A 111,403-nucleotide genomic window follows, 5' to 3' on the forward strand; every position below is an offset into this window, starting at 1 on the left:
TCGGCTGGTCCGGAAAGGCGGCCGCGAGGTCCGCGACCTCCTGCAACTGCGGATGGTACAGCCACGCCTCGAACGTCAGGCCGTGCGCCGCCAGCCTGCCGAACCCCTCGCGGAAGTTCGGATCGCTGTAGACGTCGCCCGGCGAGCCGGTGTGGTTGTCGTGGATCGCGTCCGATGCATCCCAGCTGGCCGAGTGGCGGATCCCGCGGAACCGACCGTTGCCGGCGGCGACGTGCGCCGCGAGGACCGCCTCCACGGCCGCGCCGAGCCGCAGGTCGGCATGGCCGACGATCCCGGCACAGGCGCGCGTGCCGCCATAGGCGCCGCTCGCCGACATCGCCGCCGCGCCGTTCACGAATTCCGTCTCGCCGATCGGGCGCATCGCCACCGGCCCGGCCGCCCGGTAGAAGGACCGGCACTCGATGAAGACGGTGCTCTCGATCCGATGGCCCTCGGCGCAGTCCGCGACGAGGTCGGGTAGCATGTAGCGGTGGCCGCCGCGCCGGTCCCAGAGGTGGTGGTGCGGGTCGCAGATCGGCAGGTCCGGCTCCAGCGCCGGCTCGCGCGTCTCCGCCAGCCAGGCCTCTCGGGTGCCGGCGAACGCCGTGCCGCCTTGGGTCGTCATGGTCGCTTCCTCGTCGCTTTTGTCGAAGCATAGGCCGCGACCGCGGCAGCGCGCGAGTGGCATCCGGCAACCGGTCCGGGAGGTCGGTCATGGAATCGCCAATATGCCCGGCCTCCATGACCTGCAACGCAAGGGTGGACGCAGCGGGCTTTGTCCCTAGGCTTAGCGCCCAATTGTTGTTCCCTCGCACGTCGTTCATCGCGGCGGAACCCGCACGTACAGGAGTCGTTTCCGGCCCATGCAGTCGACGGCCAGCACTCGGCCGGCGGTGGGATCCAGCAGGCCCTTCGTCGCCCCCCTCCTCGCCCTTTTCCTGTTCCTTCTGCCCCTCGCGGCGCTGGCCCAGGTGCCTCAGCAGGCACCTCAGCAAGCGCCGCCGGCGGCGCAGCTGGACCAGACCGTCGCCGAACTGGAGGCGCTCGTCGGCACCCTCACCGACGACGCCGCGCGCGAACAGCTCGTCGGCCAGCTGCGCACGCTGATCGAGGCGCGGAAGGCGACAGCCACCCCGCAGGAGGATGCCGGCAGCGGCGCGGAATTCCTGGCACAGCTCGCCGACGAGGTCGGGCGGATCGGCCAGCAGTTCGTCGGGGCCGCGGAGTTCGTCGTCGACCTGCCGCAGATATTCACCTGGGCGACCACGGGCGCCGGCGACCCCGCCACGCGCAAGGCGCTGTGGGATTTCGCGACGGCCCTGGTGGTCGTCCTGGCGGCCGCCATCGCCACCGAATGGATGGTCCGCCGCGTCCTGCTCCGGCCGCGGCGCGCGGTGGAGAGCCGCCACCACGATCGGCTCGTCGTCCGCCTGTCCTTCGTCGCCGTGCGGCTGATCCTGGACCTGCTTCCGGTGCTGGCGTTCGCCCTGGTGGCGCATGCCGCCATGGCCTTCCTCGATCCGCCCTGGCGCATCCGCCTAGCGGTGCTGGCGCTGGTGCAGGCGAACGTGATCGTGCGGCTGATCGGGGTCGCCGCCCGGTCGCTGCTCGCCCCGGAGTTCGCGTCGCTGCGCCTGCTCGGCGTCGGCGACCAGACAGCCCAGTACATCTACATCTGGGTCCGCCGCATCGCGGCCGTCGCGGTTTACGGCTACTTCTTCATCGAGGCGCTCTACGCCCTCGGCGCGCCGTACGACGTCTACACGGTGATGCTGAAGCTGCTCGGCTTCGTGGTCACCGTGCTGATGATCGTCCTCATCCTGCAGAACCGCGCGGCGGTGGCGGCGGCGATCCGCGGCACGGGGCAGAGCGGCGGCATGCGCACGCTGCGCGCGCGCTTCGGCGACGTGTGGCACGTCTTCGCGATCACCTATGTCGTCGTGGTCTTCGCCATCTGGGCCGTGCAACTCGAACAGGGCTTCTCCTTCCTGTTCCGGGCGACGCTGCTGACGGTCGGTGTTCTGCTTCTCTCCCGGCTGATCGCCGCCATCGTCCGGCAGCTGCTCGAACGCGGCTTCGCCATCAGCCCCGACGTCAAGACCCGCTACCCAGGCATCGAGGAGCGGGCGAATCGCTACGTGCCGGTCCTGCGCTGCATCCTGCTCGGCACGGTGTATGCCGTGACCGTGCTGGCGCTGCTGGAGGTCTGGGGCCTCGACGCCTTCGGCTGGGTCGCATCCGAGTCCGGCCGGCACGTCGTCGGCGGCGCGGCGAAGATCGTCATCGTCGTGTTCATCGCCCTGGTGGCCTGGGCACTGCTCAGCGCCGCCATCGAGCGCTACCTGAACAGCGCCGACATGGACGGCAACGTCATCCAGCGCAGCCAGCGGGTCCGCACCCTGCTGCCGCTGATGCAGAAGACCGCGTTCGTCGGCATCACGATCATCGCCGGGCTGATCGTCCTGTCGGAGATCGGCATCGACATTGGTCCGCTGCTCGCCGGTGCCGGCATCATCGGCCTCGCCGTCGGCTTCGGCGCGCAGACGCTGGTGAAGGACATCATCACCGGCATCTTCATCCTGGTGGAGAACCAGTTCTCGGTCGGCGACGTGGTCAATGTCGGCGGCAACGGCGGTCTGGTCGAGGCCATCTCGATCCGAACGATCCGGCTGCGCGGCTACGACGGGACCGTCTTCACCGTGCCGTTCAGCGAGGTCGGCTCGACCGCCAACCTGACCAAGGAATTCTCCTACTACGTCGCCGACGTCGGCGTCGCCTATCGGGAGGACACCGACCAGGTGGTCGCGGTGTTGCGCGCCATCCTGGACGAGATGATCGCCGACCCCGACTTCGGCTCGAAGATCCTGGCGCCGCTCGACGTCGCCGGGGTCGACAAGTTCGACGAGTCCGCCGTCATCGTGAAGGTCCGCATCAAGACGCTGCCCATCCAGCAGTGGGGCGTCGGGCGGGAGTTCAATCGCCGGATGAAGAAGAAGTTCGACGAGTTGGGTATCGAGATCCCCTTCCCGCACCGCACGATCTACTTCGGCGTGGACAAGAGCGGCGGTGCCCCGCCAGCGCGGATCCAGGTCGACGATCGCGCCCGCACGCTCGCGTCGGCGCAGACCGTGGCGCTTCCCGGAAAGGACGCCACGGGCTCCGGCGACGGCACGGAATCCGGTACCCGGGCGGGCACCGGCTCGGGCACCGCTACCGGTTCCGCCGCCCCGAACGCGAACGACGGTCCGGACACGGAGCCCGCGCGCTGACAGGCAGCGACAGCAGCGACAGCAGCGACTGGCCGGAATCGTCGTCTTCTTGACATTGCTGCCACGGCCGCGACCTGCTCCACTCCGGTGACATTCATCATCGGGAGCAGCCGCGATGCCGTCCCCTGCGATGCCGGCCGCCGCAGCAGGGCCGGGCGTCCGCCACGTCGCCATGCTCGCCTTCCCGCACGCCCAGATGCTCGACGTGGTCGGCCCGCTGGAAGTCTTCGCCGCGGCGAACGCCGTCCGCCGTTCCGAAGGCGGCGAAGCCCTATACTCGATCGGCATCGTCGGCAGCCGGCCGGGTCTGCTGCCGACCGCCAGCGGCCTGCCGGTCACGGCGGACCGCGGGCTCGATGCGGCTGTCGGCGACATCCACACGCTGCTGGTCGCCGGCGGCGAGGGCGTGATCGCCGCACGGCGCGACCGGGCTTTGCTCGCCTGGCTGCGGGACGCGGCGGCGCAGGTCGAGCGGATCGCCTCCGTTTGCACCGGTGCCTTCCTGCTCGGCGAGGCCGGCCTCCTCGCCGGCCGCCGGGCCACGACGCACTGGATGCACTGCGCCCGCCTCGCCCGCGAATTCCCCGACAGCACCGTCGAGCCCGACGCGATTTTCGTCCGCGACGGCCGCGTCTGGTGCTCCGCCGGGATCACGGCGGGCATGGACATGGCGCTGGCGATGGTGGAGGAGGATCACGGGCGCGACCTCGCACTTGCGGTGGCGCGCCGCCTCGTGCTGTTCCTGAAGCGGCCCGGCGGCCAGTCGCAGTTCAGCGCCCAGCTCGCCGCCCAGGGTGCCGCCAGCGCCCCCATCGCGCGCGTCCAGTCGCACGTCCTCGAGAATCCCGGCGGCGACCTGCGCGTCGAGCGCCTGGCCGAGTTCGCCGGCATGAGCGTGCGCACCTTCGCGCGCGCCTTCGCCCGCGAGACCGGCACCACGCCCGCGCGCTTCGTCGAGCGTGCCCGGGTCGATGCCGCGCGCCGCGCCATCGAGGACGGCGCCGCCGGGCTCGACTCCGTGGCCCGCCGCTGCGGCTTCGGCAGCGCCGACACCATGCGCCGGGTCTTCGCCAAGCTGCTCGGCGTCGGCCCGCGCGAGTACCGCCAGCGCGTGCGCCCCGGCATGGTCGCCCCCGCCGCGCCGGGGCCGCACCCCGACCGGGAGATGGGCGCGTGACCGGGCGGACGCGCGTGGTCCGCGTCTTCGTCGCCATCGTCGCCGCGGTGGTGCTCAGCCAGTTCTTCCGCGCGTCGAACGGCGTGATCGCGCCCGAGCTGATGCGCGACGCCGGCCTGACGCCGGAGAGCCTGGGCGTCGTCAACGGCAGCTTCTTCGTGATCCTGGCGCTGGCCCAGATCCCCGTCGGCATCGCCTTCGACCGGTGGGGACCGCGGCTGACCGTGGGATGGCTGACCATGCTGACGGTCGGCGGGTCGCTGCTCTTCGCCGTCGGCGATTCGGCGGCGACCTTGCTGGCCGCGCGCGTGCTGATCGGCCTGGGCTGCGCCGCGAGCTTCATGGGCGCCGTCGTCCTGACGTCGCGCTGGGTGGCGCCGGCCCGCTTCACCCAGGTCCTGAGCTGGGTCTTCGCCCTCAGCAACCTCGGCACGCTGCTGGCGACCACGCCTATGGCGCTCGGCAGTGAAGCGATCGGCTGGCGCGGCGTCTTCGTCGCCGCCGCCGCCGTCAGCGCCGCGATCGGCGTGTTCTTCGTCGCCGTGGTGCGCGACGCACCGCCCGATCTGGAGGCACCGGACAAGCGGCCGGAGACCGTGCTCGCCGTCCTCAAGGGCGTCGGCGAGGTCTGGCGCACGCCGGGGCTCGGCTACGTGCTGGCGATGCACACCGTGGCCTATGCCACGCTGCTGACGGTCCAGGGACTGTGGGCCGGCGCCTACCTGCACGACGTGCACGGCATGGATTCCGTCACCCGCGGCAACGTGCTGCTGCTGATGGCCGCCGCCACGGTCTGCGGCGTGCTGGGCTATGGGCCGATGGACCGGCGCTTCAACACCCGCAAGGGCGTGGTGGCGACCGGCGCCCTGACTACCGCGTCGATCCTGGCCGCACTCGCCCTGGTGCCGGATCCGCCGGCCTGGCTCGCCGCCGGGCTGCTGATCCTCCTCGGCCTCGTCGGCCATTACGGCGTAGTGATCGTCGCCCATGGCCGCAGCCTCTTCCCCGACCGCCTCGTCGGCCGCGGCGTCACGACCGTCAACGTCGCCCAGTCGGTCGGATGCGCCCTGCTGCCCATGCTGACCGGCGCGGTCGTCGGCGCCTTCCCCACGGCCGACGGCATGGCACCCGAGGCCGCCTACCGCGCAGCCTTCGGCACGCTCGCCGTCATCCTCCTGTCGGGCCTGCTGATCTACAGCCGCGCGCGCGATTCGAAACCCTTCGCCGAACCGGCCTGACGAACCGCGCGACGCCGGGGACCGGGGCGGGCGCAGGAGCCGGGACGACCGCACGCCGGGGTCGAAAACCGTCCGGGTTCACGCCACATTCAGGTGGACCCGGCTATTCGGACAGCATGCGCCGCTTCCTCTGCACCCTGGCCCTCGCGACCTTGCTGGCCTCCCCTGCGGGAGCCGGGCAGGACGATGCGCGCCGAGCCGTCCGTTCGGGCGAGGCGCGGCCCTTGAGCGAAATCCTCTCCGGGCTGAGCGGACGCTACCCCGGCCGCGTGCTTGACGCCGACATCGCGGAGCGCGGCAGCGGCGAGTGGACCTACGGAATCCGCCTGCTCGACCCGCGCGGACGGGTGGTCGAACTCGACGTCGACGCCCGCTCCGGGCGGGTGCTGCGCGAACGCGGCGGTGCCGACCGCCGCGGCCAGAGTGGCCGGGACGACGGCGCGCCGCCGATGGGTTTCGCACCGCAGGGTGGCTTCCGCGACCAGGGCGACGACCGCTGGCGCCGCGAGCCGGCGCCGGGCGACCGACGCTTGGAGCGGGACCGCAACACGTACCGGCGGGACCGTGACGATCCGGCCCGCGGCCGCGAATTGGCGCCGGGCGATCGGCGACTGGAGCGGGACCGGAACGCGTATCGGCGGGATCGTGATGATCCGGCCCGCGGCCGCGACCGGCGGCGGGCGATCGAGAACGACCGCCGCCCGGACCGCGATTCGGATCGCGGCGACGCGCGCCGTTACGAGCGGCAGCGCGACGACGGCGACCGCGACAGGCGGCGACGAAACGACGACGGCGGCCGCGAACGGACTCGCGACAGGGACGGGAATCGTGACAGAGACGGCGACCGGGGACGGAGCCGCGACCGTGACTGAGGTCGGCGCGCAGCGGGAGGAACGGCGATGAGGCTTCTGGTCGTCGAGGACGACGAGGATCTGGCGCGGCAGCTGGCCGGCGCGCTGCGCAAGGCGGGCTATGCCGTCGACGTGTCGCACGACGGCGAGGACGGCCACTTCCTGGGCGAGACGGAGCCCTACGACGCCGTCGTGCTCGACCTCGGCCTGCCGGTGATGGACGGCGCCACGATCCTGAAGAAATGGCGCGCCGCCGGCCGCAACATGCCCGTGCTGATCCTCACCGCGCGCGGCGGCTGGAGCGCCAAGGTCGCCGGCTTCGACGCCGGCGCCGACGACTATGTCGTGAAGCCGTTCGAGATCGAGGAGGTGCTCGCCCGCCTGCGCGCCCTCATCCGCCGTGCCGCCGGCGTCGCGTCGTCGGAACTGCGCTGCGGGCCGCTGGTGCTCGACACCAGCACCGGCCAGGTGACGGTGAACGGCGAGGTCATCCGGCTGACGGCGCAGGAATACCGGCTGCTGTCCTACCTGCTGCACCACCGCGGTAAGATCGTGTCGCGCACCGAGCTGGTGGAGCATCTCTACGAACAGGATTTCGACCGGGATTCCAACACGATCGAAGTGTTCGTCGGACGGCTGCGGAAGAAGATCGGCAACGACCTGATCCAGACCACCCGCGGCCTCGGCTACAGCCTGTCGGAGCCGAATGCGGCTTAACTCCCTCGCGCTGCGCCTCGTCCTGGGCGCGGGGCTGTGGAGCGTGGCGGCGCTCGCGGCCGGCGGCCTCCTGCTGTCGGCGCTCTTCCGCGACTATGTCGAGCGCAGCTTCGACCGGCATCTGGCCGTCTACCAGGAGACGCTGATCGGCGGCGCCTTCGTCTATCCCGAGGGCGTCCGCCTCAGCCGCACGCTGGAGGATCCGCGCTTCAGCCAGCCCTATTCCGGCTGGTACTGGCAGATCGACGATCGCGACGGCACCGTCCTCTCCTCGCGCTCGCTCTGGGACGAGGCGCTGAAGGCCGGCGACGGCATCGGATCCGCGCCGGTGCGCTACCGCACCGAGGGCCCGCTGAACCAGCAGTTGCGCGTCGCCGCGCGCTGGATCGAGCTGCCCGGCGGCGAAGCGCCCTACCTCTTCCTCGTCGCCGGCGACACTAGCGAGATCGAGACCGAGGTCGACAGCTTCAACACGACGCTGTTCTGGTCGCTCGGCGGCCTCGGCCTCGTCCTGGTTCTCGCGGTGCTGATCCAGGTGATCTACGGCCTGCTGCCGCTGCGCCGCGTCCAGCGCCAGCTCGCTCGCATCCGGGCCGGCGAGGCGGAACATCTCAGCGGCGACTTCCCAACCGAGATCGAGCAGCTGGCGGACGAGCTGAACGGCCTGCTCGACCACAATGCCGAGGTGATCGAGCGGGCGCGCACCCATGTCGGCAACCTCGCCCACGCCCTGAAGACGCCGCTGGCCGTCCTCGCCAACGAGGCGGCGTCCGACGCCGCCGATCCGCTGGCCGAACAGGTCCGCCGCCAGACGGACCTGATGCGGCGCCACGTCGACCACTATCTGGTCCGCGCCCGCGCCGCCGGCGCCGGCCGGGTGCTCGGCGCCCGCACCGAGGTGGCGCCGGTCGTCGAGGACCTGCGCCGCGCGCTGCTGAAGATCTATGCGAGCCGCGAGATCGCCATCGAGGCGACCGTCGCACCGCACGCCGCCTTCCGCGGCGAACGCCAGGACCTGGAAGAAATCCTCGGCAACCTCATGGACAATGCCTGCAAGTGGGCGCGCCGGCAGGTTGCCGTCACCGCCCGCGTCGACGGCAACCGGCTGGAGATCGTCGTGGACGACGACGGCCGCGGCCTGACCCCGGCGGAGCAGGAGGCGGTGCTGCCGCGCGGCAGCCGCCTGGACGAGAGCGTCCCCGGATCCGGCCTGGGCCTCTCCATCGTGAAGGACCTTTCGGGACTCTATGGCGGCGAGGTCACCCTCGACCGTTCCCCCGCCGGCGGCTTGCGGGCCGTGGTCCGGCTGCCGGCGACGCGGGCCTAGCCGGACGCTGGGGGCCTTTCGCATGGCGAAATGCCGTGCGCGACACCATCTATGACTTTCGCGCGGACGCGATTCCGGCCGGTCCGGGCTGGATGTCGCCCCCGGAATTTCGCCGCGGACGGCCGAATGCCTGCCGTCGCAGCATCATCGTTTCGGACGAAAGGCGAAAGCTATGAACGAGGTCGATGGTGTGGTCACCGAAGCGAATCCCGGCGCCCCCGCCGACCTGCGTTTCGTCGTCGACCAGACGGTGCTCCATCCCAAGCACGGCCTCGGCCGGGTCAAGGGCACCGAGGAGCGGGACGTCGGCGGCGAACGCCAGCAATATGTGATCGTCGACTTCGCCCGCCTGTCGCTGACCGTCGGCATCCCCGAGCGGGCGCTGGCGAACTCCGGCCTGCGTACGCCGATGGCGCCGGAGGAGATGCGGCCGATCCTCGATATCCTCTCCGGGGAGCCGGCACCGGCACAGCGCCAGTGGTCGCGCCGTGCCAGCGAGCACGAGATCAAGCTGAACAGCGGGCAGCCGGAGATGCTGGCGGAGGTGCTGCGCGACCTGTCGCCGCGTCGCGGCCGCGGCCGCGACGGCGTGATCTTTCGCGAGGCGCTCGCGCGGCTGGCGGAAGAGTTGGCGGTGGCCGACGACTCCGACCTGGCGCAGGCTTCGGCGAAGATCGAGGCGCTGTTGCCGCTGGAAGTCCCCGCCGCGCGGGTGCGCTGACCGCCGTCCTTCTACGGACGGGCCTGACTTGAGTCCCTAGGCCGGGGCCCTCGTCAGGCACGCGTCCCGCCCTTTGGTCACTGCTTGGTGTCCGCGTCGCGGAGCGTTCCGCTCAGCGCATCCCCTAGCAGTTCGACGGCTTTCGCCGGTTCTCCCGACGTCGCCGCATCGAACGCCGCGCCGAAGGTCTCAGCGTGGCCGCCATAGGCGAGACAGACGAGGAGGATGCCCGCGGTGATCGCTACATAATGCATCGATCGTCTCTGGTCGTGGTTCCCCCGCTTGGTGAACCCAGGCTGCCGCGACGGGTTCCTCCGCCGTGCCGCCGGCTCCTTGAACGACAGCGCCCCTGCCCATATGTGTTCCGGCGGCATCCAAATCTAACCAGCTGACATCGCAGGATAAAACGGCGCCATGAGCGAGGATACACTGCAGTTCCAGGCCGAGGTGGGGCGCATCCTCCACCTGATGGTCCACTCGGTCTATTCGAACAAGGAGATCTTCCTACGGGAGCTGATCTCCAATGCCTCCGACGCCTGCGACCGGCTGCGCTATGCGGCCCTGTCCCAGCCCGACCTGACCGCCGACGGCGGCGCCTTCGAGATCACGGTCACCGTCGACAAGGACACCGCGACCGTCGCCGTTGCCGACAACGGCATCGGCATGAACCGCGAGGATCTGGTCGAGAACCTGGGCACCATCGCCCGCTCCGGCACCGGCGCTTTCCTGGAACAGCTCAGCGGCGACGCGCGCAAGGACGTGGCGCTGATCGGGCAGTTCGGCGTCGGGTTCTACGCCGCCTTCATGGTCGCCGATCTGGTCGAGGTCACCAGCCGCAAGGCCGGCGAGAGCCAGGCCTGGACGTGGAAGTCGGACGGCAAGGGCAGCTTCACCATCGCCGAATCCGACGCCGACATCCGCGGCACCCGCATCGTCCTGCACATGCGCGACGACGCGAAGGAATTCCTCGAGTCCAGCCGCCTGCGCCACATCATCCAGACCTATTCCGACCATATCGCGGTGCCGATTAGGCTCGCCGAGGCCGGCAAGGACGCCGAGACGGTGAATTCGGCCTCCGCCCTCTGGACGCGGTCGCGCAACGAGATCACCGAGGAGCAATACACCGAGTTCTACCACCATGTCGGCCACGCCTTCGACAAGCCGTGGATGACGCTGCACTGGCGCGCCGAAGGCCGCATCGAATACACGGGCCTGCTCTTCATCCCGACCTCGCGGCCGTTCGACCTGTTCCGCCCGGAGCGCCGCCCCGGCGTGAAGCTCTACGTGAAGCGCGTCTTCATCACCGACGAGTGCGAGGAGGTCGTCCCCGGCTGGCTGCGCTTCCTGCGCGGCGTCGTCGATTCCGAGGACCTGCCGCTCAACATCAGCCGCGAGATGCTGCAGCACAATCCGGTGCTGACGCAGATCAAGGCCGCCGTGGTGCGCCGGGTCCTGGGCGACCTGGAGAAGCGCGCCGAGAGCGACGCCGAGGGCTATCTGGGCTTCTGGGACACCTTCGGCCAGGTGCTGAAGGAAGGCCTCTACGAGGAGCCGGCGCATCGCGACACGCTGCTGAAGCTGGCCCGCTTCCGCTCGACCCGCGACGGCGAGTGGACCTCGCTCGCCGACTATGTCGCCCGCATGCGGCCGGGCCAGGAGGCGATCCACTATATCAGCGGCGGCGAGATCGACGCCCTGCGCCGCAGCCCGCACCTGGAGGGCTTCGCCGCGAAGGGCGTCGAGGTGCTGCTGCTGCCCGACGCCATCGACGATTTCTGGATCCCGTCGGTCGGGGCCTACGAGGGCAAGTCGTTCCGCTCGGTCACCCGCGGCGCCGCGGACCTCGACAAGATCGAGGCCGACCCGGAGAAGACGCCCGAGGAGAAGCCCGAGGCCTCCGACCTCGGCGCGCTGATCGCCGCGTTCAAGACGCAGCTTGGCGATTCCGTGAAGGACGTCCGGTCGTCCGACCGCCTCACCGAAAGCCCCGTCTGCCTGGTCGCCGACGAGGGCGGCATGGACATCCACATGGAGCGGATGCTGAAGATGCACGGGCAGAACGTCCCGCCGACGCCGCGCATCCTGGAGCTGAACCCGCGCCATTCGCTGATCCGCAAGCTCGCGGGCGAAGCCGACTCGCCGCGTACGGCCGACATGGCTCACCTTCTCCTCGATCAGGCCCGCATCATCGAAGGCGAGCCCCTGCCCGATCCCGCCGCCTTCTCCCGCCGCCTGTCCGCACTGCTCGCCGGATAGGACCGTCCGGCCACCGCCCCGCAGCCGCGGCGGGGTCGGCCGCTTGACGGCCTCACTCGCCCGCCCGTAGAACCCTCCCCGACGGTTTCCCTCGGGAATCAAAAGGGAATGCGGTGCGGGCCTCCTGGGTCCCATTCCGCAGCTGCCCCCGCAACTGTAAGCAGCGAGCAGCTCGCCAACCATGCCACTGGGCCCCGCGGCCCGGGAAGGCGGCGAGACGCAACGACCTGCGAGCCAGGAGACCTGCCGTCGGCCGTTGTCGCGCGCGAATACGCTGGGCGGGGTGTCTCGGCGGCAGTCTGAATACCGGTCGGTGAATCCGAGCGGTCGAAGGCCTCGATTTGCGATGCGACCTGCAACCTGCCGCGGGAGCCATCGCCTTGGCCTGCAACTCTCTCCACATCACGACTCCGTCCGCTCGCCCGAACCGCGCCGCCTCACGCCGGCTGGCGCTCGGGGGGCCCTCTCTTCTCGCCATGCTCGTGATCGCCCTTCCGGTCCGCGCCCAAACCGACAGCACCGGCACCACCGCCGACACCCTCGTTCTCGATCCGATCAGCGTCGCCGGTACGGGCATCGCCGGTCCAGGTCCGAACCTCGGCGTCCCCGGCACGGCGGGCAGCCGCCTCTCGCTCACGCCGCTGGAGACGCCCGCGAGCGTCGAGATCATCGACGGTACGACCATCCGCGACCGCGGCCAGCTCGACGTGAACCAGGCGATCGTCCAGAACGGCATCGGCATCAACTTCCTCGGCACCCCGGGCAACGGCGGCACGTCGCTGGGCATGCGCGGCTTCGCCGGACACGGGTCGGTCACGCGCCTCTACGACGGCACGCGCCTCTACCCGGCGTCGGGGACGATCACCTTCCCCTTCGACACCTGGACCGTCGACCGCATCGAGATCCTGCGCGGCCCCGCCTCGGTGCTCTACGGCGAGGGCGCCATCGGCGGCGCGATCAACATCATCCCGAAGAAGCCGCTGACCACCGGCCGGCGCAACGAGGCCCGCACCGTCTTCGACACGAGCGGGCTGAAGGCCCTCGCCTTCGGCAGCGCCGGCCCGATCGACGACGGCTTCGCCTACAATCTCGACGTCAGCGCGAAACACACGGACGGCTGGGTCGAGCGCGGCGACGCGCCCAGCATCGCCTTCTCGGGCGGACTGCGCTGGCAGGCGACGCCCGACATCGCCTTCACCCTCAGCCACGACCACGGCTACCAGCGCCCCAGCGCGTATTTCGGCACGCCGCTGATTGACGGCGAATTGAAGAAACGTCTGCGCGACGAGAACTACAACGTCAGGGACGGCAAGATCAGCTACGAGGATAATCTCACCCAGTTCGAGGCCGAGTGGACGCCCTCGGACAGCCTCGCCCTCTCCTCCACGACCTACTACCTGGAGAGCGACCGGACCTGGCGGAACGTCGAGAGCTATCGCTGGAACGCCGCCACCGACCTCATCGACCGCTCCAGCTACATTGCGATCAACCATGACCTGAAGCAGTGGGGCAACCGCAGCGACGCGACCGTGCGCACCGCCTTCGGCGGCATCGAGAACGAGACGGTCGTGGGTTTCGACGTGAACCGGATGGCGTTCACGCACACCAACAACAGCCCCTACACCGGCAATTCGACCGTCCCGCAGGAGCATTTCGATCCCGGCACTTTCGACAGCCCCGCCCCTTACCGGCCGACCTTCGACGCGGTCACGCACCAGTATTCGGTGTTCCTCGACAACCGGCTGAAGCTGGACGAGCACTGGTCTCTGGTCGGCGGCATCCGCTACGACCATCCCGAGGTCGAGCGGGAGAACCTGCTGAACGGCACGGGCTTCACGAAGACGATGGATTCGTGGAACTGGCGCGCCGGCGTCGTCTATACCCCGATCCCGGACCTCGCCTTCTACGCCCAGTATTCGAAGGCGGCCGAGCCGATCGGCAACATCCTGACGCTGAACGATACGCAGAAGGACTACGAGCTGCCCGTCGGGGAGCAGTACGAGGTCGGCGTGAAGCACGCCTTCATGGGCGGCCGCGGCGAGGCCACGCTGGCCGCCTTCTACATCGACAAGCGCGACACCCTGGCACGTGATCCGAACGATCCGACGATCACGCGTCAGGTCGGGCGCCAGACGTCCAAGGGCATCGAGGCCGCCGTCGGCTTCGCGTTCACCGACACGCTGCGCCTCGACGTCAACGGCACGATCCTGGAGGCGGAATACGAGGACTACGTCCAGGCCGGGGGTGACTTCTCCGGCAAGACGCCGCCGAACGTGCCGCAGGAGGCCGCCAACGCCTGGCTGACCTGGGACTTCGCCCACGACTGGCGCGCCCATGCCGGCGTCCAGTATGTCGGCAGCACCTTCACCGGCGACAGCAACGAGAACAACCGGTCGAGCTACGGCATCGTCAATGCCGGCCTGCAGTGGGACCCGGTCGAGCGGATGACGGTCGGGCTGTTCGTCTACAACCTGTTCGACGAATTCTACGCGACCTCCGGCGGCGACACGCAGCAGATCGTCGGCCGGCCGCTGACGGCCATGCTCTCGCTCGACGTGCGGTTCTGAGACGTGGGCGCCGGGCGGGGCGTCGGCATGCGTGTGGATGGCCTCGCCTGGGGCCCGAAAGGCGGTCCGGCGATCGTCGTCGGCATCTCGTTCGCCGTCGCCCCCGGCAGCATCACCGCCGTCGTCGGCGCGAACGGGGCCGGCAAGTCCAGCCTGCTGCGCTGCCTCTACCGGCAGAACAGGCCGACGGACGGGACGGTGTCGGTCGACGGGCACGACCTGTGGGGCATGTCGCCCCGCACCGCGGCCCGGAAGATCGCCGCCGTCCTGCAGGAAGCTCCGGCGGACTTTCCCTTTCTCGTCCGCGACGTGGTCGCGTCCGGCCGCCTGCCGCATCGGCGCGGCCTGTTCGGCTGGAACCGTCAGGATGCGGAGATCGCCGAGACGATGATCGAGCGATTCGATCTGGCCGCGCTGGCGGACCAGCCCTACGCCCGCCTGTCCGGCGGCGAGAAGCAGCGCGTGCTGCTCGCCCGGGCGCTGGCGCAGGAACCGGGGCTGATCGTCCTCGACGAACCGACCAATCACCTCGACATCCGCCACCAGCTGGAGATCGTGCACCTGCTGCGCGGCCTGGACGCGACCATCGTCACGACGCTCCACGACCTGGAACTGGCGGCCGAAATCGCCGACCAGGTCCTGGTCCTGCGCGACGGCCGCGCCGTCGGCTGCGGCCATCCCGACGACGTGCTGATCCCGGCGCTGATCCGCCGCGCCTTCGACGTGGAGGCGGACATCCGCACCGAGCCGCCCGGCGGCGCGCCGAATAGCGGCGGCCGGCGCTTCACCTTCCGCCTGCCCGGAACCGGCCGCACCGCGGCGGGAGAGGCCCGATGACCGACAAGATACTCAGCCTGCCCGTGCTCCTGCCCCTGCTCGCGTGCATGACCTTCGCGCCGACCGCCGCGGCCGCACCGGTCACCGTGCGCAGCTGCGACAGGGATGTCACCGTCGACCGGCCACCCCGACGGGCCGTGTCGCACGGCTCGAACCTGACCGAGATGATGCTGGCTCTCGGCCTGGAGGACCGGATGGCGGGCTATATCGGCCGGCCGGAGCGGATGCTGAAGATCGCGGACCGGTTCCCCGCGGTGACGCGCCTGCGCTCGCTGCACGCGGGCTACGCCAACCTGGAAGTCTTCCTCGCCGAGGAGGTCGACTTCCTCTTCGCCGGGTGGAGCTACGGCATGCGCGTCGGCGGCGAGGTCACGCCGGAGAGCCTCGGCGCCTTCGGCATCCCAGTCTACGAGCTGACCGAATCCTGCGTCCGGATCGGCCGGCGCGAAAAGGCCTCGCTCGACTTCCTCTACCGCGACCTGACCGACCTGGCCGCGGTGTTCGACGTGGCGCCGCGCGCCGCGGCGCTGATTGCGCAGTATCGCCGCCGCATCGACGCGGTCGAAGCCGCGGTTTCCGCACGCACGGCCGCGCCTCCGAGCGTCTTCGTCTACGATTCCGGCGAGCGCCTCGCCCAGACCGCCGGCGGCTTCTCGATGCCCCAGGCGATCATCGAGGCCGCCGGCGGCGAGAACATCGTCGCCGAGGTCGAGTCGAGCTGGGTGCGCCTCGGCTGGGAGACGGTCGTCGACCGCAATCCGGACGCCGTGCTGATCGTCGACTATGGCGAGGTGACTGCCGACCAGAAGATCGCCTTCATGAAGGACAACCCGGCCTTCGCCTTCGTAACCGCCGTCGCCAAGGACCGGTTCCTGGTGCTGTCCTACGACGAGATGACACCCGGCCCGCGTAACATCGGGGCCGTCGAGAAGGTCGCGGCATTTCTCGGCGACATCGCCGACGGCCGACGATGAGGCGCCGCGCCGCCGTCCTGTTCGTCGCATCGCCCGTCCTGCTGATCCTGGCGGCGACAGCGGCGATCAGCGTCGGCACGGCGGCCATTCCGTTCGACACCGTCTGGGCCATCGTCCTCGACAGGCTCTCGCCGGGCCTGATCCACGTCTCCTGGCCCGCCTCGCGCGCCAGCATCGTCTGGGAGCTGCGCGTGCCGCGGGCGATCCTGGCGATCCTGGTCGGCGCCGGGCTCGGCATGGCGGGCACGGTCATGCAGGGCGTGACGCGCAACCCGCTCGCCGATCCGCACCTGCTTGGCGTTTCGGCGGGTGCCGCCCTGGGCGCCAATGTCGCGATCCTCCTGACCGGCCATCTGCTCGGCCCCTACACGGTGCCGCTGTTCGCCTTCGGCGGCGCGATGGCGGCCACCGGCATCGTGATCCTGACCGCGCGCTTCGCGCAGACCACGGGTGCGGCGCACCTCGTCCTCGCCGGTGTGGCCACCGCCTTCGTGGTGGGGTCGCTCGGCAATGTGCTGATCGTCGTCGCCGATCCGCGCGCCGTCGCCTCGGTCGTCTTCTGGATGCTCGGCGGCTTCGGCTTCGCCCAGTGGGGCAATCTCGGGATTCCGGCGGCGGCCCTGCTCGGCTGCGGCCTCGTCTTCCTGGCGAACGCCCGCCAGCTCAACGGCCTCGCCATGGGCGACGAGACGGCAACGACGCTGGGCATCCCAGTCGGCGCACTCCGCACGCTGCTCCTGGTGACCAACGCGCTGCTGACCGGTGTGATGGTGGCGGTGTCCGGCATGATCGGCTTCGTCGGCCTGATGATGCCGCATATCGCGCGCCTGATGGTGGGCGGCGACAACCGCCTCGTGCTGCCGGCCGCCGCCATCCTGGGCGCGCTGTTCCTGGTCGTGGCCGATATCGCGGCCCGGACCCTCGCCGCGCCGAACGACATTCCGATCGGCGTCGTGACGGGACTGGTCGGCGGCCTGTGCTTCGTGTGGCTGCTGCGCCGTGCGTCGCGGCCCTAGAGAGGTCGCACGACCAGCGAGCCCTTATTCGGCCGAGGCGAGCTGCTGACCCAGGACGGTCTTCGGCTCGGCCTCCTCCTCGGGCTCCGCGGCGGCCGTAGCGCGCGTCTCGCCCGCGTCCGGTCCCGTTGCGACCATCGTCGCGTACTGGTCCTCGTCGAACACGTCGACGGTCGCGTGCACGGCGGAGCTGAAGGTCTGCGGGCTCATCTCATACCAGCCGACGACGGCGGCCGGGACGGCGACCAGCGCCAGGACTGTGGCGGCGCTGTAGAGAACAAATGTACGGAACACGTTACGGGTCCCCCCTCGGTCACGGATTCGAGAGGAGAACACGGCCCCGTTGCGGACGGTTCCGACGTTTGGGACCGCCGGCGCCGCCTTTTGCCGAAGCGTCAGTGATGGACGAACAGCGGGACCGGGCAGCGCTCCAGCAGGCGCTTGGTGGCGGCGCCGATGAAGACGCGGTGTACCAGCCCGTGGTGGCTGAACGCGCCCATCACCAGCATGCCGGCATTCAGCCCGTCCAATTCGCCGAGCAGGACGTCGGCCGGGTGGGAGCGCGACCGGATGCCGTGCGCCGTCACCTTGATGCCGTGCACCTCGAACAGGCCCGAGGCGCGCCCCGCCAATTCCAGCGCCTTGCCCTCGTCCTCGTGGATGCTGACCACGTGCACGGAACGGCCGACGGCGAGGCCCAGCAGCACGTACATGTGCATGGCGCGCGACGCCTGGATGCTGCCGTCATAGGCGACGACCACCGTATCGCCTGGCGGCCGCTCGCGCGGCACCACGATCACCGGCCGCGGATTGTCGCGCAGCAGCCGCTCGGTCGAGGCGTCGATGTGATGCTCGCGCTCGCCGTAGAAGTTCGTGTCGCGTCCGAGCACGATCAGGTCGTGCCCGCACGCCTCGCGCTCGATCATCACGTGCGGCGCGCCCTCGCAGCCGATCTCCTGGCTGGCGACGCCGGCCGCTTCGCAGGTGGCGTGGAAGCCGTCGAGCCGCTTGCGCATGTCCGCCCGGCCCTTCGCCAGCAGCGTCTCGTCGCGATGCTCCTTGTAGGCGCCAGCACCGATCGGCCGCGCCTGCGGTGCCGTGATGTACGGCACGTCGAGCACGCCCACGCCGGCCAGCACGGCGCCGTGCGTCTTCGCCAGCCGGATCGCCAGATCCTCGGCCGCGCGACTGGAGTCGGTGCCGTCGAGGCCCACGACGATGCTCTTGACCATCAGCCTACCGTCTCCCGGCGTTCGGGCCGAAGCACCTGCCCCGGCCCCGCCTTCATCATCGTATCAGTTCGCGAGATCGGCGAACCGCTTCAGATGATAGTCCACATCGCCGAAGCTGCGATCGATCATCGTCAGCCGCTTGAAATAGTGGCCTGCGGCATATTCGTCGGTCATGCCGATGCCGCCGTGCAGCTGGATCGCCTGCTGGCCGACATAGCGGGCGGACTTGCCGATCTGCACCTTCGCCGCCGACATGGCCTTCTTGCGGTCGGCCTCGCTGTCCTCGCCGACGCGCATCGCCGCCATCATCGCCATGGACTTCGCCTCCTCGTGGGCGATGTACATGTCGACCATGCGGTGCTGCAGCACCTGGAACTTGCCGATCGGCTGGCCGAACTGGACGCGGGTCTTGATGTAGCCCAGCGTCATGTCGTTCAGGGTCTTCATCGCCCCCACCGCCTCGGCGCTCACCGCCGCGATGGCGTAGTCGATCACCTTCTCCAAGATCGGCAGGCCCTTGCCGACTTCGCCGAGCACCGCGTCGGCGCCGACCTTCACCCCTTCCAGATAGACCTCGCCGGCACGCAGGCCGTCGGCCGTCGGATAGCCGCGCACGCGCAGGCCCTGCGTGCCCTTGTCGACGATGAAGAGCGTGATGCCGTCGGCATCGCGCGAGCCGCCCGACGTGCGGGCGACGACGACGATCTTGTCGGCCGACGGCGCGCCGAAGACCACGCCCTTCATGCCGTTCAGCGTCCAGCCGTCCCCGCTCTTCTCGGCCTTGGTCTCGACGTCGGCGAGGTTGTAGCGCGACTGCCGCTCGGCGAAACCGAGGGCCAGCTTCATCGCGCCTTCCGCCACCGCCGGCAGGATCGCGCGCTTCTGCGCATCGCTGCCGCCATAGAGGATCGCGCCGCCGCCGAGGACGACCGTGGCGAGATACGGCTCGGCCACCAGGCCGTTGCCGAAGGCCTCCATGACGATCATCGTCTCGATCGCCGTGCCGCCGAATCCGCCGTATTCCTCGGGGAACGGCATGCCGAGCCAGCCCAGTTCGGCGAACTGCTTCCAGTTGGACTCGCTGTAGCCCTCCTCGGTCGCGACCAGCTTGCGACGCTGCTCGAACGCGTAGTTGTTCTGAACGAAGCGCTCGACGCTGTCTTTGAGCAGACGCTGGTCGTCGGAGTATTCGAAGTCCATTTCGCGCTCTCTCCTCTCAGGGCCTGACCTCTAGGGGCCGAGGCCGGCCTCGACGATGCTGTTCTCGTTGGGCCGGCCACAGCCCTGCCCGCGATCCGTGCGGGAGGCTATGACGGCCGCCTGCGGCTGACAAGCGCCCGACAGGTTCCCGTCCGGTGACGGTCTTCCGGCGCCATGCCAGCCCTCCCGCTCACCGCTCAGAGGCCGAGCACGGCCTTGGCGATGATGTTCTTCTGCACCTCGTGCGAGCCGCCGGCGATCGACATCGCGCGGTGGTCGAAATATTCCGGCGACATCCGGAACAGATAGTCCGGCCCGACCGGCTCCTCGTTCCAGCCGGAGCGAATGGCGCGCGCCTCGAACGGCTGCGCGTAATAGGCCCCCGCCTCCATCAGCAGCTCGCCCGCCCGCTGGATCGCGTCGCCAGTGCGCATCTTCAGCATGGACGCCTCGGGGCCGACCGGCTTGTCCGCCGCACTCTGGGCCAGCGAACGCAGCGAGGTCAGTTCCAACGCCTCCAGCGACTGTTCCAGTTCCGCCATCTTCATGCGGAAGGCGTCGTCGTCGATCAGCCTGGCGCCGTCTGCCCGCTCGACCTTCGCCACCTGCTTCAGCTTGTGCAGCGTCCGCTTGGTGATCGAGATCCAGGAGGCGTTCGACCGCTCGTGGCCGAGCAGGTACTTGGCGATCCGCCAGCCGTCGCCCTCCTCGCCGACGCGGTCCTCGACCGGCACCCGCACGTCCTCGAAGATCTCCTGGTTGAAGACGTGGCGGCCGTCGATGGTGATGATCGGCGTGATCGTGATGCCCGGCGTCTTCAAGTCGACCAGCAGACAGCTGATGCCCTCCTGCTTCTTGCCGGTGCTGGCCGTGCGCGCCAGCAGGAACATCCGGTCGGCGAAGTGGGCGTGGCTGGTCCAGACCTTGGTGCCGTTCACGACGTAGTGGTCTCCGTCGCGCACCGCCTTCAGCTGCAGGGAGGCGAGGTCGGAGCCCGCACCCGGCTCGGAATAGCCCTGCGACCAGATCTCCTCGCTCGTCAGGATCTTCGGCAGGTATTTCCGCTTCTGTTCCTCGGAGCCGTAGGCCAACAGCACGGGGCCGACCATCCGCGTGCCGAAATGGATGGTCCGCGGCGCGCCGCCCAGGAAGAGCTCGTCGTCCAGGATGTACTTCTCGGCCGAGCTCAGCCCCGGCCCGCCGTCCTTCGCCTCCCAGTTCGAGGCGATCCAGCCCTTCTTCGCCAGGATCTGCATCCAGCGCACATACTGCTCGCGGGTCAGCTCGATGCCCTGGTCGACTTTCTCCCAGATGTCGCGCGGCAGGTTGTCGCGCACCCATGCGCGCGCCTCGGCCCGGAAGGCCTCCTCCTGGGGAGTGAAACGAAGGTCCATCGACGCCCTCTGCAATGTCCGGTCTTTAGAGAGGTGTAGCCCGCCCCGCCGGGCCGATCAACGCTGCTCCGGCCGCCCTAAGCGAACAGCGCCACCGCGCGGATCGGGCTCGCTAGTGTCACAAGTGTACTAAGGCCGCTGCCGCCGCTCGGAACGACCTTATTGGCGATGATCGGCATCGTTTCTCCTAGTTTGGCAGCAAAGACAACGTAATTGCGACCATATCAGCGCAGACTTGTAATAACAAAACCAGATCTCCCGGAAGTTCTGGCCGCAAATTGACCAGCTTTGGTTCTGCGACTGACACACGATATTCTGTAGGAGGGGCGAACAGATTCATGCTGGCACAGGATACGCGGGCTCCGGTCGTGGCCATGCGAGAACGAGAGGGGTGAGGCGGCTTCGCTCTCTCGCTCTCGTCGAGATCTTCGACAAATGCGGAAAGATCGGACTGTAGCGCGCGAGAGATCCCCCACCGCCTTGAACATCAACATCCCAGGCAAGCCGCCGGTGATCAGGCCAAAGATCGCCCCGGCAGCTTTACCGAGCATGGTGCGGCCTTCGACATCGAGACCCCGTATGATCCCCAACACGCGCTCCCTCGCAACCGCAGCGCCGCAAACTCAGAGGGTCGCACGCTCGATGCTGAGACAACGTTAATCGGCCCCTCCACTTCGAATGGTCCCCTTTTGTTCTTTTTTCCCGCTTTTGCCCCGGCCCTCGCCGCCCTATCTTGCGCAGTCTCGGCACCGTGCTTCGAAGGCGTTCCCCGCCCATGACCTCCAAGACCGACGGCTCCCGGATCGACGGCCCGAAGATCACGGTGCGTGGCGCCCGTGAGCACAATCTGAAGAACGTCGACGTCGAACTGCCGCGCGACAGGCTGGTCGTCGTCACCGGCATGTCCGGCTCCGGCAAGTCGACGCTCGCCTTCGACACGATCTACGCCGAGGGCCAGCGCCGCTATGTCGAGAGCCTGTCGGCCTATGCGCGCCAGTTCCTGGAGCTGATGCACAAGCCCGACATGGACTCCATCGAGGGCCTGTCGCCGGCGATCTCGATCGAGCAGAAGACGACCTCGCGCAACCCGCGCTCGACGGTCGGCACGGTCACCGAGATCCACGACTATATGCGCCTGCTCTGGGCGCGGGTCGGCGTCCCCTACTCCCCCGCCACCGGCCTGCCGATCGAGAGCCAGACCGTCTCGCAGATGGTCGACCGCGTGCTCGCCATGCCGGAGGGCACGCGCCTCTACCTGCTGGCGCCCATCGCGCGCGGCCGCAAGGGCGAGTTCAAGAAGGAACTGGCCGAGCTGCGCCGCAAGGGCTTCCAGCGCGTCAAGGTCGACGGCGCCATGCACGAGATCGAGGAGGCGCCGAACCTCGACAAGAAGCGCAAGCACGACATCGAGGTGGTGGTCGACCGCATCGTCGTCCGCCCCGACATCGCGACGCGCCTCGCCGCGAGCATCGAGACGGCGCTGGAACTGGCCGACGGCATCCTCTTCGCCGAGAACGCCGACGGCGGCGAGATCACCATCTTCTCGGCCAAGTTCGCCTGCCCGGTCTCCGGCTTCACCATCGAGGAGATCGAGCCGCGCCTCTTCTCCTTCAACAACCCCTACGGCGCCTGCCCGGTCTGCAGCGGCCTTGGCTCACAGAAATATGTCGACGCCCAGCTCGTCGTACCGGACGAGCGCCTGTCGCTGCGCGACGGCGCCGTGGCGCCGTGGAAGAATTCGAGCTCGCAATATTACGACCAGACGCTCGACAGCCTCGCCCGGCACTACCGCGCCAGCATGACCACGCCCTGGCGCGACCTGCCGGAGGAGCTGCGCCAGGCCGTCCTGTTCGGCTCGGGCAAGGACCCGGTCGAGATGACCTACAATGACGGCCTGCGCAGCTACACGGTGAACAAGCCGTTCGAGGGCGTCGTGCCGAACCTGGAGCGGCGCTGGAAGGAGACCGACAGCGCCTGGCTGCGCGAGGAGCTGGAGCGCTACCACAGCGCCGCCCCCTGCGAAGCCTGCGGCGGCCACCGCCTCAAGCCCGAGGCGCTGGCGGTGAAGATCGACGGCCGCCACATCGGCGAGGCGAGCGAACTGTCGGTCGCCGACGCCCAGGTCTGGTTCGCCGCCCTGAACGACCGCCTCACGCCGAAACAGCTCGAGATCGGCACGCGCATCCTGAAGGAGATCAACGAGCGGCTCGGCTTCCTCGTCAATGTCGGGCTCGACTATCTCAGTCTCGCCCGCGCCTCGGGCACGCTGTCCGGCGGCGAGAGCCAGCGCATCCGCCTCGCCTCGCAGATCGGCTCCGGCCTGACCGGCGTGCTCTACGTCCTCGACGAACCGTCGATCGGCCTGCACCAGCGCGACAACGAGCGCCTGCTCGCGACCCTGGAGCGGCTGCGCGGCCTCGGCAACACGGTCATCGTGGTCGAGCACGACGAGGACACGATCCGCGCCGCCGACTGGGTGATCGACATGGGCCCCGGCGCCGGCGTCCACGGCGGACAGGTGGTGGCCGAGGGCACGCCCGCCGACATCATGGCCTCGCCGCAGAGCCTGACCGGCCAGTACCTAACCGGCGTGCGCCGGATCGAGGTGCCGGCCGTGCGGCGCAGGGGCGACGGCCGCGCCATCACGGTGCGCGGCGCGCGCGAGCACAATCTGCAGGGTATCGACGCCACCTTCCCGCTCGGCACGCTCACCTGCGTCACAGGCGTATCCGGCGGCGGCAAGTCGACGCTGGTCATCGAGACGCTCTACAAGGCCGTCGCCAAGCGCCTGCACGGCGCGCGCGAGCATCCCGGCGCCCACGACGGCATCGACGGCCTGGAATATATCGACAAGGTCATCGACATCGACCAGTCGCCGATCGGCCGCACGCCGCGCTCCAACCCCGCCACCTATACCGGCGCCTTCACGCCGATCCGCGACTGGTTTGCCGGCATGCCGGAGGCCAAGGCGCGCGGCTACAAGGCCGGCCGCTTCTCCTTCAACGTGAAGGGCGGCCGCTGCGAGGCGTGCCAGGGCGACGGCGTCATCAAGATCGAGATGCACTTCCTGCCCGACGTCTACGTCGAATGCGACGTCTGCAAGGGCAAGCGCTACAACCGCGAGACGCTCGACATCAAGTTCCGCGGCCGTTCGATCGCCGACGTGCTCGACATGACCGTCGACGAGGGCGTCGAGGCGTTCCAGGCCGTCCCGTCGATCCGCGACCGCCTGACCACCTTGCAGCAGGTCGGCCTCGGCTACGTGAAGATCGGCCAGCAGGCGACCACCCTGTCGGGCGGCGAGGCGCAGCGCGTCAAGCTGTCCAAGGAACTCGCCCGCCGCGCCACCGGCCGCACCCTCTACATCCTCGACGAGCCGACCACCGGTCTGCATTTCGAGGACGTGCGCAAGCTGCTGGAGGTGCTGCACACCCTGGTCGAGCAGGGCAACACGGTGCTGGTCATCGAGCACAGCCTGGAGGTCATCAAGACCGCCGACTGGATCGTCGACCTCGGCCCCGAAGGCGGCTCCCGCGGCGGCCGCATCGTGGCCTCGGGCACGCCCGAGGACGTCGCGGCTGTAGCGGAGAGCCACACGGGGCGGTTCCTGGCGCCGTACCTGCGCACGAAGGGGAAGCGCAAGAGGGCGTCCTGAGGGCGCCTACTTCAGCGCCGCCTCGTAGTCCGCCGGCCTGAACCCGACCAGCAGCCGCCCCTTCAGGTCGAGCACCGGCCGCTTGATCATCGAGGGCTGCGCCAGCATCAGGGCCAGCGCCTTGGTCTCGTTCAGATCCGCCTTGTCCGCCTCCGGCAGCTTGCGGAACGTCGTGCCCGCGCGGTTCAGCAGGGTCTCCCAGCCGACCTGCCCGGCCCACCCCTCCAGCGTCGGTCGGTCGATCCCCGCCGTCTTGTAGTCGTGGAAGGCGTAGGCGACGCCCCGCTGGTCGAGCCAGGCGCGGGCCTTCTTCATCGTGTCGCAGTTCTTGATGCCGTAGACCGTCACCGTCATGTCCGCCCTCCGATCGCCCCCCTGCGTCAATGTCCCGGGCAGCCGCCCGGTTGCCGCCGCAGAGCTTCGCTGCGGACCTTAGACCGCCTCGTCGGTCCCCAGAAGCCGCTCGGGCCGAGATCGCTCAAGCGGCCAGAGCCGCGTCGATCTCCGCCGCGCCGTCCTCCCCTGCGTCAAGCGGATCGCGCGGCAGCAGGCGGTGGCGCAGGACCATGCGGGCGAGGGTCAGGCGGCGGGGGTCGTCGAGCTTCGCCGCCTCCCAGGCCATCGCGGCGGCGGTGGTGACGTTGTAGAGCGCCGTCGCCGCCTGACGCGTCAGAATCTCGCCGCCTTCGGCCACCGCGCGCCGCGCCAGGGCCGACGCGCGCTCCAGTACCGGCGGCAGTTCCGGCATGTTACCCGCCTCGGCCAGCAGGCCGTTCACATGGAGGGTGAGTGCCTCCAGGCTGCCCTCGCGCTTGACCGCGCGCATGACGTCGAGCGCCACGATGTTGCTGGTGCCCTCCCATATCGAGCCGAGGTGGGCATCGCGCAGCAAGCGCGCGTCCGGCCATTCCTCGATGTAGCCGCAGCCGCCGCGCACCTCCATCGCGTCGCCGGTGACGCGGCGCGCATCCCGGCAGGCGCGGAACTTGATCAGCGGCGTCATGATGCGCAGCAGCGCGTAGGCACCCTCCTCGCCGGCGTCCGAGCGGCGCAGCACCTCGGCGGTCTGGAAGGCCATCGTCCGCGCCTGCTCCATCGGCAGGATCATCTTGGCGAGTTGGCGGCGCATCAGCGGCAGTTCGATCAGACGACGGCCGAAGGCGACGCGGTTGTTCGCGACGTGCAGCGCCTCGGTGACGGCGCGGCGCATCAGTCCCGCGGCGCGGACACCGTTCGACAGGCGCGAATTGTTGATCATGTCGGCCATCTGCCGGAAGCCCGCACCGGCCTCGCCGACCATCCAGGCGGTCGCCCCCTCGAGCCGGATCTCGCCCGAGGCCATCGAGCGGGTGCCCAGCTTGTCCTTCAGCCGCACGATCCGATAGGCGTTCGCCGTGCCGTCCGGCAGGGTGCGCGGCAGCAGGAACAGGCTGACGCTCTTCAGGCCCGGTCCCGCGTCGGCGCGGCGCGCCAGCACCATGGCGAGTTCGGCGTCGGCGTTCGAGCAGAACCACTTGTCGCCGGACAGGCGCCACGTCCCGTCGTTCGCCGGATGCGCCTCGACCGCCGTGGCGGCGACGTCGGAGCCCGCACCCTGCTCGGTCATGAACATCGCCCCCTGGTAGAGCGCGTCCATGTCCTGGCTGGTCAGCGCCGGCAGGTAGCGCGCGACGAGATCGGGGCTGCCGAACTTGCGCAGGCTGCGGGTCAGGCTGTCGGTCATGCTCACCGGGCAGCACAGGCCGAACTCGGCCTGCACGAACAGATAGGTGATGGCGTATTTTGCCGCGGGCGGCATCGGTGCGTTCCAGCCCAGCACGCCGCCGCGGTGCGACAGCGCGGCGAGACCGTAGTCGCCGAACGCGATCTTCTCCATGGCGCGATAGGCGGGGTGGTAGTCGACCGCGTTGGCGTCCTCGCCACGGCGGGTGCGCGGGCGCAGCTCCGGGCCGTTGCGGTCGGCGATGCCTGCCAGTTCGTCCAATTCACCGCCGGCCAGTTCGCCCAGCCGGTCGAGATGCGGCTCCAGGTGCGCGCGCAGGCCCGCCGGCATGTAGAGGCCGAGCAGCCGGCCCAGGTTGGGATCTGCCCGCCAGAGGTTGGTGCCGCGGCTGTCCGGAATGTTCTCCGAACCGATCTGCGACAGGGCGACGGCGACGTTCGGGGCTGTATCGGGCATCGGGGGCCTCCTCTTCCTGACAGGCCAGAGATGGCGCCGCGGCGGCCGTGCCGGCAAACGATTTCGCCGGCCGGGGTCTTGAGCTACGCTCAACGCATGACCCATCGCACCCTGCCGCCGCTGCATGCCGTGCGTGCTTTCGAGGCGGCGGCGCGCCATCTCAGCATGACCCGGGCGGCTGCCGAACTGAATGTGACGCCCGGCGCGATCAGCCGCCAGATCCGCGACCTGGAACTGCGGCTGCGCACCGACCTCTTCGTGCGCGGACCGACCGGCCTCGCCCTGACAGGCGCCGGGACCGCGCTCTTCGATGCGGCGAAGGCGGCACTCGACACCCTGGCCACCGGCATCGCCCGCGCCCAGAAGGCGCCGGAACGGCAGGTCGTGAAACTCGGCGCCTATGCGGTGTTCGCCAGCCGCTGGCTGATCCCGCGGCTGCCGCACTTCTATGCACGCCACCCCGACGTCGACGTGGAGATCGTGACCATCGCCGACCCGCTGGAGCTGCCGCCGCACCGCTGCGATGCGGTCGTGACGGTGCATGACGGCCGCGCCATGCCCGGCTTCGATATCGTGCCGCTGGTCGCCATCGAGGCGGTGCCCGTCTGTGCGCCGCGGCTTCTCGGGCCGGAGCCGTTCGACCTCCGCGACCACCGCCTGCTGCACATCCGCCTGCGGCCGGACGACTGGCGCCGGTGGCTGCCGCTCGCCGGCATCGAGGACATCGACCCCGAGAGCGGCCTGTTCTTCGAAAGCATGGCGCTCGCCATGGACGCCGCCGCAGAGGGGCTGGGCGTGGCGCTCGCCATCCGCGCCCTCGCGGAAACGGACCTCGCGCAAGGCCGCCTCGCAATCCCGATCCCTGTCGCGCGGCGCAGTTCGCGCATCTTCGCCCTGATGCACGACAACGCACGCGCCCGCGACCCCGGCATCGCCGCCCTTCATGCCTGGCTGCAGGACGAGACGCGCGCCGATGCACCGGGGGCTTGAGCGGACATCAAGGGGGCCGGCGGAATAGTCGTTCGACAGCCGCGCCGGCTCGGGGCCTATTCCGAAGCGATGACAAGGCGGGCCGGACGCCCGCGCTCCGTAGGAAGGACCGCCCGTATGACCCCCGACGACGAAGCCCGTCTCGTCCGCCTCCTCGCCGACCTGCGCCGCGACCGCCGCCAGCAGAGCGGCCTGGATCCGGCGCTGGTACCGCCCGACGAGGCCGCCGCCTATCGCATCGCCGCCGAGGTCGCGGCCGAACTCGGCTGGGCGGTCGGCGGCTGGAAGATCGCGGCGATTAAGCCGGAGATGCAGCAGGCGCTGCGCACGAACGCGCCGATCTACGGCCGGGTCTTCCGCCAGTTCGTGACCGAGTCACCCGCTACCCTGCCCGGCCCGCAACTGCTCCGGCCGATCACCGAATGCGAGTATATGGTGCGGCTCGCCGCCGACCTGCCGCCGCGCGCCACGCCCTACAGCGAGGACGAAATCGCGGACGCCGTCGCCTCGGTCCATCCCGGTATCGAGGCGGCCGAGTGCCGATTCGCCCACGACGACCGCTTCCCGCCCCTGCCGGCGATCCTCGCCGACGCCAGCGGCTCCGGCACGCTCATCCTCGGTCCGGCGATCCCGGACTGGCGGAACGCGGACATCCCGGGCCAGCCGATCGTGCTGACGGTGGACGGCCGCGAGCGCCGCCGCGGCACCGCCGCCGAGGCGCTCGACCATCCGCTGGCACCGCTGACATGGCTCGCCAACGAACTGTCGCGCACCGGGATCGGCTTGGCAGCCGACGAGGTCGTCAGCACGGGCACCTGCACCGGCATGATCCTCGCCCGGCCCGGCGAAACCCACACCGCCGACTACGGCGCCTTCGGCACGGTCACCGTCTCGTATTCCGCCTGAAGCCGGAGTAGACGGGCGGCATCACAGAAACGGACGCGCCCGATGACCTACGAATTCATCCGCTACGAGATCCTCGACAAGGTCGCCGAGATCACCCTCGACCGCCCGCCGGTGAACGCGATCACCATTCAGCTCGTCGAGGAACTGCTCGACGCCGTCGCCAAGGCGGGCAAGGACGATGCGGTGCGTGCCGTCATCATCCGCAGCGCGCACAGGGTCTTCTGCGCCGGACTGGACCTCGACATCGTCCGCGGCAAGAGCGGCGTCGAGGTGAAGGGCTTCGTCGAGCGGCTCTATTTCGCTCTCAACGACATCCAGTACCGCCTCGGCAAGCCCAGCATCTCGGTGGTCGACGGACCGGCGCGCGCCGGCGGCATGACCATCGCGATCTCCTGCGACATGTTGATCGCCGGCGACAAGTCGACCTTCGGCTACCCGGAGATCGACGTCGGCCTGATTCCGGCGATCCACTTCGTCCAGCTCCCCCGCCTGGTCGGCAAGCATCAGGCGTTCGGCCCACTCTTCCTCGGCGAGCCTTTCGACGCCCAGACCGCCTTCCGCATGGGCCTGGTCAGCGAACTGGTCCCCGCGGGCACCGCCCTGGAACGCGCCCGCGCCATCGCGCAGAAGTTCGCCGCGAAGTCGCCGATCGTCATGAAGCTCGGCCGCGACGCCTATGCCCGCGCCTGCGACGCCGACTTCCGCCGCTCGGTGGAGAACGTCGCCGAGACCTTCGCCCTGATCGCCGAGACCGAGGACTGCCAGGAAGCCCTCACCGCGTTCGTCCAAAAGCGCGCGCCGAAGTTCAAGGGAAAGTAGGCTCGACCGCCGGCGGAGGGATGGTCTGACAGGGCCTTCTCCGGTATCCCTGTGGCGGCGCCTTGAGCGGCCGACCGACCCTGGTACAGAGAGCCGAGAGACGAGTGCAGGCGAGTACATCAGCAGGCGATGAAGCGGATGGAACGGCCAGGATCGCCAACTTGGCCGCCTCCATCCGCAGCGGCGACCGCCGGGCGCTGGCGCGGGCGATCACGCTGATCGAGTCGACCCGCCCCGACCATCGCGCCGATGCCGAGGCGCTGCTGGAGGCATTGCTGCCCTATACGGGCAATTCCGTGCGGCTCGGCATCAGCGGCGTGCCCGGCGTCGGCAAGTCGACCTTCATCGAGGCGTTCGGCCTGCACCTGATCGACCGCGGGCACCGCATGGCAATCCTGGCGGTCGACCCGTCGTCCAAGCGCAGCGGCGGGTCCATCCTCGGCGACAAGACGCGCATGGCGGAACTGTCGCGCCGCTCGGAGGCCTATATCCGCCCCTCCCCCGCCGGCACGACGCTCGGCGGCGTCGCACGGCGCACGCGCGAGGCGATGCACGTCTGCGAGGCCGCCGGCTTCGACGTGATCGTCGTGGAGACCGTCGGCGTCGGCCAGTCGGAGACTGCGGTCGCCGACATGGTCGACATGTTCGTGCTGCTGCTGCTGCCGGGCGGCGGTGACGAGTTGCAGGGCATCAAGCGTGGCATCGTCGAACTGGCCGACCTCGTCGTCGTCAACAAGGCCGACGGCGACCTCGCCGCGCAGGCGAGCCGCACGGCGTCGGACTATGCGCATGCGGTGCGGCTGCTGCGGCCGGCCTCCGCCGAATGGCAGGTCGAGGTGCTGCGCTGCTCCGCCCTCGAGGGCAAGGGCATCCCGGAGATCTGGGACGCGGTCGGCCGGTACCGCGACAAGCTCGGCGCCGTCGGCGAGATCGCCAAACGGCGCGGCGAACAGGCGCGTGCGTGGATGTGGGGAGAGATCGGCGAAACCCTGCTCGCGGCGCTCAAGCGGCATCCCGGCGTCCGCTCCCAGATCGCCGACCTGGAGCGAGACGTGATCGCCGGGCGGATTCCGCCGGCGAAGGCCGCGCGGCGGATGATCGAGACGTTCCTATCCGGCCCGAACTGACTCTCCACCGCCTGAGTCTCCGTCGACGGGGCTCTGCGGACTTGACCTTTCAGCCCTCGCCCCGTACATAGCGCCTTCCTTGCGGGGACCCACCCGCGAACAGTTCAATTTTCCGAGGACGTCCCATGGCCCGGCGCTGCCAGATCACCGGCAAGGGCGCGTTGGTTGGCAACAATGTCAGCCACGCCAACAACAAGACGAAGCGGCGCTTCCTGCCCAACCTGCAGGAGACCTCGCTGATGAGCGACGTGCTGGGCACGGCGGTCCGCCTGCGACTGACGGTCAACGGCCTGCGCACGATCGAGAAGAACGGCGGCCTCGACGCGTGGCTGTCGAAGACCCCGGCGGGCAAGATGACCCCCGACATCCGCCGGCTGAAGCGCCGCGTGGCGCGCTGCGCCGAAACGCGGCAGGCCGCAGCCGGCTGACGCCGACGCGCCCTGGTGACGGGGCGCTCGTGACTTTCGATCGCATGGGAGTGCGCCGTATCGCTGCGGCGCGCTTTTTTGCGTTCGACGAACCCCGTCGCGGGTAGAGTGCAGCCGGGGGGAACATGCCGGCGAACCAGGAAGACTTGGTGCGCATCGCGCGCGCCGCACTCGCAGACATCGAGGGCCGCCCGCCGCTGAGTCTGGCGCCGGCCGGCCGTATGCGGCTGCGACTCCCCGTCCCCACCGCCGTCGCCGCCGCGTTCCTTCACCGTGACCTTCGGCGTCAGTTCGGGCATCTCCTGAATCTGAATCGGCGCGCGCAGGCTATCGGCGAGGCCGACGCCAAGGATCGCGCCGACAGGGTCGAGGCACTGCTGAAGTCGGTTCCGGAGCATCCCACGCGGGTGCTCGTGGCGGCGGCAGCAGCGGTAATCTTCGTGTTGACCGCCTTCTTCTTCGACCTGAAGGAGATCGGCCTGCTGCTGAAGGTCACGGTCGCGACCCTTACGCTAGACTATACCGATGCGTACGATGCCGCGCTGAACCTGGAGGCCGGCGGCCTGTGGTGGCGCTTCCCGCTCTTTCTCACCCTCACTTATGCGGCGGCGCATGTCCTGCTGCTGCTCGGGTTCTCGCTGAAGCGGCAACTGCTGGAGCAGGCCGCCGAAGCGATGGCGGACGTCGAGCGACGTGCCGACGTCACGCGCTTCGACCGGTTGGCTGCCGCCCTTCAGCGCGAAGCGGACGGCGCACCACTGCCGCCCGCCGCGTTCGATCAGCTGTCGATGGCCGTCCTCTATCTCGGGGCCGCCGCCAGCATGGGCGGCGTCGTCTTCTATATCGGCTGGATAACGGACCTCGCGGTGCTCCAGGCGGCGGCCGCGGTGAATCTCGTCATCGGCCTGGGCGTCGCCGCGATCGCTCTCGCGAAGTACCGGGGTGCGCGGGCATCCGTCCTCGCCCGCGCCCGGGATCACAGTCGCCGGTAGATCTTCTCGGGGATATAGAAGCGGCGCTTGTTCAGCACGATGCCCGCCAGGTTGGCGCCGCGCGCCATGATCATGTCCCGCAGGTCCGCCACCACCGGCGTCCGCGACGACTCGGCCTCAACGACCAGCACCACAAGATCCGCGAGGTTCGACACGACCAGCCCGTCGACCGAACGGCTGGCGGCCGGCGTGTCGACCACGGTGAAGCTGATCCGATCGCGTAGATTGTCCCAGAAGGCGGGCTGGTTGCCGACCTGGGCCGTCTGGCCGTCACGCAGGGATTCGTGCCGGAACCGGCTGACCAGCAGGCGCGATGCGCCGGCGCGATGGAAACTCATCAGGGGACCGCGCGCCGCATTCGGCAGTTCGGTCACCACATGCTCGCCCGACAGGCGCCACAGCGGCGTGGAGTCGACCCCGATGTCGAGCGAATCGCCGAGGGCGAGGTTGCGGTCGCGCGCCGCCGCCTGCTGAAACCAGTCGTACTGCGACGGCCCGGTCGTGTTCAGGTCGAGCAGCGTCACATACTGCTGCGCCTGCAGCGTCGCCGCACGGGCGAAAGCCCGGGCGATGGTCGACGTGCCTTCGCCGGGCTGCGCCGAGATGAACTGCACGACCCGTCCGGCGCCCTCGGTCAGGGGTGGGTTCAGGACGGCGAAGAGCCGCTGCATCTCGCCCAGAAGGGCGAGTTCGTCGGCATCCCGCGGTCCCGAGGAGGACGGCACAGCCGCCGGTGCGTACTCCGGCGTACGCAGAAAGGACAAGGCGGACTTGCGCATCAGCCGACGCTCCGTCGCCGCGGCGACACAGGTGAACCTTCGTCCGCCGGCGGCGGCGCCGCGGCACCATTCGCACCGGCCAATCCCTCCTTGAACCCGACCGTACCGAGCACGGGCAGGCCGAGCGCCCGCTCCGCGGCTTCCGGCGTGCCGATCGTGGTGCGGCTGAAGTCGCGGACGAAGCCGGCGGCGAGCGCCGTCGCCGCGCCGCCGATCATGCCGAGCAGGATGATCAGCGGCTGGCGGTTCTTCCCCTTCGTCGGCGGGGTCGCACGCTCGATGATCCGCACGTTCGCCGCCTGGCGCTGGTCCATGTCCTCGAGGATCCTCGCTTCCTCCGACCGGCCCGCATACGCCTCGTACTGCTGCTTGAGGATGTCGCGTTCCAGGACGAGGGAGCGATACTCCCGCTCCGGCTCGTCCAGGGCGATTCGACGTTGTGCCATCGTCTGGATCTGCGACTCGAGCGCGTCGCGCCGGGCGCGCAGAGCATCGACGTCGGCGCGCAGCCGGATCGCCTCCGCGGAGAGCTGTTCGTAGATCGGATTGGCGCCGACACGGCGCGTGCCGGGACCGCGGCCGCTCTCCTGCTCGATGAAGTTGCGGACCAGCGCGAGCTGCTCCTCGACATCGCGGACGAACCGGCTGTTCGCCGTATACTTGGCGAGCAGTTCGTTGCGCCGCAGTTCGAGTTCGAGAAGCCGTGCCTTGGCCGTCTCCAGCGCGCCGGCGGTGTTCGTCTCGGAATAGAGCGGCGTGTTCCGCGGCACGCTCTTCATGCTGGATTCGACGGCCTCGAGCCGGGCGGTCGCCTCCTCGAGCCGGCTCGCCGTATCGAGCTGCTGCGACTTCAACTCGCTCTCCTGGCGGAGCAGCAGGATCTTCTGCTCCTCGAAGGAGGTGATGTTGTGCTTCTGCTGGAACGCCTGGAGCTTGGCCTCCGCTTCGTTGAGCCGACTGGAGAAATCCTCGCGCTGGGAACTGAGGAACGCCGAGCCACGATGGCTGTAGACGTCGCGCCGGCGCTGCAGATAGAGGTCGACCAGCGTGTTGAGCGCGGCCGCCGCCACCGCGGGGTCGCGATGCTCGAAGGCCAGCCGGACGACGGTCGAATCGGTGACCGGCTCGATCACCAGGCGGTCGGAGAAGGCATCGACGGCGCTGTTTAGGGCCGCGCGGCGCTTTTCGCCGCCCGCCGCCGCATCGTCGGCCAGTCCCGGGTACATCCGCGCCAGCCCGACCTTCTCGATCATGGCTTCCATCAGGGCGCGGTTGTTCAGGATCTCCATCTCCGACTTGACGATCCGGCTCTGCTCCATGGAGATCGTGCCGGTCGACTCGCCCACGTCGGGCCGCAACGTGTAGTCGCCGCTCAGCAGCACCAGCAGCTTCGATTCCGCCTCGAACTTCACGCTCGGCAGGAACGAGACGATCACCGCCAGCACGAAGATGCCGACGAACACGCCGGCCAGGAGCCTGCGCTCGCGGAAGATCAGAGTCAGGAACTCGCGCAGCCCATAGCGCGTGGAGAGCGGTCGACCCATCGAACGCTCACCCGCCGCTGCGCGACTGCCCGCCTGCTCGTCGATTGACTTCGCCACCGTAAGGGGATTGCCTTGTCCGGGGGTTGCAGTGGGAAAACCGGCGTGGCCGATTAACCCGTTCTGGGGAAAGATCCCACTAGAATGATAACATAGCATTGACGGGGTGGCCCCCGCACGGGGCTTGTTGGGGGGCGTAGTACGTGCGCGCATTCAGACTGATTTCCTTGGCGATCCTCGCTGCCGCCCTGGCGGCCTGCGCCGGGCCGCGCCTGCCCGCCAGCGTGGCGCTGCCCGACCGATTCGAGGCCTGGGACGCCACGGTGGCCGAGTACCGCCTGCGTCCGGGCGACGAACTCGACGTGCGGCTCATCCACAACCCGGAATTCAGCGACCGACTGACCGTGGCACCCGACGGCCAGATCGCGATGCCGCTGATCGGCTTCGTCACCGCCGGCGGCAAGACCCCGCGCGAGCTGCAGTTCGAACTGCTGGCGCGCTTCCGGCGCGAGTTGCGCCAGCCGGAGGTCACGGTCGTGCCGCGCACCTTCGCCTCGCAGCGCGTCTTCGTCGGCGGCGAGGTCGCCAACCCGGGCATCTACGACCTGCCGCACGAGATCGGCGTGCTTCAGGCGGTGGTCATCGCCGGGGGCTTCCGTCCGACCGCCCGGGAGGATTCGGTGGTGCTGATCCGGCGCACCCCGCGTGAGACGCCGATGGCGCGTCTGGTCGACGTGGCGGCGGTCGTGCACGAGGGCGCGCTCGACGCCGACGTGCCGCTGCGCGCGCACGACGTCGTCTACGTGCCGCGCTCCGGCGCGGCCGAGGTCGGCCACTTCGTCGACCAGTACATTCGGCAGGTGCTGCCGTTCGACCGGAGCATCAGCTACAGCCTCAACTGACGCAGCATCCATGCCGGTAAGCGAGAGGCGAGACCAGGGACTGCACGACCGCGCGGCACGATGGTTCGCAGTCGTCGGGCTCCTCCTGTTCTCCGAGGCCTTCTTCAACCTCGCCGTCGCCCCGACCGACCGCGTCGACGACGCCTCGTTCCTGCGCCTGGTCTGGCCGCCGATCTACCTCGGCACGCTCTGGGCGATCACCTATCGGCCACGCGACATCGTTCTCGCGGCTCGGCGGAACTGGCTGATGATGATCGTCGTCGGCCTGTGCATCGCCTCGACGGTCTGGTCGGTCGACCCGGCCATCAGCCTGCGCCGGGCGATCGCGCTGGCGTTCACGACGCTGTTCGGCCTCTGGCTCGCCGTCCGCTTCACGCCCCGCGAACGGCTGCTGCTGCTCGCCCGCACCTTCGTGATCATTGCGATCGGCAGCGTGTTGATGGCGCTGCTGCTGCCGCGCTACGGCATCATGCAGGAGATCCACCCCGGCGCCTGGAGCGGTGCGTTTCCGCAGAAGAACAAGCTCGGCCAGATCATGGTCTACGGCGCCGCCGTCTTCACGATCGTCGCGGTCACGATGCCCGACCTGCGCCGCCGCGCGATTGTCGGCCTGGGCCTCTGCATCGCCCTCGTTCTGCTGTCGACCTCGATGACCTCGCTGCTCGGGCTGCTGCTGATGGGGGCGGCCGTCCTCTCCGCAACGGTCCTGCTGCGACGGCCGGTCCTGGCGGTACTGCTGATCTACGGGTCGCTGGTCTCCGCAGCCGTGCTGACCATATCGCTGGCGCTCGACGCCGATGCGGTGTTCCAGATGATCGGCCGTGACGCCTCGATGACCGGCCGGACCGATATTTGGGGGCCGCTCTGGGAACGCCTCTCGACGCGTCCGTGGCTGGGCTTCGGATACAGCGCCTTCTGGCACGATCCCGAGGGCCCGGCCTGGGCGATCCGGCGCGCCGTCCAATGGGACGTGCCGAGCGCACACAACGGTTGGGTCGAGCTCTGGCTCGACGTCGGCATCGGCGGCGTCGTCCTCTTCGGCGTCGGCTTCCTCGTCGCAACCGCCCGGGCCGTCGCCGGCGCCTTCCGCGAGGTGGGAACCGAGACTCTGTGGACGCTCGTCTTCCTGACCCTGTTCCTGCTCTTCAGCATCTCGGAATCGAGCATCGCCCGGCAGAACAATCTCGTGTGGGTGATGTACGTCGCCTTCACGGCGGCGTATGGATGGCGTCCGGAGCCGCGCCGCCTGCGTCCGCTCGCGCGGATCGTGTGGCCGGAGCGGCATCCGGGTCAGCGGGCGCCGGGGCAGGGAACGAGCACCCCACTGCGCTGACGGAGCGCTCCGGCAGGCACTGCCGATCGAGCGGGCGGATACGGGACAGAGATGGACCTACAGGCATACAGCACGTTCACACGCCGCGAATGGTCGGCGCTGCGCTTCAACACGCCGCTCACCCTGTCCGAAGCGGACCTCGTGGCGCTGAGCGGCCTGAACGAGGTCGTCTCGGAGCAGGAGGTGGTCGAGGTCTACCTGCCGCTCTCGCGACTCCTGAACCTGCATGTCCGGGCGGCGCGCCAGCTGGGCGCGGTCAAGGACGAGTTCCTCGGCCGCTTCGTCCGCAGCCCGCCCTATGTCGTCGCCATCGCCGGCAGCGTCGCGGTCGGCAAGAGCACCTTCGCGCGTGTCTTGCAGGCGATCCTTGCCCGCTGGCCCGACCATCCGCACGTCGAGCTGGTGACCACGGACGGTTTCCTGCGCCCCAACGCATGGCTTCAGGAGAACGGCCTGATGCAGCGCAAGGGCTTCCCCGAGAGCTACGACCTGCGCGCCATGGTGGAGTTCCTGGGACGGGTGAAGTCGGGCGCGGCCGAGGCGAAGGCGCCGGTCTACTCGCATCAGGCGTACGACATCGTTCCCGGCCAATGGCAGACGGTGGCCCAGCCCGACATCCTGATCTTCGAGGGTCTGAACGTGCTGCAGACCAAGACCGCCGAAGGGCCCGTCGGCCGGTCGCCGGCGGTCCTCGTTTCGGACTTCTTCGACTTCTCGCTCTATCTCGACGCCGACAGGACGGACATCGAGAACTGGTACATCGAGCGGTTCCTCCTGCTTCAGCGCGGCGCGTTCCGCAAGCGCTCGTCCTTCTTCCACCACTACAAGGACCTGCCCGACCGCGAGGCGCGCGACATCGCGCGGCAGATCTGGCGCGACATCAACCTGCTGAACCTGACCGAAAACATCCTGCCGACCCGCGAGCGCGCGCACGTCGTGCTGCGCAAGCGCGCCGACCACATGATCGGCGAGGTCCGGCTCCGCCAGATCTGAGCGTGGGATCCGGCGGCTCGCGTCAGGCGCCGTCGGACAGCCCGATCTCGGCGAGCGCCGCGCGCACGGTCAGGATGGCACAGCCCGCCGCGGCCGCCGCGGCGGCCACCCGCTCCAGCTGGTCCGGCGTCGACCCGTACGCGGTGGGCCGGGCGCGCACGTCGTGGCTGAAGAAGATGACCCAGCCGTTGCGCCGCCGCGCCTCGTCGATCAGCGCGAGCGCCGGGCCGATATTCTCCTCGCCGTAGATCTTCTGCGACGGCAGCAGTGCGGCGTCGATCATCCCCGCGCAAAGACCCGGCCAGATGCCGCGCGCCGTCGTGAACCGCCCGCCCATCAGCGCCTTGGAATCGATCCCGACATTGCCGTAGGGATAGGCGAAGTTCGTCATCCGATAGCCCGGAACGATTTCCGCCAGCCGCGCGGCGTTGCGGTCGAGGTCCGCCGCGAGCACGCCGGGCTCGGTCAAGGCGCAGTCGAGATGCGCATAGGTGTGGCAGGCGAGTTCGTGCCCCGCCGCCACCATGTCCGGCAGCACAGAGGCGTCGAAGCCCTCGCCGCTCATGTCGAAGCGGCGGTCGTCGGCGAGGCAGACGTAATAGGTGGCGCGCCCGCCATGGCGCTCCAGGATCGGCGCCCCCTCGTGCAGCGCCGACGGCGGGAAATCATCGAAGGTGAAGGACACGATCGGCCGGCTGTTGGCCATGCGGTGTGGCCGGCGGTGCCGCAGCGGCACGATGCGCCGGTAGACCTTGTTGAGGAACGCGCCCTGCTCCCGATAGAGCCGCGCGATGGCCGGAACGTCGTTCATGCCGTCTCTCCGCCGCGGGCACGCGCCGCGATGTCCCGATAGAGCCATGCCCGGTAGAGCTTGAGCGCCATGTCGCGAAGGCGCATCGGCAGGATCCGGAACCTGTCGGTAACCGCCGCTTCCAGCAGCCGCAGGATCGCGCGCGGAAACGGCAGCCTCGCCGCCAGCCGCGCGGCGCGGAACAGCGGCAGCCGCTCGACCTCTGCAGGGTGGCGCCCGTAAAGGACCTCGAAGTTCGCCACGGACTCGCGGTACTTGGCCAGGAGAACCTCCGCCGAGGAGAAGCCGCGGTGCACCGCCGGATTGTCCACCTGGACGATCGGCGCCAGCTTCATCGCCCGCATCGCCCAGTCGACATCCTCCCAGCCCCAGCCCCGGAAGGCGTCCGAGAAGGGGCATTCCAGCATGACGTCGCGGCGCACCAGGAGATTGCTGGTGTATGCGTACTTCGCCGGGTCGCGCTGCCGGTCGACTGCCGGCAGACAGTGGTCGCGCCGGCTCGACCAGACGTGCAGGTCGTGCGCCGGGTCGTCGTCGACGCCGAGTTCCATCTCGAAGCCGCCGAAGGCGATCCCGACGGGGCGGCTCCGGATCAGGGCGATATAGTCGGCGAGGAAGGTCTCGCGCTCGACCGTCATGTCGCCATCGAGAAACAGCACGTGCCCGCCGCGCGCCTGCTCCGCGAGCAGGTTGCGGATGCGCGACCGTCCGCGGTTGCGCCCCGCCAGCAACACGGTGACGGCCGTTCCGTGGACGGCTTCGGCCACGGCGACCGCCGCCGCACCGAAGCGCGGATCGCGCGAGGCGTCGTCGGCGCAGACGATCTCGACCGCGTCGTCGAGAGTCGTCGCGCACCTGGCAAGGTCGCGCAGCAGCGCCGAAGGATCGGACCCATAGAAGGGCACCAGCACGGACAGCACGATCTGCGCGTCCGGCGCAGCGGCCGCCGGATTCCGCACCCGCTCCACATCGCCGGCGACCCGGTCGCGCAGCAGCGCCTTATCGACCATCATCCCGTCCCCCTCGCCGCCCAGCGGGCGCGCAGACCGGCGACCATCCCGCGGCAGCCGCCGACGTCCAGCAGCAGGGCCAGCGGAACATACACGACGACGCCCGCCGCGATCTTCAGCAGAAGTGCGAGCACTCCCGCCTCGCCCGGCGCCGCCCAGACGACGGCGCCCATGACGCCCGCGGCGACAGCCCCGCGCAGCACCGTCCCCGGGATGAGCGGTATCGGGAAGAACCTGCGCCCGACCCAGGTCGCGAGCACCAGCGCCACCGCATAGGAGATCACCGTCGCGATCACCGCACCCGGCAGTCCCATCCGGGGGATCAGCAGGATGTTGAGCACGACGTTCAGGACGGTCGGCGGCGCCGCCATCCAGGCCATCAGGTCGGTGCGGCGCGACAGGATGAAGGCGTTGTGGACATAGTGCGCCATCAGCCCGTTCATCAGCGCGGCCAGGACGATCCACGGCACCAGCGTCGACGCCGAGGCACGGAACTCCGCGCCGACCATGACGCTGGCCAGCGGCGCGGCGATCGCGGCGAGGCCGGCCGCCGCCGGGAAGGCCAGAAGGACGATCATCTCGGCATTGCGGCGGGAGACCTCCACCGCCGCGTCGCGGCCCTCGCGCTCCAGTGCCGCGATCATCAGCGGCAGGCCGGCCATGGCGATCCAGATGAAGATGATGCCGACGATCCGGCTGGCCAGCGCGTAGCTCGCCGCATAGACGCCGACGGCGGCCTCGCCGAGATACCAGCCGATGAGATACCGGTCCGCCGCGGCGAGGGCGAACTCCAGCGCCAGCGACATCGACACGGGCAGGCCGTAGGCGAAGAAACGCTTCAGCTCCGGGAACGACGGCGTGGTCGGCCGCGCGATGCGCACCACCGCCGGCAGGTCGAAGGCCAGGCAGACGAGCGCCGCCGCCGCCAGCGCCACGAATGGTGCCGCCTCGCGCAGGTCGGTGGTCAGGATCAGGACCAAGGCGACGCCGAGGCCGATGACCGAATAAACGGATTCGAGGGTACCGAAGAGGCGCACGTTCCGCGCCGCACGGTGCGTCTCGAGGCCCACCATCAGAACGGAGCGCAGCAGCAGCACCGCCAGGCCGAAATACATCACGCTGCGGACGGCCGCCGGCAGGCCGGCCGCTTCGACGGCGCCGACGTAGGCGCCCCCGACGAGCAGGCACAGCACCGCGACTGCCGCGTAGCCGGTCGCGAAATGCTCGCCCAGGCGCCCCTCGCCGCGCGCCGTCTCGTAGAAGCGCGCCATGCCCGCATGCACCCAGGTGAAGCAGGACATCTGCACCAGTTGCGTGGTCGCCAGGACGAGCGCATAGCGGCCGTACTCTTCCGGCAGCAGCAGGCGCGTGAACAGGATGATGGTGCCGAACGCGACGGCGCCCTGTATGGCGTTGACCGGCAAGTAGCCGAGGATGTGGCGCCAGAACATGTGGCCTGCGAACCGTAGGTGACGAGCGGCGGATCTGGCACGGAGGCTGCGACCGCGACGCCGGCGCCGAAGCGCCGCATCGTCTGCCGCCGCCCGGTGGATAGTGAGTCGCACCGATCGGGTCAACCGCGCGGCGGGTGGCGACGACCGGCTCCGGGGTGAATGTGCTACGCCCGCGGTTTACGGCGGCTTAAAGTCTGCGCTGCACTCTCGCCGCGTCGCAGCACCGCCGTCCTCGACGGTTCTCGGCCGGGCCTCTATATGCGGGGTGCCCGCATTTCCGGGAAGTCGCCGGCCGGAGCCCTGCCCAGGGCGCCGCCCCGCCTTCGCGCCGTGGAACGATCGGTTCGTCATGACCAGAGTCACCGCGCTCCTGTTCGCCTGCCTGTCCCTCGCCGTCGGATCGGCGACCGTGGCACCGCCCGCCGCGGCGGCACCGGACACCCCGAGCGGCATCCACCGCAAGATCGACCTCTGGAGCAACGAGACGGGCCCGCACCTGCGCGGCTCGGCCATCGCGCAGCGCCGCCGCGACCCGCGCGTGCCGGGCGACATGGACGAGGACTTCCTCGGCCCGGACCCGATGGGCGTGCCCTATCGCCAGAAGGATTTCGACAAGCTGGCCGCCCTCGGCGCCAATGTCGTGACGCTGTCCCATCCGGGCCCCTTCGCCGAGACGCCGCCCTTCGCCGTCGACGAGGCGGCGCAGGCGAATCTCGACCGGCTGATCGGGCTGGCGGAGAAAGCCGACCTGTTCGTCGTCCTGTCGTTCCGGGCCGGGCCGGGCCGCAGCGAGTTCACCTTCCACCCCCACTCCGGCGGGACCTGGTTTCCGATCGAGATGTACAACGACAGCGTCTGGAAGGATCCGGCCGCGCAGCAGGCCTGGGTCGACATGTGGACCCACGTCGCGAAGCGCTACAAGGACCGCAAGTCGGTCATTGCCTACGACCCCATGTCGGAGCCCAACTCGCACCTCGTCGGCAGCGGCATCGACGACCGCATCGAGATCTACGATCCGGCGAAGTTCCACCGGAAGTATGGCGGCACGACCTATGACTGGAACACCCTCTATCCGCGCATCGTGAAGGCGATCCGGGCGGTGGACACCGAGACGCCGATCCTGATCAGCGGCAACGGCTACGCCTCGATGGCCTTCCTGCCCTATGTGAAGGTGCTCGACGTGCCGAACCTCGTCTACGCGGTGCACCAGTACGAGCCCTGGCAGTTCACCCACCAGGAACCCGACGCGAACATCGTCTATCCTGGTACGGTGAACCCGGAGCACGGCGCGCCCTTCCGCATCGACAAGGCCTATGTCGAAGGGGTCTATGCCACGATCGACGACTTCAAGCGGAAGCACGACGTCCGGGTCGCGATCTCGGAATTCGGCCTCAGGCGCTATGCGCCGGGCGGGCCGCGCTACCTCGTCGACCAGATCGACATCATCGAGACAAGGCGGATGAACTCGTTCATCTGGCACTGGCCGACCAGCCACCGGCCCTACGAGGCCGCGGTCAACCAGCACAACTACCTCTTCGGAACGGACCCCAACAGCAAGGCCGAGGTGGCCGACAGCCCCTACGAGCCGATCCTGCGCGACTTCTGGGGCAGGAACCGCTTCCGGCCCTCCAACGTGAACTTCGAGCGGAGCAAGTAGGACATGGCGCCCCCGACCGTCGCGAAGGTGCTGCGCACCCTTCAGTCCTACGTGCCCGTGCTGAAGCCCGCCAAGGAACAGCTGCAGATCGCCGTGCGGCGCATCCGGCGACAGCCGCACGAGCCCGACTTCCTGATGCTGCCGCGTCTCGGGCTCGGGCCCGCGCCGCTCTGTCTCGACATCGGCACCAATTACGGCCAGAGCATCGACTCGATGACGCTCATGCTGCCGGACGTCCGGATCGTCGCCTTCGAGCCCAACCCCGGCCTCGCCGCCCGCGTGCGCCGGCGCTTCGCCGGCCGTTCGTCGCTGACGCTGCATCAGGTGGCGCTCGGCGAGGAGGACGGCGAGATGGTCCTGCACGTGCCGGTCTATCGCGGCTACGAGTATGACGGCCTCGCCTCGCTCGACCGCGCGAGTGCCGCTGGCTGGCTGGGGCCGGAGACGGTCTACGGCTTCGACCCGCGCCGGCTCGATATCCGCGAGATGAAGGTCCAGATCCGCAGGCTCGACGATTTCGCGCTGAAGCCCGCCTTCGTGAAGATCGACGTCCAGGGCGCCGAACTCGGCGTGCTCCGCGGCGGTCGCCACACCTTGGAAACGGCGCGGCCCATCGTCATGGCCGAGGCGGTCGACGAGGAGAGCCCCGTCATGCGCTTCATGGCCGAACTCGGCTACGAGCGCTTCGTGAAGGTCGGCGACCGCCTCGCCCGTCAGGCCGAATACGGCGAAAACGTCTTTCTCGTTCCGTCAGAGGCCCGGCTGGACGCCAGCGTCTCCGACCGCGCGGCAGCCTGACCGCCGGGCGGCTCCAATCCGAGTTGAACGCCAGCCCTCACCCACTTTCCCGGACAAGCGCGAAGCGCGCAGATCCGGGACCCGGGGCCAGCGCACCGACGCCGGAATCCTCGCCGCCGCGGCGCTGGCCCCCGGGTCCGGCTCTCCGCTTCGCTGCGGCCGGGAAGGTGGAATGAAGAGTGCCTCAAACATTACCACTTAGACCCGCTTTCAACAGCCGGAACTGCGCCTCATTGCCACGGTTGCCCCGTGCAATAGACTAGGGGGCTAAGGGACACGCCACGCCAGGGTAGCGCCAATGCAGCCGGCCAAGCTGAGCCTCGACGACAAGTACACGGCCGAGAGCGGCCGCGTCTTCCTGACCGGGTCGCAGGCGCTGGTGCGTCTTCCACTGGTTCAGCGGCGGCGCGATCTGGCCGCCGGCCTCAATACCGCGGGCTTCATCTCCGGCTATCGCGGCTCGCCGCTCGGCGGCTACGACCAGCAGCTCTGGTCGGCCAAGCGCTTCCTCGACGAGCACCACATCCGTTTCCAGCCGGGCGTGAACGAGGATCTCGCCGCCACCGCCGTCTGGGGAACCCAGCAGGCCGGCGCCTTCGGCGACGCGCGCTATGACGGCGTCTTCGGCATCTGGTACGGCAAGGGCCCGGGCGTCGACCGCTCCGGCGACGCCTTCAAGCACGCCAACAATGCCGGCACGGCGAAGCACGGCGGCGTGCTGGCGCTCGCCGGCGACGACCACATGGCGAAGTCGTCGACCACCGCGCACCAGAGCGAATACGCCTTCATCGACGCGATGATCCCGGTCATCGTGCCGGCCGGCGTCCAGGAATTCCTCGATTTCGGCCTGCACGGCTGGGCGATGTCGCGCTTCGCCGGCCTCTGGGTCGGCTTCAAGTGCATCGGCGAGACCGTCGACAGCGCCGCGACGGTGCTGGTCGATCCCGAGCGCGTGAACACGCTGGTCCCGGCCGATTTCGAGATGCCGCAGGGCGGCCTCAACACCCGCATCATCGTCGCCGAGTTCCTGCTGCTCGAGGAACTGCTGCACCGCTACAAGATCCCGGCCGCCCTCGCCTATGCCCGCACCAACCGGCTCGACCGCGTCGCCATCGGCGGCCCGCGCCGGCGCATCGGCATCGTCGCCGCCGGCAAGTCCTATCTCGACGTCCGCCAGGCGCTGGACGACCTCGGCCTCGACGAGCGCACCGCCCAGGAGATCGGCCTCTCGATCTACAAGGTCGCGATGACCTGGCCGATGGAGACGGAGGGCCTGCGCGCCTTCGCCGAAGGTCTCGACCTGCTGATGATGGTCGAAGAGAAGCGCAGCATCATGGAGTGGCAGGCGAAGGAGGCGCTCTACAGCCTCCCGGCCGACCGCCGGCCGCTGATCGTCGGCAAGACCGACGAGCGCGGCGCGCCGCTCTTCCCGTCCAACGGCGAACTGTCGCCCGGTCAGATCGCCCGCGCCATCGTCGCGCGCCTGGACGGGCTCGCCGTGCCCGAAGGCCTGCGCGAGCGCATGAAGGAGCGGCTGGCCGAGCGCGACCGGCTGATGTCGCAGAGTGCCGGCAACCAGCCCGCGCCCATCGCGCGCACGCCCTATTTCTGCTCGGGCTGCCCGCACAACACCTCGACCCGCGTGCCCGAGGGCAGCCGCGCCGGCGCCGGCATCGGCTGCCACTACATGGCGCAGTGGATGGACCGCAAGACCGCGAGCTTCACCCACATGGGTGCCGAGGGCGCCAACTGGACCGGGCAGGCGCACTTCGTCGAGACCAAGCACATCTTCCAGAATCTCGGCGACGGCACCTACTTCCACTCCGGCCTGCTGGCGATCCGCGCCGCCGTCGCGTCCGGCGTGAACATCACCTACAAGATCCTCTACAACGACGCCGTCGCGATGACCGGCGGCCAGCATGTCGACGGCCCGCTGACGGTCTCGATGATCGCCAACCAGGTCGCCGCCGAGGGCGTGAACCGGGTCGTCGTCGTCACCGACGAGCCGGACAAATATCCCAAGGACTACGGCTTCCCGGCCGGCACCAAGGTCGAGCACCGCGAGGCGCTCGACCGGGTCCAGCGCGAACTGCGCGAGATGACGGGCACCACCGTCCTGATCTACGACCAGACCTGTGCGGCCGAGAAGCGCCGCCGCCGCAAGCGCGGCACCTTCCCGGACCCCGACAAGCGCGTCTTCATCAACGAACTCGTCTGCGAGGGCTGCGGCGACTGCGGCGTGAAGTCGAACTGCGTCTCCGTGCAGCCGGTCGAGACCGAGTTCGGCCGCAAGCGGATGATCGACCAGTCGTCCTGCAACAAGGACTTCTCCTGCCTGAACGGCTTCTGCCCGTCCTTCGTCACGGTGCGCGGCGGCAAGCCGCGCAAGCAGAAGGGCGTCGGAAAGGGCGAGACCGAGGGCCCGCGCCTCGTCCTGCCGGAGCCCGAGCTTCCGAGCCTGGACCAGCCCTACGGCATCCTGATCACCGGTATCGGCGGCACCGGCGTCATCACCATCGGCGCCCTGCTGGCGACCGCCGCCCACATCGAGGGCAAGGCCGCGACGATCATGGACATGACCGGCCTCGCCCAGAAGGGCGGCGCCGTGTGGAGCCACCTGCGCCTCGCGAACGCCCCCGACGACCTGCACGCCGTGCGCATTGCGGCGGGCGGCGCCCGCCTGCTGCTCGGCTGCGACCTGGTCGTCTCCAGCCAGCCCGACTCCGTCTCGAAGCTGGAGCGCGGTGTCAGCCGGGCGGTGATCAACACCCACCGCACCTTCACCGGCGAGTTCACCCGCAATCCCGACATGGCCTTCCCCGACGACGCCCTGCGCGCGCGGATCTCGGCCGCCGTCGGCGAGGAGGGTGCCGACTTCATCGAGGCGACGCGTCTCGCCACGGCGCTGATGGGCGATTCGATCGCGACCAACCTCTTCATGACCGGCTTCGCCTGGCAGAGGGGCCTGATCCCGATCTCGCTGCAGGCGATCGAGCAGGCGATCGAACTCAACGGCGTGGCGATCGAAGCCAACAAGCGCGCCTTCGAATGGGGCCGCCGCGCCGCCGCCGACCCCGCGGCCGTGGAACGCGCCGTAGCCCCCGTCGCGGCACCGGAGAAGGTCGCCTTCGCCTCCTCCCTCGACGAGATCGTCGCCACCCGCAAGGACTTCCTGAAGGACTATCAGAGCGGCCGCTACGCGAAGCGCTACGAAGGGCTGGTGCGCAAGGCCGAGGCGGCCGAGAAGGACAGCGCCAAGGGTCGCACCGGCCTCGCCGAGGCGGTCGCGCGCAACTACTTCAAACTGCTCGCCTACAAGGACGAGTATGAGGTGGCGCGCCTCTATGCCGGCGCCGGCGGCCATTTCCGCAAGGCGCTGGAGAAGCAGTTCGAGGGCGACTACCGGATCGAGTTCAACCTCGCCCCGCCGCTGATCGCCAAGACCAACAAGGAGACCGGCGAGCCGCGCAAGATCGCCTACGGTCCTTGGATGCTGAAGGCGTTCGGCGTGCTGTCGCGCCTGAAGGTCCTGCGCGGCACGCCGCTCGACCCCTTCGGCAAGACCGAGGAGCGCCGCACCGAACGCCGCCTCATCAAGGAATACGAGGCGACCGTCGCCGAACTGCTGAAGGGCCTGACGGCCGAGAACCACGCCGCCGCCGTCGAGGTCGCACGCGTGCCGGACCAGATCCGCGGCTTCGGCCACGTGAAGCTGGCCAACCTGGAGAAGGCGAAGAAGCGCGAGGCAGAGTTGATCGAGCGCTTCCGCAACCCGATGCGTCAGGCGGCGGCGGCCGAGTAGCGCCCGGTCAGCCCAGCAGCCGCGCCATCTCCGCCAGCAGCCGCTTGCGCGCCGCGTCGTCCGGCGCGTGCTCCAGCGCCTGACGGAGCGCGATGGTGAGACGGGCATAGTCGTTGTGCCAGTCCTGGCCGCCCACCGTCTCCGGCCGCAGCCGCCGTCCGGGTGCGGCGGTCGGCAGTGCCCGCCGGATCTGTCCGCCGCCCGCGGGTATCTCCACCCGCTCGTCCAGTTCGGGAACGAAGGTCCGGTCGGCCGGCACGCCAGCGGCGATCGCCGCCTCGCGTTGCGCCGCCAGCGCCGTCGCCTCGCCGTGCACCAGGAAGAGACCCTGGCGGATCGGCAGGCGCTCCCGGATCCATTCGGTGATGCCCTCGCCGTCGGCATGGCCGGAATAGACGTCGGTCTGTCGGATCGCCGCCTTGACCTCGACCTCCTCGCCCTGGATGCGCACCACGTCGGCACCCTCGGCGAGCAGCCGGCCGAGCGTCGCCGGCGCCTGGTAGCCCACCAGCATCACGGTGGTGTCGGGGCGCCAGAGATAGCTCTTCAGGTGGTGCCGGATGCGCCCCGCTTCGCACATGCCGCTGCCGGCGATCACGATCGCGCCGCCCTTGAAGCGGTCGATCGCCTTACTCTGCTCCACCGTCTCGGCGAAGTGGAAGTTGGGCGCCAGGAAGGCCGCCTCGCCCAGATGCTTCAGGTCTTCCAGGTCCTCGGCATGCGCGCCGAACACCCCGGTCGCCCGGATCGCCAGCGGCGAGTCGAGGAAGACCGGCACCTTCGGCAGTTCGCCGTGGTGCAGCAGCAGCGCCAGGTCGGCGAGCAGCTCCTGCGTCCGCTCCACCGCAAACGCTGGGATCAGCATCATGCCGCGCCGGTCGAGTGCCGCACGCACCTCGCGCGCCAGAACCTTCCGCCGCTGCTCGGGCGTCACCCGCTCGCGCGTGCGGCCGCCATAGGTGCCTTCGCAGACCACCACGTCCATGCCCTGCGGCGCATCCGGATCGGGATGGAACAGCTTGTGCTCCGGCCCGATGTCGCCCGAGAACAGGATCCGGTGCGCCGGCTCGCCGGCTTCGCTCGCCGCGATCTCGACCTCGATCGACGCCGAACCCAGGATGTGCCCGGCGTTCCAGAACCGCACCCGCACGCCCTCGGCGACCCGCGTCCACGCCTCGTAGGCAACGGTCCGCATCAGGTCCAGGCAGGCGTCGGCGTCGGCCGCCGTGTAGATCGGCACGATCTCCGGCTTGCCGCGCTGGGCGTTGCGCCGGTTGAGGCGCCGCACCTCGCCCTCCTGGATGAAGGCGCTGTCGGGCAGCATGAAGGTCAGCAGGTCGCGCGTCGGCGCCGTCGTGTGGATCGGCCCGCCGAACCCGTCGCGCACCAGCTTCGGCAGCAGGCCGGAATGGTCGATGTGCGCGTGCGTCAGCAGCACGAACTCGATCTCGCGCGCATCGAACGGGAGCGGGCCGTAGTTCAGTTCCTTCAGGGTCTTCGAGCCCTGGAACATGCCGCAGTCGACGAGGAAGCGGAGCGGCCGCCGGTCGCCGCGCGGCACCTCCACCAGGATGCAGGACCCTGTGACGGTGCCCGCGGCACCGCAGAAGGTCAGGGCAATGGACATGGGCGCCTCAGTCCGCCAGCGGACGGTCGCCGACCCGGGGATGCGGCCGGCCGCCGTCGGCGAAGGCCAGGATCACGACGATCTCGTCGGGACGCGGGCCGTCCGGCAGGCCGACCGTCATCGTGTCGAAGTGCGGGAAGGAGAAGGGGTCGTCCTTGTGACCGAGCGGCAGGTCGAGCATCGCGCCGATGCCGCCGACCTTCACGTTCGAGGGGATGACCGCCTTGCCGCCGCCGATGGCGTCGCGCATCGGCCGGCCGAGTTTCGGGTGGATGCAGGCGCCGCCGTGCTCGAACGCGCCGGCGCTGCCGACGATCGCCGCCTTGCCGTACGCTTCCGCCGGCCCGCCCAGCATGGCGACGAGTTCCTCGGCCATCCTCCCGCCGATGTCCCGCCCGGCGTCGAACAGCGGCGACAGGTCCTCGACGAACCCCCGCCCGGCGAAGGGGTTGCGGATACAGGCGAGGCCCGCCACCCGCACGATCGGCCGGGCGAGGCCGCGGCACTCGTCGGCGTGCGCGACCTCTTTCACGAACAGCGTCTTGCGCAGGTCCATGGCGTTCGTCCCGAGATCCGAAGCGTCGTGCCGGAGCCTAGTTCAGGAATCCGGTCATCATCACCCAATCGACAAGGGTCTGCTGGGTGTACATCATCGCCTGCCAGAGTTGCGGCGCCCAGAGCAGGAAGCGGAAGAACGCGATCAGCAACGCGTCGCCGACGACGGTGCCGAGCGATTCCGTGACCCGCTCCAGGTTAAAGTACTGGTAGAGGATGGAGCAGAAGGCGATCAGGCCGAGAATGATGCCCACGACGAAATACAAACGAATTATGCCGATGACGAATCGGATCATCCGGCTTCCCCCTCCACACGCCCCACACGCGGACTACACGGTGACGTTACCGCCCCGCCGACGCGCCGCACAGACCGATCCATGACCGTCCGAGACCCGAAACACACTTTCGGTCGGACCGACGTGGATATTATGTCACAGGAGCCGGCCTATCGCGGCTATTTCCGCATCGATCGCGTGACCCTGCGGCACCGCCTCCATGCAGGCGGCTGGAGTGCGCCGATCATGCGCGAGGTGTTCGAGCGCGGTCACGCCGCCGCCGTCCTGCCCTACGATCCGATCCTCGACCGCGTGGTGCTGCTGGAGCAGTTCCGCATCGGCGCCTGGTCGGCCGGCTGGAACCCGTGGATCGTCGAGATCCCGGCCGGCACGATCGAGCCCGGCGAGACCGCCGAAGCCGTGGCCATCCGCGAGACCGTGGAAGAGACCGGCAGCACCCTGTCGGACATCCGCCACATCTGCGACTACCTCTCCACGCCCGGCGGCGCATCGGAGACCGTTTCGCTCTATTGCGGCCGGGTCGACGCCGCCGCGGTCGGCGGAATCCATGGCAATGCGCACGAGGTGGAAGACATCCTCGTCTACACCGTCCCCTATGCCGAGGTCCGCGCCGCGCTCGATGCCGGCGCCTACGGCAACAGCGTCACGATCATCGCCCTGCAATGGCTGGCGCTGAACCGCGACCGGCTGCGGGCCGAATGGGGCGTCGCATGACGGACGCGACGGGGTAGCAAGGAGGACACCGTGGCCGCATCCCTGCTGCAGAGCCTGCGCGCCCAGGCCTACAACAACGCCTGGGCCAACCATCGCCTCCTGACCGCCTGCGCCGGCCTCTCCCAGGCCGAATTCGAGGCCCCGCGCACCGGCTTCTTCCCGTCGATCAGGGCGACGCTCAACCATATTCTCGTCATCGACCTGTTCTACGTCGATGCGCTGGAGGGCGGCACGCTCGGCCCCGCCGCATGGGCCGATCCGGAGCCCTGCGCCACGGTGGCCGCGCTGGCGGCGGCGCAGGCCGCCGTCGACCGCCGGCTGATCGCCTGGTGCGAGGCGCTGGACGAGGCGGGGGTGGACGGGACGGTCCATGTGCACCGCGGCGACCGGGTCCAGCACGAGCGCGTCGACCGGCTGCTGCTGCACCTGTTCCAGCACGACGTGCACCATCGCGGTCAGGCGCACGCCATGCTGAGCGGCACGAGGGTGGCGCCGCCGCAGCTCGACGAATTCTTCGCCGCCGAGGAGGCACCGCTCCGCGCCATGGAGTTCCGCGCGCTCGGCTGGACCGAGGCGACCGTCTGGCGCGACTGACGCCGCTAGCCCTTCTCTTTCCTGAGCGTCTTGCGCGCCGCCTCGATGGCCTTCTGCTGCGCCTCGGTGACCTCGGGATAGTGCAGGTCCAGCCGCTCCATCGTGTCGATCAGCGCGGCGGCGACGGCCGCACGGCTGACCCACTTGTCGTCGGCCGGGATCACGTACCACGGCGCGTGCGGCGTCGCCGTATGGCGGATCATATCCTCGTAGGCGGCCATGTAGCTGTCCCACTCGGACCGCGACGCCAGGTCGCTCGGATCGAACTTCCAGTGCTTTTCGGGGCGGTTCAGGCGGTCACGGAACCGCTTGAGCTGCTCCTCCTTCGACACGTTGAGGAAGATCTTCACGACCGCCGTGCCGTTGCGTGCCAGGTACCGCTCGACGTTGCGGATGTCCTCGAACCGCTCCTCCCAAATCAGGTCGGTGACGACGTTGTCCGGCAGCCGCTGCTTCGCCAGCAGTTCCGGATGCACCCGGACGACAAGCACCTCCTCGTAGTAGGAGCGGTTGAAGATGCCGATCCGCCCCCGCTCGGGCAGGTTGCGCATGCAGCGCCACAGGAAGTCGTGGTCGAGTTCCTCGCTCGACGGCGCCTTGAAGGCGTAGACCTGACAGCCCTGGGGATTGATGCCCGACATGACGTGCTTGATGGCGCTGTCCTTGCCGGCCGCATCCATCGCCTGGAAGATGGTGAGCACCGACCAGCGGTTCAGCGCATAAAGCTGGTCCTGCATCTGCGACAGCCGCTCGATCCCGGCCGTCAGCATCGCCCGCACGGCCTTCTTGCCGTCGTTCAGGCCGAGCTTGTCGGCCGGGTCCCGCTCGGCGAGCTTGAACCCGGCTCCTTCGGTCACCCGCGTCAGCTCGACCAGCCGCGCGCCCTCTTCCGGCGTCATCCCGCACCTCTCGCCGCCTGCAATGAACATGTAACGAGATCGCGGCGGGGGCCGTTCCGAAGCGATGATCACCCCGGCCGGTGCAGCACCGGCTTCTCGCGGGTGAACGTCCGCCGGCCACGCTTGAAGCCGTGCAGCGGCAGGGCGGCGGTGGCGACGGCGTGGCCGGCGTCGGCGGCGTCCCAGACGACGAGGTCGGCCGGGTTGCCGACGGCGATGCCGTAATCGCCGCGGCGCAGCAGCTTGGCCGACTGGCGCGACAGCATCGCGAAGCAATCCGCGAGTTCGCTCGCCATGCCGCGCTGCACCGTGTTGGCGTAGAGGTTGGCGATGCGCGTCAGCGAGCCGTCGCCGAACGGCGTGAACGGGTTGAGGATGTTGTTGGTCGACAGCGAGCAGGTCACGCCGCACCGGTGCAGCACGTTGGCGTCGGCGACCCCGCGCAGCACCGCATGATCCTGGTGCCGTCCGGTCACGAACAGGTCTGTCGCCGGCAGCACGGTCACCGCCACGCCCGAGTCGGCCAGCCGGCTGCCGAGCCTGTCGAGTTCGTCCGGCGTCAGGCAGGAATATTTCGTGCCGTGGCCGATCGCCGTTCGGCCGCCCCAGCCGTACCTGTCGGCCAGTTCGCAGACCAGCCAGATGTCCATGTCATGGGTGGTGAAGCCCATGTCGAGATGGATGTCGACGTCGAGATCGTACCGGGTCGCCAGTTCGAAGATCCGCCGGATCTGCCATTCATGATCGGGGTCGTAGCCGGGCGCGCCGCCCACCACGGTCGCACCGCCCTCGATCGCCGCGACCATGTTGGCGTCGGCCTCCGGCACGCCGGTCCAGCCCTCCTGGATGAAGGCGCAGAGTTCCACGTCGATCGCCCAGGCGTATTCGTCGACCAGCCGCTTCACCCCCTCGAAGCCGCGCAGCCCGACGTTCGGGTCGACCTCCACATGGGTGCGCATGTGCATGGCGCCGTGCAGGACGCAGCTTTCCAGCGACCTGGCGGCACGCGCATGCACATCGTCGACGGTGAAGCCGGGCTTCACCGCCGCCACCCGCTTCATGTGGTCGGTGCCGCGATTCGGCGACGGCGTGCAGCGGTCGAGGATGTGCGACTTGTCCAGGTGGATGTGCGTCTCGACCAAGCCGGCCGAGACGAGCGCCCCCCCGGCGTCGATCGCCTCGGCGGCATTCGTCAGCCGCTCGCCGGCGACCGGCGCGAGCACCACGATGCGCCCGGCCTCGACGCCGATATCGACCAGCGCTCCGTCCGCGCTGCCCGCCAGGTGAGCGTTTCTCACGATCAGATCGAGCATCGCCCGCTTCCCCTCCCCGCGGCGCCCGCCCGGCGCCTTCGCCGCCCGATCATGCACGGCGCGCGCCAGGGCGGCGATGCGGAAGGGCGGCGGCCGGACGCGCGCCGCCGCGCCGGTCCGGCGCCCGCCTCGGTTCGCGCCGGTTGATTCGCCGGCCGCCGCGGCCTATATACGCGCGTCGCTTCGGTCGCCGGCGCGGTGGCAGAGTGGTTATGCAGAGGCCTGCAAAGCCTTGTACATCGGTTCGATTCCGGTCCGCGCCTCCAACCTGCAACGGCCATGAAGATGGAACGTCGCAGGGGCTCGCATGGCAGATTCATGTCTGCTATAAGCGCGGCTCCCGGTCACCGGGGCGAAGGTTCGGCGCCGTTCCGCGGTAGCTCAGTTGGTAGAGCAGGCGACTGTTAATCGCCGGGTCGCAGGTTCGAGTCCTGCCCGCGGAGCCAACCTCAAACCCTCTGAAAGCCACGCGCTTCGGAGGGTTTTCTGTTTCCAGGGGGTCACTCGTCGAACCGACGGCGCCGCCGCCGCGAGCCGGGTAGGACGGCCTCGACCGAAGGCTCGCGTTGAACTGCGATAAAAAAATCTTATATCTCGCTCGGTGGAATGCTTCGGCGCCGCCCGATTTTCAACGGATAGCAAGGACCCGACCCATGAATGAGCACAAGTTCAAAGTCGGGCAGGTCGTTCGCGTGTCCGACATCGTCGAGAAGGGCGGGCCGCAGTCCTACTCGGTCACGCGTCTCCTTCCGGCCGAGAAGGAAGGGCCGCAGTACCGCCTCAAGGCGGAAGACGGCACGCAGGAGCGTGTTGTGCTGGAGCGCCAGCTGCGGACCTGATGCACCCGGCCCGCCGCTGAAGCAGGGGAACGGGCCGTCGTCCGCGCGTCGTCACGCGGGTTCGGTCTCGACCCCGCCTTCGACGCCATCCCTGAAGCGCCGAAGTTCGTAGACCTCGCCGCAGCCGAGATCCTTCGGGGTCTTGCCGGCGAGTTCGGCGCGTCCGCCCGGCCGGTCCACTGCCGCCTGCACATCCGTGCATCGCCCGGCGAATGCCACGGAACGCATGCGCGGCCGTCGTCCGCCGCGGTATCGGCGAGGCTCGGGAGTTATGGCCATGAGCCTCGCCGCACCATCTCAGGTCGTCTTCAGCAGGGCTTCCGCGCAGGCCGACGCGACGTCCTCGCGATAGGGACCCGTGACGGTCACCCAGCCGGCCTTCTCGACGAAGTCGCCCCGGCGGTAGTAGCTCGCCGCCTCCAGTGCCACGTGCTGATCGGGATGCAGCTTTCCTTCCGCAACGCAGAGCGGCAGGAACGCCTGGACCACGGCCTTCTCCTCACGCGCGGCGGCCATCTTTTCCGCCGAACCGCCGGTGAGCCAGCCGCCCCAGGCGAAACCGACCACCATCGTCGCGACCGCACCTGCCGCCGCGCCCCAGAGTGCGGGGGAAATCCAAGCCTTGTTCTTGGCCATCATTGAAGCCTCCTGTACTTCCCGGACGGCGAAAATCGCTGCCCGATAACGCCCTCTTTGCGGGGAATTCAGGAAACCATAGCACAAACCATGGTCGCTTATTCGCTTGTGGCGACAATTTTTATTTTAGCGATCGATTTCGCCCGGACGAGGCCCGGCGGCGTTACCTGCATGGCAAGGGACCGCTGCGTCAGCGACGGCGCCAGAAGAGGACGGCCAGGATCACGACGACGACCACGATGCCGATCCAGCCCCAGAGGCCGATATCCATCCAGCCCGACGTTTCGGCGGCCGGCGTCGGCACCACGTCCTGCGGGTGGGGGCTCTGCGCCGGCGTCCCCTGGGCCCACGCGCCCGCGGGCGCCAGCAGTGCCGCCGACAGGATGGTGGTTCTCATCGCCATGTCGTCCTCTCGCGGGTTTCGTTCGCTCTCGATCAGCAAAACGACGGCGCGGGAAGCGGTTCCCCGTCAGGGCCCGGCGACCCAGACTGGATTGGTCCAGGCCCGGCGTCCCACCGCATCCACCACCGCCAGCCGCAGCCATGGACTGGCGCCGAGCGGCTCGCGCGGCAGGACGGCGCGGGTGACCTCGCCGCCCGCCTCCGTCACGACCTGGCTGCTCTTCGAGGCCCGCCCGACGGCGATCACGGCCCGCGCCGGGCTGCACGCGATCTCGATCGTGTCCGGGGTCAGCGTGACCTCGCGGATCTCAGGGCCCTGGCTGGCATAGAAGCGGCCGGCCTTCATCGCCGCCAGCAGCACCTCCGGCTCGCAGCTTTCGGCGCGCACGTTGATCCAGCCGCCGAAACCGTCGTCGCAGTGGAAATGCGCGTCGTCGACCGCCAGCGCCGTGTGCCGCGCCCCCTCGTTCAGCAGCGCGTCGAGCAGGTACCAGCCGTCGCCCCGATCGGTCCGTACCTGGGAGGTGTGATTGTAGACCTCGACCGCATCGGCGAAGTGCAGCGTGCGGGCGTCGGCCGTGGTCAGCCCGTACCAGGCCGGGTGCGCGATCCCGACGAACGCCCCTGCCCGCGATGCCCTGAGCGCCAGCGCCGGCCCGTCCTCGCCCGGCAGGTTGCGCTCGAAATCGAGCGGCAGCCCGACCGCCAGGATGTGCCAGCGCTCGCCGTGGCTCGTCGCGGGCGCGTGCAACTCCGCCCCGATGATCGTCGTGAAGCCGGCGGTGCGCTGGCCGCGCGTGTCGACCACCGGCCAGTCGAACCGCTCCATGAAGTGATCGGTGATCGACAGGAAATCGTAGCCGGCATCGCGGTAGCGCGCGCAGACCACCTCCACCGGCAGCGCCCCGTCGGAGCGCGTCGAATGGGTGTGGACGTTGCCCTTCCAGAATCGGCCGGTGCCGGCGAAGGGGGCGAGGTCGGTCATCGGGCGGGCTCCCGTTGTCGCATTGCAGTGATCATGCGACGTCCCGCACCGTCACACCATTGACATCGGAAGTCGCGATAACGCGAGCTATAGCCGCCGTCGATGACACCTCGGCGACAATGACGCCAGAGAATCGGGTCGAGACAAGCCATGAAGATCCGCTCCACCGAAGAACTGGTCCGGCTCTACCGCGAGCGGGCCGACCTGCCCTACGGCCTCACCGACGTGACGCAGCTTCAGCATGCGCTCCAGGGCGCCCATCTCGCGCGCAGCGAGGGGCACCGGCCCGAACTGGTGGTGGCGACGCTCTTCCACGACGTCGGCCACCTGCTCGGCCGCCTGAACGACAACCCGGCCGAGCGCGGCATCGACGACCGCCACGAGATCAGCGGCGGCCGCATCCTGGCCGCCCTGTTCGGCGACGAGATCGCCCAGCCGACCCGCCTGCACGTGGCCGCCAAACGTTATCTCTGTGCCACCGAGGCGGACTATTTCGGCCGCCTGTCGCCCGACTCCGTGCGCAGCCTGGAGCTCCAGGGCGGCCCGATGAGCGACGCCGAGTGCGCCGCCTTCCGGGCCGAACCCGGCTGGGAGGACGCCCTCCTCGTCCGCCGCTGGGACGACCGCGCCAAGGACCCGCACGCGAACGTCCCCGGCCTCGACGCCTACCTCCCCGACATCGCCGCCTGCGCCAGGGCCGCCTGAAGGCCCGCCGAGGACTGGCACCCTTCCTGCATCGCCGGCCGCAAGGTCCGGTGATGCGGGAAGACGATGGCGGAGCTGCAGCACTCCCTCGCCCTCGACAATCTGTCGAAACGCTACGGTGAGGTGGCGGCGGTCGACGGCGTGTCGCTGTCGGTCCAGCGCGGCCAGTTCCTGACGCTGCTCGGGCCCTCCGGCTCCGGCAAGACCACCGTCCTCATGTCGATCGCCGGCTTCGTCGCGCCCAGCGGCGGCGAGATCCTGCTCGATGCGCGGCCGATCTCGCACCTGCCGCCGGAGCGGCGGAATTTCGGCATGGTGTTCCAGGGCTACGCCCTGTTCCCGCACATGACGGTCGCCGAGAACATCGCCTTCCCGCTCCGCGTCCGGCACCGGCCGGAGCGCGAGATCCAGTTCCGGGTCGGCGAGATGCTCGAGCTGGTCCAGCTCGGCAACCTCGCCGCGCGCACGCCGCGCCAACTGTCCGGTGGCCAGCAGCAGCGTGTGGCGCTGGCCCGCGCGCTGGCCTTCGAGCCGGCGCTGCTGCTCCTCGACGAACCGCTGTCCGCGCTCGACAAGAAGCTGCGCGCCGACCTGCAGACCGAGCTCAAGGACCTGCACCGCCGCGTCGGCCTGACCTTCATCTACGTTACGCACGACCAGGACGAGGCGCTGTCGATGTCGGATCAGGTCGCGATCATGCGCGACGGGCGCCTGGCGCAGTTCGGCACGCCGGAAGGCCTGTACGAGCGGCCGCGCACGCGCTTCGTCGCCGACTTCCTCGGCAAGAGCAACTTCCTGCACGGCCGCGCCGTCGAACGCAGGGACGGCGGCTTCGCCTACGAATGCGGCGGCGTGCGCCTGGTTCAGGCGCAGGCGGCCGGCGCTCCGGCCCCGGGCGAGCCGGTGACCATCGCCCTGCGGCCCGAGAAGATCGAGGTAGGCTCCGACGTGAAGCCGGCGACCGAGAATCTGCTCGAAGGCACCATCGCCGACTGCACCTATCTCGGCACCGACTTCCGCCTGACCATCGAGGCCGACGGCCTGCCGCCCGGCGAGCGCCGCATGCTGGTGACCGTGCCCGCCTGGCGCTGCCACCTGGTGCCGGAGCCCGGCCGGCGCGTCTTCCTCGGCTGGGAGCCGGAGGCGTCCACGCTCGTGGTCGAGGATTGAGGGGCGGCGCATGACCATCGGCACCGCCGCCCATCCGCCGCTCACCCTCGCCGCGCGCCTCGCCCGGCGGCCGCGGGTCAACGCCTACTGGATCCTCGTCGCACCGGCGCTGGTCCTGATGCTGGTCTTCTACCTCTACCCGCTGGGCCAGGTGCTCTGGATCAGCGTGACCGAGCCGAAGCCCGGCATCGACAATTACGGCCTGCTCTTCAGCAGCGCCTCGATCCACAAGATGCTGATCACGACGGCGCGGATCTGCGCGATCACCACCCTCGTGACCCTGCTCCTCGGTTACGTCGTCGCCTATTCCCTGGTGCATGCGCGCCCGAAGGCGCAGCGCTGGATCTTCCTCGGCGTCGTCCTGCCGCTGTGGATCTCGGCGCTGGTGCGCGCCTTCGCCTGGGTGACGCTGCTGCGCCGCGAGGGCGTGATCAACGGCGCGCTCACCGGCGCCGGCATCGTCGACCAGCCGCTGTCGCTGCTCTGGAACGAGTTCGCGATCTGCGTCGGCATGGTCCACTACATGCTGCCCTACGCGATCCTGCCGCTCTACGCCAACATGCGCGAGATCGACCAGCGCACCATCGCGGCGGCGCGCGGCCTCGGCGCCGGTCCCTTCCAGGCGTTCCGGCGGGTGTTCCTGCCGCTCAGCCTGCCCGGCATCGTCGGCGCCGGCGTCCTGGTCTTCATCCTGTCGCTGGGCTTCTACATCACGCCCGCCATCCTGGGCGGCGGCAAGACGCTGATGATCACCGAATATATCAGCACGCAGATCCTCGACCTGCTGCGCTGGGGTCCGGCGACCATGCTGGCGACCTCCCTGATCCTCACCGTCCTCGCGATGATGTGGATGCTGGGCCGCGTCGTGGACCTGAGGAAACTGTTCGGAGCGGGCGGATGAGCGCCTATGGCGACGGCCGCGAGGGCCGCCTCTCCCGCGTCGGCGCCTGGACCATCATCGGCTTCCTGGTGCTGCCGATCACGATCGTCTTTCCCGTCGCCTTCACCGACAAGCGCTACCTGTCGCTGCCGCAGGACCACATGTCGCTGCAGCATTTCGCCAACCTCTTCACCAGCGAGGCGTGGCTCTCCAGCATCGGGCAGAGCTTCGCGATCGCGGTCGCCGCCGCCCTCCTGTCGCTCGTCGCCGGCACGCTGTGCGCCATCGGCTGCTGGCGCATCGGTACGCGCTGGTCCGAGGCGGTGCGCACGCTGATGCTGGTGCCGATCTTCGTGCCGACCATCGTCTACGCGCTCGGTCTCTACCGCTTCTGGATCGACCTCGGCCTGCTCGACACCTACACCGGCGTCATCCTGGCGCACGGCGTCACCGGCATCCCCTATGTCGTCATCATCGTCTCGACCAGCCTCGCCGGGTTCGACCCGCGCCTCGAGCAGGCGGCGCGCAATCTTGGCGCCAGCCTCGCGCAGACGCTGCGCCGGGTGATCGTGCCCAGCATCCTGCCGGGCATCGTCTCCGGCGGCATTTTCGCCTTCATCCATTCCTGGGACGAGTTGGTGATCGTGCTGTTCATCGCCAGCCGCAAGGTCTTCACCCTGCCGCGCCGCATCTGGGACGGCATCAACGAGAACCTGGATCCGACCATGGCGGCCGTCGCCGCCGTGCTGATCCTGCTCACCACCGGACTGCTCGTTCTCAACACGCTGCTCGGCGCCCGCCGCGAGGCGGCCGGCCGCTGACGCCGCATCTGGAGACATCGACTGACATGCCCGACGACGAGGTTCTGCACGATCTCCCGCAGGCGCCGGAGATCGCGGTGGAGACCGGCAATTACATGGCGCACTGCGACGCCTACATGGCGCACTGCGACACCGGCGGCTTCACCATGCTGCAGCAGGACGATACCGGCGGGCTGGAGGTGATGACGCCGAAGGGCGAGTGGGTCGTCGTCCCGCCGGTCGAGAACAGCTTCGTCGTCAACATCGCCGACACGATGAAGCTCTGGACCAACCACCGCTTCGCCTCGACCCTGCACCGCGTCGTCAACCGCTACGGCAAGGAGCGCTTCTCGGTCGGCTTCTTCACCAACCCCGACGACGACGCCGAGATCACCCCCATCCCCACCTGCGTCCGCCCCGACGACCCGCCGCGTTTCGAGAGCATGAAGACCGGCGACGCGATGCTCTACCTCTACGGCCGCATCTGGCCCAGCAAGGCCGGCGGCGCCGAAGCGGCCTGAGCCTCACCGCCCCGCATACTGCACCGCCACCCGCCCCGCCTTCTCGCGTGCCACGATCAGCTTGGCCACCTGCGCCGTGCCGTCGCCGATCTCCAGGCCCATCACGTCGCGCAGGCGCTGCTGGTGCGGCAGGTCGCGGCTGTATCCCAGATGGCCGTGGGTCAGCAGGCACTGGTGGATGGCATCAACCGAGACCTTCGGCGCCAGCCATTTCGCCATCGCCGCCTCCGCCGTGTGCGCCATGCCCTGGTCGCGCAGCCAGAGCGTGCGGTAGCAGAGCAGCCGTGCTGATTCGACCAGCGCCTCCGCCTCGGCGAGCGGAAAGGTGACGCCCTGGAACTGGGCGATCGGCCGGCCGAACGCCTCGCGCTCCACGGTGTAGGGCCAGGTCTCGTCGAGCGAGGCGCGCGCCGCGCCCAGGCACTGCAGGCCGATCAGCGCGCGGCTGTAGTCGAAGCCCTGCATCACCCGCGTGAAGCCCTGCCCCGGCTCTCCCACGCGCGCCGCGTCCGGCACGCGCACGCCGTCGAACCACACCGACCCGCGCCCGACGCAGCGCGTGCCGAGGTCGTCATAGGCCGACCGGCTGATGCCGGGCGCGTCCATCTCCACCAGAAAGGCCGTGACGCCGCGCGCGCCGTCATCTTCGCTGCCGCTGCGCGCCGCGACCAGGATCACGTCGGCCTGGCTCGCCATCGAGATCGACGCCTTCTCGCCCGACAGCAGCCAGTCCGCGCCGTCGCGCTCGGCCTTCAGCCGCAGGTGTGCGGCGTCCGTCCCGCCGCGCGGCTCGGTCAGCCCCAGCGCGATCAGCGCCTCGCCGCGCACCACCCGCCCGACCACGTCGCGCGCGAGGCTCGACCCCGCATGCCGCGCGACGATGCCGCCGCACAGCGACGCGAGAAGCTGGACGTAGGTCACGTTGATGTCGGCGACCGCCAGCGCCTCGATGATCAGGCCCGAGGTCACCCCGTCGACGCCGAGCCCGCCCAGTTCCTCCGGCATGTCCGCCCCGATCAGGCCGAGTGCGCCCATCTCCAGCAGCAGGTCGCGATCGATCCGCCCAGCCTCTTCGCGCGCCCTGTAGCCCGGCGCCAGCCGCTCCCGCGCGAAGCGCGCCGCCGCCGCGCGCAGTGCCGTCTGGTCGGCGTTCAGTCCGAAGTCCATCCTGTCCTCCTCCCCGGCGGCCGTTCCGGCGAGTATGCGGCGAGACCGCCACGGCGGTAAGGCACCGGTAATGCCTTGGGTGCAGCATCCGCCGGCGAGCAGGCAGGCAGAGCCACGGTGCCGCGCCGCCAGCCAGGGGTTTGAATGAAGACCGGAACCGGGATCATCGGCGGCAGCCTCGCCGCAGCGCTTCTGCTCGCCGCCGCGACACCCGTGGCCGCCCAGCTCACACCGTCGGAGCAGGTCTCGCCCGGCTCCGGCGCGCCCCGCGGCATTCCGCCGGAGCAGGAGCCACGGCCGGCCCCCGACGCCCCCTATCCGCGCCTCACCGGCGCGATCGACGTCGAGGTCTACAACGACCACACCTATCGCGCCGACGCCGGCGGCGACGAGCGCAACCTTCTCTATACGGACAGCACCGCGACCTTCGGGCTCCATCTCGCGCCCGAATGGTCGCTGCAGTCGACCCTGCACGTCGAGCCCGTCCGAGACGAGCCCGGCGACCGTACCTTCAGGGATCACGGCCTCTATCTCGAGCAGCTCTACGCCCTGTACGACGGCGAACGTTTCCAGGCGCTCGCGGGGAAGTTCAACCTCGGCTTCGGCTTCGCCTGGGATCGCGCGCCCGGCGTCTACGGTACCGACTTCGCCTACGACTACGAACTGAATGAAAGGCTCGGCTTCGGCGGCGGCCTGAAGCTCGGCGGCGAGGATATGGGCGAACACCGGATCACCGCCCAGCTCTTCCTGGTCGACAACACGCCCGCGAGCCACACCGCCTTCGAGCGCCGCTTCGAGGACGCCTCCGGCCGCCCGCGCCGGCGAAACCGCGAGCGCTATCCCGGCGTCGCCAACACCGCCTATCCGACCTCCTTCGCCGTCGCCGCGACCGGCGAGGCGATGCCGCTCCTGCCCGGCCTCGCCTACACTCTCGGTTTCATCCGGGAGGACGGCGACGACGGCGCGCGCAACGAGACCGGCGGCGTCTTCGGCCTCGAACACACGATGCAGTCGACGGAAGACCTCGCCTTCGTCTTCCTCGGCGAGGTCGCCGGCTTCGAGGACTTCCAGGGCAGCGACGAAGATCGCCTCTACCTCACCGGGGGCCTCGGCGCCGCCTACGGCCCATGGAGCGCCTCGGTCTCCGCCACCCGTCGCCGGGTGGACGCGCCCGGCGACGGCTATACGGACCTGCTGTTCCAGGCCTCCGCCGGCTACACGATCGACCTGGGCGAACTGGGCGAGGCGAGCATCAACCTCGGCTGGAAGACCGAGCGGGTCGAGCGCGACCGGGCCGAGACGGTAGGCTTGCTTCTCACCTACAGCTACGCGTTCGGCAGCCCCTGAAGGCTGCGGCCGTCGTCGCGCGTCGCCTGCAGGTCCGGCGACAGCGCCTCGATGATCCCGCATTCGCCGATCACGCCGCCCTGGCACTGGCTGCTGAGCCGGCGCAGTTCGCCGGCGAGCCTCTGCAGGTCGGCGATTTTCGCCTCGACCTCGTCCAGATGCTCCAGGGCGATCCGGTCGACCTCGGCGCAGTCGTGGCCGTGCCGGCCGGCGAGGTCCAGCATCGTGCGGATCTGGTCCAGCGTGAACCCGAGCCCGCGGCAGCGCCGGATGAATCCCAGGCGCCGCAGATGCGTCCGATCGTACGCGCGGTAGTTGCCAGCCGTGCGGACGGGCGGGGCGAGCAGGCCGATCTGCTCGTAATAGCGGATTGTGACGACCTTGGTACCGGTCGCCTTGGCCAGCGCGCCGATCAGCAGCCTGTCGTGCCGTTCCATGGCGGTTTCCTGCCTTGACCCTATAGCGCCCATAGACACCAACTTGGGATACAGCATGACCGATCCCAAGGGAGAGAGCGCATGAGCGCGAGCTGCTGCGGCAACCAGTGCGGACCGGCCCCGGGTGCCGGACGGGACGGCGATCCCCGCTGGCGCCGCGTGCTGTGGGCGGTCCTCGCAGTCAACGCCGCGATGTTCGTCGTCGAGATCGCGGCGGGGCTGGCGGCCGGCTCGGTCGCACTCCAGGCGGATGCGCTCGACTTCCTGGCCGACGCCGCGACCTACGGCATCAGCCTCGCCGTCGTCGGCATGGCACTGCGCTGGCGCGCCGCCGCGGCCCTCGCCAAGGGGGCGGCGATGGGCCTGTTCGGGCTCTGGGTGATCGGCGCCACCGCGTGGCACGCGCTGAGCGGCACGCTGCCGGACGCCGGCACCATGGGTGCGGTGGGATTCGCCGCACTGGCCGCCAACGCCGGCTGTCTCGCGCTGCTGTGGGCCTATCGCGGCGGCGACAGCAATATGCGCTCGGTCTGGATCTGCTCGCGCAACGACGTGATCGGCAACGTGGCGGTCATGCTCGCCGCCGCCGGCGTCTTCGGCACCGGCACCGGCTGGCCGGACGTCACGGTCGCCGCGGTCATGGCCGTCCTCGCCCTCCAGGGCGCGTGGTCGATCGCCCGCATGGCGCTGCCCGAACTGCGCGCGGCGGACGCGGACGACGCCGCGCGGGGCGAACCACGCCACGCCTGATCGCCCGAGTTCCACCGGCCGGAGGCGGCTGCGGGCGGAACCGCGAGATCCCGCCCACCGGAACCGCGTCCGTTACGCCGCCAGAGACAGCCGCACGTCGAGGCCGTTGCGGGTGGCGTGCGAGTAGGGGCAGACGATGTGCGCCTGGTCGACCAGCTCCCGCGCGACCGCCGGATCGACGCCGGGCAGTGCGATGGTCAGCGCGACGTCCAGGCCGAAGCCCTTGCCGTCGTCGCGCTTGCCGATGCCGACCGCCGCGGTGACGGTGCTCTCGTCGCTCACCTTCACCTTGCGCTGGGCCGCCACGAACTTCAGGGCACCGAGGAAGCAGGCGGCATAGCCGGACGCGAACAGCTGCTCGGGATTGTTGCCGTCGCCGCCCGGGCCGCCGAGTTCCTTCGGTGTCACCAGACTGACGCTGAACGCCCCGTCGGCGGTGGCGGCCCGGCCGGTACGGCCGCCGGTGGCGGTGGCTTCGGTGCGGTAGAGGATGTTCATCGGTGGCTCCTTCATTCGCGACAACACTTATCGCGATAACTGAATTACGCTCACACGTCCCTCCAGTCAAGATAATTCTTACCGCGATATCTTTTTGCGATCCGAGCCGCTATATGAAGGCCGGAGGAGCGTGCCATGACAGCCGAGACGACCAACGAACCCCTGCCGCTCGACGACCAGCTTTGCTGGGCCGTCTACTCGACCGGCATCGCGATCCAGCGGGTGTACAAGCCGCTGCTCGACCGGCTCGGGCTGACCTACCCGCAATATCTCGTGCTGAACGTCCTCTGGCGTAACGACGGCCAAACGGTCGGCGGCATCGCCGAGGCGCTCGCCCTGGAATCCAGCACCCTCACCCCCCTGCTCAAGCGCCTCGAAGCCGCCGGCCACGTCCGCCGCACCCGCAACCCCGCCAACGAACGCCAGGTCGTCGTCACCCTCACCGACCAGGGCCGCGCGCTGCGCGCCCAAGCTGGCTGCCTCGGCCAAGCCCTCGTCGCCGCCTCGGCCCAGTCCCCAACCGACCTCGCCCGCCTGAACGCGGAGGTCAGGCAGCTGCGGGATGCACTCTATGCGCATATCGAGGGCTGGGCGGCGCCCGGATGAATGGCTGAGCCAATCATGGTAAGGACTGCATCGTTACGCACCCGCGCGCGGCCCTGGGCATGCGCCATGCCGTCCATGTCCGAACGGCACCGCGCGAGCATCGCTCCGACCGGCAGCCGACGAAGAGGAGAGAGGAAACGATGACGGTCAAGACCGTGCTTCTGCACGCCGGTTCGGAGACGCTGGATCCCGGCCGCGGCGCCGCCGCCTATGCCCTCGGCCTCGCCCGCGCCCACGAGGCCCATCTCGAAGCGCTCGTTCTCGACCTCGACATGATGGCGCCCGAGGCCGCCCGTGGCGGCAAGCGCGCCGCGGATGCCCTGCGCGCGGCGGCACGGGACCAGGGCGTCGAAGCGTCGATCATCACCGAACGCTCGCACCTACACAGCACCCCCGAGATCGCCGCCGACCATGCGCGCCTGGCGGACACGGTCGTCGCCGGCGTCCGCAAGGAGGGTCTGCTCAGCGAGCGGCTGGTCGCCGAGAGCCTGATCTTCCAGTCCGGGAGGCCGGTGATCGTGGTACCCCACGATCACCGCGGCTATGCCGCGGAGCGGATCGCCGTCGCCTGGGACTTCAGCAGGGTCGCCGCGCGCGCGCTCTCGGACGCCTTGCCGTTCCTGCGCCGCGCAGCGGAGGTGACGCTGATCGCTTTCGGCGACGACAAGGACTTCACCGCCAGCATCGGCCAGGACGAGGTTCTGGAGCGGCTGCGTCGCCGTGGCGTCGAAGCCGGGTTCGAGCGGATGGAGCGTGGCGGACAGGGCATCGGGGACGCAATCAACGCGGCCGTCGGCCACCTCCGCGCCGACCTGCTGGTCATGGGGGGCTTCGGCCACTCCCGCTTCCGCGACTTCGTGCTCGGCGGTGCGACACGGAGCATCCTGACCGCACCGCTCGTCCCGACGCTGCTCTCCCACTGACGGGCGCGGACCGGGCAGCGTCGGCGGCGCATCGGCCGCCGGTCAGTCCCGGCGCGCCGGGTCGTCGGGTCCCATCCCGGCGGGCCACTCCGGCTCCGGCTCGCGGTTGGTCTTCCAGAGCGAGTATCCGACGCCTCCGGCGATCAGGGCGAATGTCACCCCCAGGCTGACGGCCGGCGGAAACTTTTCGCCGCCCAGGAGAAAATCCGCGACGAAGATCTTCGTGCCGATGAAGATCAGGATCGCAGCCAGGGCATACTTCAGATAGTGGAACCGGTGGACCATCGCGGCCAGGGCGAAGTAGAGGGCGCGCAGCCCCAGGATCGCCATGATGTTGGACGTGTACACGATGAACGTGTCCGTCGTGATCGCGAAGATGGCGGGGACGGAATCCACCGCGAAGACGATGTCGGCGAGGTTGATGACCACCAGCGCCAGGAACAGCGGCGTCGCCGCCCGCACTATCCTGCCCGATTTCGGATCCGCGACCCGCACGAAGAAGTGATGGCCGTGCAGTTCCCGCGTCACCGGCATGTGGGTGGATATGAACCTTATCGCCGGGTTGTTCGCGACGTCGATCGGCTCGTCGCCGGCGAAGAACATCTTCACGCCGGTGAAGATCAGGAAGGCCGCGAAAAGGTAGAGTACCCAGTAGGCCTCGTTCACCAGGGCCGCACCCCCGGCGATCATCAGGCCGCGCAGCACGATGACCGCCATGATTCCCCACAGCAGCGCGCGGTACTGGTATTTCGCGGGAATGGCGAAGTAGGAGAATATGAGGCTGATGACGAAGACGTTGTCGATCGACAGCGCCTTCTCTATGAAGTAGCCGGTGAAATACTGCATGCCCGGCTCCGCGCCGCGGGCATACCAGATCCACCCGCCGAACAGCAGCGCCACGGTAATATAGAACACCGAGAGCCTGAGGCTCTCGGTGATCCCCATTTCCTTGTCTTCCTTATGGAGGATCCCGAGGTCGAACGCGGTCAGCGCCGCCACGAGGCTGAGAAAGACGAGCCAGAACCACGCGGGCGTGCCCAGCCAATCCGAAAACAAAAATTCCACGAGACGGAGTCCTCCTGATTACGGCAGCGACGGAGGATTCGAGATTGGGGGATGGCGGCGTGCCGGGCCTCAAGCATCGCATCTTCCGATGCGGCCGACATCACGCACTTCAAGAGGGAAGCTGAGGCGTCAGAGGGGCCCGGTCCGCGCCCATACAATAGGCAGCGGGTCGGACGCCTTCAACCGCGGAGGGCGGCAAGTGGTGAACGCGTATGGAGGCTATAGTGATCTTCGTTCCCGCGCTGCACGCCGCATACGGGGCACGAGGAGGCTGCCCTGGCAGCGGCGCACTGTTCACCACCAATCAGCCTCCCCGAGAGTGGATTTTCAGGAATCTTTCACAGGTCGCTTCATAGAGTGGGGGATCACCCCAAAGAACGAAGCGTGGCAACATGGGACTGTTCGGTCGATCCGATTCCACAGAGCGCGACAGGCTCGAATGGCTTGCCGTCCTGGATCGGCACTGCGGGGTCGGATTGTGGGATGCCGTCCTTCACGACGGCGATGCCATGCATCCGAAGGCCCGCTGGACGTGGTCGGGCGAGTTCCGCCGGCTCTGCGGTTTTGCGAACGAGACGGACTTCCCGAACGTCGTGCAGTCCTGGTCGGATCGGCTGCATCCGGACGATGTCGCCTCGACGTTCGATGCATTCGGGAAGGCGCTGGAGACCGGCGGCCTGTACGACACGATCTACCGCCTGAAGACCAAGGACGGCACCTACCGCTGGTTCCGGGCGACTGGCGGCGTGATCAAGGATAACGACGGCGTCGCCCGCCGTGCGTGCGGCTCGCTCGTCGACATCCACGACGCGCGGGAGGCGGAGGCGAGGCGGCAGGAGACGACGGAGGTCCTGACGCGCCAGTTCCAGACCGACGTTCTCGCCGTGGTCGACCAGGTCGCCGCAGGCGCCGATCAGCTCAGCCGTGCCTCGGTAGAGATGGGCAATGCCACGACACAGACGCGCGACGGTTCGATGGAGGTGGCGTCCGCCTCGGGCGAGATGAGCGCGAACGTGCGCAGCATGGCGGCCGCGACGGAAGAAATGACCGCCTCGATCCATGAGATCGCCGATCAGGCCGCGCAGTCCGTGCAGGCCACGACCAGTGCGGCCAGTGAAGCCGAGGCCGCCATAGCCGCGGTACGCACCCTGGTCGACGATGTCAGGCAGATCGGCGACGTGGTCGGCCTCATCGGCGACGTGGCGTCACAGACGAACCTTCTCGCGCTGAACGCGACGATCGAGGCGGCGCGGGCCGGCGAAGCCGGCAAGGGCTTCGCCGTCGTGGCCTCCGAGGTGAAGGCGCTGGCGTTGCAGACCCGGCAGGCGACCGGCAACATCGTCGCCCGCATCGAGGCGGTGCAGAAGGCAACGACGAGCGTCGAGCGACTGATTTCCGGGGTCGCGACCACGGTGACCAAACTCGGCGAGTCCGCCTCGACGACCGCCGCAGCCGTGGAGCAGCAGGGCGCGACCACCAGCGAGATCGCGCGCAATATCCAGGATGCCGCTCAGCGGACCGACGACGTGTCTTCCGGTATCGCGCGCGTGAACGGCTTCGCCGTCGAGAGCGGCGCTCTGTCGGAACGCATCGCCGACTCGATGAAGATGCTGTCCGGTCACGCAACCGACCTGCGGGCACAGGTCGACGGCTTCCTCAAGCGGTTGCGCGCCGCCTGAGGCCGCCGGGCGCGGCCGAATACGCCGGAGGCGGCAGAGACGAGGTCGCCGCCGCCCCGCGCGTCGCGATCCGCATGCTCGCGGATCGTGGTCGCCCCAGGCGCTATCCCCACCTTGCCGCCCCGCACGCCCCCGCGCTACTAGTCGTTTCTCGGCTCTGTCGCACGGTGCGGCGCCGTTCGTAGCAGGAGCGTTTCCTTCATGCCCGGCCCGCTCGAAGGCGTGCGCGTCATCGACCTGACCTCGGTCGTCCTCGGCCCCTATGCCACCATGCTGATGGGCGACATGGGCGCCGACGTCATCAAGGTGGAGGCGCCCGACGGCGACACCACCCGGACCACGGGCCCCAGCCGCAACGAGGGCATGGCCTGCACCTTCCTCACCTCGAACCGCAACAAGCGCAGCGTCGTGCTCGACCTGAAGCAGCCGTCGGCGCGCGCGGCCCTGCAGACGCTGATCGACGGCGCCGACGTGTTCGTGCATTCGATCCGGCCGCAGGCGGTGGCGCGCCTCGGCTTCTCGCCGGAAGAAGTGCTGAAGCGCAACCCGCGCATCGTCTACGCCGCCATCCACGGCTTCGGCGAGGCCGGGCCCTATGCTGGGCGCCCGGCCTACGACGACATCATCCAGAGCGTCTGCGGCATCGCCGGCCTGATGGAGAAGCGCTTCGGCGAGCCGCTGTTCATGCCGATGGTGGCGGCCGACAAGACCTGCGGCCTGACCACGCTCTATTCGATCCTGGCCGCCCTCTTCAACCGCGAGCGCACCGGCAAGGGCCAGTTCGTCGAGATCCCCATGCTGGAAGTGATGACCCAGTTCACCCTGATGGAGAATCTCTACGGCCACACCTTCGACCCGCCGGACGGGCCGATCGGTTATCCGCGCGTTCTGGCCGAATGGCGCCGGCCGTGCCAGACGAAGGACGGTTGGATCACAGTCCTGGCCTATACCGACCGGCAGTGGGCGCGCTTCGTCGTCGAGGCGGGCCGGCCGGAACTCGCGACCGACGTGCGCTACGCCAAGCTCGCCGGCCGTACGAAGCATATCGACGACACCTACACCTTGGTCGCCGAGATGCTGCGCGAGCGCACCACCGACGACTGGCTGGCGGTGCTCGATCGGCTCGAGATCCCGTGCGCGCGGGTCAACAAGCTGGAGGAGTTGGAGCAGGACCCGCACCTCTCGGCCATCGGCTTCTTCCGCAAGGTCGAGCACCCGACCGAGGGGCCGCTCACCATGACGGCACCGCCGGTGAACTTCGCCGACACGCCCGCGGAGATCCGCCGCATGGCCCCCACCCTCGGCCAGCACAGCGCCGAAATCCTGCGGGAGGCGGGCCTCAGCGACGCCGAGATCGCCGCGATGGCCGAAACCGGCGCCACGGCAGCGTGAGGTGAACGCCGTGCCCGCCGCCCTGCCCGCTTCGGTCGACGTGGTCGTCGTCGGCGCGGGCGCGGCCGGGCTCGCCGCGGCGCGAAGCCTGCTCGACCGCGGCCTGTCGGTCGTCGTGCTGGAGGCGAAGGACCGCATCGGCGGCCGCGCCTGGACCGTCGACCTAGCCGGCATGCCGGTCGACCTGGGCGCCACCTGGCTGCATTCCGGCAGCGTCAATCCGCTGGCCGGGATCGCGACACGGCACGGCGTCGCCTACGACACGACCCCGACCCGCATCCGCCGCTGCTTCCTCTTCCGTGCGCACGAGACGCGCTGGGCGACCCCGGTGGAGGAGAGCGAGCGGATCGACTATTTCGACCGCTGCGAGGCGCTGATCGAGGCCGCGGCCCATGCCGGGCGCGACGTGCCGGTCTCCGCCGTTCTGCCCGACCATCCGCGCTGGCGCCCGGCGTTCGAGGCCTGGGTCGCCGCCTATTCCTCGGCCGACCCCGACGAACTCTCCACCGCCGACTGGGTGAACTATACCGACACCGAGGAGAACTGGCCGGTCCCCGACGGCCTGGGCACGATCCTGCAAAGCTACGGTGCTGGGCTGCCAGTCCGCACCGGGACCGCCGTCACCGCCGTCCGCCACGACGGCCGGTGCGCGATCGTGGAAACGGCGGCCGGCAGCGTCGAGGCGGCGGCCGTGATCGTGACCGTCTCGACCTCGGTCCTGGCGGCCGGCACGATCGCCTTCGACCCGCCGCTGTCGGCCGACCGGCGCGCCGCCCTCGCCGCGATCCCGCTCGGCCGGGCGAACAAGCTGGCGATGGCCTTCGACGGCAACCCGTTCGGCGACCTCGCCGCCCATGCCGTCCGCCTCGCCGAGGCGACCTCCGGCACGATGATCCTGCACATCCGCCCCTTCGGCCGCGACCTCGTCACCACCTTCATCGGCGGCCGCTTCGCCGCGGAGATCGAGCGTGCCGGCGAGGCCGCCGCCGTCGACTTCGCGATGGCGCGCCTCACCGCCATCTTCGGGCCCGAGCCCGCCCGGCGCCTGGGCGCCACGCGCGTATCGGCCTGGGAGAGCGACCCCTGGATCCGCGGCGCCTATTCGGCCGCCCGCCCGGGTGCAGCCCACCTGCGCCCGGTCCTCGCCGCTCCCGCCGGCCCGCGCCTCTTCTTCGCCGGCGAGGCCACGCACCTGCGCTATTTCAGCACCGCCCACGGTGCCTTCCTGTCGGGCCAACGCGCCGCCGACGAGGCCGCCCATGCCCTCGGCAAAGGCTAGACGGCCAAAGCGTCTTCATTCTTTTGCACCGCAGCATTCGGGCGCTAGTATCGCCGGGCCTCTACCCGTGTAGAGGCATCGGCGGCGCGAACGCCGCCAGCGGACCTGGAGACGCGTCATGAATTCCGCCCGCCTCGCCGCCTACGCGCCTTACATGCTCAGCATCACGCGCATCATGGCCGGTCTTCTGTTCCTCGCGCACGGGACGCAGAAGTTCCTGGCCTTTCCCGGCGGCGAGCGCGCCGGCGCCGGATGGGACTTCAGCTCCGCCGGCCATTTTGCCGGCGCCATCGAATTGGTGACCGGCGTGCTGATCGCGATCGGCCTGTTCACGCGGCCCGCCGCCTTCCTCGCCTCGGGTACGATGGCCTTCGCCTACTTCCTGGCGCACGCCCCGCGGGACTTCTTCCCGATCAACAATGGCGGCGATGCGGCCATCCTCTACTGCTTCCTGTTTCTGTATTTCGTCTTCGCCGGCCCGGGCCCGCTCAGCCTGGACGAGCGCGGCAGGTCCGTTCCGCCCAGCGGCGTCAGGTGAGCGGCGCGCCCTAACCCGCCTCGCCGATCACTTCCAGGAACGCGTCGCCGTAGCGTTCGAGCTTGGCGCGGCCGACGCCCTGGATGCGGCCGAGGGCGTCGATGGTGATCGGCCGGGTGCGAGCCATCTCGGCCAGGGTCGAATCGTGGAAGATGACGTAGGGCGGCACGCCCTGGGCCTTCGCCAGTTCCATGCGCTTCGAGCGCAGCGCGTCGAAAAGGCCGGAATCGGCGCCGCCCAGGTCGCGGTCACGCAACTCCCGCCGCACCTTGACCGCACGCTCGCGCCGTAGGTCGACGCGCCGCTCGCCGCGCAGCACCGGGCGGCAGTCGGGACTGAGCGCCAGGCCGCCATGCCCCTCGGTATCCACCACCAGCAGGCCGGCGGCGACGAGCTGGCGGACGATCGAGCGCCACTCCTTGGCCGCCACGTCCTTGCCGATGCCGAAGGTGCTGACCGTGTCGTGGCCGAACTTGGCGATCTTTTCGCCGGCCGAACCGCGCAGCACGTCGATGATGTGCGTCACACCGAAGCGCTGGCCGGTACGGTAGACGGTCGACAGCACCTTCTGCGCCAGCTCCGTGCCGTCATAGACCTCGGGCGGCTCCAGGCAGGTGTCGCAGTTGCCGCAGGGCGCGCAGCTGTCGGCGAAGTATTCCAGCAGCACCTGCCGGCGGCAGCGCGCCGTCTCGCAGAAGCCCAGCAGCGCGTCGAGCTTCTGCCGCTCGACCCGCTTCTGCGCATCGGGGGCGTTCGACGCCTCGACGAAGCGCAGCTGGCGGGTCACGTCGGCGATGCCGTAGAGCATCCAGGCGTCGGAGGCGAGGCCGTCGCGGCCGGCGCGGCCGGTCTCCTGGTAATAGGCCTCCAGGCTGCGCGGCGCGTCGAGATGCGCGACGAAGCGCACGTCCGGCTTGTCGATGCCCATGCCGAAGGCGACCGTCGCGACGACGATGACCTTGTCGTCCTTCAGGAACCGGTCCTGGTTGCGCCCGCGCACCGCGGCGTCCAGGCCGGCATGGTACGGAATGGCGTTGTGGCCCTTGCCCACCAGCCAATCCGCCGTCGATTCCACGTCCTTTCGGCTCATGCAGTAGACGATGCCCGAATCGCCGGGATGCTCGGTGCGGATGAAGGCGTCCAGCTGCCGCAGCGGATCGGTCTTCGGCACGATGCGGTAGCGGATGTTCGGCCGGTCGAAGCCGGCGACGAAGATGCGGCCGTCGCCCAGCTGCAGCCGCTCGACGATGTCGCGGCGCGTCGGCCCGTCGGCGGTCGCCGTCAGTGCCACGCGCGGCACGCTGGGGAAGCGCTCGTGCAGGATGGCGAGCTTCAGATATTCGGGCCGGAAGTCGTGTCCCCACTGCGAGACGCAGTGCGCCTCGTCGATGGCGAACAGCGAGATGCGGCAGCGCTCCAGCAGGTTCAGGAACCCATCGGTCAGCAGCCGTTCCGGCGCCACGTAGACGAGGTCGATGTCGCCGCGCCGCATGGCGTCCTGCACGGCGGTCGCCTCGTCCCAGGCGAGGCTGGAGTTGAGGGCGGCGGCCCGCACGCCGAGCTGGCGCAGCGCCTCGACCTGGTCCTTCATCAGCGCGATCAGCGGCGACACGACGACCGCCACGCCCTCGCGGCAGAGCGCCGGCACCTGATAGCAGAGCGACTTGCCGCCGCCGGTCGGCATGAGCACGAGCGCCTCGCCGCCGGCCACGACATGGTCGACGATCTCGGCCTGATGTCCGCGAAAGGCCTCGAAGCCGAACACGGTGCGGAGGACGTCGAGGGGATCACGCATGAGGGGGAAAGGTCGGTCTCCGTAGGGCGGCCCGCGGCCGCGGCGGGCGGGTTGCGGGCACCATACACGATCGCGGCGAGCCTTGGCGCGGTCGACCTGGGGATAAAGCGCCTCGGCGGCTCAAGCCGCCAGCGGCATCTCCAGCCGGCGCCAGATCGTCGTCAGCGCGGCCTCCAGGTCGTCCATCATCGCGTCGGTGTGCATCGGCCCGGGCGTCAGGCGCAGGCGTTCGGTGCCGCGCGGGACGGTGGGGTAGTTGATCGGCTGCACGTAGAGGCCGAACTCGTCCATCAGCGTGTCGGTGATCGCCTTGCAGCGCACCGGATCGCCGACCAGCAGCGGCACGATGTGGCTCTCCGACGGCATCACCGGCAGGCCGGCGTGGGTCAGGCGGCGCTTCAGGGTGGCCGACCGTTCCTGCATGGCGGCCCGCTCGACGCCGCTCGTCTTCAGGTGGCGCACCGAGGCGAGCGCGCCGGCGGCGGTCGCCGGCGGAATGGCGGTCGTGAAGATGAAGCCGGGGGCATAGCTGCGCACCAGGTCGATGATCGTGGCGCTGGCGGCGATGTAGCCGCCGACGACGCCGAAGCCCTTGGCCAGCGTGCCGTTGATCACCGTCAGCCGGTCGAGCAGGCCGCGCGCCTCGGCGACGCCGCCGCCGCGCGGGCCGTAGAGGCCGACGGCGTGCACCTCGTCCAGATAGGTCATGGCGCCGTGCCGCTCGGCCACGTCGCAGAGGTCGGCGATGGGAGCGATGTCGCCGTCCATCGAATAGACGGACTCGAACGCCACCAGCTTCGGCGCCGCCGGGTCCGCCGCCGACAGCAGCCGGTCGAGATCGGCCGCGTCGTTGTGCCGGAAGATGCGGCGCTCGCAGCGAGCGTTGCGGATGCCCTGGATCATCGAGGCGTGGTTCTTCTCGTCGGAGAAGACGACGCAGCCGGGCAGGATGGTGGCGAGCGTGCAGAGCGAGGTGTCGTTAGCGACGTAGCCCGAGCTGAACACCAGCGCCGCCTCCTTCCCGTGCAGGTCGGCGAGTTCGGCTTCGAGCAGGACGACGGGATGCGACGTGCCGGAGATGTTGCGCGTGCCGCCGGCGCCGGCGCCGTGCCGGTCGAGCGCGGCGTGCATGGCGTCGAGCACCACCGGGTGCTGGCCCATCGCGAGATAGTCGTTGCCGCACCAGATCACGACGTCGCGCACGCCGTCCGGGCCGTGCGCCGCCGCCACCGGATAGCGCCCCACCTGCCGCGCGAGGTGGGCGAAGACGCGGTACCGGCCTTCGGCGTGCACCGCCGCCAGCCGCTCGGCGAAGATCGCTTCGTAGTCCATGGCTGTTCCATCCGCCCGCTCGTGGCACCGACGGCCACTCGTCCGGTCGCCCGCCCGCTCACTATGGGGGTCGACACCTGCCGGGATATTAATCATCCCCGGCTCACCCAATTTCATATCCCATGTCAAACGCAACATAGAGGCGGCCGGCGCCCGCGCGAGCGTCCGCGGCGCCGCTGCGGCGGAATGGCGCGCTGCCGCGGCTTCCGCCATCGCGCGGCTCGGGCGCAACCCGCGTCGACAAGCGCCGGCCGTCTCGTGCACTATTGTGCGGACAATAGGCGGAACGCCCTTTCCAAAGCCCCTTTTCGAGCAGAAGGCCAGCCATGCCCCTCGACACGACCCCGATCCTCGTCGGCTGCGGCGACGTCACCGACATGACCACCCCCGTCGAGCAGGGCCGCTCGCCCTTCGACCTGATCGCCGAGGCGGGCCGGCTGGCCCTGGCCGACGCGGGCGCCCCGGGCCTCGCGGCCAGGATCGACACGGTCGCCATGCTGCGCCTGTTCGCCGACACCTCGCACCGCTTCGCCACCAAGCTCGGCACCTCGACCAACCCGCCGAAGAGCGTGGCCAAGCGCCTCGGCATCGACGCGTCCCGCTACCTCTACACCTGGAACGGCGGCAACATGCCCCAGTACCTGGTGAACAAGTTCGCCGAGGCGATCTCCCGCGGCGAGATGCAGGCGGCGATGGTGGTCGGCGGCGAGGCGCTGCGCACCCAGCACGGCGTCGAGCGCCGCGGCCTCGACGACATCTCCTGGCGCGAGGATCCCGGCGGCGAGCCCGAACTGATCGGCGATCCGCGCCGCGGCTGGAGCGACGACGAGGACAAGCACAACATCCGCGCCGCGATCACCCTCTACCCGCTGATCGAGAATGCCATCCGCGGCCAGCGCGGCGCCTCCATCCCCGACCATCTGAAGTCGATGGGCAAGCTGTTCTCCGGCTTCGCCAGGGTGGCCGCGGAGAACCCGCTCGCCACGCGCCGCGACGGCTTCACCGCCGAGCAGCTCGCGACGGTCGACGGCGGCAACCGCTGGATCGGCTTCCCCTATCCGCGGCTGATGAACTCCAACGCGTTCATCGACCAGTCGGCGGCCTTCATCATCACCTCCGTCGGTCTGGCCCGCGAACTCGGCATCCCCGAATCGAAGTGGGTCTACCTGCACGGCTGCGCCGACGGCCACGACCACTGGTTCCTGTCCGAGCGGCCGGAGATCCACGTCTCGCACGCCATCCGCAACGGCTCGCGCAAGGCCTTCGACATGGCCGGCAAGACCGTCGGCGACATGCGCTTCCTCGACCTCTACAGCTGCTTCCCCTCGGCGGTAGAGATCGGCTGCAAGGAGATGGGGATCGCCGAGGACGATCCGCGCGGCCTGACGGTGACCGGCGGCCTCCCCTATTTCGGCGGTCCGGGCAACAGCTACGTCGTGCACTCGATCTCGGAGATGCTCCGCCGCGTCCGCTCCGAGCCGGGCAGCTTCGGCCTCGTCACCGCCAACGGCAACTACGTCACCAAGCATTCCTTCGGCATCTACTCGACCACGCCGACCGAAGGGCAGTGGACCCGCGAGGACCCCGCCGTCCTCCAGGCCGAACTCGACGCCATGCCGAAGGTCCCGTACGTCTCCGAGGCGAGCGGCCCGGCGACCATCGAGACCTACACCGTCATGCACGGCAAGAACGGCCCGGACTACGGCGTCGTCTACGGCCGCCTGAAGGCCACGGGCCAGCGCTTCGTCGCAAACACCCCGTCCGACCAGGCCACGCTGCAGGACCTCCAGGACCGCGACAGCCTCGGCCGCCCCGGCACCGTCCACCGCGAGGACGGCCGCAACATCTTCGTGCCGGGGTGAAGCCCCGCGGCGCCCGGTCGGCAGAAGGCATCGGACCTTCCGCCGAATGACCTTGCCGCCCGGGCGATAACCGACGACAAGGGCCGCGGCCGGCATGGTCATGCCGGCCGGAACCGCGGCAACATCGGCGACATCGCGCATGCTCGGCACCTGGCGACGACTGCCCAAGGGTCTCCGCTACAAGGCGGCGATCGCCTGGTACGACTTCCTGACGCGTCTCGACCGCAAGGGCGAAGTCGTGTTCCTGAACCATGGTTTCGCTCCCGACGGAGCGGACCGCATGGACATCGGGCTGCTGCCCGAGGACGAGGCAGAGCGCTATGCCATCCAGCTCTACCATCACGCCGCCAGCCCCGCGGACGGCTCGGTGGACTGGGCGGGCAAGGATGCGCTGGAGGCCGGCTGCGGCCGCGGCGGCGGGGCGTCCTACGTGGCGCGCTACCTGAAGCCGCGCAGCCTGGTCGGGCTCGACATCGCCGGCAAGGCCATCGAGCACTGCCGGCGCCGCCACACCGCCCCCAACCTCTCCTTCCGCCAGGGCGACGCCCAGGCCCTGCCCTTCCCGGACGAGAGCTTCGACATCGTCCTGAACGTCGAATCCTCCGGCTCCTACCCCGACAAGGCCGCCTTCTTCGCCGAGGTGGCGCGCGTGCTGCGCCCCGGCGGACATTTCCTGTTCGCCGACTACCGGCGCCTGGACGCCATGCGCAAGCTGCGCCGGCAGCTGGCCGCGATGCCGCTCACGCCCGTTTCCGAGCAGGACATCTCCGACAATGTCCGGCGCGGCCTGCTGCTGGACGACGCGCACAAGCGCGCGCTGATCGACCGCACCGTGCCCTGGCCGCTGCGCGGCCTCGCCCGCCAGTTCGCCTTCATCAGCCGCGGCGAGGGCGACGAGGCCCATGCCCTGGCCAGCGGCGACCGTGTCTACATCAGCTGCGTCTTCGCCAAGCCCGCCGCATAGCGGCGCCCCGTAGCAGGGCCACATGGCGGGAAGGGCCGTTCCGCCCTATCCTGCCGCGAAATCATCGGGAGGACGGCATGGATCTGCAGCTGCGCGGCAAGACGGCACTGGTCACCGGTGCATCGAAGGGCATCGGCCTGTCGGTCGCGCGCCTGCTCGCCGAGGAGGGCTGCAACCTGCACCTCGCGGCACGGTCCGAGGCGGACCTGACGAAGGCGCGCGACGAAATCCGCGGACGCTGGAACGTCCAGGTCACGATCCACCCGATGGACCTCGCCGCACCGGGCGGCATGCAGGCGCTGGCAGCCGCCTGCCCCGACCTCGACATCCTGGTCAACAATGCCGGTGCGGTACCGGCCGGCGACATCGCGGCGGTCACCGAGGAGCGCTGGCGCGCCGCCTGGGACCTGAAGGTGTTCGGCTACGTCAACCTGTCGCGCGAGGTCTATGCCGCCATGAAGGCGCGCGGCGGCGGGGTGATCGTCAACGTGATCGGTCTCGCCGGCGAGCGGCCGTCCAAGGGTTATATCGCCGGGTCGGCGGGCAATGCCGCGCTGATGGCCCTGTCGCGCGGCATGGGCGGCGCCAGCCTGGCCGACGGCATCCGCGTCGTCGCCGTCAATCCCGGCCTGATCGCGACCGAGCGCATGTTCGTCATGCTGAAGGGCCGGGCGAAGGACAAGTTCGGCGACGAAAGCCGCTGGGAGGAGATGATGCCCTCCGACCCGCCGCCCGGCACGCCGGAGCAGGTGGCCGACCTCGTCGTCTATCTCGCCAGCCCGCGCGCCGGCCATGTCACGGGCACGGTCGTCACCATCGACGGCGGCCAGGCGCACAAGTAGGGAGACGGTCGGCCCTCACGGATTCCGCGGCAGCGGGCGCATGTCTCCCGTCTCGCCGGGCGGGTTGGAGCGCGGCACGAATGCGGCCTCGTGCCGCGTCTCACGGTGGTGGTGGAGCGCCCAGTGCACCGAGGGGAAGGCGATCTCCTCCCACGGGATCTCGTCCCACTCGAACAGGCCGACCGCCTCGGTCTCCTCGCCGGCCGCCACGTCGGGCGAGACGAGGTCGGCGCGATACATCAGCTGCACCTGGCTGATCCGGGGGATCGAATAGACCGCCAGCAGCTGATCGATGCGGATCCGGGCACAGGCCTCCTCGAAGGCCTCGCGCGCCGCACCGTCGGCCGTCGTCTCGTTCAGTTCGAGATAGCCCGCCGGCAGCGTCCAGAAGCCGCGGCGCGGATGGATGGCGCGGCGGCAGAGCAGAATGCGGCCCTCCCACGTTGCGACCACGCCGACGACGATCTTCGGGTTCTCGTAGTTGACGAAGCCGCAGTCGGCGCAGACGAGGCGCTCGCGGCTGTCGCCTTCCGGCACGCGGCGCTGGAAGGAGGAAGCCTGGGGGGATGGGGTGGAATCCGTCTCGGCCATGCCGGAGAGGATGGCGTCTGCGGCGCGGCCGGGCAACCGCCGCAGTTCAGACCTTGATGTTCAGCAGGCTGCCGCGCGGCAGGTTGGCGGTGGGCGCGCCGTGCTGCATGGCGGCCACGCCCTGGTTCGGCGCGGCGGCGACGGTCTGCACCGAACGCGTCGGCGCCGTCGGCTGCGCCACGTGCTGGGCCGCCTGCGTGGTCGGCGCGGTCTTCGTCGACGGCGGAGTCCCGCCGAAAGCGCCCAGCGCGACGAAGAGGTTGGACGATGGCGGTATCTGCATGGACGACGATCCCTGCGGGAGTCCCCTGACGCGAAGCTTAATCGCCCGATGCGGGTAAACGAGCCGTTAAGCCGGAGCCGGCTATCGGAACTTTCCGCCTGCCGCACGAAATAGTGATGCGATGCCAACCCTGCTGACCTGGAACATCGCGCGCGCGGCGGACGATCGGCTCGATGCCGTCGCTTCGTTCGTGCGCGGCGTGGCGCCGGATCTGCTCCTGCTCCAGGAGGCGGTCGAGGATTCGCGGCGGCTCACATCGCTCCTGGGCGGCGAGGTGCGCTTTGTCCCCGCCTTCCCGCTGCCCGGCGGCGCGCCGGGCGCCACGGCGGAGGGAATGGCGCTGTGGAGCCCGGCACGCCTGCACGACGTCGAATCGACGGCCCTCGGCGGCTGGCCCTGGCCGCGGGTCGCCCTGCGCTGCCGTCTCGGCGGGCTCACCGTCTGCAACCTTCACCTTTCCCACCTGCCCTGGCAGCGCCAGGCGCAGCTGCGCGCCGTGGCGGCGCACCGCGACCGTCCGCTGCTGCTCGCCGGCGACTTCAATCGACCGGGAGGCTGCCGGCTGGCGGGCTTCACCGCCGTGGTTCCCGCCGGATGGAGCTTCCGGCGCGGCCCGCTGCGCCTGCGGCTGGACGCGGCGCTCGTCTCGCCCGGCGTGCGGGTGGCCGGTGCCAGCTACCTGTCGAGCCGCCTTTCGGACCACCGGCCGATGCTGCTCCGCCTCGGCGGAGGGACATAATGCCAGCCCGCTGCACCTGTTCGTTTACCCATCGGCAACACTCCGGTGCCACTCTGCGACAGGGCGAGTGCGCCGACGCCGCATGTAGCGGCCGGTCTTGGCGGAGAGAATCCTGGCGATGAAGCAGAACAACCCCGAAGCGCAGGTCAAAGGCCTGCTCAGCCTCGCGCGCGACAAGTCGAGCGCCAGCCGCGAGAGCCTTTCGGACGTCATTGCCGACCTTTTCCACGGCCGCACCAACGTCCTGACCAAGGACGAGCGCGTCCTGATGCACCGGATGATCCGGCGCCTGGTCGAAGACCTGGAGGGGTCGGTGCGCACCGGCCTCGGCCGCCAGCTCGCCACCAGCGCCAGCATTCCGCGGGCGACCGTGCTGGCGGTTTCGCGCGACCAGGATCCGGTCGCCTACGCCATCCTCATGGAGAGCAGCGTCCTCGCCGACTCGGAGCTCATCGAGGTCGTCCGCCACCGTGCGCTTCAGCATCAATTGGCCGTCGCCCGGCGTCGTGGCGGCGTCAGCAGCCACATCGGCGACGTCCTCGCCCAGACCGGCAATGCCGACCTGGTCGCCGGCCTGTTCGACGATCCGCCCGAAGCCGCCGTCGGCGGCAACGATTTCGACACGTCCCGGCTCGCCGCCAGCGACCTCGCCCCCGACCTCGCTCGCCGGCTCTGCCTCTGGGTGTCCGTTGCCCTGCGCCAGCACCTGCTGGAGCAGTTCAAGATCGACGAGGTCGCCCTCGACGATGCGCTCGAGCATGCCGTCGAGGAGGCCGGCAGCGTCGGCGGCTGGTCCTACAGCGTCTCGACCCCAAGCGAATCCCGCGGCGCCGGCGATCCCGACGCCGATGCCCAGATGATCGCCCATCTCCGCCGCGGCGACATCCCGCAGTTCGAATCGGTCCTGTCGCGCATCAGCGGCCTTCGCCCGCAGCTCATCGGCCGCATGGTCTACGAGCGCGGCGGCGAGGCGCTGGCGACGATCTGCATGGCGGCGAACATGAGCAAGCGGGCCTTTGCCGCGATCTTCCTGCTGAGCCGCGAGGCATGGCCCGAGCAGGAGGAGGTGGGCGCGCAGGAGGTGGCCCACGCCCTCTCCTTCTTCGACCAGTTGAACCCCGTCGCGGCGAAGCGCGTCGTGTCCCGCTGGCGCCGCAACTCCGACTACCTGAACGCCATACGCCAGGTCTCCTCCAGCCCCAAGATCTCGCTCGTCCAACGCGGCTGACCGGCAGCGGCGCCGGGGCCGACCTCACCGCTGCCGCCGCGCAGCGAGACGAGCCGGTCTCATCCGCTGGGGCCGGTGACGGCAATGCGGCTATGTCTTTGCCTGGGGTGCCGCGGCTGCTATAGCCGGTGACCTGGAGGGCGGCCGTGTCACGAGCGCTCGCCTGCCTGGAGCAGGCTTTCGATCAGCACCTGGACGTCGCCGCCCGCACCCGGGCGGCGGTCGCGGAGCCGTTCCAACGGCTGACCGGCCTCGCCACGGCGACGCTCGCCGCGGGCGGCAGGCTGCTGCTGTTCGGCAACGGCGGCAGCGCCGCCGACGCCCAGCACATCGCCGCCGAACTGGTCGGACGGTTTCGCCTGGAGCGGCGCGCCCTCGCCGCCATCGCCCTCACCACCGACACGTCGCTCCTGACCGCCGTCGCCAACGACTACGGCTTCGCGAACGTGTTCGCGCGCCAGGTCGAGGGCCTCGGCCGCGCCGGCGACCTCGCCATCGGCCTCAGCACCTCCGGCAACAGCCCGAACGTGATCGAAGGCCTCCGCGCGGCCCGTGCCGGCGGCCTGCATGCCGCCGCCTTCGCCGGCGGCAGCGGCGGCGGCCTCGCCGGCCTCGCCGGCCTCGCCGACCCCCTGCTCCTGGTGCCTTCGGACGACACGCCGCGCATCCAGGAGATGCACATCCTCCTGGGCCACGCGCTGTGCGAGGCCGTCGAGCTGGCACTGGCGGAAACCCGATGACGCAGGCGTCCCCTCCGATCGGCGACCTGCTCGCCGCACTCCATGCGCTGCCGGGGGTGTCCGTGCTGGTGGTCGGCGACGCCATGGTCGATCGTTACGTCTATGGCGAGGTCGATAGGATCTCGCCCGAAGCGCCCGTGCCGGTGCTGCGCGCGGGACGCGAGACCGCCGTGCTGGGCGGCGCCGGCAACGTCGTGCGCAACCTCGCCGCGCTCGGCGCCGCCGTACGCTTCGTCGCCGCCGTCGGGGACGATCCGGCCGGCGAGGAACTGCAGCGTCTGCTGGCCGCCGAGCCCAGGGTCTCGGCCGACCTCGCCATCGAGCACGGCAGGATCACGACCCTCAAGGTGCGCTACGTCGCCGGTGGACAGCAGCTCCTGCGGGCGGACCGCGAAACCGCGGCGCCGCTGGCGGCCGCGGCCGCGGACCGGCTGACCCAGGCGGCCCTGGCGGGCGTCGCGGCCTGCAGCGTCGTCATGCTGTCGGACTATGGCAAGGGCGTGCTTCGGCCGGAACTGCTGGCCGCGATCCTGCAGGCCGCGCGCGAAGCGGGACGGCCGGTAGTGGTCGACCCGAAGGGCGGGGATTTCGGTCGCTATCGCGGTGCGACGCTCGTCACGCCGAACCGGCGCGAACTGGCCGAAGCATCCGGGATGCCCGTCGACGGCGACGACGCCATCGTCGCGGCCGCCCGTGCCATCCTGGCCGCGACGGGGATCGAGGCGCTACTGGTCACGCGCAGCCAGGACGGGGCCAGCCTGATCACCGCCGACGCGGTATCGCACCTGCCGGCCGAGGCACGCGACGTATGGGACGTCTCCGGCGCCGGAGATACTGTGGCCGCCGTCGCGGCGATGGTGCTGGGGACCGGCCGCGGCCTGGAGACGGCGGCACGGCTCGCCAACGCCGCGGCCGGGATCGTCGTCGGCAAGGCGGGCACCGCGACGGTCGAGCCGCGCGAACTGGAAGCCCTGCTGCGCCGGGCCGACCTGCTCGCCGGCGGCGACAAGATCGCCCACGTCGACGACGCCGCCCGAATCGCCGCAGCTTGGCGCGCCGACGGCCTGACCGTCGGCTTCACCAACGGCTGCTTCGACCTGCTGCATCCAGGTCATGTCTCGTTGCTGGCGGCCGCCCGGTCGCGCTGCGACCGGCTGATCGTCGGCCTGAACAGCGACGCCTCGACCCGGCGCCTGAAGGGCGAGACCCGTCCGATCCAGACGGAGACCGCGCGTGCCCTGGTCCTCGCCTCGATGGGCAGCGTCGACATGGTGGTCGTGTTCGACGAGGACACGCCGCTCGCCCTGATCGAGGCCCTCCGACCCGATCTGCTGGTGAAGGGTGCCGACTACAGCGTCGATCAGGTGATCGGCGCCGACCTCGTCCGCTCCTGGGGCGGCGGCGTCTTCCTCGCCCCGCTGTCCGAAGGTCACAGCACCACCCGGCTGGTGCGCGGGATGCGGGGCTGACTGCCTAGCGCAGGCGCTCCGCCGTCCAGGTCCAGCGGCCACCGGCGCTGCTCGTGGCGGTACCGGCGATGCTGTCGACGGTGACCAATGTACCGCGCCGGGTGACCGTCCTGCCGAGGCGGTTGGCGTAGAGCAGTTCCACGCTGTCGCCGTCCTGCTTCCACGTCCACGAATCGCCGAATGGCACGCCGCCGATCGCACCGTCGGGCCTGAGCTGCAGGGTGAAGGCGGCGCCACCTTCGTCGGCGAAGCGCCAGGATGCCCCGGCGACCGTCACCGACTCCGCCGCCCGGCCCGTCTCGGCCCCCGGCACTGCGCCGCTCCGTCCCGACGCCCCCGCTGCCGACGGTCCCATTGCCGGCGGCGGTGCCGCTGCCGGGCCCACCGCATCATCGGCTCGGGGCGCGAGAGGAAGCGCCGCAGCCGTCGCCGCGGTCTGCTGGGCTTCCGGCGCCTCGCCACCACCGCCGGTGATCGGGGCCTCCTCGCCCCCCACCTCCCCTGGGGCCGCCTCCCCTGGGGCCGCCTCCCGCAGGCGCCGATAGATGGCGAGGCTGGGCGTGCCGGTGGGCTCGACGCCGAGCTGTCGCTCGTAGCGCCGGATCGCCTCTCGGGTCATCTGGCCGACGATCCCGTCCGGCCGGCCGCGGTAATAGCCGAGTTCCGAAAGCCGTGCCTGAATGGCGGCGATCACCTCCGCCTGGGCGGGCACCTCCCCGTCACGCGGATCGGCGAGCGCGCTCGGGATGACGACCAGCAACGCCGCCGAGAAGAGTGCGGTCCGGAGGGGATTCCGGCTGGACGTCATCGACTCGCTACCCTCGCTGGATCATCGCACCGGATCGGCCGTCCGCGGGCAGTCAAACACCCATTGAACGTGCGCGTCGGATCAAACCACAGGCGGGGCGGACCATCAAACCAAACCGGCCACACGCCGCACGCCCCATCGCGGACCCGCCGGCCGGCCCGTTGTACGGACAAGGCGTTCCGGCTATTGAGGGCGTCCAGGAGACCGCAGGAAACCGGACGCGAGACATGGTCGACGATACCGAACGCATGCTGCGCGACAGCGTGGCGGCCTTCGTTCAACGCGGCGAGGGGCCGGCGCGGCTGCGGCGGGTGCGCGGCACGAAGCCCGGCTTCGAGCGCGACAGCTGGAACCGCATCGTCGAGGCGGGCTGGATCGGCCTCCATCTGCCCGAGGAGAGCGGCGGCTTCGGCCTCGGCCTCGCCGAACTGGCCGTCGTCATGGAGGAGCTGGGCCGCGGTCTGGCGCCGGAGCCGGCCGCCTCGGCCGGCGTCCTCGCGGCGGGCGCGCTGGCCTACGCCGGCGGTGACGCCGCAGCCCTGGTACCGAAGGTCATCTCCGGCGAGATCCTGCCGTGCCCCGCCTGGCAGGAAGCTGAGGGCGACCATGCCGGCCAGACCTGCGCCACGCGCGCCGAGGGCGGCAGGCTCACCGGCATCAAGCGGTTCGTCCTCGCGCCCGAAGGCGCCGACGGCTACGTCACGACCGCGCGCGACGGCGACGCGGCGGCCCTTTGGTGGGTCGAAGCAGGCGCCGAGGGCCTGAGCGTCGACACGCAGATCCGCACCGACGGCGGCTGGATCGGCAGCGTCCGGTTCGAGAACACGCCGGCCCGTCGCGTCGCCGATGCCGGCACCACCGGCGTTGCCCTCGCCCGTGCCGTGGACGAGGCGCGCCTCGCCGCCGCCGCGGAACTGGTCGGCGTGATGACGGCGGCGTTCGACATGACGGTCGAGTTCGTCAAGCAGCGCAGCCAGTTCGGCAAGCCGATCGGCAGCTTCCAGGCGCTGCAGCACCGCATCGTCGACATCTGGACGCAGAAGGAACTGGCACGCGCCGCGGTCATGCGCGCCGTGGAACTGTTCGACCGGACGACCGACCCGCACGAGCGCGCCGTCGTGGTGAGTGCCGCCAAGGCGCGTTGCACCGACGCGGCCCTGCTGATCACCCGCCAGGCGATCCAGCTGCACGGCGGCATGGGCTACACCGACGAGGCCGACATCGGCCTGTACCTGAAGCGGGCGCTGGTGCTCGGCGCGTGGCTCGGAAACGGTGCCGCCATGCGGCGGCGCTTCGCCGCGCTCTCGCCGACGGAACAGGCGGCCTGACGAAGCATCCAGGGAGGAAGGGAATGGAGCCCGGCGTCGACCTCGACCGCGACGGTGACGTCGCCATCGTCACGATACGCGATCCGGCCCGCCGGAACGCGCTGTCGCCGATCATCCGCAGCGGCCTCGTCGAGGTCTTCACGACCCTGATGACCGAGGCCGACGACAGCCGCGCCATCGTCTTGCGCGGCGCCGACGGCACCTTCTGCTCGGGCGGCGCCATCGACACGATGGAGGGCATCGGCTCCTTCTCCGGCCGCTCGCGCCTGCAGGGCGTGCACCGGCTGGTGCAGCTGCTGGTGCGCGGCGAGAAGCCGGTGGTCGCGGCGGTCGAGGGCTACGCCTTCGGCGGCGGTTTCTCGCTGGCGCTCGCCTGCGACCATGTCGTGGCCGGCCGGGACGCCCGCTTCGGCGCCTCCTTCGGCAAGCTCGGCCTGATGCCGGACATGGGCCTGCTCTGGACCCTGCCGCAACGGGTCGGCATCGGCCGCGCGCGGCGCCTGATGATGCTGAGCGAGCCCGTCGGCGCCGAGGAGGCGCACGCGCTCGGCATCGTCGGCACGCTGGCGGAGCCGGGCGCCGTCCAGGAGGCGGCGATGAAGAAGGCCCGCGCCTTCGCCGACGCCGCGCCGCTGCCCAACCGGATCACCAAGGCCGCCCTCGCCGCGTGGCCGCTGGCGCTCGACCCAATGCTCGACCACGAATCCCAGGGCCAGGGCGTGCTGTTCGGCACCGAGGACCTGCAGGAGGGCCTGAAGGCCTTCTACGAGAAGCGCGCCCCGCGCTTCGCCGGCCGCTGAGGGAGGGAACGATGAGCGGTTCCATGGTCCTGGTCGAGCGGCGCGACGCCGTCACGATCCTGACGATCAACAACCCGAGGCAGCGCAACGCCATGTCCGGCCCGGTGAAGGCCGAGCTGATCCCGGCGATGCGCGCCGCCCTCGCCGACGCGGGCTGCCGCGCCATCGTGCTGACGGGCGCCGAAGGCTGCTTCTCCGCCGGCGGCGACGTCTCCCGCTTCTCGACGATGGCGCCCGAAAAGGGGCGCCAGCTGGTGCGCGACCAGCGCGAGTTCCTGCACCTCGTCATGCGCGGGGACAAGGCGGTCATCGCCGCGGTGGAGGGCTATTCCTATGGCGCCGGCTTCGGCCTCGCCATGGCCTGCGACCATATCGTCGCGGCACGCGACGCTAGGTTCTGCGCCGCCTTCAACAAGATCGGCCTGATGCCGGACGGCGGCCTGCTCTGGACCCTGCCGCAGCGGATCGGCGCCGAACGCGCCCGCGAGATGATGATGCTGGCCACCGTCGTCGACGGTGCCGAAGGCCATCGCATCGGCCTCGTCGACACGCTGGCCGAACCGAAGAGCGCCCTCGACGCGGCGCTGGCGAAGGCCGCACTGTTCGCCGCCGCCGCACCGGTCGCGGTGGCGATGACCAAGTCGGCCTTCGCCCGCTGGCCGCTCAATCTCGACCAGTTCCTGGCGATGGAAGCGGACGGCCAGGCGCTGCTGCTGTCCAGCGAGGATTGCCGCGAGGGTGCGCGCGCCTTCCTCGAGAAGCGCGCACCCGCCTTCAGGGGGAGGTGACCATGGCCCAGCTCGAACGCGGCACGCACCTGACCCGCGAGGGTGCGATCGCCATCCTCACCATGAGCAATCCCGGCAAGCGCAACGCCTTCTCGGTGGAGATGCGCGAGGATCTGACCCGGCACCTGGAAGAGTTGCAGCGCGACGCCTCCTGCCGCGCCATCGTCCTCCAGGGCGCCGACGGCTGCTTCTCGGCCGGCGGCGACGTCTCGGGCTTCGGCACGAAGACGGTGATCGACTACCGCGCCGGCCTGATCGCCTCGCATCGCTTCGTGCGCCTGCTGATCACCGGCGAGAAGCCGGTGGTGGCCGCCGTCGAGGGCTATGCCTACGGCGCCGGCCTGGGCCTGGCCCTCTGCTGCGACCAGGTGGTCGCCGCCCGCGACGCCAAGCTCTGCGCCTCCTTCGCCAAGATCGGCCTGATGCCGGACATGGGCCTGCTGTGGACCCTGCCGCAGCGCGTCGGCGTCGGCCGCGCCAAGGAGATGATCATGCTGGCGACGGTGGTCGGCGCCGAGGAGGGCCTGGGCACCGGGCTCGTCGACGAGGTGGCCGATTCCGGCGGTGCCCTCGCCGCTGCGATGGCGCTGGCGGAGCGTTTCGCCGCGACCGCGCCGTCGGCCACGGGTCTCACCAAGGCGATGCTGGCACGCCACCCGCTCGGGCTGGAGGACCAGCTGGAATGGGAGGCGCAGGGCCAGGGCCTGCTCTTCACGACGGCCGACGTGGCCGAGGGCGTCGCCGCCTTCCGCGCCAAGCGCCCCGCCACGTTCAAGGGCGAGTAGCTGCCGCCGGACGACAGGGGCGGCCGCATGGCGGGCGATGTCGGCTGGGGCGCCGTGCTGCGCGGCGCCAACGGCCTGCGCGCCCTGGTGCTGGCCGGCGGCGTGGCGCTGCATGCGGTCTACGTGTTCGTCGCATCCACGGTCATGCCGTCGGTCGTCGTCGAGGTCGGCGGCGTGGCCTACTACGCCTGGGCGACCACCGTCTTCGTCGTCGGGTCCATCGTCGGCTCGGCCGTCGCCACGGCGCTCGCCGCCAGGCTCGGGCCGCGCGGCGCCTATCGCGCCGGTGCCGCGTTGTTCATCGCCGGCAGCCTCGCCTGCGCCCTGACCACGTCGATGCCGACCTTCCTCGCCGGCCGTACGCTGCAGGGGCTGGGCGGCGGCATGCTCGTCGCCCTCGCCTACGCCACGATCCGCCAGCTCTTCGCGCCGGAGGTTCGGCCACGGGCCTTCGCGCTCATCTCGGGCGTCTGGGGCGTCGCCGCCCTCTGCGGGCCGCTGCTCGGTGGCGCCTTCGACAGCGCCGGCCTGTGGCGCGGCGCCTTCTGGGTCGCCGTCCCCCTGACCGCCGCATTCGCGGTAATGGTCCAGTCGATCGTGCCGCGCCGCAGCGAGGGTCAGGAACGGCGGGGCGTCGCCGGGCTGCGCCTGTTCCTGCTGGCCCTCGCCGCCTTCGCCGTGTCCGCCGGCAGCGTGCCGGGCGAACTCTGGGCCGCCGCCACCGGCCTCTGCGTCGCGGTCCTCCTGATGGCCGCCCTGTTCGCCGTCGACCGGCACGCCACGGGCCGCCTGCTGCCGACCGGCGTCTACGACCCGCGCAACCGGCTCGGCGCGATCTCCCTCACCATGACCCTGATGATCGTCGGCACGGGCGCCATGTCGTTCCTGCCTTACGTGCTGCGCGCGGCGCACGGCCACACGCCGCTGGTCGCCGGCTATGCGGCGGCGCTTCAGGCGATGGGGTGGAGTTCGTCGGCCCTGGTGACCGCATCAGCGAGCGGCGGAGCCGTGCGGCTGCTGCTGCGCGTCGGCCCGGCGGTCATGGCGACGGGGCTTCTGGCCGTCGCCGTCGCGCTGCAGAGCCCGATGCTGCTGCCGACGGCGGTGTCCTTCTTCGTCGTCGGCACGGGCATCGGCCTGTGCTGGGCGCATCTCGGCAATCTGCTGATCGGCGCCGCCCGTGACGGCGAGCACGACCTCACCGCCTCCTTCATCTCGACCGGACAGCTCATCGCGCTGGCCTTCGGTGCCGCGCTCGCGGGCATGGTGGCCAACACCGCCGGCCTTCCCCTGGCGCGTGCGAGCGGCGAAATCACCACCGCCGCGGCATGGCTCTACGGCAGCTTCGCCGTCGCGCCGGCGCTCGCCTTCTTCGCGGCGCAGCGGGCCTTGGCCCTCCTGCCGCACCGGTAGGGCTGCGAGGCCCGCGCCGCGGCGCGGGCCTCGCGATCGGCCTACTTCTTCTCTTTGTCCATGTCGGCGAAGACCTCGCCGGCACAGCGGAACGCCTCGACGGCCGCCGGCACGCCGGCATAGACGCCGACCTGCAGGAAGACTTCCTTGATCTCGTCCTTGCTGACGCCGTTGTTGATGGCGCCGCGGATGTGCAGCTTCAGCTCGTGCACGCGGCCGACGGTGCTGAGCATCGTCAGGTTGATGATGCTGCGCGTCTTGCGGTCCAGGCCGGGCCGGCACCAGACGCTGCCCCAGCAGTCTTCCGTCGCGAACTGCTGCAGCGCCCGCTGGAACTCGTCGTTGGCGCCGCGTTCGATCGCCGGCTTCACATACTGGTCGCCGAGAACCTCGCGGCGGACCTGCAGGCCCTGCTTGAAGCGTTCGCTCTCGTCGTATTTGGACGTGTCCATGGCCTCACCTCTTCGTCTGGGTCGCTCGCCGCGCATAAGACTGCGAAGCCGCCGCGCGGGCAAGCCCCCGGCCCGCACCCCTCCCGGCACACGGATCCGCCACACTGGACCTGCCCGCCGATTGCAATAACATGCCCGGCTACCTGAACGAATCAGGGCGGAAGGGGAGAAGGGGCGATGATGGAAAGACGCAAGTTTCTGACGACGGCGGCGGTCGGCGGTGCAGCCGCGGCCGCAGCGGCCGGGAGTTTCCCCGCGCCGGCGATTTCGCAGGGCAAGGTCGAGTGGCGCATGGTCACCACCTGGCCGAAGAACTTCCCCGGCCAGGGTACGGCGGCCGAGCGCTTCGCCAAGAGCGTCGGCGACGCCACCGACGGGCGTCTCACCATCAAGGTGTTCGCGGCCGGCGAACTGGTCCCCGCCTTCGAAAGCTTCGACGCGGTCACGCGCGGCGCGGCCGACATGATGCACGCCTCGCCCTACTACTGGCAGAACAAGAGCAAGGCGACGAACTTCTTCTCCACCGTCCCCTACGGCCTGACGACGAACGAGCTGAACGCCTGGATGGATTACGGCGGCGGCCAGCAGCTCTGGGACGAGCTCTATGCCGGCTTCAACCTGAAGGGCTTCCACGGCGGCTCGACCGGCGTGCAGATGGGCGGCTGGTTCAACAAGGAGATCAACTCCGTCGCCGACCTGAACGGCCTCAAGATGCGCATCCCCGGCCTCGGCGGCGATGCGCTACGCAAGCTCGGCGTCACCGTCGTCAACCTGCCGGGGGGCGAGATCTTCGGCGCCCTGCAGTCGGGCACGATCGACGCGACCGAGTTCGTCGGACCGTTCAACGACATGGCGCTCGGCTTCTTCAAGGTCGCCAAGCACTATTACTGGCCCGGCATGCACGAGCCGGCGACGCAGCTCGAGATCACCGTCGACAAGAAGAAGTTCGACGGGCTGCCGAAGGACGTCCAGCGCATCTTCGAGGCGATCACGCGCGAGGAGAACGTCCGCTTCACCGCCGAGTTCAGCGCCCGCAACGGTGCCGCACTCGACACGCTGGTGCGCCAGCACGGCGTGCAGCTGAAGCGCTTCCCCAACGACGTGCTGACCGCCTACGGCAAGGCGAGCGGCGAGGTGATCGCCGAACTGCGCGAGAACGGCGACGACATCACCAAGCGGATCGTCGAGTCCTTCCTGAAGGCACGCCGCGAGCAGATGGGCTGGAGCCGCATCGGCGAGCAGGAGTTCATGAACGCGCGTCTGCTCGACTACAAGTTCGGCTGACACGGTTTCCGGAAGGCGGCGCGGCGCGGAATCGCTTCCGCGCCGCTTTTCGTTTCGCCGCCGCGCTTCGCCTCAGCGGCAGGAGTCGATCCGCCGGATGTGCAGGAACCGGTGGCGCTCCCCCTGCGCTGCGCCCTGCGGGGCCGCCTGCAGCAGATAGTCCTCCGGCCGGCCCGTCGTCTTGCGCACCGTCCCCGACCAAGCCCACGGCAGGTCCGGATCCGCATTGGCGTGGGCGGTGGCACTCTCCGGCAGGAACGCCCAGTCGCGGCGGGCGGGATCGTAGCGGTAGGCGTAGACGGCGAAGGGCTGCTCGCTCTGGAACTCGAACGTGTAGGAACCGGGGGTGCGCAGCAGCATGTGCAGCGGCAGCACCTTGTCGCCGGCATCGCCGACCGCCGTATCCGGGTCGTACCAGTTCTCGAGCATCACGGCCCCTTCGCGGCACTCGACGACCAGCGCGTCCTGCGCCATCGCCGGCACCGTTCCGGCCAACAGTGCCGACGCCAGCGCGAGCGCTGCGAGCCTGCCTCGGATCATTCCTTCCCCCCTTCCGACATCCCGCATCGGTCCCTTCGGCAGCATCGGTTCACTCGGCCGCGTCGCGCCGGCTGAAAGCCTGCGGCCACTTGGCCGGCCGGCCGCGCTCGTACTGCGGCGGGTAGGCCGCCTCGGCGCCCAGCTCCTCGGCCGCCCGCCAGGCCCAGCGCGGCTCGTACAGCATGCCGCGCGCCAGGGCCACCATGTCGGCCTGCCCGGACGCCACGATCTCCTCGGCGTAGGCGGGCTCGCGGATCATGCCGACGGCCATCGTCGCGATGCCGGTCTCCGCCTTCACCCGCGCCGCCGCCGGGACCTGGTAGCCCGGCTTCACCGGGATGCGCGGCAGCGAGTTTCCGCCGCCAGAAATATCGACGAAGTCGCAGCCGCGCTCCTTCAGGACCGCGGCGAAGGCGACGGCGTCGTCCGGCGTGAAGCCTGCCGCGTCCCAGTCGGTGCCGTTGAAGCGGATGCCGAGCGGCTTCGGCTCCGGCCAGACCGCCCGGACGGCGTCGAAGACCTCCAGCGGGAACCGCATGCGGTTCTCCAGGCTCCCGCCATACTCGTCGTTGCGCTGGTTGGCGATCGGCGACAGGAACGAACTGAGCAGGTAGCCGTGCGCGCCGTGCAGTTCGATCAGGTCGATGCCCAGCCTGTCGGCGCGCTGCGTCGCCTGGACGAAGTCGGCGACGACCTTGTCCATGCCCTCGCGGTCGAGGGCCAGGGGCCGGTGCCAGCCGTCGCCGAACGGCACGGCCGACGGCGCCACGGTCTGCCATGCCCCGGGTTCGCCCTCCAGCAGCGGCTTGCCGCCGTCCTGCGGCGCCTGCGCCGAGGCCTTCCGCCCGGCATGGCCGAGTTGGATGCCGATCGGGGTGTTGCCGTACCGGCGGCAGGCCTTCAGCACGCGGCCCAGCGCCGCCTCGTTCTCGTCCGACCACAGTCCCAGGCAGCCGGTGGTGATCCGACCCTCCGGCGAGATGCCGGTCGCCTCGATGATCAGCAGTCCGGCGCCCGACAGCGCATAGCCGCCCAGATGGATCATGTGCCAGTCCGTCGCCGACCCGTCTTCGGCGCTGTACTGGCACATCGGCGCGATGACGATTCGATTCGGCAGTTCGAGGCCACGCAGCCGGATCGGCTGGAACAGCGCACTGGGCATGGGTCGGTCTTCCTCTCACGCGACGGCGGCGCATAAGGTAGTCGGGGCAGCAACCTCACAACAAGCCTGACCGGAGGAAACCCCTAAAATGCAATCGCTCCGCGCCATGATCGCCGGCCCCGAGCCGGTCACCGTTCCGCTCGTGCTCAACCCCATGATGGCGAAGCTCGCCGAAAACGCCGGATTCCGCGCGCTCTACCTGGGCGGCGGTGCCAGCGGCTACATGAAAGTCCACCTCGAGGCGAACCTCACGCTCACCGAGATGTGTCAGGCGGCGCTGGACATCCGCACCGTATCGTCGCTCCCGCTGATCCTCGACGGCGCGGCCGGCTTCGGCGATCCGATGCATATGCGGCGGACGATCGGCATGACCGAGGCGGCCGGCTTCGCCGCCATCGAGATCGAAGACCAGATCCTGCCGAAGCGCGCGCACCACCATGTCGGCATCGAGCACATGGTGCCGGCCGAACTGATGGCGGCGAAGGTAAAGGAGTGCGTCGCGGCGCGCCGGAACCCGGAGACGGTGATCATCGCCCGCACCAACGGCGTGCGCGCCAGCAACATGGACGATGCACTGCGCCGGGCTGAAGCCTACCGCGAGGCAGGTGCCGACGTGCTACTGCTCAGCCCGCGCAATCCGGAGGAGATCCGCCATATCGGCGAGCGTCTCGGCGGGCCGCTGATGTATCTGTGCAAGCCGGGCGGCGTGGCGAGTTCGGGGATGACGGCGGCGGACCTGCATTCGCTCGGCTGGCGGATCCTGGCCGACCCGCAGACGCTCGTGCTGGCGATGTACGAGAACGCGCGCAGCGTGTACGCCGAGATGGCCAAGGACTTCGCCGTCACCTCACGGCCGCTCGCCGACTGGGGCACCCTTCAGCACGAACTTCACGATGCGATCGGCCTGGATATCCTCCTGGATATCGAGAAGCGTACCGTGGAGAAAGGCTGAGCAAAGGCCTCAGACGACTGGACCCGCTGCTCTCCGCGGAGAGCGGCGGCCCCGTCAGCCGCCGGTCGCGCTGCCGTTGTCGCGTGTGCGGATGGCACGCATCGGCGGCCGGTGGTTGAAGGTGAGGCTCATGAGTGCGATGCCGCCGAGGACCGAGCAGATAACGAAGAAGCCGATCAGCAGCATGGCGATGGCAAGTTCTGCGCTCATCCTATCCCTCCCTGATCACATCACTGTCACATTTCAGATCATAAAGCCGGGTTAACGAGCAGGGTTCCGGCACCGGAGGTAATTTTCCGTCGCCTCGGACCCGATTCCTTGCCCAATCGGTCGCCGTGCTGATCGAAAAGCTGTCATGATTCTGCAAACGAAACCGGCTAATGTTCGAACGAACACCGGCCTGAGCGCTGGAACGAACGCACGCACGGTCGCCGCAGACAGCGCATGGAAGCCGCACGCCGACAGAGGGAAATCGCCGAACTGACGCGGGTCGAAGGATTCGCGTCGGTGGAGCGGCTCGCCCAGCGGTACGGGGTGTCGCCGCAGACGATCCGCCGCGACATCAACCTGCTCTGCGACCGCGGCGTCGTCCGCCGGCTCCGCGGCGGCGCCGGTATGCCGGCCGTCCCCGACGAGACGGCGAACATCGCCTACGACGCGCGCCAGGTGATGAATCTCCAGGCCAAGCGCCGGATCGCTGCGCTGGTCGCCGAGCGCATTCCCGATGGTTCGTCGGTATCGATCGGCATCGGCACGACCCCGGAGCAGGTGGCCGTCGCCCTCGCCCAGCGCCGCGGCCTTGCGGTCGTGACCAACAACATGAACGCGGCCATGGTGCTCTGCCGCAACGAAACGAACGCCGTTACCATCGTCGGCGGCCGCCTGCGCAACCGCGACCGCGACGTCACCGGCGACCCGGCGGTCGCCGTCTTCGCGACGTTCAGGGTCGACTTCGCCGTGTTCGGCGTCGGCGGCATCGACGAGGATGGCGGCCTGCTCGATTTCGACAGCGACGAGGTGCGCACGCGCGCCGCCATGGCGGCCAATGCGCGTTCGCGCCTGCTGGTGGCCGACCGCAGCAAGTTCGGCCGCAACGCCTTTGCCCGGGGCGGCAACCTGGGCGAGATGGACGCGCTCTTCACCGATGGCCCGGTGCCGCCGGCCTTCGCCGCCATGGTCGCCGCCAGCGGCGTCGACCTCAACGTAGCCGCCGCGCCGGAAACGCCATGACGATCGATGGACAGGAGATCCGCGTCGAGCGGCTGGTCAAGGACTGGGCGGGCACGCGGGCCGTGGACGGCATCTCCTTCACCGCCGAGCCGGGCAGCTTCACAGTCCTTCTGGGGCCCAGCGGCTGCGGCAAGTCGACGACGCTGCGCCTCGTCGCCGGCATCGAGACGGCCACCGACGGCCGCATCGCCATCGGCGCGCGCGACGTGACCGGCCTGCCGCCGGGCGAACGCCATATCTCGATGGTCTTCCAGACCTACGCGCTGTTTCCGCACCTGACCGTGGGCGAGAACATCGTCTTCGGCCTGCGGGTGCGGAAGCTGCCGAAAGCCGAGCGCGAAGAGCGCCTGAAGCGGGTCGCCGACCTGCTCGGCATCACCCACCTGCTCGACCGCCGTCCCTCGCAGATTTCCGGCGGGCAGCAGCAGCGCGTGGCGCTCGGCCGCGCCATCGTCGCCGAGACGCCGGTCTGCCTGATGGACGAGCCGCTGTCGAACCTCGACGCCAAGCTGCGCCACGAGATGCGCCAGGAGATCCGTGGCCTGCAGCAGCGGCTCGGCATCACCATGCTCTACGTCACCCACGACCAGGCCGAGGCGATGAGCATGGCCGACCGGGTCATCCTGATGCGCGACGGCCGCATCGAGCAGGACGCGCCGCCGGACGAACTCTACGACCGCCCCGCCACGGCCTTCGCCGCGCGCTTCATCGGCACCCCGCCGATGAACCTGCTCGCTCTCGCCGACGCTCCGTCGGGGGCCGTCGTTCGCGGCACCGACGCCGCAATCGGCTTCGGCGCCGGCGAGGGGATGCTGCTGGGCGTGCGTCCCGAGGACCTGGCGTTTGCCGAGACCGGCCTGCCGGCGCGTGTCGTCGCCGTCGAGTATCTGGGCGCCGACAGCCTCGTCGCCTGCATGGTGGCGGGCGAGGCCTGCGACGTCCGCGTACCCGGCCGCGCCGCCCTGCGCCCCGGCGACACCTGCTTCATCCGCCTGCCCCCCACGGGCCGGCTGCACCTGTTCGACGCGGCGAGCGGGAGACGCCGCGACGATACCGCCCGCCGCTCCGACCGACCGGCCACGGCCGGCGCCTGAGAGACAGCGCCGGGCGTCATTGTCCGAGCGAACCACGACCCGTCAGGAGACTTCATGCGACTGTTCAACCGATCCACCCTCGCCGGCTTGGCCACCGCCGCCGGCCTCGCCTTCGCCGCGGCCCCCGCGGCGGCCGACGTCGAACTCACCATGTACTATCCGGTCGCCGTCGGCGGCCCGGTCACCAAGGTGGTCGACGGGATGACCGCCGCCTTCACGAAGGACCATCCCGACATCAAGGTGACGGCCGTCTATGCCGGCAACTACGACGACACGCGCACGAAGGCGCTCGCCGCGCTCAAGGCCGGCCAGCCGGTGCAACTCTCGGTGCTGTTCTCCATCGACCTGTTCGAGCTGATCGACCAGGGCGTGATCGTGCCCTTCGAGGACGTCGTCAAGACCGACGCCGACAAGGCCTGGCTCGACAGCTTCTATCCGTCGCTGATGGCGAACGGCAAGACGCAGGGCAAGACCTGGGGCATTCCCTTCCAGCGCTCGACCATCGTCCTCTACTACAACAAGGACGCGTTCAAGGAGGCCGGCCTCGACCCCGAGAAGGCGCCCGCCACCTGGGCCGACATGCAGGCCATGGGCGAGAAGCTCGTGAAGAAGGACGCGTCGGGCAACGTCGAGCGCTACGGCGTCATGGTGCCGTCGACCGGCTACCCCTACTGGATGTTCCAGGCCTTCGCCAAGCAGAACGGCGAGGTCCTGATGAACCAGGACGGCACCGAGACCTATTTCGACAAGCCGAAGGTCGTCGAAGCCCTCTCCTACTGGCGCGAACTGGGCCAGAAGGGCGTGATGCCCTCCGGCACCGTCGAATGGGGCACCCTGCGCGACCAGTTCCTGCAGGGCAAGACCGCCATGATGTGGCACACCACGGGAAACCTGACCGCCGTGCGCAAGGGTGCGACCTTCGACTTCGGCGTCGCCATGCTGCCCGCCAGCAAGGAGCGCGGCTCGCCCACCGGCGGCGGCAACTTCTACATCTTCGAGAAGGCGAGCCCGGCCGAGCGTGAGGCCGCCCTCACCTTCATCAAGTGGATGACCGCACCGGAGCGCGCCGCCCAGTGGTCGATCGACACCGGCTACGTCGCCGTGACGCCGGCCGCCTACGAAACCGAGACGCTGAAGAAGTACGTCGCCGACTTCCCGCCGGCGGCCGTCGCGCGCGACCAGCTCGACCATTCGGTGGCGGAGTTCTCGGTCCATGAGAACGCCCGCGTGAAGAAGGCCCTCGACGACGCCATCCAGGCCACCCTCACCGGCGGCAAGGAGCCGAAGGCCGCACTGACCGAAGCCCAGGCCACCGCCGACCGGATCCTGAAGCGGTACCGGTAACTCTTCCTTTCTGTGTCACCCCGCCCTTCGAGACGCCGGCTGCGCCGGCTCCTCAGGGCGGGGTGGTGCTTTTCGCCGATTAGGTCCTCGTCCTGAGGAGGCCCGAAGGGCCGTCTCGAAGGGCGCGGACCGGTCCAACGCCCTCGGAGCATCCACCCCCTTGCCCGCCCACCGCCGCGTCACCGTCCATCCCCACGCCCAGGCTTGGCTGCTGCTGCTGCCGGCGCTCGTGCTGCTGGTCGCCTTCACCCACTGGCCGATCGTCGCCAGCCTCTGGGACAGCGTCCACTCCACGCCGCGCGGCATGCGGCCGAAGGCCTTCGTCGGGCTCGACAACTACGCCTTTATGATCGACGACCCGGTCTTCTGGCAGGTGATGTGGAACAACCTGCTGTTCGCGCTCGGCACGATCCCCGCCTCGATCGCCCTGGCGCTGCTGATGGCCGTCTTCGTCAACGAGCGGCTTCCGGCGCGCGGCGCGGTGCGGCTCGCCTACTTCACCCCGACCGTCCTGCCGATGGTCGCGGTCGCCAGCATCTGGCTGTTCTTCTTCACGCCGCAGCTCGGCCTGCTCGACCAGGTGCGCGCCGCGTTCGGCGCCGGGCCGCACAACTGGCTCGGCGACCCGTCGACGGTGCTCTGGTGCATCGTGGTCATGACGGTGTGGAAGGAGGCCGGCTTCTTCATGATCTTCTATCTGGCAGCCCTTCAGGCGATCCCGCCGAACCTCACCGAGGCGGCCGCCGTCGAGGGCGCCTCGCGCTGGTACACCTTCCGCCGCGTCGTCCTGCCGCTGCTGATGCCGACGACGCTGTTCGTGCTGATCAACGCGACCATCAACTCGTTCAAGCTGGTCGACCAGCTCTTCATCCTGACCAAGGGCGGCCCGGACAACGCCTCCAGCCTGCTGCTCTACTACATCTACGAGACGGCCTTCGCCTTCAACGACTGGGCCTATGCGGCGACGCTGACCGCCGTGCTGATCGGCCTGCTCGGCGGCCTCGCCCTGATCCAGTTCGTCCTCATCGAGCGCCGGGTGCACTACCGATGAAGACGCGCTCCCTGGAGACGGTCGCCGCCTGGGCGCTCGCCCTGCTCTGGATCCTGCCGCTCGCCTATGCGCTGTGGGCGGCGATCCATCCGCCGGCCTACGCCACCCGCTTCGAGCTGGGGGCGCCGCTCTCCCTGGAGAACTTCCGCCGCGCCTGGGAGATCGCGCCTTTTCCGCGCTACTTCCTCAACACCGTCATGCTGGTGACGATGGTGCTGGCGGGCCAGTTCCTGCTCTGCACCCTCGCCGCCTACGCCTTCGCGCGCTACGCCTTTCCCGGCCGCGACGTCGCCTTCGCCCTGATCATGGTGCAGATCCTGATCATGCCGGAGGTGCTGCTGGTCGAGAACTACATGACGATCGCGCGCATCGGTCTCGTCGACACGGTGCCGGCGATCGCATTGCCCTACGTCGCCTCGGCCTTCGGCATCTTCCTGCTGCGCCAGACCTTCAAGCAGGTGCCGCGCGAACTGGAGGAGGCGGCGCTGGTGGAGGGGGCCGGGCCGCTGACCATCCTGTGGCGCGTCTACGTGCCCCTCGCCCGGCCGACCTACCTCGCCTACGCGCTGGTCTCGATCAGCTACCACTGGAACAACTTCCTGTGGCCGCTGGTCATCACCAGCTCGGTCGAGACGCGGCCGATCACGGTCGGACTCGGCGTCTTCGCCGCGCCGGAGACCGGCGTGAACTGGGCGGTGATCTCCGCCGGCACGCTCATCTCGGTGGCGCCGCTGCTGATCGCCTTCCTGCTCTTCCAGCGTCAGTTCGTGCAGAGCTTCATGCGGGCGGGAATCCGTTAGGCCGCCGGTAGGTCGCATACGTCGACAGCACCCAGCGCAGCGACGGCCGATCGCGCCATCGGGCGAGCGTCGCCGCCGTCGTCGCCGGCAGACGCAGATGGCGATAGACCGGTATCTCCGCCGGAAGCGCCAGCGGCGCGAGGAGGCTGGCGGCGGTGATGTCGGCCCTGCCGAACGTGCCGCCGACCAGCGGGCGCGTCCCGTCGACGCGGTCGTCGAACCACCCCAGTTCGCGCTCGAGTTCCTCTTCCAGTGCGGCGGTCAGTGCAGGCCGGGCATTCATGCTCGACGCCATGGCCCGGCGCAGCACCGGCCAGCTCGCCCTGCCGATGAGGCGCTGCCAGGCAGGCACGCCATCGAGCAGCATGTCGGGAACGCCCGAACCGCGGTGATGCAGCGCCACGCTATAGAGATACTGGCGCAGGAGCGTCGCGATCCGGTGCTCGAACCGGTCCTCCAATGCGGGCTCGCCGCCCGGCAGGCGCAGATGATCGAGGATCCGCCCGCTTCCCTGGACGGCTCGCCCGCCCGGCACGATCAGGACGGGCAGCGACGTTCCCGACGCCACACGCCGCGTCAGCGGCATGTGGATCCCTGCCGCCAACCGCACCTCGTCATAGTCGACGCCCGCATGGTCGAGACCCCACCGGGCGCGCTCGCAGAAATGCGATGCGGGCAGCACGAGGAGCCGGAACGATTGGTGCGCGTCGTCGAGCCGCGTCACGCCGAGCCCGTCCTGAAAAGCCATGAGCTTGCTACGCGGCGGCCGCGGCGGCGGATCAGGCCTTGGCGGCCGCCGCGTCCCGCGCCCGCACCACCCGCTCGCGGTGCAGCACGTAGAGGCCGCTCGCCGTGATGATGCCGGCACCCGCGAAGGTCCAGGCGTCGGGGAAGTCGCCGAACACCAGCAGGCCCATCAGCGTCGCCCAGATCAGCTCGGTATAGGCGAAGGGCGCCAGCACCGAGGCGCTCGCCCGCCGGAAGGCCATGATGACGAAATAATGCCCGAGCCCGCCGAACACGCCGAGGCTGAGCAGCATCGCCCAGCCGAGCAGGTCCGGCGTGCGCCACTCGATCAGCAGCAGCGGCGTCGCCAGCAGCGCGCCGACCAAAGCCGTGTAGAACAGGGCGTTCACCGGGTCGGCATCGCTGCGCACCATGCGCGTCACGATGGCATAGAGGGCCGCCAGGACCGCCATGCCGATCGGCAGCAGCGTCGCCAGCTGCAGGCTGTCCGCCCCCGGCCGCAGGATCAGCAGCATCCCAGCGAAGCCGACGCCGACCGCCGTCCAGCGCCGCGGGCCCACCTTCTCGCCCAGCATCACCACCGACAGGCCGGTGACGATCAGCGGCGCCAAAAACGCTACCGCCGACAGATCGGCGAGCGGCATGAAGCGCAGCGCGAAGAAGGAGCACAGCGTCGATGTCAGCATCAGCACGCCGCGCAACACCTGCAGCCCCTTGCGGCGGCTGACCAGCAGGCGCGGAATCCGCGGCGCGAAGATGATCAGGATCAGCAGGAAGTGCGCGAAGTAGCGCGACCAGACGATCTGTCCGCCGGGATAGAGCTGGCTGAGATGTTTGACCAGCGCCCCCATGCAGACGAATAGCATGGGAGCCAGGCAATAATAGACGATGCCGGCGACCGGCGATTCCGCGGGCTCGGCCGGCTTGGCACCTGCGGGCGGCATGGTGACCGCCTGGGAAGCCGGCACGAGCGGCAACGGAAGATCCGGTTACCGGCGGCCGGGACGGCGCGGCCTAGTCCTGCCGCAGCGCGTCGTGCTCGCGGTCGTGGTCCGGATCCGGCAGCGGCGCCGGGATCTCGTCCGGCGGCAGCTTTGCACGTGCCGCCTCGACCTCGCGGTTCAGCTCGGTATAGGTGCACAGGCCCAGGTCGACCGGATGACGCGCCCGAATCTGCTGCGTGTTCCAGTGGGTGCGGTCGCGGACCGCCGCGATCGTGTTCTTCGTGGTGCCGAGCAGGCGCGAGATCTGCGCGTCCGACAGCTCGGGATGGTTGCGCACCAGCCAGGCGATGCCGTCCGGCTTGTCCTGGCGCTTGGCCACCGGCGTGTAGCGCGGGCCCTTTGTGCGGGCCGCGGCGCGCGGCACGTTCAGGGTCGCGATGCGCAGCCGCGCCGCCGGATCCTTCTCGCAGCGCTTGATCTCCTCGGCCGTGAGCTCGCCCGCGGTGATCGGGCTGCGGCCGACGATGCCGATCGCCACTTCGCCGTCCGCGATCGCCTGCACCTCGAGCGGGTGATAGCCGCAGAAGGCGCCGACCTGCTCGAACGTCAGGCTGGTATTCTCGATCAGCCACACGGCGGTGGCCTTCGGCATCAGCGGTTGTGACATCGTCTTCTTCCTTCTGGCGCGGCCATCCGGGCCGCCCGGCGCGAGGCATGCGCCGGCGAGGGGGGTGATATGGCGGTCGCGTCCGTTCAAATCAAAGGGTGGCAAGTCAAACGGTACGAACAGTCCGATGCTCAAGGCACCAGCATGATCTTGCCGATATGCGCGCTCGATTCCATCAGCCTGTGCGCCTCGGCGGCCTCCGTTAGAGGGAAGCTCTTGTAGACGACCGGCCAGCACTTGCCCTCGGCGAACAGCGGCCAGACCTTCTCCTCCAGCGCGCGGCAGATCTCGCCCTTGGCCTCCACCGGCCGCGAGCGCAGGGTCGAGCCGGTCACAGTCAGGTGCTTGCGGTGGATCATGCCGAAGTCGGCCGTCACCTTGGTCCCGCCCATCAGCGCCACGAAGCAGAGCCGCCCCTCGCGCGCCAGGACTTCGAGTTGGCGCGGAATATATTCGCCGCCGACCATGTCCAGGATGACGTCGACGCCGCGCCCCTGGGTGAACTCCTTGCCGACGGCGACGAAGTCCTCGGTCTTGTAGTTGATCGCCCGGTCGGCGCCGAAGTCGACGCAGGCCTTGCACTTGTCGTCGGATCCCGCCGTCGCCAGCACGGGCGAGCCGAACGCCTTGGCGAGCTGGATGGCGGTATAGCCGATGCCGCTGGTGCCGCCCTGCACCATGAAGACTTCGCCGGGCTTCAGGCGCGAGCGGTCGAACACGTTGGTCCAGACGGTGCAGAAGGTCTCGGGGATGCCGCCGGCCGTCACCAGATCCACCTTGGGCGGCAGCACCATGCACTGCGGCTCGGGCACGTTCACATATTCGGCGTAGCCGCCGCCCGACAGCAGCGCGCAGACCTCGTCGCCGACCTTGAAGCGCGCGGCACCTTCGCCGAGCGCGACGACGGTGCCGGAGCATTCCAGGCCCGGGATGTCGGTGGCGCCGGGCGGCATCGGATACTTGCCCTGGCGCTGCAGCGTGTCCGCCCGGTTGATGCCGGCCCCCGCGATCTTGACCAGCACCTCGCCCTTTTCCGGCTTCGGCACCGGCCGCGTCGTCGCGACGAGCTGCTCCGGCCCGCCGGGCGTCCGCACCTCGATCGCCGTCATCGTGTCGGGTATCGCTGCACACATGGGCGTGGCTCCTCTTCTGCTGTCGGCCGGCTTGTCGTCGCCGGCCGTTGCGCGGGACAGGCGCTGCAAGGAATGCGCCTTGCTCTAGTATGATAGGCGCCGTGACGCAAGGAATCGGCACCCGAAGCAGTCTCAAGACCGGCGCAGCCGAAGGAGGGACCATGCAGATCGAAGACGAACCGCCGAAGCCCCGGGGCCGCGTCGTCGGCGCCGACCTCTCCCCGCTGTCCATCGGCGACCTGCACGCCTACGTCGCCGACCTGGAGGCCGAGATCGTCCGCGTCCGGGCCGAGATCGAGGTCAAGGGGGCTGCGCGCGGCGGCGCCGAGGCGCTGTTCGGCCGGAAGGACTAGGGAAACGGCGTCGCCAGACGGGATCCGTCCGCCCGATCTGTCCGGACTCGCTTCCCCGGAACGGCCCGATCGTGTAAACGCGGCAGGTGCGCCCGTGTCGGGCGCCTCCGGCGGCGCCCGCATCGGCTGCCGATATACGGAAGAGCGGCGATGGCTGACGAGATCCGAGAGACCCGGGAGCGCTACCGCTTCTTCCTGCCGATCCAGACGCGCTGGAACGACAACGACACCTACGGCCACGTCAACAACGCCGTCTATTACGAATATTTCGACACGGCGGTGAACCGCTTCCTGGTCGACGAGGGCGGGCTCGACATCCACACCGCCCCCTGCATCGGGCTGGTGGTCGAGAGCATGTGCCGCTATCACGCGGCCGTCTCCTACCCCGAGGCGCTGCAGGCCGGCCTGCGCGTCGGCCATCTCGGCCGCAGCAGCGTGCGCTACGAGGTCGGCATCTTCCGCCGGGGCGAGGACGCGGCGGCCGCGGACGGCCACTTCATCCACGTCTTCGTCGACCGCGAGACCAACCGTCCGCACCCGATCCCGGCGGAGATCCGCTCGGCGCTGGAGCGCCTGAAAGTCTGATCCGATGAAAGCCCAGGCCTCCTCCGGCCCGCCGGCGCGCCAGATCCGGCCGGTGGCGGCGGCCCTGTTCATGCTGGCGTCCTGCGCCTGCTTCGCCATGAACAGCGTCACCGTGCGCTACGTCGCGGCCGACCTGCACCCGTTCGAGATCGCCTTCTTCCGCAACGTCTTCGCCGCCGCGATCATCGTTCCCCTGGCGGTCAGGAGCAACGGCTTCGGCATCTTCCGCGCCAACCGCTTCGACCTGCTCAGCGGGCGCGCGGTGGTCAATTCCGCCTCGATGATCGCCTGGTTCTATGCCGTCCCGCTGATCCCGCTGGCCGACATCACGGCGCTGGGCTTCACCGCGCCACTCTGGGCGACGGTGCTGGCGGCGCTGGTGCTGGGCGAGACGGTGCGCGCCCGGCGCTGGACGGCGACCGCCGTGGGCTTCCTCGGCGCCGTGGTCATCATCCGGCCGGGCTTCGCCGAGGTGAACATCGGCGTCTGGCTGATCCTGTTCTCGTCGGCCATGTGGGCGGCGACGATCATCTTCGTGCGCGTCCTGACCAGCCACGAGCGCCCTGGTACCATCCTCGTCTACCAGACGCTGATGCTGAGCGCGATCTCGCTGGTGCCCGCCCTCTTCGTCTGGGAATGGCCGCGCGCCGACACGCTCGTCTGGCTCTTCCTGCTGGGCGCCCTGACCGCCATGGCGCATTTCTGCCATGTGCGCGCCTACTCGATGCAGGAGGTGGCCGCCCTCCAGCCGATCGACTTCGCCCGCCTGCCCGTCGTCGCCGTCGCCGCCTGGCTGATCTTCGGCGAGACGGCGGACATCTGGGTCTGGATCGGTGCGATCATCGTCTTCATGGCCGGCGTCTACATCTCGCACCGCGAGGCCCAGGTGAAGCGGGAGGCCGCCCGTCTCGCCGCAGCCACCGCCGCATCGGCCACGGCCACCACCACCGTGACCGCCACGGCGACGGGCACCGGGGCAACGGGGACCGGGGGGACGGGCGCCGCAAAGCCCGGATAGCCGCTTTCCGCCTCGCGCCCGGCGGCCCATATCGTCTGGACAAGCAGGAGCAGGCCATGAGCACGACCGTCCACCCCGCCTTCGTCCCCTTCGCCATCACCGTCTGCGGCGTGGACGAGCTGTACGGCCATTGCGACGTCGGCGTCAGCCACGTCCTGTCGATGCTCGACCCCGGCACGCCGCAGCCCGACGCCTTCGGCGAATTCGGCGAGCATGCGCGGCTTGAGATGCGCTTCCACGACGTGATCGAGGACGAACCGGCCCGCCCGGCGCCGCAGCCCGAGCATGTCGAGCGCCTGCTCGCCTTCGGCCGCGACCTCCTCGCCGAACCGCCGGCGGACGCCCACCTGCTGGTGCATTGCTGGGCCGGCGTGTCGCGCTCGACGGCCGCGATGACCCTCCTCCTCGCCCAGGCCCGCCCCGACCGCAGCGCCGCCGAAGCGCTCGCCCAGGTCGTGAAGATCCGTCCCATCGCCTGGCCCAACCTGCGCATGATCGAGATCGGCGACGCCATGCTCGGCCGCAACGGCGACCTCGTCCGCGCCGCCCACGCCCGCTACGCCGCCGTCCTGCAAGAACAGCCGCACCGCGCGCAGCAGATGATCATGGCCGGCCGCGCGCGGGAGATCCCGGAGCATCTGCGGCGGTAGGGCGCCGCCGCCGGGCTCTGGCTGACGCGAGCGCTGCGCTGGCCGTACCGGGACACTCTGCAGGCCACTCCCGAAACCCCGTCAGCAGCGCCGTTCCATCCGCCATGCCCGGATCCTCCCCACGCCAAGAGTGACCGGCGCGACGGGATTTGCCAACGGAGGCTCAGTGGACCTCGATGTGCCGATAGCGCGCTTCGGCGAGGCTGTAGACGCCGAAGGCGACCAGACCGAACGCCAGCACGAGCAGGATGAGCCAGCCGAAGGCGAAGCCCTGCAGCGCTTCGAGCGCATCCTCCAGCCCCGGCCGGCTCTCCGCGTTGTAGGCGAAGCCGCCCGTCACGATCAGCACGGCGAGGATGAAGAAGACCACGCCGCGCGCGACGAGCCCTACGCTCGCGACCGGTCGCAGCCAGCGCATGATGTGCTCCGGGCAGCGGAAATACTTCTCGAAGCCCTGGGTCCAGCCCTTCCAGACGAACGCCGCACCGACACCGACGGCAACCGCTGCGGCGATCCAGACGACGACCTGGGCATAGCCGGCATCGAACGCCACGGCGAGCCATTCGGCGGTCGGGTCGCTCCCGCCGCCACCGCCACCGCCGCCGCCCCACGTCGAAACCAGCCCGACCGCGAAGAGCGCCAGGGCGATATGCGTGAGGGCGCTGACGAAGAGGCCGGCGCGGACGGCCAGACCCTTGGCACCGCTGCCGATGCCGTCAGGGTCGCGGATGGCCTGAACGAGGCGCCAGACCGCATAGCCGGCCAGCCCCACCACCATCAGCCAGACCAGGATCGTGCCGAAGGGTTGGGCGAGGATCGTGCGCAGCGCGCCCTCGCTGTCCTTCGCCTCGCCGTTGCCCATGGCCGCCAGCGCGGCGAAGAAGCCCACGATGAGGTAGACCAGTCCCCGTGCGCTGTAGCCCGCACGTGCGAGCGGTTCGATCGCCGATGTCATCGTCCAACGTCCCCGGTTCGGCCGCCATGGCCACCGGGGTAACGCATGGGCGGCGAGACGGTGCCGCGACGGCCGGCGTCGCCCTCTGCGCCCGCTTCGGATTCAGGCGTCGAGGCCGAGGTCGAGGGCGGGCGCGCTGTGGGTGATCCATCCGGCCGAGATGATGTCGACGCCCGCCGCGGCGATGGCGGGAACGGTCTCCGCCGTGATCCGCCCGGAGGCCTCCGACACGGCGCGCCCGGCGATCAGCCGCACCGCCTGACGCAAGGTTTCGGGCGGCATGTTGTCGAGGAGGATGGCGTCGGGCCCCTCCTCCAACGCCTCGGCGAGTTGCTCGAGCGTGTCGACCTCCACCTCGATGCGGACCATGTGACCGACGGCCAGCTTCGCGGCGCGGATCGCGGCCGCCACGCCGCCGGCCATGGCGACGTGGTTGTCCTTGATGAGGATGCCGTCGTCGAGGCCGAAGCGGTGGCTGACCCCGCCGCCGGCACGCACGGCGTGCTTCTCCAGCGCGCGCAGGCCGGGCGTCGTCTTGCGCGTGCAGGTTATGCGGGCCTTGTGCGGGCGGGCCGCGTCGACCAGCGTCGCGGTGCAGGTTGCGATGCCGGAGAGATGGCAGAGGAAGTTGAGGGCCGTGCGCTCGGCGGTGATCACCGCCCGGGCCGGCCCGTCGAGGCGCAGCACCGTGTCGCCGGGCGCCACGCGGCTGCCGTCGGGCCGCTCCACCGTCACGCGGATCGTCGGGTCGAGCAGGCGGAACGCCAGGGTCGCGACGGCGGTGCCGGCCACGGTGCCCGGCTGGCGCGCCGCCACCACGCCACGGAACCGCGCATCGGCGGGCACGACCGCGGTCGTGGTGATGTCCCCCGCCCGGCCGAGATCCTCGGCGAGGGCGGCGCGGACGACCGGCTCGACCAAAATCTCCGGCAGCGGCTCGACGATCGACGGCTGGCCCGTCATCGGCCGATCTCCAGCATGCGCTCCACCGCGCGACGGGCGCGGGCGGCGACGGCGGGGTCGACGAGCACCTCGCCCGACATGGCCTCCAGCGACCGGCGGATCTTCGGCAGGGTGATCTGCTTCATGTGCGGGCACAGGTTGCAGGGCCGCACGAACTCGACCTCGGGCAGCTCGGCCGCGACGTTGTCGCTCATCGAGCATTCGGTCAGGAGCAGGACGCGCGGCGGCTTCTTCGCCTTCGCGTAATCGGCCATCTGCGCCGTCGAGCCGACGAAGTCGGCCTCGGCCAGCACGTCGGGCGGGCATTCCGGATGGGCGATAACGACGAGGCCGGCGGTCTGCTCCCGGTAGCGCCGCACCTCGGCGCCGGTGAAGCGCTCGTGCACCTCGCAGTGGCCCTGCCACTTGATGACCTGGATGTCGGTCTGGCTGGCGACCCAGCTCGCCAGATATTCGTCGGGCAGGAAGATCACCCGGTCGGTGCCGAGCGACTCCACCACCTTGAGCGCATTGCCCGAGGTGCAGCAGACGTCCGATTCCGCCTTCACCTCGGCCGAGGTGTTGACGTAGGTGACGACCGGCACGCCGGGATAGCGCTGCCGCATCAGGCGGATGTCGGCGGCCGTGATGGAGTCGGCGAGCGAGCAGCCGGCGCCGGCGTCGGGCAGCAGCACCGTCTTGTCCGGGTTCAGGATCTTCGCCGTCTCGGCCATGAAGTGAACGCCGCAGAGGACGATCACGTCGGCGTCCACCCGCGTCGCCTCGCGCGCCAGCGCCAGGGAATCGCCGACGATGTCCGCCACGCCGTGGAAGATCTCCGGCGTCTGGTAGTTGTGCGCCAGGACGACGGCGTTGCGCTCGCGCTTCAGGCGCTGGATGGCGTCGATGTCGGGCGCGAACAGCGGCCACTCGAACGGCGGGATGACGCGCTTCACGCGCTGCCAGGCGGCTTCGGTGCTGAGGGCGATCTCGGGGGTGAACAGCTGGTCCCGTGCGATGGCTCCGGCCATGGCTGGCCTCCTGCGTTATGGGCCCGCCTAATATGCTCATTCTGAGCATAAGTGAAAGAGGCAAACGAAAAGCGGGCGGGAGCCCGCTTCCGTTGGGCGCGCGCCAGCGGCTGCTGCGCTACCGGTTGGCGCGCTTCAGGGTGACCTGGAGCAGGACGTTCGTGGCGGGGACGATCTGGTCGAGGGTGCAGTTCTCCGACTCGTGGTGGCTGATGCCCTTCTCGCAGGGCGAGAAGATCATCGCCGTCGGCGCCATGCGGCTCATGTTGTAGGCGTCGTGGCCGGCCTGGCTGGCCATGTCCATGTGGCTGTAGCCGAGGCCGGCGGCCGTGTCGCGGACCAGCGCGATGCAGTCGGGATCGAACGGTTCGTCACCGAACGACCAGCTGTCGGCGACCTCGATCGTCACGTTCGCCTTCTCCGCCGCGCGCGCCTTCGCCTGCTCGAAGGCGGCCAGCATGGCGTCCAGGGTCTCGCGCTTCGGTGCGCGGAAGTCGATGGTGACCTTGGCGTAATCGGGCAGGATGCCGGCGAGGTTCGGCAGCACGGTGATCTTCGCCGCCGTCGACTTGGCGTCGGGGCCGTGGTCGAGGGCGATCTGCGTCGCGTCGACGATCAGCATCGCCGCGCCGACCAAGGCGTTCTTGCGGATCGGCATCGGCGTCGGGCCGGTGTGGGCCGTCTCGCCGTGCACCTCCAGGTCGAAGCCGCGCACGGCGTAGCTGCCGGCGACGACGCCGACCTGGACGCCCTTCGCCTCCAGGTCCGGCCCCTGCTCGATGTGCAGTTCGAAATAGGCGTCGACGGGGCGGCCGCCGACCGGCGCCGTGCCGGCATAGCCGATGCGCTCCAGTTCGCCGCCGAAGGTGAGGCCGTCGGCGTCGGTGCGGCCGAGGCCCCAATCGAGCGGCTTTAGGCCGGCGAAGACGGCGGAGGCGGACATCGGCGGCTGGAAGCGGGCGCCCTCCTCGTTCGACCAGTTCACGACCTCGATCGGCCGCTTCGTCCGGATGCCGGCGTCGTTGAGCGTGCGGATCACCTCCAGCGCGCCCAGCACGCCGAGCGGCCCGTCGAACTTGCCGCCGGCGATCTGGCTGTCGAGATGGCTGCCGATGATGACCGGCGGCAGGCTGTCGTCGGTGCCGGCGCGGCGCCCGAACATGTTGCCGAGCGCATCCACCGAAACGGTCAGCCCGGCCTCCTCGCACCAGCGCGCGAAGAGGTTGCGGACGTCACGGTCGGAAGCGGAGAGGGCCAACCGCCGCAGGCCGCCGGCCTTGCCGGGACCGATCTTCCCCGATTCCATCAGCATCGACCAAAGCCGGTCGCCGTCGATGCGCAGGTTGCCGTGCTCGCTCATGGTGGGCGGATCCTCTCGAAGCGCCGGCGGCAGCCGGCATGTCATGTGCGCCGGCGGCTAGACAGCAAGCGCCATGCCGTCGTGGTTCGGATCGGCCGCGCCCTGCATCGCGCCGCCCTCGATCCGGATGCCGTGGACGCCGGCGAACGGGTAGCTGAGGTGACTGCGCGCGACCGTGTAACCGCGGCTCTCGACCTCGTCGGTGACGTAGGCCGGAATGCGGTTGCTGACATCGATCAGGTCGCTGGTGGCGGAGAAGCGCGGTGCGACGATCGCATCGAGAATGGGCATCTCGAAGTCGATCGCGTTCAGGATCGCCTGCATCACGCCCATGCAGATCTGCGTGCCGCCCGGCGCGCCGATCACCATGGTCGGCTTCTCGCCGTCGAAGACGATGGTCGGCACCATGGCGCTGAACCGGCTCTTGCCCGGCGCCAGCGACCCGGCGCGGCCGGGACGCGGGTCGAAGACGCCCATGCAGCCGTTGTACATGAAGCCCAGGCCCGGCGTGATGACGCCGCTCGGCATGCCGAGCGAGTGGGTCACGGAGACGGCATTGCCCTCGGCGTCGACCACCGAGATGTGCGTCGTGTCCTTCGGCGGATCGGGTTCGAAGCGCGGCACGCTGACCTTCTCGCCGCGCCGGATGGCGGCAGCAGCCGCTTCGGCATACTCCTTCGACGTCAGCCGCTCGACCGGAACGTCGAAGAAGTCCGGGTCGCCGACATGCGCGTCCTTGTCGGCGGTGGCGCGCTTCATCGCCTCGGCGACGGTGACGATATAGTCGGCGGAGTTGTGCCCCATCTCGAACAGATCGAAATTCTCGAGGATGTTCAGCATCTCGAGCAGCATGATGCCGCCGCCGGGCGGGTTGTTCGTCGCGATCCCGTAGCCGCGATAGAAGCCGCGCAGGGGGTCGCAGCGGCGCGTGCGGTAGTTGCGCAGGTCGTCGAGGGACAGCAGGCCGCCGTTCCGCTTCATATCGTCGGCGATCTGCTCGGCGATCTCGCCCTTGTAGAAGACGTCCGCACCCTCCGCCGCGATCCGACGCAGCGTCGTGGCCATGTCCGGATTGAGCACGCGCTCGCCGGGCCGCTTCAGGCTGCCGTCGGCGTTGAAGTAGATGCGCCGCCCCGTCTCGGTGAAGCGCAGGCGGTCGACCGCCGGCACCCGGCCGAACAGCGCGCCTTCGCACCACCAGTGATGCACGTGCGGCCGCACGGCGAACCCGACGTCCGCCTGCCGGATGGCCGGCGCCATCACGTCCTTCCAGTCCATCGAGCCGAATTCGGCCTGCGCCTCCGACAGCGCCTTGAGGGTGCCGGGCACGGTGACGGACTGGTAGCCGACGTCGTTGACGCGGCCCTTGAGGACGAAGCCGAAGCCGTCGCGCGTCTCGCCTTCGATCAGGTGCTCCCACATGCCGGGCGTGGCGGCTGCCGGAACCCTGCCGTGAAAGTCGATGAACGTATGGACGTCCTTCGACGGCATGTAGACCTGCATGCTGCCGAAGCCGGCGATGCCGCACATCTGCGGATCGACCACGCTTTGCACGAAGGCGCAGGCCACCGCAGCATCGACCGCATTACCGCCTCGCTTCAGCACCAGCGCGCCGGCTTCGACGGCCTCCGGTTGCGGCGCGACGATCATTCCCGACGCCATGGCTTTCCTCTGCTGGTTGGAGCACACAAAGTATGACGACGTGCGCATTTGGGCGCAACGCGGCCGACGGGCCGCGTGGGGCAGTCGCCGATGACCGGTCTGCCGGACCGG

At 69.8% G+C, this 111,403-nt stretch carries 108 protein-coding genes, 2 tRNA genes and 1 riboswitch (1 of these 111 running past the window's edge); of the genes, 66 read left to right on the forward strand and 44 right to left on the reverse strand.

Annotated features, from left to right (window positions below; all coding sequences use genetic code 11):
• Positions 1–625: the 5' portion of an amidohydrolase family protein gene (locus tag ABIE65_RS02665; RefSeq protein WP_354075330.1), read on the reverse strand. It extends 410 nt beyond the left edge of the window; the window shows 625 of its 1,035 coding nt (coding positions 1–625); it begins with the start codon at positions 623–625; its stop codon lies off the left edge, out of view.
• Positions 626–863: 238 nt separating this feature from the next.
• Between ABIE65_RS02665 and ABIE65_RS02670 the strand changes: the two genes are divergently transcribed.
• The 7 genes from ABIE65_RS02670 (at position 864) to ABIE65_RS02700 (ending at position 9,300) form a co-directional block, all read left to right on the forward strand.
• Positions 864–3,269 (forward strand): mechanosensitive ion channel domain-containing protein, encoded by a 2,406-nt coding sequence (locus ABIE65_RS02670; RefSeq protein WP_354075331.1) that lies wholly within the window; start codon positions 864–866, stop codon positions 3,267–3,269.
• A gap of 115 nt (positions 3,270–3,384) precedes the next feature.
• Positions 3,385–4,446 carry a GlxA family transcriptional regulator gene (locus tag ABIE65_RS02675; RefSeq protein WP_354075332.1) on the forward strand — a complete coding sequence of 354 codons (1,062 nt, stop codon included), beginning with the start codon at positions 3,385–3,387 and terminating at the stop codon, positions 4,444–4,446.
• Entirely contained in the window at positions 4,443–5,684 is a 1,242-nt protein-coding gene (locus tag ABIE65_RS02680) for an MFS transporter (protein ID WP_354075333.1), read from the forward strand. Before ABIE65_RS02675 ends, ABIE65_RS02680 begins: the two co-directional genes overlap by 4 nt.
• Positions 5,685–5,908: 224 nt before the next feature.
• Complete coding sequence (locus ABIE65_RS02685) at positions 5,909–6,556, forward strand: PepSY domain-containing protein (RefSeq protein WP_354075334.1); 648 nt, start codon at positions 5,909–5,911, stop codon at positions 6,554–6,556.
• Positions 6,557–6,583: 27 nt separating this feature from the next.
• Positions 6,584–7,252, forward strand: a complete 669-nt coding sequence (locus ABIE65_RS02690; RefSeq protein WP_354075336.1) for a response regulator transcription factor — start codon at positions 6,584–6,586, stop codon at positions 7,250–7,252.
• Positions 7,242–8,579, forward strand: coding sequence for an ATP-binding protein (locus ABIE65_RS02695; protein ID WP_354075337.1), 1,338 nt, complete (start codon positions 7,242–7,244; stop codon positions 8,577–8,579). The genes ABIE65_RS02690 and ABIE65_RS02695 overlap by 11 nt, the downstream gene beginning before the upstream one ends.
• A gap of 172 nt (positions 8,580–8,751) precedes the next feature.
• Entirely contained in the window at positions 8,752–9,300 is a 549-nt protein-coding gene (locus ABIE65_RS02700; protein WP_354075338.1) for a CarD family transcriptional regulator, read from the forward strand.
• Positions 9,301–9,377: 77 nt separating this feature from the next.
• On the opposite strand, the gene ABIE65_RS02705 is transcribed toward ABIE65_RS02700, so the two are convergent.
• Entirely contained in the window at positions 9,378–9,554 is a 177-nt protein-coding gene (locus tag ABIE65_RS02705) for a hypothetical protein (protein WP_354075339.1), read from the reverse strand.
• A 160-nt stretch (positions 9,555–9,714) separates the two neighbouring features.
• Between ABIE65_RS02705 and htpG the strand changes: the two genes are divergently transcribed.
• From htpG to ABIE65_RS02730, 5 genes are all read left to right on the forward strand, one after another.
• On the forward strand, positions 9,715–11,556 hold the full coding sequence (gene htpG, locus ABIE65_RS02710; protein WP_354075340.1) for a molecular chaperone HtpG: 1,842 nt from the start codon (positions 9,715–9,717) through the stop codon (positions 11,554–11,556).
• A gap of 65 nt (positions 11,557–11,621) precedes the next feature.
• A riboswitch (cobalamin riboswitch) is annotated at positions 11,622–11,821 on the forward strand.
• Positions 11,822–12,032: 211 nt separating this feature from the next.
• Positions 12,033–14,123: a TonB-dependent receptor gene (locus tag ABIE65_RS02715; RefSeq protein ID WP_354075341.1), complete on the forward strand. Its 2,091-nt coding sequence runs from the start codon at positions 12,033–12,035 to the stop codon at positions 14,121–14,123.
• A 27-nt stretch (positions 14,124–14,150) separates the two neighbouring features.
• Positions 14,151–14,960, forward strand: coding sequence for an ABC transporter ATP-binding protein (locus tag ABIE65_RS02720; RefSeq protein WP_354075342.1), 810 nt, complete (start codon positions 14,151–14,153; stop codon positions 14,958–14,960).
• Complete coding sequence (locus tag ABIE65_RS02725; RefSeq protein ID WP_354075343.1) at positions 14,957–15,934, forward strand: ABC transporter substrate-binding protein; 978 nt, start codon at positions 14,957–14,959, stop codon at positions 15,932–15,934. The genes ABIE65_RS02720 and ABIE65_RS02725 overlap by 4 nt, the downstream gene beginning before the upstream one ends.
• Positions 15,931–16,950: a FecCD family ABC transporter permease gene (locus ABIE65_RS02730; protein ID WP_354075345.1), complete on the forward strand. Its 1,020-nt coding sequence runs from the start codon at positions 15,931–15,933 to the stop codon at positions 16,948–16,950. The genes ABIE65_RS02725 and ABIE65_RS02730 overlap by 4 nt, the downstream gene beginning before the upstream one ends.
• 24 nt (positions 16,951–16,974) lie before the next feature.
• Here the strand turns inward: ABIE65_RS02730 and ABIE65_RS02735 are convergent, their stop codons facing one another.
• From ABIE65_RS02735 to ABIE65_RS02750, 4 genes are all read right to left on the reverse strand, one after another.
• On the reverse strand, positions 16,975–17,244 hold the full coding sequence (locus ABIE65_RS02735; protein WP_354075346.1) for a hypothetical protein: 270 nt from the start codon (positions 17,242–17,244) through the stop codon (positions 16,975–16,977).
• Positions 17,245–17,345: 101 nt separating this feature from the next.
• Positions 17,346–18,182 (reverse strand): universal stress protein, encoded by an 837-nt coding sequence (locus ABIE65_RS02740; RefSeq protein ID WP_354075347.1) that lies wholly within the window; start codon positions 18,180–18,182, stop codon positions 17,346–17,348.
• A gap of 63 nt (positions 18,183–18,245) precedes the next feature.
• A complete protein-coding gene (locus ABIE65_RS02745; RefSeq protein WP_354075349.1) occupies positions 18,246–19,382 on the reverse strand; it encodes an acyl-CoA dehydrogenase family protein in 1,137 nt (378 codons plus the stop codon).
• Positions 19,383–19,579: 197 nt separating this feature from the next.
• The gene (locus tag ABIE65_RS02750; RefSeq protein WP_354075350.1) at positions 19,580–20,776 is read right to left on the reverse strand and encodes an acyl-CoA dehydrogenase family protein; all 1,197 of its coding nucleotides are present in this window, start codon (positions 20,774–20,776) and stop codon (positions 19,580–19,582) included.
• 775 nt (positions 20,777–21,551) lie between these two features.
• Here ABIE65_RS02750 and uvrA point away from each other — a divergent pair.
• Entirely contained in the window at positions 21,552–24,431 is a 2,880-nt protein-coding gene (uvrA, locus tag ABIE65_RS02755) for an excinuclease ABC subunit UvrA (RefSeq protein WP_354075351.1), read from the forward strand.
• 6 nt (positions 24,432–24,437) lie between these two features.
• Here the strand turns inward: uvrA and ABIE65_RS02760 are convergent, their stop codons facing one another.
• Both ABIE65_RS02760 and ABIE65_RS02765 read right to left on the reverse strand, forming a co-directional pair.
• Positions 24,438–24,785 (reverse strand): ArsC family reductase, encoded by a 348-nt coding sequence (locus ABIE65_RS02760; protein ID WP_354075352.1) that lies wholly within the window; start codon positions 24,783–24,785, stop codon positions 24,438–24,440.
• A gap of 124 nt (positions 24,786–24,909) precedes the next feature.
• Complete coding sequence (locus tag ABIE65_RS02765) at positions 24,910–26,610, reverse strand: acyl-CoA dehydrogenase family protein (protein ID WP_354075354.1); 1,701 nt, start codon at positions 26,608–26,610, stop codon at positions 24,910–24,912.
• Positions 26,611–26,706: 96 nt separating this feature from the next.
• On the opposite strand from ABIE65_RS02765, the gene ABIE65_RS02770 reads away from it, so the two are divergent.
• From ABIE65_RS02770 to ABIE65_RS02795, 6 genes are all read left to right on the forward strand, one after another.
• On the forward strand, positions 26,707–27,600 hold the full coding sequence (locus ABIE65_RS02770; protein ID WP_354075355.1) for a LysR substrate-binding domain-containing protein: 894 nt from the start codon (positions 26,707–26,709) through the stop codon (positions 27,598–27,600).
• 117 nt (positions 27,601–27,717) lie between these two features.
• A complete protein-coding gene (locus ABIE65_RS02775; protein WP_354075356.1) occupies positions 27,718–28,506 on the forward strand; it encodes a 2-keto-4-pentenoate hydratase in 789 nt (262 codons plus the stop codon).
• A gap of 42 nt (positions 28,507–28,548) precedes the next feature.
• Positions 28,549–29,325 carry an enoyl-CoA hydratase/isomerase family protein gene (locus ABIE65_RS02780; protein WP_354075357.1) on the forward strand — a complete coding sequence of 259 codons (777 nt, stop codon included), beginning with the start codon at positions 28,549–28,551 and terminating at the stop codon, positions 29,323–29,325.
• Between the two features lie 152 nt (positions 29,326–29,477).
• Positions 29,478–30,452, forward strand: a complete 975-nt coding sequence (gene meaB, locus ABIE65_RS02785) for a methylmalonyl Co-A mutase-associated GTPase MeaB (protein ID WP_354075700.1) — start codon at positions 29,478–29,480, stop codon at positions 30,450–30,452.
• Between the two features lie 125 nt (positions 30,453–30,577).
• Positions 30,578–30,880, forward strand: coding sequence for a 50S ribosomal protein L28 (gene rpmB / locus ABIE65_RS02790; RefSeq protein ID WP_354075358.1), 303 nt, complete (start codon positions 30,578–30,580; stop codon positions 30,878–30,880).
• Between the two features lie 125 nt (positions 30,881–31,005).
• The gene (locus tag ABIE65_RS02795; RefSeq protein WP_354075359.1) at positions 31,006–31,872 is read left to right on the forward strand and encodes a hypothetical protein; all 867 of its coding nucleotides are present in this window, start codon (positions 31,006–31,008) and stop codon (positions 31,870–31,872) included.
• Here the strand turns inward: ABIE65_RS02795 and ABIE65_RS02800 are convergent.
• Both ABIE65_RS02800 and ABIE65_RS02805 read right to left on the reverse strand, forming a co-directional pair.
• Positions 31,857–32,651, reverse strand: a complete 795-nt coding sequence (locus ABIE65_RS02800) for a P-loop NTPase family protein (protein WP_354075360.1) — start codon at positions 32,649–32,651, stop codon at positions 31,857–31,859. The two genes, ABIE65_RS02795 and ABIE65_RS02800, sit on opposite strands and share 16 nt — an antisense overlap.
• Positions 32,651–34,195, reverse strand: coding sequence for a GumC family protein (locus ABIE65_RS02805; RefSeq protein ID WP_354075361.1), 1,545 nt, complete (start codon positions 34,193–34,195; stop codon positions 32,651–32,653). Before ABIE65_RS02805 ends, ABIE65_RS02800 begins: the two co-directional genes overlap by 1 nt.
• Positions 34,196–34,395: 200 nt before the next feature.
• Here ABIE65_RS02805 and ABIE65_RS02810 point away from each other — a divergent pair, with 200 nt between their 5' ends.
• The 3 genes from ABIE65_RS02810 to coaA are packed head-to-tail and all read left to right on the forward strand — an operon-like array spanning position 34,396 to position 37,420.
• Positions 34,396–35,094, forward strand: a complete 699-nt coding sequence (locus ABIE65_RS02810) for a polysaccharide biosynthesis/export family protein (RefSeq protein WP_354075363.1) — start codon at positions 34,396–34,398, stop codon at positions 35,092–35,094.
• Between the two features lie 10 nt (positions 35,095–35,104).
• Positions 35,105–36,427: an O-antigen ligase family protein gene (locus ABIE65_RS02815; protein ID WP_354075365.1), complete on the forward strand. Its 1,323-nt coding sequence runs from the start codon at positions 35,105–35,107 to the stop codon at positions 36,425–36,427.
• A gap of 51 nt (positions 36,428–36,478) precedes the next feature.
• On the forward strand, positions 36,479–37,420 hold the full coding sequence (coaA, locus tag ABIE65_RS02820; RefSeq protein WP_354075366.1) for a type I pantothenate kinase: 942 nt from the start codon (positions 36,479–36,481) through the stop codon (positions 37,418–37,420).
• Positions 37,421–37,442: 22 nt separating this feature from the next.
• On the opposite strand, the gene ABIE65_RS02825 is transcribed toward coaA, so the two are convergent.
• Genes ABIE65_RS02825 through ABIE65_RS02835 form a run of 3 tightly spaced genes read right to left on the reverse strand, consistent with a single transcriptional unit; the run spans position 37,443 to position 40,692 of the window.
• Entirely contained in the window at positions 37,443–38,231 is a 789-nt protein-coding gene (locus tag ABIE65_RS02825) for a polysaccharide deacetylase family protein (protein ID WP_354075367.1), read from the reverse strand.
• Entirely contained in the window at positions 38,228–39,244 is a 1,017-nt protein-coding gene (locus tag ABIE65_RS02830) for a glycosyltransferase family 2 protein (RefSeq protein WP_354075368.1), read from the reverse strand. The genes ABIE65_RS02825 and ABIE65_RS02830 overlap by 4 nt, the downstream gene beginning before the upstream one ends.
• Complete coding sequence (locus ABIE65_RS02835) at positions 39,241–40,692, reverse strand: oligosaccharide flippase family protein (protein WP_354075370.1); 1,452 nt, start codon at positions 40,690–40,692, stop codon at positions 39,241–39,243. The genes ABIE65_RS02830 and ABIE65_RS02835 overlap by 4 nt, the downstream gene beginning before the upstream one ends.
• 352 nt (positions 40,693–41,044) lie before the next feature.
• Between ABIE65_RS02835 and ABIE65_RS02840 the strand changes: the two genes are divergently transcribed.
• From ABIE65_RS02840 to ABIE65_RS02850, 3 genes are all read left to right on the forward strand, one after another.
• Positions 41,045–42,352 carry a glycoside hydrolase family 5 protein gene (locus ABIE65_RS02840; protein ID WP_354075371.1) on the forward strand — a complete coding sequence of 436 codons (1,308 nt, stop codon included), beginning with the start codon at positions 41,045–41,047 and terminating at the stop codon, positions 42,350–42,352.
• 3 nt (positions 42,353–42,355) lie between these two features.
• On the forward strand, positions 42,356–43,150 hold the full coding sequence (locus ABIE65_RS02845) for an FkbM family methyltransferase (RefSeq protein ID WP_354075372.1): 795 nt from the start codon (positions 42,356–42,358) through the stop codon (positions 43,148–43,150).
• A 298-nt stretch (positions 43,151–43,448) separates the two neighbouring features.
• On the forward strand, positions 43,449–46,952 hold the full coding sequence (locus tag ABIE65_RS02850) for an indolepyruvate ferredoxin oxidoreductase family protein (protein ID WP_354075373.1): 3,504 nt from the start codon (positions 43,449–43,451) through the stop codon (positions 46,950–46,952).
• Positions 46,953–46,959: 7 nt separating this feature from the next.
• On the opposite strand, the gene ABIE65_RS02855 is transcribed toward ABIE65_RS02850, so the two are convergent.
• From ABIE65_RS02855 to ABIE65_RS02865, 3 genes are read right to left on the reverse strand one after another with little or no spacing between them, the layout of a single operon-like run.
• A complete protein-coding gene (locus tag ABIE65_RS02855) occupies positions 46,960–48,579 on the reverse strand; it encodes an MBL fold metallo-hydrolase RNA specificity domain-containing protein (protein WP_354075374.1) in 1,620 nt (539 codons plus the stop codon).
• 7 nt (positions 48,580–48,586) lie between these two features.
• Positions 48,587–49,135: an amino acid synthesis family protein gene (locus ABIE65_RS02860; RefSeq protein ID WP_354075376.1), complete on the reverse strand. Its 549-nt coding sequence runs from the start codon at positions 49,133–49,135 to the stop codon at positions 48,587–48,589.
• 37 nt (positions 49,136–49,172) lie between these two features.
• The gene (locus ABIE65_RS02865) at positions 49,173–49,430 is read right to left on the reverse strand and encodes a hypothetical protein (protein WP_354075377.1); all 258 of its coding nucleotides are present in this window, start codon (positions 49,428–49,430) and stop codon (positions 49,173–49,175) included.
• 81 nt (positions 49,431–49,511) lie between these two features.
• On the opposite strand from ABIE65_RS02865, the gene ABIE65_RS02870 reads away from it, so the two are divergent.
• A complete protein-coding gene (locus ABIE65_RS02870; RefSeq protein WP_354075378.1) occupies positions 49,512–50,144 on the forward strand; it encodes an NUDIX domain-containing protein in 633 nt (210 codons plus the stop codon).
• 30 nt (positions 50,145–50,174) lie between these two features.
• Positions 50,175–50,738, forward strand: coding sequence for a DinB family protein (locus ABIE65_RS02875; RefSeq protein WP_354075379.1), 564 nt, complete (start codon positions 50,175–50,177; stop codon positions 50,736–50,738).
• A gap of 5 nt (positions 50,739–50,743) precedes the next feature.
• Here ABIE65_RS02875 and ABIE65_RS02880 read toward each other — a convergent pair whose 3' ends face one another.
• Together ABIE65_RS02880 and ABIE65_RS02885 are read right to left on the reverse strand one after the other, a co-directional pair.
• Positions 50,744–51,637, reverse strand: coding sequence for a polyphosphate kinase 2 family protein (locus tag ABIE65_RS02880; RefSeq protein ID WP_354075380.1), 894 nt, complete (start codon positions 51,635–51,637; stop codon positions 50,744–50,746).
• Positions 51,638–51,705: 68 nt separating this feature from the next.
• On the reverse strand, positions 51,706–52,950 hold the full coding sequence (locus ABIE65_RS02885) for an amidohydrolase family protein (RefSeq protein ID WP_354075381.1): 1,245 nt from the start codon (positions 52,948–52,950) through the stop codon (positions 51,706–51,708).
• Positions 52,951–53,142: 192 nt separating this feature from the next.
• Between ABIE65_RS02885 and ABIE65_RS02890 the strand changes: the two genes are divergently transcribed.
• The 3 genes from ABIE65_RS02890 to ABIE65_RS02900 all read left to right on the forward strand — a co-directional run bounded on the left by ABIE65_RS02890 (position 53,143) and on the right by ABIE65_RS02900 (position 53,789).
• Positions 53,143–53,216: transfer RNA gene (locus tag ABIE65_RS02890), tRNA-Cys, on the forward strand.
• 104 nt (positions 53,217–53,320) lie between these two features.
• Positions 53,321–53,396 (forward strand) — tRNA-Asn (locus ABIE65_RS02895).
• A gap of 207 nt (positions 53,397–53,603) precedes the next feature.
• Positions 53,604–53,789, forward strand: a complete 186-nt coding sequence (locus ABIE65_RS02900) for a hypothetical protein (RefSeq protein WP_354075382.1) — start codon at positions 53,604–53,606, stop codon at positions 53,787–53,789.
• Positions 53,790–53,840: 51 nt separating this feature from the next.
• On the opposite strand, the gene ABIE65_RS02905 is transcribed toward ABIE65_RS02900, so the two are convergent.
• The 4 genes from ABIE65_RS02905 to ABIE65_RS02920 form a co-directional block, all read right to left on the reverse strand.
• Positions 53,841–54,017, reverse strand: coding sequence for a rhodanese-like domain-containing protein (locus tag ABIE65_RS02905; RefSeq protein ID WP_354075383.1), 177 nt, complete (start codon positions 54,015–54,017; stop codon positions 53,841–53,843).
• Positions 54,018–54,086: 69 nt separating this feature from the next.
• Entirely contained in the window at positions 54,087–54,428 is a 342-nt protein-coding gene (locus tag ABIE65_RS02910; protein ID WP_354075384.1) for a hypothetical protein, read from the reverse strand.
• Positions 54,429–54,615: 187 nt separating this feature from the next.
• Complete coding sequence (locus ABIE65_RS02915) at positions 54,616–54,828, reverse strand: hypothetical protein (protein ID WP_354075385.1); 213 nt, start codon at positions 54,826–54,828, stop codon at positions 54,616–54,618.
• 66 nt (positions 54,829–54,894) lie between these two features.
• Positions 54,895–55,812, reverse strand: a complete 918-nt coding sequence (locus tag ABIE65_RS02920; RefSeq protein WP_354075386.1) for a CehA/McbA family metallohydrolase — start codon at positions 55,810–55,812, stop codon at positions 54,895–54,897.
• 150 nt (positions 55,813–55,962) lie between these two features.
• Here ABIE65_RS02920 and ABIE65_RS02925 point away from each other — a divergent pair, with 150 nt between their 5' ends.
• The 5 genes from ABIE65_RS02925 to ABIE65_RS02945 all read left to right on the forward strand — a co-directional run bounded on the left by ABIE65_RS02925 (position 55,963) and on the right by ABIE65_RS02945 (position 59,888).
• Positions 55,963–56,517, forward strand: coding sequence for an HD domain-containing protein (locus tag ABIE65_RS02925; RefSeq protein WP_354075387.1), 555 nt, complete (start codon positions 55,963–55,965; stop codon positions 56,515–56,517).
• Between the two features lie 66 nt (positions 56,518–56,583).
• Entirely contained in the window at positions 56,584–57,687 is a 1,104-nt protein-coding gene (locus ABIE65_RS02930; RefSeq protein WP_354075388.1) for an ABC transporter ATP-binding protein, read from the forward strand.
• A 10-nt stretch (positions 57,688–57,697) separates the two neighbouring features.
• Positions 57,698–58,588: an ABC transporter permease gene (locus ABIE65_RS02935; protein ID WP_354075389.1), complete on the forward strand. Its 891-nt coding sequence runs from the start codon at positions 57,698–57,700 to the stop codon at positions 58,586–58,588.
• Positions 58,585–59,388: an ABC transporter permease gene (locus ABIE65_RS02940; protein ID WP_354075390.1), complete on the forward strand. Its 804-nt coding sequence runs from the start codon at positions 58,585–58,587 to the stop codon at positions 59,386–59,388. Before ABIE65_RS02935 ends, ABIE65_RS02940 begins: the two co-directional genes overlap by 4 nt.
• A 26-nt stretch (positions 59,389–59,414) precedes the next feature.
• Positions 59,415–59,888 carry a 2OG-Fe(II) oxygenase family protein gene (locus ABIE65_RS02945; protein WP_354075392.1) on the forward strand — a complete coding sequence of 158 codons (474 nt, stop codon included), beginning with the start codon at positions 59,415–59,417 and terminating at the stop codon, positions 59,886–59,888.
• A gap of 3 nt (positions 59,889–59,891) precedes the next feature.
• Here the strand turns inward: ABIE65_RS02945 and ABIE65_RS02950 are convergent, their stop codons facing one another.
• A complete protein-coding gene (locus ABIE65_RS02950) occupies positions 59,892–61,055 on the reverse strand; it encodes an acyl-CoA dehydrogenase family protein (RefSeq protein ID WP_354075393.1) in 1,164 nt (387 codons plus the stop codon).
• 144 nt (positions 61,056–61,199) lie between these two features.
• On the opposite strand from ABIE65_RS02950, the gene ABIE65_RS02955 reads away from it, so the two are divergent.
• Positions 61,200–62,402 carry a hypothetical protein gene (locus ABIE65_RS02955; RefSeq protein WP_354075394.1) on the forward strand — a complete coding sequence of 401 codons (1,203 nt, stop codon included), beginning with the start codon at positions 61,200–61,202 and terminating at the stop codon, positions 62,400–62,402.
• On the opposite strand, the gene ABIE65_RS02960 is transcribed toward ABIE65_RS02955, so the two are convergent.
• On the reverse strand, positions 62,381–62,839 hold the full coding sequence (locus ABIE65_RS02960) for a MerR family transcriptional regulator (RefSeq protein WP_354075395.1): 459 nt from the start codon (positions 62,837–62,839) through the stop codon (positions 62,381–62,383). The two genes, ABIE65_RS02955 and ABIE65_RS02960, sit on opposite strands and share 22 nt — an antisense overlap.
• A gap of 81 nt (positions 62,840–62,920) precedes the next feature.
• Here ABIE65_RS02960 and ABIE65_RS02965 point away from each other — a divergent pair, with 81 nt between their 5' ends.
• Positions 62,921–63,589 (forward strand): cation efflux transmembrane domain-containing protein, encoded by a 669-nt coding sequence (locus tag ABIE65_RS02965; protein ID WP_354075396.1) that lies wholly within the window; start codon positions 62,921–62,923, stop codon positions 63,587–63,589.
• 72 nt (positions 63,590–63,661) lie between these two features.
• Here ABIE65_RS02965 and ABIE65_RS02970 read toward each other — a convergent pair whose 3' ends face one another.
• Positions 63,662–64,087 (reverse strand): organic hydroperoxide resistance protein, encoded by a 426-nt coding sequence (locus tag ABIE65_RS02970; protein ID WP_354075397.1) that lies wholly within the window; start codon positions 64,085–64,087, stop codon positions 63,662–63,664.
• 135 nt (positions 64,088–64,222) lie between these two features.
• On the opposite strand from ABIE65_RS02970, the gene ABIE65_RS02975 reads away from it, so the two are divergent.
• Positions 64,223–64,693, forward strand: a complete 471-nt coding sequence (locus ABIE65_RS02975) for a MarR family winged helix-turn-helix transcriptional regulator (RefSeq protein ID WP_354075398.1) — start codon at positions 64,223–64,225, stop codon at positions 64,691–64,693.
• A 140-nt stretch (positions 64,694–64,833) separates the two neighbouring features.
• Positions 64,834–65,616, forward strand: coding sequence for a universal stress protein (locus tag ABIE65_RS02980; RefSeq protein WP_354075399.1), 783 nt, complete (start codon positions 64,834–64,836; stop codon positions 65,614–65,616).
• A gap of 42 nt (positions 65,617–65,658) precedes the next feature.
• Here the strand turns inward: ABIE65_RS02980 and ABIE65_RS02985 are convergent, their stop codons facing one another.
• Entirely contained in the window at positions 65,659–66,681 is a 1,023-nt protein-coding gene (locus ABIE65_RS02985) for a TerC family protein (RefSeq protein ID WP_354075400.1), read from the reverse strand.
• Positions 66,682–67,073: 392 nt separating this feature from the next.
• On the opposite strand from ABIE65_RS02985, the gene ABIE65_RS02990 reads away from it, so the two are divergent.
• The 4 genes from ABIE65_RS02990 to ABIE65_RS03005 all read left to right on the forward strand — a co-directional run bounded on the left by ABIE65_RS02990 (position 67,074) and on the right by ABIE65_RS03005 (position 71,569).
• Entirely contained in the window at positions 67,074–68,360 is a 1,287-nt protein-coding gene (locus ABIE65_RS02990; RefSeq protein ID WP_354075401.1) for a methyl-accepting chemotaxis protein, read from the forward strand.
• A 201-nt stretch (positions 68,361–68,561) separates the two neighbouring features.
• Positions 68,562–69,752: a CaiB/BaiF CoA transferase family protein gene (locus tag ABIE65_RS02995; RefSeq protein ID WP_354075403.1), complete on the forward strand. Its 1,191-nt coding sequence runs from the start codon at positions 68,562–68,564 to the stop codon at positions 69,750–69,752.
• 1 nt (position 69,753) lies between these two features.
• A complete protein-coding gene (locus tag ABIE65_RS03000) occupies positions 69,754–71,031 on the forward strand; it encodes a flavin monoamine oxidase family protein (RefSeq protein ID WP_354075404.1) in 1,278 nt (425 codons plus the stop codon).
• A 118-nt stretch (positions 71,032–71,149) separates the two neighbouring features.
• Complete coding sequence (locus ABIE65_RS03005; protein ID WP_354075405.1) at positions 71,150–71,569, forward strand: DoxX family protein; 420 nt, start codon at positions 71,150–71,152, stop codon at positions 71,567–71,569.
• Between the two features lie 10 nt (positions 71,570–71,579).
• Here the strand turns inward: ABIE65_RS03005 and recQ are convergent, their stop codons facing one another.
• Positions 71,580–73,364 carry a DNA helicase RecQ gene (gene recQ / locus ABIE65_RS03010; RefSeq protein ID WP_354075406.1) on the reverse strand — a complete coding sequence of 595 codons (1,785 nt, stop codon included), beginning with the start codon at positions 73,362–73,364 and terminating at the stop codon, positions 71,580–71,582.
• 120 nt (positions 73,365–73,484) lie between these two features.
• A complete protein-coding gene (hemA, locus tag ABIE65_RS03015) occupies positions 73,485–74,696 on the reverse strand; it encodes a 5-aminolevulinate synthase (protein ID WP_354075407.1) in 1,212 nt (403 codons plus the stop codon).
• 326 nt (positions 74,697–75,022) lie between these two features.
• Between hemA and ABIE65_RS03020 the strand changes: the two genes are divergently transcribed.
• From ABIE65_RS03020 to ABIE65_RS03030, 3 genes are all read left to right on the forward strand, one after another.
• A complete protein-coding gene (locus tag ABIE65_RS03020) occupies positions 75,023–76,558 on the forward strand; it encodes an acetyl-CoA acetyltransferase (protein ID WP_354075408.1) in 1,536 nt (511 codons plus the stop codon).
• Between the two features lie 139 nt (positions 76,559–76,697).
• Positions 76,698–77,522, forward strand: coding sequence for a class I SAM-dependent methyltransferase (locus ABIE65_RS03025; RefSeq protein ID WP_354075409.1), 825 nt, complete (start codon positions 76,698–76,700; stop codon positions 77,520–77,522).
• Positions 77,523–77,599: 77 nt separating this feature from the next.
• Positions 77,600–78,364 (forward strand): short-chain dehydrogenase/reductase, encoded by a 765-nt coding sequence (locus ABIE65_RS03030; RefSeq protein WP_354075410.1) that lies wholly within the window; start codon positions 77,600–77,602, stop codon positions 78,362–78,364.
• A 15-nt stretch (positions 78,365–78,379) separates the two neighbouring features.
• Here ABIE65_RS03030 and ABIE65_RS03035 read toward each other — a convergent pair whose 3' ends face one another.
• Positions 78,380–78,955: an NUDIX hydrolase gene (locus ABIE65_RS03035; RefSeq protein WP_354075702.1), complete on the reverse strand. Its 576-nt coding sequence runs from the start codon at positions 78,953–78,955 to the stop codon at positions 78,380–78,382.
• A gap of 46 nt (positions 78,956–79,001) precedes the next feature.
• Positions 79,002–79,238 carry a hypothetical protein gene (locus ABIE65_RS03040; RefSeq protein WP_354075411.1) on the reverse strand — a complete coding sequence of 79 codons (237 nt, stop codon included), beginning with the start codon at positions 79,236–79,238 and terminating at the stop codon, positions 79,002–79,004.
• A 121-nt stretch (positions 79,239–79,359) separates the two neighbouring features.
• Here ABIE65_RS03040 and ABIE65_RS03045 point away from each other — a divergent pair, with 121 nt between their 5' ends.
• The 4 genes from ABIE65_RS03045 (at position 79,360) to rfaE1 (ending at position 83,414) form a co-directional block, all read left to right on the forward strand.
• A complete protein-coding gene (locus ABIE65_RS03045) occupies positions 79,360–79,977 on the forward strand; it encodes an endonuclease/exonuclease/phosphatase family protein (protein ID WP_354075412.1) in 618 nt (205 codons plus the stop codon).
• 118 nt (positions 79,978–80,095) lie between these two features.
• A complete protein-coding gene (locus ABIE65_RS03050) occupies positions 80,096–81,205 on the forward strand; it encodes a DUF2336 domain-containing protein (RefSeq protein WP_354075413.1) in 1,110 nt (369 codons plus the stop codon).
• A 146-nt stretch (positions 81,206–81,351) separates the two neighbouring features.
• Complete coding sequence (locus tag ABIE65_RS03055; protein WP_354075414.1) at positions 81,352–81,945, forward strand: SIS domain-containing protein; 594 nt, start codon at positions 81,352–81,354, stop codon at positions 81,943–81,945.
• The gene (rfaE1, locus tag ABIE65_RS03060; protein ID WP_354075415.1) at positions 81,942–83,414 is read left to right on the forward strand and encodes a D-glycero-beta-D-manno-heptose-7-phosphate kinase; all 1,473 of its coding nucleotides are present in this window, start codon (positions 81,942–81,944) and stop codon (positions 83,412–83,414) included. Before ABIE65_RS03055 ends, rfaE1 begins: the two co-directional genes overlap by 4 nt.
• Positions 83,415–83,418: 4 nt before the next feature.
• Here the strand turns inward: rfaE1 and ABIE65_RS03065 are convergent, their stop codons facing one another.
• Positions 83,419–84,222: a peptidoglycan-binding domain-containing protein gene (locus ABIE65_RS03065; RefSeq protein ID WP_354075416.1), complete on the reverse strand. Its 804-nt coding sequence runs from the start codon at positions 84,220–84,222 to the stop codon at positions 83,419–83,421.
• A 227-nt stretch (positions 84,223–84,449) separates the two neighbouring features.
• On the opposite strand from ABIE65_RS03065, the gene ABIE65_RS03070 reads away from it, so the two are divergent.
• The 5 genes from ABIE65_RS03070 to ABIE65_RS03090 are packed head-to-tail and all read left to right on the forward strand — an operon-like array spanning position 84,450 to position 89,336.
• Complete coding sequence (locus ABIE65_RS03070) at positions 84,450–85,550, forward strand: acyl-CoA dehydrogenase family protein (protein WP_354075417.1); 1,101 nt, start codon at positions 84,450–84,452, stop codon at positions 85,548–85,550.
• Between the two features lie 23 nt (positions 85,551–85,573).
• The gene (locus tag ABIE65_RS03075) at positions 85,574–86,350 is read left to right on the forward strand and encodes an enoyl-CoA hydratase/isomerase family protein (RefSeq protein WP_354075418.1); all 777 of its coding nucleotides are present in this window, start codon (positions 85,574–85,576) and stop codon (positions 86,348–86,350) included.
• Between the two features lie 11 nt (positions 86,351–86,361).
• A complete protein-coding gene (locus ABIE65_RS03080; RefSeq protein ID WP_354075419.1) occupies positions 86,362–87,138 on the forward strand; it encodes an enoyl-CoA hydratase/isomerase family protein in 777 nt (258 codons plus the stop codon).
• A gap of 2 nt (positions 87,139–87,140) precedes the next feature.
• Positions 87,141–87,923 (forward strand): enoyl-CoA hydratase/isomerase family protein, encoded by a 783-nt coding sequence (locus tag ABIE65_RS03085; protein ID WP_354075421.1) that lies wholly within the window; start codon positions 87,141–87,143, stop codon positions 87,921–87,923.
• A gap of 27 nt (positions 87,924–87,950) precedes the next feature.
• Positions 87,951–89,336, forward strand: coding sequence for an MFS transporter (locus ABIE65_RS03090; RefSeq protein ID WP_354075422.1), 1,386 nt, complete (start codon positions 87,951–87,953; stop codon positions 89,334–89,336).
• A gap of 41 nt (positions 89,337–89,377) precedes the next feature.
• Here the strand turns inward: ABIE65_RS03090 and ABIE65_RS03095 are convergent, their stop codons facing one another.
• Positions 89,378–89,788, reverse strand: a complete 411-nt coding sequence (locus ABIE65_RS03095) for a carboxymuconolactone decarboxylase family protein (protein WP_354075423.1) — start codon at positions 89,786–89,788, stop codon at positions 89,378–89,380.
• 177 nt (positions 89,789–89,965) lie between these two features.
• Here ABIE65_RS03095 and ABIE65_RS03100 point away from each other — a divergent pair, with 177 nt between their 5' ends.
• Positions 89,966–91,072 (forward strand): TRAP transporter substrate-binding protein, encoded by a 1,107-nt coding sequence (locus ABIE65_RS03100; RefSeq protein ID WP_354075425.1) that lies wholly within the window; start codon positions 89,966–89,968, stop codon positions 91,070–91,072.
• 72 nt (positions 91,073–91,144) lie between these two features.
• On the opposite strand, the gene ABIE65_RS03105 is transcribed toward ABIE65_RS03100, so the two are convergent.
• Together ABIE65_RS03105 and ABIE65_RS03110 are read right to left on the reverse strand one after the other, a co-directional pair.
• Positions 91,145–91,612, reverse strand: coding sequence for a hypothetical protein (locus ABIE65_RS03105; protein ID WP_354075426.1), 468 nt, complete (start codon positions 91,610–91,612; stop codon positions 91,145–91,147).
• Between the two features lie 49 nt (positions 91,613–91,661).
• Positions 91,662–92,774: an NADH:flavin oxidoreductase/NADH oxidase gene (locus ABIE65_RS03110; RefSeq protein ID WP_354075427.1), complete on the reverse strand. Its 1,113-nt coding sequence runs from the start codon at positions 92,772–92,774 to the stop codon at positions 91,662–91,664.
• Between the two features lie 88 nt (positions 92,775–92,862).
• On the opposite strand from ABIE65_RS03110, the gene ABIE65_RS03115 reads away from it, so the two are divergent.
• Positions 92,863–93,726 (forward strand): isocitrate lyase/PEP mutase family protein, encoded by an 864-nt coding sequence (locus ABIE65_RS03115; protein WP_354075429.1) that lies wholly within the window; start codon positions 92,863–92,865, stop codon positions 93,724–93,726.
• Positions 93,727–93,780: 54 nt separating this feature from the next.
• Here ABIE65_RS03115 and ABIE65_RS03120 read toward each other — a convergent pair whose 3' ends face one another.
• Positions 93,781–93,936 carry a hypothetical protein gene (locus tag ABIE65_RS03120; RefSeq protein WP_354075430.1) on the reverse strand — a complete coding sequence of 52 codons (156 nt, stop codon included), beginning with the start codon at positions 93,934–93,936 and terminating at the stop codon, positions 93,781–93,783.
• A 234-nt stretch (positions 93,937–94,170) separates the two neighbouring features.
• On the opposite strand from ABIE65_RS03120, the gene ABIE65_RS03125 reads away from it, so the two are divergent.
• From ABIE65_RS03125 to ABIE65_RS03145, 5 genes are all read left to right on the forward strand, one after another.
• Positions 94,171–94,956 (forward strand): DeoR/GlpR family DNA-binding transcription regulator, encoded by a 786-nt coding sequence (locus ABIE65_RS03125; RefSeq protein WP_354075431.1) that lies wholly within the window; start codon positions 94,171–94,173, stop codon positions 94,954–94,956.
• Positions 94,953–96,050 (forward strand): ABC transporter ATP-binding protein, encoded by a 1,098-nt coding sequence (locus ABIE65_RS03130; RefSeq protein WP_354075432.1) that lies wholly within the window; start codon positions 94,953–94,955, stop codon positions 96,048–96,050. Before ABIE65_RS03125 ends, ABIE65_RS03130 begins: the two co-directional genes overlap by 4 nt.
• Positions 96,051–96,104: 54 nt before the next feature.
• On the forward strand, positions 96,105–97,394 hold the full coding sequence (locus tag ABIE65_RS03135) for an ABC transporter substrate-binding protein (RefSeq protein ID WP_354075433.1): 1,290 nt from the start codon (positions 96,105–96,107) through the stop codon (positions 97,392–97,394).
• A gap of 160 nt (positions 97,395–97,554) precedes the next feature.
• Positions 97,555–98,445, forward strand: a complete 891-nt coding sequence (locus tag ABIE65_RS03140) for a carbohydrate ABC transporter permease (RefSeq protein WP_354075434.1) — start codon at positions 97,555–97,557, stop codon at positions 98,443–98,445.
• Positions 98,442–99,245 carry a carbohydrate ABC transporter permease gene (locus ABIE65_RS03145; protein WP_354075436.1) on the forward strand — a complete coding sequence of 268 codons (804 nt, stop codon included), beginning with the start codon at positions 98,442–98,444 and terminating at the stop codon, positions 99,243–99,245. The genes ABIE65_RS03140 and ABIE65_RS03145 overlap by 4 nt, the downstream gene beginning before the upstream one ends.
• Here ABIE65_RS03145 and ABIE65_RS03150 read toward each other — a convergent pair.
• From ABIE65_RS03150 to ABIE65_RS03165, 4 genes are all read right to left on the reverse strand, one after another.
• Positions 99,223–99,993 (reverse strand): glutathione S-transferase N-terminal domain-containing protein, encoded by a 771-nt coding sequence (locus tag ABIE65_RS03150; protein ID WP_354075437.1) that lies wholly within the window; start codon positions 99,991–99,993, stop codon positions 99,223–99,225. The two genes, ABIE65_RS03145 and ABIE65_RS03150, sit on opposite strands and share 23 nt — an antisense overlap.
• A gap of 31 nt (positions 99,994–100,024) precedes the next feature.
• Complete coding sequence (locus ABIE65_RS03155) at positions 100,025–100,960, reverse strand: DMT family transporter (protein WP_354075704.1); 936 nt, start codon at positions 100,958–100,960, stop codon at positions 100,025–100,027.
• A 46-nt stretch (positions 100,961–101,006) separates the two neighbouring features.
• Complete coding sequence (locus tag ABIE65_RS03160; RefSeq protein ID WP_354075439.1) at positions 101,007–101,603, reverse strand: DUF1013 domain-containing protein; 597 nt, start codon at positions 101,601–101,603, stop codon at positions 101,007–101,009.
• 131 nt (positions 101,604–101,734) lie between these two features.
• Positions 101,735–102,736, reverse strand: coding sequence for an NAD(P)H-quinone oxidoreductase (locus ABIE65_RS03165; protein ID WP_354075440.1), 1,002 nt, complete (start codon positions 102,734–102,736; stop codon positions 101,735–101,737).
• 161 nt (positions 102,737–102,897) lie between these two features.
• Between ABIE65_RS03165 and ABIE65_RS03170 the strand changes: the two genes are divergently transcribed.
• From ABIE65_RS03170 to ABIE65_RS03185, 4 genes are all read left to right on the forward strand, one after another.
• Entirely contained in the window at positions 102,898–103,089 is a 192-nt protein-coding gene (locus tag ABIE65_RS03170; protein WP_354075441.1) for a DUF1192 domain-containing protein, read from the forward strand.
• Between the two features lie 150 nt (positions 103,090–103,239).
• On the forward strand, positions 103,240–103,674 hold the full coding sequence (locus ABIE65_RS03175; RefSeq protein WP_354075442.1) for an acyl-CoA thioesterase: 435 nt from the start codon (positions 103,240–103,242) through the stop codon (positions 103,672–103,674).
• Positions 103,675–103,678: 4 nt separating this feature from the next.
• Positions 103,679–104,692, forward strand: coding sequence for a DMT family transporter (locus ABIE65_RS03180; RefSeq protein ID WP_354075444.1), 1,014 nt, complete (start codon positions 103,679–103,681; stop codon positions 104,690–104,692).
• Positions 104,693–104,748: 56 nt separating this feature from the next.
• Entirely contained in the window at positions 104,749–105,342 is a 594-nt protein-coding gene (locus ABIE65_RS03185) for a tyrosine phosphatase family protein (protein WP_354075445.1), read from the forward strand.
• Positions 105,343–105,505: 163 nt separating this feature from the next.
• On the opposite strand, the gene ABIE65_RS03190 is transcribed toward ABIE65_RS03185, so the two are convergent.
• The 5 genes from ABIE65_RS03190 to ggt all read right to left on the reverse strand — a co-directional run bounded on the left by ABIE65_RS03190 (position 105,506) and on the right by ggt (position 111,292).
• Positions 105,506–106,297 carry a DUF1206 domain-containing protein gene (locus ABIE65_RS03190; protein ID WP_354075446.1) on the reverse strand — a complete coding sequence of 264 codons (792 nt, stop codon included), beginning with the start codon at positions 106,295–106,297 and terminating at the stop codon, positions 105,506–105,508.
• 102 nt (positions 106,298–106,399) lie between these two features.
• Complete coding sequence (gene nadC, locus ABIE65_RS03195; RefSeq protein WP_354075447.1) at positions 106,400–107,260, reverse strand: carboxylating nicotinate-nucleotide diphosphorylase; 861 nt, start codon at positions 107,258–107,260, stop codon at positions 106,400–106,402.
• Entirely contained in the window at positions 107,257–108,270 is a 1,014-nt protein-coding gene (gene nadA, locus ABIE65_RS03200) for a quinolinate synthase NadA (RefSeq protein WP_354075448.1), read from the reverse strand. Before nadA ends, nadC begins: the two co-directional genes overlap by 4 nt.
• Positions 108,271–108,388: 118 nt before the next feature.
• Positions 108,389–109,630: a Zn-dependent hydrolase gene (locus ABIE65_RS03205; protein ID WP_354075449.1), complete on the reverse strand. Its 1,242-nt coding sequence runs from the start codon at positions 109,628–109,630 to the stop codon at positions 108,389–108,391.
• A 57-nt stretch (positions 109,631–109,687) separates the two neighbouring features.
• Positions 109,688–111,292 carry a gamma-glutamyltransferase gene (ggt, locus tag ABIE65_RS03210; RefSeq protein WP_354075450.1) on the reverse strand — a complete coding sequence of 535 codons (1,605 nt, stop codon included), beginning with the start codon at positions 111,290–111,292 and terminating at the stop codon, positions 109,688–109,690.
• Between the last annotated feature and the right edge of the window lie 111 nt (positions 111,293–111,403).

Source organism: Constrictibacter sp. MBR-5, assembly GCF_040549485.1.
GTDB lineage: Bacteria > Pseudomonadota > Alphaproteobacteria > JAJUGE01 > JAJUGE01 > Constrictibacter.

Coding starts and splice junctions, on each gene's coding strand:
- ABIE65_RS03130 (WP_354075432.1), top strand. CDS start 94,953: ATGACGATCGATGGACAGGAGATCCGCGTCGAGCGGCTGGTCAAGGAC.
- nadA (WP_354075448.1), bottom strand. CDS start 108,270: ATGGCCGGAGCCATCGCACGGGACCAGCTGTTCACCCCCGAGATCGCC.
- ABIE65_RS02830 (WP_354075368.1), bottom strand. CDS start 39,244: ATGATGGTCGATAAGGCGCTGCTGCGCGACCGGGTCGCCGGCGATGTG.
- ABIE65_RS02750 (WP_354075350.1), bottom strand. CDS start 20,776: ATGGACCTTCGTTTCACTCCCCAGGAGGAGGCCTTCCGGGCCGAGGCG.
- ABIE65_RS02940 (WP_354075390.1), top strand. CDS start 58,585: ATGAGCGCCTATGGCGACGGCCGCGAGGGCCGCCTCTCCCGCGTCGGC.
- ABIE65_RS02850 (WP_354075373.1), top strand. CDS start 43,449: ATGCAGCCGGCCAAGCTGAGCCTCGACGACAAGTACACGGCCGAGAGC.
- ABIE65_RS02670 (WP_354075331.1), top strand. CDS start 864: ATGCAGTCGACGGCCAGCACTCGGCCGGCGGTGGGATCCAGCAGGCCC.
- ABIE65_RS02950 (WP_354075393.1), bottom strand. CDS start 61,055: ATGGACTTCGGACTGAACGCCGACCAGACGGCACTGCGCGCGGCGGCG.
- ABIE65_RS03030 (WP_354075410.1), top strand. CDS start 77,600: ATGGATCTGCAGCTGCGCGGCAAGACGGCACTGGTCACCGGTGCATCG.
- ABIE65_RS03095 (WP_354075423.1), bottom strand. CDS start 89,788: ATGGACACGTCCAAATACGACGAGAGCGAACGCTTCAAGCAGGGCCTG.
- ABIE65_RS02945 (WP_354075392.1), top strand. CDS start 59,415: ATGCCCGACGACGAGGTTCTGCACGATCTCCCGCAGGCGCCGGAGATC.
- ABIE65_RS02995 (WP_354075403.1), top strand. CDS start 68,562: ATGCCCGGCCCGCTCGAAGGCGTGCGCGTCATCGACCTGACCTCGGTC.
- ABIE65_RS02905 (WP_354075383.1), bottom strand. CDS start 54,017: ATGCGTTCCGTGGCATTCGCCGGGCGATGCACGGATGTGCAGGCGGCA.
- ABIE65_RS02955 (WP_354075394.1), top strand. CDS start 61,200: ATGAAGACCGGAACCGGGATCATCGGCGGCAGCCTCGCCGCAGCGCTT.
- ABIE65_RS02975 (WP_354075398.1), top strand. CDS start 64,223: ATGACAGCCGAGACGACCAACGAACCCCTGCCGCTCGACGACCAGCTT.
- ABIE65_RS03120 (WP_354075430.1), bottom strand. CDS start 93,936: ATGAGCGCAGAACTTGCCATCGCCATGCTGCTGATCGGCTTCTTCGTT.
- ABIE65_RS02705 (WP_354075339.1), bottom strand. CDS start 9,554: ATGCATTATGTAGCGATCACCGCGGGCATCCTCCTCGTCTGTCTCGCC.
- ABIE65_RS02935 (WP_354075389.1), top strand. CDS start 57,698: ATGACCATCGGCACCGCCGCCCATCCGCCGCTCACCCTCGCCGCGCGC.
- ABIE65_RS03025 (WP_354075409.1), top strand. CDS start 76,698: ATGCTCGGCACCTGGCGACGACTGCCCAAGGGTCTCCGCTACAAGGCG.
- rpmB (WP_354075358.1), top strand. CDS start 30,578: ATGGCCCGGCGCTGCCAGATCACCGGCAAGGGCGCGTTGGTTGGCAAC.
- ABIE65_RS03080 (WP_354075419.1), top strand. CDS start 86,362: ATGAGCGGTTCCATGGTCCTGGTCGAGCGGCGCGACGCCGTCACGATC.
- ABIE65_RS02835 (WP_354075370.1), bottom strand. CDS start 40,692: ATGTTCTGGCGCCACATCCTCGGCTACTTGCCGGTCAACGCCATACAG.
- ABIE65_RS02700 (WP_354075338.1), top strand. CDS start 8,752: ATGAACGAGGTCGATGGTGTGGTCACCGAAGCGAATCCCGGCGCCCCC.
- ABIE65_RS03150 (WP_354075437.1), bottom strand. CDS start 99,993: ATGGCTTTTCAGGACGGGCTCGGCGTGACGCGGCTCGACGACGCGCAC.
- ABIE65_RS03145 (WP_354075436.1), top strand. CDS start 98,442: ATGAAGACGCGCTCCCTGGAGACGGTCGCCGCCTGGGCGCTCGCCCTG.
- ABIE65_RS02695 (WP_354075337.1), top strand. CDS start 7,242: ATGCGGCTTAACTCCCTCGCGCTGCGCCTCGTCCTGGGCGCGGGGCTG.
- ABIE65_RS02715 (WP_354075341.1), top strand. CDS start 12,033: ATGCTCGTGATCGCCCTTCCGGTCCGCGCCCAAACCGACAGCACCGGC.
- ABIE65_RS02930 (WP_354075388.1), top strand. CDS start 56,584: ATGGCGGAGCTGCAGCACTCCCTCGCCCTCGACAATCTGTCGAAACGC.
- ABIE65_RS02720 (WP_354075342.1), top strand. CDS start 14,151: ATGCGTGTGGATGGCCTCGCCTGGGGCCCGAAAGGCGGTCCGGCGATC.
- nadC (WP_354075447.1), bottom strand. CDS start 107,260: ATGACGGGCCAGCCGTCGATCGTCGAGCCGCTGCCGGAGATTTTGGTC.
- ABIE65_RS03090 (WP_354075422.1), top strand. CDS start 87,951: ATGGCGGGCGATGTCGGCTGGGGCGCCGTGCTGCGCGGCGCCAACGGC.
- hemA (WP_354075407.1), bottom strand. CDS start 74,696: ATGGACTACGAAGCGATCTTCGCCGAGCGGCTGGCGGCGGTGCACGCC.
- ABIE65_RS02780 (WP_354075357.1), top strand. CDS start 28,549: ATGACCTACGAATTCATCCGCTACGAGATCCTCGACAAGGTCGCCGAG.
- ABIE65_RS02765 (WP_354075354.1), bottom strand. CDS start 26,610: ATGCCCGATACAGCCCCGAACGTCGCCGTCGCCCTGTCGCAGATCGGT.
- ABIE65_RS02965 (WP_354075396.1), top strand. CDS start 62,921: ATGAGCGCGAGCTGCTGCGGCAACCAGTGCGGACCGGCCCCGGGTGCC.
- ABIE65_RS02845 (WP_354075372.1), top strand. CDS start 42,356: ATGGCGCCCCCGACCGTCGCGAAGGTGCTGCGCACCCTTCAGTCCTAC.
- ABIE65_RS03190 (WP_354075446.1), bottom strand. CDS start 106,297: ATGACATCGGCGATCGAACCGCTCGCACGTGCGGGCTACAGCGCACGG.
- htpG (WP_354075340.1), top strand. CDS start 9,715: ATGAGCGAGGATACACTGCAGTTCCAGGCCGAGGTGGGGCGCATCCTC.
- uvrA (WP_354075351.1), top strand. CDS start 21,552: ATGACCTCCAAGACCGACGGCTCCCGGATCGACGGCCCGAAGATCACG.
- ABIE65_RS02860 (WP_354075376.1), bottom strand. CDS start 49,135: ATGGACCTGCGCAAGACGCTGTTCGTGAAAGAGGTCGCGCACGCCGAC.
- ABIE65_RS02775 (WP_354075356.1), top strand. CDS start 27,718: ATGACCCCCGACGACGAAGCCCGTCTCGTCCGCCTCCTCGCCGACCTG.
- ABIE65_RS02825 (WP_354075367.1), bottom strand. CDS start 38,231: ATGAACGACGTTCCGGCCATCGCGCGGCTCTATCGGGAGCAGGGCGCG.
- ABIE65_RS03180 (WP_354075444.1), top strand. CDS start 103,679: ATGAAAGCCCAGGCCTCCTCCGGCCCGCCGGCGCGCCAGATCCGGCCG.
- ABIE65_RS03115 (WP_354075429.1), top strand. CDS start 92,863: ATGCAATCGCTCCGCGCCATGATCGCCGGCCCCGAGCCGGTCACCGTT.
- ABIE65_RS02885 (WP_354075381.1), bottom strand. CDS start 52,950: ATGCTCGATCTGATCGTGAGAAACGCTCACCTGGCGGGCAGCGCGGAC.
- ABIE65_RS03170 (WP_354075441.1), top strand. CDS start 102,898: ATGCAGATCGAAGACGAACCGCCGAAGCCCCGGGGCCGCGTCGTCGGC.
- ABIE65_RS02870 (WP_354075378.1), top strand. CDS start 49,512: ATGACCGTCCGAGACCCGAAACACACTTTCGGTCGGACCGACGTGGAT.
- ABIE65_RS02745 (WP_354075349.1), bottom strand. CDS start 19,382: ATGGACTTCGAATACTCCGACGACCAGCGTCTGCTCAAAGACAGCGTC.
- ABIE65_RS02925 (WP_354075387.1), top strand. CDS start 55,963: ATGAAGATCCGCTCCACCGAAGAACTGGTCCGGCTCTACCGCGAGCGG.
- ABIE65_RS03160 (WP_354075439.1), bottom strand. CDS start 101,603: ATGTCACAACCGCTGATGCCGAAGGCCACCGCCGTGTGGCTGATCGAG.
- rfaE1 (WP_354075415.1), top strand. CDS start 81,942: ATGACGCAGGCGTCCCCTCCGATCGGCGACCTGCTCGCCGCACTCCAT.
- ABIE65_RS02915 (WP_354075385.1), bottom strand. CDS start 54,828: ATGGCGATGAGAACCACCATCCTGTCGGCGGCACTGCTGGCGCCCGCG.
- ABIE65_RS02690 (WP_354075336.1), top strand. CDS start 6,584: ATGAGGCTTCTGGTCGTCGAGGACGACGAGGATCTGGCGCGGCAGCTG.
- ABIE65_RS03105 (WP_354075426.1), bottom strand. CDS start 91,612: ATGATCCGAGGCAGGCTCGCAGCGCTCGCGCTGGCGTCGGCACTGTTG.
- recQ (WP_354075406.1), bottom strand. CDS start 73,364: ATGCGTGATCCCCTCGACGTCCTCCGCACCGTGTTCGGCTTCGAGGCC.
- ABIE65_RS03205 (WP_354075449.1), bottom strand. CDS start 109,630: ATGAGCGAGCACGGCAACCTGCGCATCGACGGCGACCGGCTTTGGTCG.
- ABIE65_RS02960 (WP_354075395.1), bottom strand. CDS start 62,839: ATGGAACGGCACGACAGGCTGCTGATCGGCGCGCTGGCCAAGGCGACC.
- ABIE65_RS02740 (WP_354075347.1), bottom strand. CDS start 18,182: ATGGTCAAGAGCATCGTCGTGGGCCTCGACGGCACCGACTCCAGTCGC.
- ABIE65_RS02840 (WP_354075371.1), top strand. CDS start 41,045: ATGACCAGAGTCACCGCGCTCCTGTTCGCCTGCCTGTCCCTCGCCGTC.
- ABIE65_RS03085 (WP_354075421.1), top strand. CDS start 87,141: ATGGCCCAGCTCGAACGCGGCACGCACCTGACCCGCGAGGGTGCGATC.
- ABIE65_RS03100 (WP_354075425.1), top strand. CDS start 89,966: ATGATGGAAAGACGCAAGTTTCTGACGACGGCGGCGGTCGGCGGTGCA.
- ABIE65_RS02880 (WP_354075380.1), bottom strand. CDS start 51,637: ATGACGCCGGAAGAGGGCGCGCGGCTGGTCGAGCTGACGCGGGTGACC.
- ABIE65_RS03035 (WP_354075702.1), bottom strand. CDS start 78,955: ATGGCCGAGACGGATTCCACCCCATCCCCCCAGGCTTCCTCCTTCCAG.
- ABIE65_RS03045 (WP_354075412.1), top strand. CDS start 79,360: ATGCCAACCCTGCTGACCTGGAACATCGCGCGCGCGGCGGACGATCGG.
- ABIE65_RS03165 (WP_354075440.1), bottom strand. CDS start 102,736: ATGTGTGCAGCGATACCCGACACGATGACGGCGATCGAGGTGCGGACG.
- ABIE65_RS02815 (WP_354075365.1), top strand. CDS start 35,105: ATGCCGGTAAGCGAGAGGCGAGACCAGGGACTGCACGACCGCGCGGCA.
- coaA (WP_354075366.1), top strand. CDS start 36,479: ATGGACCTACAGGCATACAGCACGTTCACACGCCGCGAATGGTCGGCG.
- ABIE65_RS02675 (WP_354075332.1), top strand. CDS start 3,385: ATGCCGTCCCCTGCGATGCCGGCCGCCGCAGCAGGGCCGGGCGTCCGC.
- ABIE65_RS02980 (WP_354075399.1), top strand. CDS start 64,834: ATGACGGTCAAGACCGTGCTTCTGCACGCCGGTTCGGAGACGCTGGAT.
- ABIE65_RS03125 (WP_354075431.1), top strand. CDS start 94,171: ATGGAAGCCGCACGCCGACAGAGGGAAATCGCCGAACTGACGCGGGTC.
- ABIE65_RS03075 (WP_354075418.1), top strand. CDS start 85,574: ATGGAGCCCGGCGTCGACCTCGACCGCGACGGTGACGTCGCCATCGTC.
- ABIE65_RS02970 (WP_354075397.1), bottom strand. CDS start 64,087: ATGAACATCCTCTACCGCACCGAAGCCACCGCCACCGGCGGCCGTACC.
- ABIE65_RS03110 (WP_354075427.1), bottom strand. CDS start 92,774: ATGCCCAGTGCGCTGTTCCAGCCGATCCGGCTGCGTGGCCTCGAACTG.
- ABIE65_RS03050 (WP_354075413.1), top strand. CDS start 80,096: ATGAAGCAGAACAACCCCGAAGCGCAGGTCAAAGGCCTGCTCAGCCTC.
- ABIE65_RS03065 (WP_354075416.1), bottom strand. CDS start 84,222: ATGACGTCCAGCCGGAATCCCCTCCGGACCGCACTCTTCTCGGCGGCG.
- ABIE65_RS03005 (WP_354075405.1), top strand. CDS start 71,150: ATGAATTCCGCCCGCCTCGCCGCCTACGCGCCTTACATGCTCAGCATC.
- ABIE65_RS02795 (WP_354075359.1), top strand. CDS start 31,006: ATGCCGGCGAACCAGGAAGACTTGGTGCGCATCGCGCGCGCCGCACTC.
- ggt (WP_354075450.1), bottom strand. CDS start 111,292: ATGGCGTCGGGAATGATCGTCGCGCCGCAACCGGAGGCCGTCGAAGCC.
- ABIE65_RS02910 (WP_354075384.1), bottom strand. CDS start 54,428: ATGATGGCCAAGAACAAGGCTTGGATTTCCCCCGCACTCTGGGGCGCG.
- ABIE65_RS02900 (WP_354075382.1), top strand. CDS start 53,604: ATGAATGAGCACAAGTTCAAAGTCGGGCAGGTCGTTCGCGTGTCCGAC.
- ABIE65_RS03070 (WP_354075417.1), top strand. CDS start 84,450: ATGGTCGACGATACCGAACGCATGCTGCGCGACAGCGTGGCGGCCTTC.
- ABIE65_RS03020 (WP_354075408.1), top strand. CDS start 75,023: ATGCCCCTCGACACGACCCCGATCCTCGTCGGCTGCGGCGACGTCACC.
- ABIE65_RS02855 (WP_354075374.1), bottom strand. CDS start 48,579: ATGTCCATTGCCCTGACCTTCTGCGGTGCCGCGGGCACCGTCACAGGG.
- ABIE65_RS02760 (WP_354075352.1), bottom strand. CDS start 24,785: ATGACGGTGACGGTCTACGGCATCAAGAACTGCGACACGATGAAGAAG.
- ABIE65_RS02725 (WP_354075343.1), top strand. CDS start 14,957: ATGACCGACAAGATACTCAGCCTGCCCGTGCTCCTGCCCCTGCTCGCG.
- ABIE65_RS02730 (WP_354075345.1), top strand. CDS start 15,931: ATGAGGCGCCGCGCCGCCGTCCTGTTCGTCGCATCGCCCGTCCTGCTG.
- ABIE65_RS02800 (WP_354075360.1), bottom strand. CDS start 32,651: ATGCGCAAGTCCGCCTTGTCCTTTCTGCGTACGCCGGAGTACGCACCG.
- ABIE65_RS03135 (WP_354075433.1), top strand. CDS start 96,105: ATGCGACTGTTCAACCGATCCACCCTCGCCGGCTTGGCCACCGCCGCC.
- ABIE65_RS03175 (WP_354075442.1), top strand. CDS start 103,240: ATGGCTGACGAGATCCGAGAGACCCGGGAGCGCTACCGCTTCTTCCTG.
- ABIE65_RS02920 (WP_354075386.1), bottom strand. CDS start 55,812: ATGACCGACCTCGCCCCCTTCGCCGGCACCGGCCGATTCTGGAAGGGC.
- ABIE65_RS02805 (WP_354075361.1), bottom strand. CDS start 34,195: ATGGGTCGACCGCTCTCCACGCGCTATGGGCTGCGCGAGTTCCTGACT.
- ABIE65_RS02770 (WP_354075355.1), top strand. CDS start 26,707: ATGACCCATCGCACCCTGCCGCCGCTGCATGCCGTGCGTGCTTTCGAG.
- ABIE65_RS03185 (WP_354075445.1), top strand. CDS start 104,749: ATGAGCACGACCGTCCACCCCGCCTTCGTCCCCTTCGCCATCACCGTC.
- ABIE65_RS02865 (WP_354075377.1), bottom strand. CDS start 49,430: ATGATCCGATTCGTCATCGGCATAATTCGTTTGTATTTCGTCGTGGGC.
- ABIE65_RS02990 (WP_354075401.1), top strand. CDS start 67,074: ATGGGACTGTTCGGTCGATCCGATTCCACAGAGCGCGACAGGCTCGAA.
- ABIE65_RS03040 (WP_354075411.1), bottom strand. CDS start 79,238: ATGCAGATACCGCCATCGTCCAACCTCTTCGTCGCGCTGGGCGCTTTC.